At 53.0% G+C, this 98,583-nt stretch carries 88 protein-coding genes and 1 other RNA gene; 45 read left to right on the top strand and 44 right to left on the bottom strand.

The annotated features are described in order from the left end of the window. Positions 1-490: 490 nt before the first annotated feature. Complete coding sequence (locus VE954_RS23635) at positions 491-1,408, top strand: SGNH/GDSL hydrolase family protein (RefSeq protein WP_324957424.1); 918 nt, start codon at positions 491-493, stop codon at positions 1,406-1,408. A gap of 11 nt (positions 1,409-1,419) precedes the next feature. Here the strand turns inward: VE954_RS23635 and VE954_RS23630 are convergent, their stop codons facing one another. The 3 genes from VE954_RS23630 to VE954_RS23620 form a co-directional block, all read right to left on the bottom strand. After that, positions 1,420-4,071 (bottom strand): ATP-binding protein, encoded by a 2,652-nt coding sequence (locus VE954_RS23630; RefSeq protein ID WP_324957423.1) that lies wholly within the window; start codon positions 4,069-4,071, stop codon positions 1,420-1,422. Between the two features lie 95 nt (positions 4,072-4,166). Then, the gene (locus VE954_RS23625) at positions 4,167-5,435 is read right to left on the bottom strand and encodes a methyltransferase (protein ID WP_324957421.1); all 1,269 of its coding nucleotides are present in this window, start codon (positions 5,433-5,435) and stop codon (positions 4,167-4,169) included. A gap of 349 nt (positions 5,436-5,784) precedes the next feature. Next, the gene (locus tag VE954_RS23620) at positions 5,785-6,357 is read right to left on the bottom strand and encodes a hypothetical protein (protein ID WP_324957419.1); all 573 of its coding nucleotides are present in this window, start codon (positions 6,355-6,357) and stop codon (positions 5,785-5,787) included. 206 nt (positions 6,358-6,563) lie between these two features. On the opposite strand from VE954_RS23620, the gene VE954_RS23615 reads away from it, so the two are divergent. Further along, positions 6,564-7,514, top strand: a complete 951-nt coding sequence (locus VE954_RS23615; RefSeq protein WP_324957417.1) for an MBL fold metallo-hydrolase — start codon at positions 6,564-6,566, stop codon at positions 7,512-7,514. Here VE954_RS23615 and VE954_RS23610 read toward each other — a convergent pair. From VE954_RS23610 to VE954_RS23570, 9 genes are all read right to left on the bottom strand, one after another. Then, positions 7,511-8,611, bottom strand: a complete 1,101-nt coding sequence (locus VE954_RS23610) for an alkane 1-monooxygenase (RefSeq protein ID WP_324957415.1) — start codon at positions 8,609-8,611, stop codon at positions 7,511-7,513. The genes VE954_RS23615 and VE954_RS23610 overlap by 4 nt on opposite strands. Then, positions 8,604-9,251, bottom strand: coding sequence for a TetR/AcrR family transcriptional regulator (locus VE954_RS23605; RefSeq protein ID WP_324957413.1), 648 nt, complete (start codon positions 9,249-9,251; stop codon positions 8,604-8,606). Before VE954_RS23605 ends, VE954_RS23610 begins: the two co-directional genes overlap by 8 nt. Positions 9,252-9,346: 95 nt before the next feature. Further along, entirely contained in the window at positions 9,347-10,453 is a 1,107-nt protein-coding gene (locus VE954_RS23600; RefSeq protein WP_324957411.1) for a hypothetical protein, read from the bottom strand. 118 nt (positions 10,454-10,571) lie between these two features. Continuing rightward, positions 10,572-13,070: a FliG C-terminal domain-containing protein gene (locus VE954_RS23595; RefSeq protein ID WP_324957409.1), complete on the bottom strand. Its 2,499-nt coding sequence runs from the start codon at positions 13,068-13,070 to the stop codon at positions 10,572-10,574. 122 nt (positions 13,071-13,192) lie between these two features. Further along, positions 13,193-14,203, bottom strand: a complete 1,011-nt coding sequence (locus VE954_RS23590) for a L,D-transpeptidase family protein (protein WP_324957407.1) — start codon at positions 14,201-14,203, stop codon at positions 13,193-13,195. Positions 14,204-14,248: 45 nt separating this feature from the next. Continuing rightward, positions 14,249-15,289 carry an RluA family pseudouridine synthase gene (locus VE954_RS23585; RefSeq protein ID WP_324957405.1) on the bottom strand — a complete coding sequence of 347 codons (1,041 nt, stop codon included), beginning with the start codon at positions 15,287-15,289 and terminating at the stop codon, positions 14,249-14,251. After that, positions 15,256-16,092: a helix-turn-helix domain-containing protein gene (locus VE954_RS23580; RefSeq protein ID WP_324957402.1), complete on the bottom strand. Its 837-nt coding sequence runs from the start codon at positions 16,090-16,092 to the stop codon at positions 15,256-15,258. Before VE954_RS23580 ends, VE954_RS23585 begins: the two co-directional genes overlap by 34 nt. Next, the gene (locus VE954_RS23575; protein WP_324957400.1) at positions 16,092-17,168 is read right to left on the bottom strand and encodes a MinD/ParA family ATP-binding protein; all 1,077 of its coding nucleotides are present in this window, start codon (positions 17,166-17,168) and stop codon (positions 16,092-16,094) included. The genes VE954_RS23580 and VE954_RS23575 overlap by 1 nt, the downstream gene beginning before the upstream one ends. Before the next feature lie 174 nt (positions 17,169-17,342). Next, positions 17,343-18,053 (bottom strand): septation protein IspZ, encoded by a 711-nt coding sequence (locus tag VE954_RS23570; protein WP_324957398.1) that lies wholly within the window; start codon positions 18,051-18,053, stop codon positions 17,343-17,345. Between the two features lie 44 nt (positions 18,054-18,097). Here VE954_RS23570 and sthA point away from each other — a divergent pair, with 44 nt between their 5' ends. The 4 genes from sthA to VE954_RS23550 are packed head-to-tail and all read left to right on the top strand — an operon-like array spanning position 18,098 to position 23,130. Then, positions 18,098-19,531 carry a Si-specific NAD(P)(+) transhydrogenase gene (sthA, locus tag VE954_RS23565; protein WP_324957396.1) on the top strand — a complete coding sequence of 478 codons (1,434 nt, stop codon included), beginning with the start codon at positions 18,098-18,100 and terminating at the stop codon, positions 19,529-19,531. Beyond that, a complete protein-coding gene (locus VE954_RS23560) occupies positions 19,512-20,414 on the top strand; it encodes a MoxR family ATPase (RefSeq protein WP_324957394.1) in 903 nt (300 codons plus the stop codon). Before sthA ends, VE954_RS23560 begins: the two co-directional genes overlap by 20 nt. Further along, positions 20,411-21,304 (top strand): DUF58 domain-containing protein, encoded by an 894-nt coding sequence (locus VE954_RS23555; RefSeq protein WP_324957392.1) that lies wholly within the window; start codon positions 20,411-20,413, stop codon positions 21,302-21,304. The genes VE954_RS23560 and VE954_RS23555 overlap by 4 nt, the downstream gene beginning before the upstream one ends. Further along, a complete protein-coding gene (locus VE954_RS23550; protein ID WP_324957390.1) occupies positions 21,301-23,130 on the top strand; it encodes a DUF3488 and transglutaminase-like domain-containing protein in 1,830 nt (609 codons plus the stop codon). Before VE954_RS23555 ends, VE954_RS23550 begins: the two co-directional genes overlap by 4 nt. 23 nt (positions 23,131-23,153) lie before the next feature. Here the strand turns inward: VE954_RS23550 and VE954_RS23545 are convergent, their stop codons facing one another. Beyond that, positions 23,154-23,408, bottom strand: a complete 255-nt coding sequence (locus VE954_RS23545) for a hypothetical protein (RefSeq protein WP_324957388.1) — start codon at positions 23,406-23,408, stop codon at positions 23,154-23,156. After that, positions 23,398-24,279 (bottom strand): 16S rRNA (cytidine(1402)-2'-O)-methyltransferase, encoded by an 882-nt coding sequence (gene rsmI, locus VE954_RS23540; protein WP_324957386.1) that lies wholly within the window; start codon positions 24,277-24,279, stop codon positions 23,398-23,400. The genes VE954_RS23545 and rsmI overlap by 11 nt, the downstream gene beginning before the upstream one ends. Before the next feature lie 231 nt (positions 24,280-24,510). Here rsmI and VE954_RS23535 point away from each other — a divergent pair, with 231 nt between their 5' ends. After that, entirely contained in the window at positions 24,511-25,068 is a 558-nt protein-coding gene (locus VE954_RS23535) for a TMEM165/GDT1 family protein (protein ID WP_324957384.1), read from the top strand. Here VE954_RS23535 and VE954_RS23530 read toward each other — a convergent pair. Together VE954_RS23530 and VE954_RS23525 are read right to left on the bottom strand one after the other, a co-directional pair. After that, positions 25,065-25,826: a hypothetical protein gene (locus VE954_RS23530; RefSeq protein WP_324957382.1), complete on the bottom strand. Its 762-nt coding sequence runs from the start codon at positions 25,824-25,826 to the stop codon at positions 25,065-25,067. The genes VE954_RS23535 and VE954_RS23530 overlap by 4 nt on opposite strands. Positions 25,827-25,851: 25 nt before the next feature. After that, positions 25,852-26,322 (bottom strand): acyl-CoA thioesterase, encoded by a 471-nt coding sequence (locus tag VE954_RS23525; protein WP_324957380.1) that lies wholly within the window; start codon positions 26,320-26,322, stop codon positions 25,852-25,854. A gap of 244 nt (positions 26,323-26,566) precedes the next feature. Here VE954_RS23525 and ssrS point away from each other — a divergent pair. From ssrS to VE954_RS23495, 6 genes are all read left to right on the top strand, one after another. Continuing rightward, positions 26,567-26,757, top strand: a non-coding RNA gene (ssrS, locus tag VE954_RS23520) — 6S RNA. A gap of 136 nt (positions 26,758-26,893) precedes the next feature. Beyond that, positions 26,894-28,087, top strand: a complete 1,194-nt coding sequence (locus VE954_RS23515) for a pyridoxal phosphate-dependent aminotransferase (RefSeq protein WP_324957378.1) — start codon at positions 26,894-26,896, stop codon at positions 28,085-28,087. Positions 28,088-28,169: 82 nt separating this feature from the next. Beyond that, positions 28,170-29,228 carry a phenylalanine--tRNA ligase subunit alpha gene (gene pheS, locus VE954_RS23510; RefSeq protein ID WP_324957376.1) on the top strand — a complete coding sequence of 353 codons (1,059 nt, stop codon included), beginning with the start codon at positions 28,170-28,172 and terminating at the stop codon, positions 29,226-29,228. 17 nt (positions 29,229-29,245) lie between these two features. Beyond that, on the top strand, positions 29,246-31,795 hold the full coding sequence (gene pheT / locus VE954_RS23505; RefSeq protein WP_324957374.1) for a phenylalanine--tRNA ligase subunit beta: 2,550 nt from the start codon (positions 29,246-29,248) through the stop codon (positions 31,793-31,795). Positions 31,796-31,813: 18 nt separating this feature from the next. Next, positions 31,814-32,629, top strand: coding sequence for a peptidylprolyl isomerase (locus VE954_RS23500; RefSeq protein WP_324957372.1), 816 nt, complete (start codon positions 31,814-31,816; stop codon positions 32,627-32,629). Positions 32,630-32,782: 153 nt separating this feature from the next. Then, positions 32,783-35,467, top strand: coding sequence for an ATP-binding protein (locus VE954_RS23495; RefSeq protein WP_324957370.1), 2,685 nt, complete (start codon positions 32,783-32,785; stop codon positions 35,465-35,467). Between the two features lie 46 nt (positions 35,468-35,513). Here VE954_RS23495 and VE954_RS23490 read toward each other — a convergent pair whose 3' ends face one another. Further along, positions 35,514-35,714 (bottom strand): hypothetical protein, encoded by a 201-nt coding sequence (locus tag VE954_RS23490; protein ID WP_324957368.1) that lies wholly within the window; start codon positions 35,712-35,714, stop codon positions 35,514-35,516. On the opposite strand from VE954_RS23490, the gene VE954_RS23485 reads away from it, so the two are divergent. Beyond that, the gene (locus VE954_RS23485) at positions 35,693-37,486 is read left to right on the top strand and encodes a 7TM diverse intracellular signaling domain-containing protein (RefSeq protein ID WP_324957366.1); all 1,794 of its coding nucleotides are present in this window, start codon (positions 35,693-35,695) and stop codon (positions 37,484-37,486) included. The two genes, VE954_RS23490 and VE954_RS23485, sit on opposite strands and share 22 nt — an antisense overlap. 93 nt (positions 37,487-37,579) lie before the next feature. On the opposite strand, the gene VE954_RS23480 is transcribed toward VE954_RS23485, so the two are convergent. Continuing rightward, positions 37,580-37,912 carry a hypothetical protein gene (locus VE954_RS23480; RefSeq protein WP_324957364.1) on the bottom strand — a complete coding sequence of 111 codons (333 nt, stop codon included), beginning with the start codon at positions 37,910-37,912 and terminating at the stop codon, positions 37,580-37,582. 177 nt (positions 37,913-38,089) lie between these two features. On the opposite strand from VE954_RS23480, the gene VE954_RS23475 reads away from it, so the two are divergent. Then, positions 38,090-38,716 (top strand): hypothetical protein, encoded by a 627-nt coding sequence (locus VE954_RS23475; RefSeq protein WP_324957362.1) that lies wholly within the window; start codon positions 38,090-38,092, stop codon positions 38,714-38,716. Here VE954_RS23475 and VE954_RS23470 read toward each other — a convergent pair. Both VE954_RS23470 and VE954_RS23465 read right to left on the bottom strand, forming a co-directional pair. After that, on the bottom strand, positions 38,713-39,099 hold the full coding sequence (locus VE954_RS23470) for a DoxX family protein (protein WP_324957360.1): 387 nt from the start codon (positions 39,097-39,099) through the stop codon (positions 38,713-38,715). The two genes, VE954_RS23475 and VE954_RS23470, sit on opposite strands and share 4 nt — an antisense overlap. 82 nt (positions 39,100-39,181) lie before the next feature. After that, positions 39,182-40,771: a hypothetical protein gene (locus tag VE954_RS23465; RefSeq protein WP_324957358.1), complete on the bottom strand. Its 1,590-nt coding sequence runs from the start codon at positions 40,769-40,771 to the stop codon at positions 39,182-39,184. Between the two features lie 156 nt (positions 40,772-40,927). Here VE954_RS23465 and VE954_RS23460 point away from each other — a divergent pair, with 156 nt between their 5' ends. Beyond that, positions 40,928-41,467 (top strand): response regulator, encoded by a 540-nt coding sequence (locus VE954_RS23460; RefSeq protein WP_324957356.1) that lies wholly within the window; start codon positions 40,928-40,930, stop codon positions 41,465-41,467. Positions 41,468-41,474: 7 nt separating this feature from the next. On the opposite strand, the gene VE954_RS23455 is transcribed toward VE954_RS23460, so the two are convergent. The 4 genes from VE954_RS23455 to bamE are packed head-to-tail and all read right to left on the bottom strand — an operon-like array spanning position 41,475 to position 44,388. Next, positions 41,475-41,741, bottom strand: coding sequence for a MoaD/ThiS family protein (locus tag VE954_RS23455; RefSeq protein WP_324957354.1), 267 nt, complete (start codon positions 41,739-41,741; stop codon positions 41,475-41,477). Between the two features lie 10 nt (positions 41,742-41,751). Continuing rightward, positions 41,752-42,996, bottom strand: a complete 1,245-nt coding sequence (locus VE954_RS23450; protein WP_324957353.1) for a molybdopterin molybdotransferase MoeA — start codon at positions 42,994-42,996, stop codon at positions 41,752-41,754. A 13-nt stretch (positions 42,997-43,009) separates the two neighbouring features. Continuing rightward, positions 43,010-44,017, bottom strand: a complete 1,008-nt coding sequence (gene moaCB / locus VE954_RS23445) for a bifunctional molybdenum cofactor biosynthesis protein MoaC/MoaB (protein WP_324957351.1) — start codon at positions 44,015-44,017, stop codon at positions 43,010-43,012. Positions 44,018-44,043: 26 nt separating this feature from the next. Next, positions 44,044-44,388: an outer membrane protein assembly factor BamE domain-containing protein gene (gene bamE / locus VE954_RS23440; protein ID WP_324957349.1), complete on the bottom strand. Its 345-nt coding sequence runs from the start codon at positions 44,386-44,388 to the stop codon at positions 44,044-44,046. Positions 44,389-44,526: 138 nt separating this feature from the next. On the opposite strand from bamE, the gene VE954_RS23435 reads away from it, so the two are divergent. The 9 genes from VE954_RS23435 to VE954_RS23395 all read left to right on the top strand — a co-directional run bounded on the left by VE954_RS23435 (position 44,527) and on the right by VE954_RS23395 (position 52,471). Next, on the top strand, positions 44,527-45,156 hold the full coding sequence (locus tag VE954_RS23435) for an SCO family protein (RefSeq protein WP_324957347.1): 630 nt from the start codon (positions 44,527-44,529) through the stop codon (positions 45,154-45,156). An 18-nt stretch (positions 45,157-45,174) separates the two neighbouring features. Next, positions 45,175-45,438: a DUF2999 family protein gene (locus tag VE954_RS23430; RefSeq protein ID WP_324957345.1), complete on the top strand. Its 264-nt coding sequence runs from the start codon at positions 45,175-45,177 to the stop codon at positions 45,436-45,438. A 59-nt stretch (positions 45,439-45,497) separates the two neighbouring features. Continuing rightward, positions 45,498-46,346 carry a TIGR02587 family membrane protein gene (locus VE954_RS23425; RefSeq protein WP_324957343.1) on the top strand — a complete coding sequence of 283 codons (849 nt, stop codon included), beginning with the start codon at positions 45,498-45,500 and terminating at the stop codon, positions 46,344-46,346. Between the two features lie 18 nt (positions 46,347-46,364). After that, the gene (locus tag VE954_RS23420) at positions 46,365-46,787 is read left to right on the top strand and encodes a hypothetical protein (protein ID WP_324957342.1); all 423 of its coding nucleotides are present in this window, start codon (positions 46,365-46,367) and stop codon (positions 46,785-46,787) included. Positions 46,788-46,965: 178 nt separating this feature from the next. After that, a complete protein-coding gene (locus tag VE954_RS23415) occupies positions 46,966-49,146 on the top strand; it encodes a PEP/pyruvate-binding domain-containing protein (RefSeq protein WP_324957340.1) in 2,181 nt (726 codons plus the stop codon). Between the two features lie 38 nt (positions 49,147-49,184). Continuing rightward, on the top strand, positions 49,185-49,658 hold the full coding sequence (locus VE954_RS23410) for a phosphoglycerate mutase family protein (protein WP_324957338.1): 474 nt from the start codon (positions 49,185-49,187) through the stop codon (positions 49,656-49,658). Between the two features lie 234 nt (positions 49,659-49,892). After that, the gene (locus VE954_RS23405) at positions 49,893-51,020 is read left to right on the top strand and encodes a Fic family protein (protein ID WP_324957336.1); all 1,128 of its coding nucleotides are present in this window, start codon (positions 49,893-49,895) and stop codon (positions 51,018-51,020) included. Between the two features lie 56 nt (positions 51,021-51,076). After that, positions 51,077-51,565 carry a hypothetical protein gene (locus VE954_RS23400; RefSeq protein WP_324957334.1) on the top strand — a complete coding sequence of 163 codons (489 nt, stop codon included), beginning with the start codon at positions 51,077-51,079 and terminating at the stop codon, positions 51,563-51,565. Positions 51,566-51,799: 234 nt separating this feature from the next. Further along, positions 51,800-52,471 carry a hypothetical protein gene (locus VE954_RS23395; protein ID WP_324957333.1) on the top strand — a complete coding sequence of 224 codons (672 nt, stop codon included), beginning with the start codon at positions 51,800-51,802 and terminating at the stop codon, positions 52,469-52,471. Between the two features lie 46 nt (positions 52,472-52,517). Here the strand turns inward: VE954_RS23395 and VE954_RS23390 are convergent, their stop codons facing one another. The 3 genes from VE954_RS23390 to VE954_RS23380 all read right to left on the bottom strand — a co-directional run bounded on the left by VE954_RS23390 (position 52,518) and on the right by VE954_RS23380 (position 54,649). Then, positions 52,518-53,669 (bottom strand): cystathionine gamma-synthase, encoded by a 1,152-nt coding sequence (locus VE954_RS23390; protein ID WP_324957331.1) that lies wholly within the window; start codon positions 53,667-53,669, stop codon positions 52,518-52,520. Positions 53,670-53,695: 26 nt separating this feature from the next. After that, positions 53,696-54,013, bottom strand: coding sequence for a Grx4 family monothiol glutaredoxin (gene grxD / locus VE954_RS23385; protein WP_324957329.1), 318 nt, complete (start codon positions 54,011-54,013; stop codon positions 53,696-53,698). Positions 54,014-54,157: 144 nt separating this feature from the next. Continuing rightward, entirely contained in the window at positions 54,158-54,649 is a 492-nt protein-coding gene (locus VE954_RS23380) for a glycoside hydrolase family 108 protein (protein WP_324957327.1), read from the bottom strand. Positions 54,650-54,792: 143 nt separating this feature from the next. Between VE954_RS23380 and VE954_RS23375 the strand changes: the two genes are divergently transcribed. Then, positions 54,793-55,212 carry a VOC family protein gene (locus VE954_RS23375; RefSeq protein WP_324957325.1) on the top strand — a complete coding sequence of 140 codons (420 nt, stop codon included), beginning with the start codon at positions 54,793-54,795 and terminating at the stop codon, positions 55,210-55,212. On the opposite strand, the gene VE954_RS23370 is transcribed toward VE954_RS23375, so the two are convergent. Further along, positions 55,209-56,264 (bottom strand): glycosyltransferase family 9 protein, encoded by a 1,056-nt coding sequence (locus VE954_RS23370; RefSeq protein WP_324957323.1) that lies wholly within the window; start codon positions 56,262-56,264, stop codon positions 55,209-55,211. The two genes, VE954_RS23375 and VE954_RS23370, sit on opposite strands and share 4 nt — an antisense overlap. Before the next feature lie 244 nt (positions 56,265-56,508). On the opposite strand from VE954_RS23370, the gene VE954_RS23365 reads away from it, so the two are divergent. From VE954_RS23365 to VE954_RS23325, 9 genes are all read left to right on the top strand, one after another. After that, positions 56,509-57,606: a class I SAM-dependent methyltransferase gene (locus VE954_RS23365; RefSeq protein WP_324957321.1), complete on the top strand. Its 1,098-nt coding sequence runs from the start codon at positions 56,509-56,511 to the stop codon at positions 57,604-57,606. A gap of 27 nt (positions 57,607-57,633) precedes the next feature. Beyond that, positions 57,634-57,918, top strand: a complete 285-nt coding sequence (locus VE954_RS23360; protein WP_324957319.1) for a phosphopantetheine-binding protein — start codon at positions 57,634-57,636, stop codon at positions 57,916-57,918. Between the two features lie 2 nt (positions 57,919-57,920). Beyond that, positions 57,921-59,021, top strand: a complete 1,101-nt coding sequence (locus VE954_RS23355) for a beta-ketoacyl synthase N-terminal-like domain-containing protein (protein ID WP_324957317.1) — start codon at positions 57,921-57,923, stop codon at positions 59,019-59,021. Further along, a complete protein-coding gene (locus VE954_RS23350; protein WP_324957315.1) occupies positions 59,021-59,734 on the top strand; it encodes a beta-ketoacyl synthase chain length factor in 714 nt (237 codons plus the stop codon). Before VE954_RS23355 ends, VE954_RS23350 begins: the two co-directional genes overlap by 1 nt. Before the next feature lie 17 nt (positions 59,735-59,751). Then, a complete protein-coding gene (locus tag VE954_RS23345) occupies positions 59,752-60,162 on the top strand; it encodes a hypothetical protein (protein ID WP_324957313.1) in 411 nt (136 codons plus the stop codon). Beyond that, positions 60,159-60,881 carry an SDR family oxidoreductase gene (locus VE954_RS23340; protein WP_324957311.1) on the top strand — a complete coding sequence of 241 codons (723 nt, stop codon included), beginning with the start codon at positions 60,159-60,161 and terminating at the stop codon, positions 60,879-60,881. The genes VE954_RS23345 and VE954_RS23340 overlap by 4 nt, the downstream gene beginning before the upstream one ends. Continuing rightward, a complete protein-coding gene (locus VE954_RS23335) occupies positions 60,865-61,173 on the top strand; it encodes a hypothetical protein (RefSeq protein WP_324957309.1) in 309 nt (102 codons plus the stop codon). The genes VE954_RS23340 and VE954_RS23335 overlap by 17 nt, the downstream gene beginning before the upstream one ends. Before the next feature lie 52 nt (positions 61,174-61,225). After that, positions 61,226-63,157, top strand: coding sequence for a 7TM diverse intracellular signaling domain-containing protein (locus tag VE954_RS23330; RefSeq protein ID WP_324957307.1), 1,932 nt, complete (start codon positions 61,226-61,228; stop codon positions 63,155-63,157). A 165-nt stretch (positions 63,158-63,322) separates the two neighbouring features. After that, the gene (locus VE954_RS23325) at positions 63,323-64,033 is read left to right on the top strand and encodes a hypothetical protein (RefSeq protein WP_324957305.1); all 711 of its coding nucleotides are present in this window, start codon (positions 63,323-63,325) and stop codon (positions 64,031-64,033) included. Positions 64,034-64,040: 7 nt separating this feature from the next. Here VE954_RS23325 and VE954_RS23320 read toward each other — a convergent pair whose 3' ends face one another. The 6 genes from VE954_RS23320 to VE954_RS23295 form a co-directional block, all read right to left on the bottom strand. Continuing rightward, positions 64,041-64,724, bottom strand: coding sequence for a hypothetical protein (locus VE954_RS23320; RefSeq protein WP_324957303.1), 684 nt, complete (start codon positions 64,722-64,724; stop codon positions 64,041-64,043). Positions 64,725-64,848: 124 nt separating this feature from the next. Beyond that, entirely contained in the window at positions 64,849-66,966 is a 2,118-nt protein-coding gene (locus VE954_RS23315) for an adenylate/guanylate cyclase domain-containing protein (RefSeq protein WP_324957301.1), read from the bottom strand. 96 nt (positions 66,967-67,062) lie between these two features. Then, positions 67,063-67,509: a hypothetical protein gene (locus VE954_RS23310; protein ID WP_324957299.1), complete on the bottom strand. Its 447-nt coding sequence runs from the start codon at positions 67,507-67,509 to the stop codon at positions 67,063-67,065. Between the two features lie 22 nt (positions 67,510-67,531). Further along, the gene (locus tag VE954_RS23305; protein WP_324957296.1) at positions 67,532-68,467 is read right to left on the bottom strand and encodes an SPFH domain-containing protein; all 936 of its coding nucleotides are present in this window, start codon (positions 68,465-68,467) and stop codon (positions 67,532-67,534) included. After that, positions 68,464-69,369 carry an SPFH domain-containing protein gene (locus tag VE954_RS23300; protein ID WP_324957294.1) on the bottom strand — a complete coding sequence of 302 codons (906 nt, stop codon included), beginning with the start codon at positions 69,367-69,369 and terminating at the stop codon, positions 68,464-68,466. Before VE954_RS23300 ends, VE954_RS23305 begins: the two co-directional genes overlap by 4 nt. A gap of 14 nt (positions 69,370-69,383) precedes the next feature. Continuing rightward, the gene (locus VE954_RS23295; protein WP_324957293.1) at positions 69,384-71,357 is read right to left on the bottom strand and encodes a SulP family inorganic anion transporter; all 1,974 of its coding nucleotides are present in this window, start codon (positions 71,355-71,357) and stop codon (positions 69,384-69,386) included. 733 nt (positions 71,358-72,090) lie between these two features. Between VE954_RS23295 and VE954_RS23290 the strand changes: the two genes are divergently transcribed. Beyond that, positions 72,091-73,761, top strand: coding sequence for a hypothetical protein (locus VE954_RS23290; RefSeq protein ID WP_324957290.1), 1,671 nt, complete (start codon positions 72,091-72,093; stop codon positions 73,759-73,761). A gap of 25 nt (positions 73,762-73,786) precedes the next feature. On the opposite strand, the gene VE954_RS23285 is transcribed toward VE954_RS23290, so the two are convergent. From VE954_RS23285 to VE954_RS23270, 4 genes are all read right to left on the bottom strand, one after another. After that, positions 73,787-75,037 carry an AMP-binding protein gene (locus VE954_RS23285; RefSeq protein ID WP_324957288.1) on the bottom strand — a complete coding sequence of 417 codons (1,251 nt, stop codon included), beginning with the start codon at positions 75,035-75,037 and terminating at the stop codon, positions 73,787-73,789. 2 nt (positions 75,038-75,039) lie between these two features. Continuing rightward, on the bottom strand, positions 75,040-76,674 hold the full coding sequence (locus VE954_RS23280; RefSeq protein WP_324957286.1) for a glycosyltransferase family 2 protein: 1,635 nt from the start codon (positions 76,672-76,674) through the stop codon (positions 75,040-75,042). 161 nt (positions 76,675-76,835) lie between these two features. Next, on the bottom strand, positions 76,836-77,288 hold the full coding sequence (locus VE954_RS23275) for a GNAT family N-acetyltransferase (protein ID WP_324957284.1): 453 nt from the start codon (positions 77,286-77,288) through the stop codon (positions 76,836-76,838). A gap of 21 nt (positions 77,289-77,309) precedes the next feature. Then, complete coding sequence (locus tag VE954_RS23270) at positions 77,310-77,909, bottom strand: hypothetical protein (RefSeq protein ID WP_324957282.1); 600 nt, start codon at positions 77,907-77,909, stop codon at positions 77,310-77,312. Between the two features lie 242 nt (positions 77,910-78,151). Here VE954_RS23270 and VE954_RS23265 point away from each other — a divergent pair, with 242 nt between their 5' ends. Further along, positions 78,152-78,424: an HU family DNA-binding protein gene (locus VE954_RS23265; RefSeq protein WP_141731479.1), complete on the top strand. Its 273-nt coding sequence runs from the start codon at positions 78,152-78,154 to the stop codon at positions 78,422-78,424. A gap of 180 nt (positions 78,425-78,604) precedes the next feature. Here the strand turns inward: VE954_RS23265 and VE954_RS23260 are convergent, their stop codons facing one another. From VE954_RS23260 to VE954_RS23250, 3 genes are read right to left on the bottom strand one after another with little or no spacing between them, the layout of a single operon-like run. Beyond that, the gene (locus VE954_RS23260; protein ID WP_324957278.1) at positions 78,605-79,699 is read right to left on the bottom strand and encodes a type I phosphomannose isomerase catalytic subunit; all 1,095 of its coding nucleotides are present in this window, start codon (positions 79,697-79,699) and stop codon (positions 78,605-78,607) included. A gap of 3 nt (positions 79,700-79,702) precedes the next feature. Next, complete coding sequence (locus VE954_RS23255; RefSeq protein WP_324957276.1) at positions 79,703-80,047, bottom strand: histidine triad nucleotide-binding protein; 345 nt, start codon at positions 80,045-80,047, stop codon at positions 79,703-79,705. 9 nt (positions 80,048-80,056) lie between these two features. Continuing rightward, positions 80,057-80,647: an SIS domain-containing protein gene (locus VE954_RS23250; protein ID WP_324957275.1), complete on the bottom strand. Its 591-nt coding sequence runs from the start codon at positions 80,645-80,647 to the stop codon at positions 80,057-80,059. 162 nt (positions 80,648-80,809) lie between these two features. On the opposite strand from VE954_RS23250, the gene VE954_RS23245 reads away from it, so the two are divergent. From VE954_RS23245 to tgt, 4 genes are all read left to right on the top strand, one after another. Next, complete coding sequence (locus VE954_RS23245) at positions 80,810-81,496, top strand: type 1 glutamine amidotransferase (RefSeq protein WP_324957274.1); 687 nt, start codon at positions 80,810-80,812, stop codon at positions 81,494-81,496. A gap of 200 nt (positions 81,497-81,696) precedes the next feature. Beyond that, on the top strand, positions 81,697-82,626 hold the full coding sequence (locus VE954_RS23240) for a flagellin (protein WP_324957272.1): 930 nt from the start codon (positions 81,697-81,699) through the stop codon (positions 82,624-82,626). Between the two features lie 169 nt (positions 82,627-82,795). Then, complete coding sequence (gene rocF, locus VE954_RS23235) at positions 82,796-83,701, top strand: arginase (RefSeq protein WP_324957270.1); 906 nt, start codon at positions 82,796-82,798, stop codon at positions 83,699-83,701. A gap of 160 nt (positions 83,702-83,861) precedes the next feature. Next, positions 83,862-84,956, top strand: a complete 1,095-nt coding sequence (gene tgt, locus VE954_RS23230; RefSeq protein ID WP_324957268.1) for a tRNA guanosine(34) transglycosylase Tgt — start codon at positions 83,862-83,864, stop codon at positions 84,954-84,956. Here tgt and pbpC read toward each other — a convergent pair. The 3 genes from pbpC to fliG form a co-directional block, all read right to left on the bottom strand. Next, complete coding sequence (gene pbpC, locus VE954_RS23225; RefSeq protein ID WP_324957266.1) at positions 84,932-87,067, bottom strand: penicillin-binding protein 1C; 2,136 nt, start codon at positions 87,065-87,067, stop codon at positions 84,932-84,934. The genes tgt and pbpC overlap by 25 nt on opposite strands. Next, positions 87,045-92,507 (bottom strand): MG2 domain-containing protein, encoded by a 5,463-nt coding sequence (locus VE954_RS23220; protein ID WP_324957264.1) that lies wholly within the window; start codon positions 92,505-92,507, stop codon positions 87,045-87,047. Before VE954_RS23220 ends, pbpC begins: the two co-directional genes overlap by 23 nt. Before the next feature lie 324 nt (positions 92,508-92,831). Further along, positions 92,832-93,833 (bottom strand): flagellar motor switch protein FliG, encoded by a 1,002-nt coding sequence (fliG, locus tag VE954_RS23215; protein ID WP_324957262.1) that lies wholly within the window; start codon positions 93,831-93,833, stop codon positions 92,832-92,834. Positions 93,834-94,021: 188 nt separating this feature from the next. On the opposite strand from fliG, the gene VE954_RS23210 reads away from it, so the two are divergent. From VE954_RS23210 to VE954_RS23195, 4 genes are all read left to right on the top strand, one after another. Further along, positions 94,022-95,191, top strand: a complete 1,170-nt coding sequence (locus VE954_RS23210; RefSeq protein ID WP_324957260.1) for a competence/damage-inducible protein A — start codon at positions 94,022-94,024, stop codon at positions 95,189-95,191. Further along, on the top strand, positions 95,188-96,198 hold the full coding sequence (gene lpxK, locus VE954_RS23205) for a tetraacyldisaccharide 4'-kinase (protein ID WP_324957259.1): 1,011 nt from the start codon (positions 95,188-95,190) through the stop codon (positions 96,196-96,198). The genes VE954_RS23210 and lpxK overlap by 4 nt, the downstream gene beginning before the upstream one ends. A gap of 103 nt (positions 96,199-96,301) precedes the next feature. Then, a complete protein-coding gene (locus VE954_RS23200) occupies positions 96,302-96,994 on the top strand; it encodes a response regulator transcription factor (RefSeq protein WP_324957257.1) in 693 nt (230 codons plus the stop codon). Then, on the top strand, positions 96,991-98,415 hold the full coding sequence (locus VE954_RS23195) for a sensor histidine kinase (RefSeq protein ID WP_324957255.1): 1,425 nt from the start codon (positions 96,991-96,993) through the stop codon (positions 98,413-98,415). The genes VE954_RS23200 and VE954_RS23195 overlap by 4 nt, the downstream gene beginning before the upstream one ends. Positions 98,416-98,583: the final 168 nt, after the last annotated feature.

Below are 98,583 nucleotides of genomic sequence, written 5' to 3'. Positions count from 1 at the left end.
GGAACCGTGATTCAAAAAGATGATCGCGGGATCGAGCGTCCAGAAGGGCTTGACGCGCATGGCATGCGATGAGGGAAAATCATGGAAGGACATACGGTGTTCTCTTCTTAAGAAAAACGAAAGGACTTCAGTCGCAGCGGCCGCCTCGATACGGTGGCCCGCAAAGCAGGATATTACCAGTGGGATCGGCGAAGGTCACGTCGTCTCGAAAGGTTCCTCAGGACGAGTTATGACAAAAGCGCTTCCCTTCCCCACCTATCAATTTTATGTTCTGGGTAAGGAGGATGCACGAGTCCTTAACACCCGGTATGCGCGCTCACTTCCCGTGGCTTCATCAAATCTCATGAAACCCCAGGCGAACAAAGCGTCACCCGGCGAACGCGCTAGAATGGAATCTGTTTGAAGAGAATTGACAGCAACCTGCTGATTGACAACAATCAAGGGCACACGCTGCGCCTATGTGATAGGGCAGTTCCACTGTGAGTTGACCATGCGGACCCTATTAAAAAACTTTCTGCTTTTATCGTCCATTCTTGGCACTGGTTCCCTGCAAGCTTTACCATCGGGTGCCGAGGTTAAAAAACTCCTTTCCACGAACAAGAAACAGCCTGTGCAAAGCCTCCAGCTCACAATCATCGGCGACAGTATTTCCGCGGGCGCCCTGGCTGCAACACGCCTGGGAACAGCGCTCTCGCCTGAACTCATTTCCGGGATCGTCGCCGCTGTCATGGCTCGAGATCCTCAGCTGTTTCTTTCGGCGACACTCAGCCCCCAATCCGCTTATCCCGAGGCTCAGGGTTCATGGAGCCTCAAGCAGCTGCTCGTGGATCAATACAAAATACCCACATCCAAGCTAAGTCTCGACAATGAGTCGGCCGTGGGGCGATCGATGTCCAATGTCACAGAAAAACTTCTGAAAGGACTGGACGAACCCAAGGATGGTTCCACGGAACATCATATCCTCCTTATGCTGGGCAGCAACGATTTCTGCCAGGGAAAAAGTCCTGAAGGATTTAAGGAAGCCAGCTCGGAAGTGTTCGGCCGACTGGACCGCATGTTTCCCAAGGCCAAAATCTTTGTGGCCGAAGTACCGCCTATCTATCAGCTGAAGAATTTCGGTCAGGAAATGATATTTGGTCAGGTGAGTTGCGAAGCCATCCAAAGACTCTATTGCGATCGTGTCTACGCAACCGATGCCGAATCAGTGAATCGGGGTTACAATGAAGGTCTCAAGAAGCTGGTAGCAGAAGCCAACAAAAAACCAGGAGAGCCGCGGTATAAATTCATCAGCCTGCCGCCAGACCTGACCATTGATAAAACCCTACTATCATCGGATTGCTTCCACCCAGGTGAAGAAGGCCATAAAAAACTGGCTGCAACCGTGGTTTCGCAGATGACCACCCCTTAGGGACAGTCGACTCAGGCACTCTGTTTGAACTGCAAAGTCATACGCGTCCCACCCGTTTCAACTTCCGGCTGGATGTGAGCCTCACCTTGCCAACTGCGACAGATGGCAGCAACAGCCGAAAGTCCAACACCACGACCGCTATTGATATCCGTCTGGTCCGCCGTCGAAAGCCCTTCATGGAAGACGATATCATAAACCGATTCCCCCGGGCCCGGCTGGAAATTTCGATCCTGGGCGGCCTGGGCGAGGAGTCGTTGATTGAGACCGGCTCCGTTGTCTGTTACAACGATCTCCAAAGTTTCACCTCGGCGCCGCGCCTTAATGAAGAGTCGCGCGGCTGCCACAGCCTGACCCTTCTTTCGCGGTCTGATATACCCATGATCCGCCGCATTGCTCAGCACATGCACCAGCACATTTTTCAAATCCATGAGCAGCGGCTCAGGCCAGTGTAAAATCGCATCGTCCACGACACAGGATTCCACCGCGCATGACCCCTGCTCCATCATCTCTAAGAAACCTGGTAGAAGCTCAGCCACGATCGCGGTGATATTCTTCTGCAACAGAGAAGGATGATCCGTGGTTTGAAAGACCTGACCCATCAGCTGCTGATACTGACTCACGTGATCGAGGAGCATCGACCAGATTTCGCCATTATCCACATCCCCTTCCAGTTCATGAATCACATGACTCAGCGTCTTCAGCCCTAAACTGCGGGCTATACCCTTATGAGTGTGAAGCCGCCGGAGAATTTCGTCTGAATTTTTGTTCAGCCTCTCCTGGTGCCAGCCACTCATCTCCCGCAGCAGCGCCGCTACCGAGGGCAGAGGCGCCTCCAGGAGCTCACGAATTTTCACGGGAAGGTTCTGCTCGCGCTTTTCCTGCTGCATGATTTTGACAGTCAGGCGTCTCTCTTCGGTGATATCACGCAACGTGAGCAGCACCCGTTGCAGGATTCCGCGCGCATCGAACATAGGCACCCAATGGAGCGCCGCGATCCGTTCCTCGTCCCGACGGAAAATCAGTTCCCGGGGCAATTGCGCTTCGTTCAGTTCCCAGGATAGACTTTCCTCGCCCAGACTGATGTGCAGCACCTCCGCTATCATGCTTTTTTCTTCAGGATGCAAAGTCGATTCATCAAGGAGAGTGGGGATGATGGATTGCCCCCTGATGGACGACGTGTGGTGCGTGAACCTCTGCAGGAAGGCCGAATATTCCGGTGCGATTTTAAAATGCCGGTTAAATGTCAGGATGCCTTCCTCGATATGATTCAGAATCTCCCGCATGCGGGCCTTGCTGCGACGGACCCGCATGGTCTGAATAATAGCGACCGACACGAAAATGGCCATACCGACCAGCATCACGCTCACGACGATGACATACCATTGATAGATCTGGGCTCGCTCCAGCTTTTCCGCCTGCAGTTCATTTTCCCGCTGCAGAACCTTATTGCGTTCCTCTTCCACGCGTAGCCCCATCTGGACCGTACGCCTTTGGTATTCCTCCTTCTGCTGTTCCGCAACAAGCTTGCGTGTATCTCTTAATGTTTGCAGCAGACGCTGGGAAGCTTCCGCATACTGTCCGACCAGGATCATGGACAGCGCCAGCTCTTCATCCAACTGAATGCTGAGTTTCCTGTCATCACTCTCCATCATGGGCAAGGCCTGACGCAAATACGAAAGAGCCTCCTGGCCCTGATTCTGCAGACGGCTGCCACGCGCCAGCAGGATTAAAGCCTCAACCGCCCTATGGGTATCCCGCTGCTGAAGAAACAGAGGAAGCGCTGCTTTCAAATGCCTCCGTGATGTCTCCCATTGCTTGAGCGTCAAGGCCACGGATCCCAGTCCGTAAAGGCTGGACGCACGGGATTCCTCGTCGCCAATATCCTGGGCCGCCTGATAGGAGACTTCGAACCATGACAGTGCACGCCGGGCATCAGCTTCCGTTTGTTTCAAATCATATTGTCGCGCCAGGTTATAGAGCGCCACCGCTGCGAAGGCACGGACGCGGGCCTTCTGACAATAATCCGCGACCTCGAGCATCATCGGCAAAGCCCGCTCCGCCTGACCCTGTTGAATCAAAAGGATGGCCATTTCATTTTTTAAAAGAGCCTGGTCAAAATCCGACATGGGATGCTTCAGAAGCAGTTGATAAGCCTCGTCCTGATAACGGAGACTGTGCGTCAGATCACCTTGGGACTGCAAATAAAAAGCGTAATCAAACAACACGCGAGCTAACAGGCGCGGCACGCCCAGACGGTGACCTTCCTGAATCAAAGTCTCGAAATAGGCCGGATCCTTACCGGTTTTCCGAATCACGCGGTCAATCCTGAGAGCGTGCATACGCAGTCGAAAAGCTTCCTCCTTAAACCCTAGCGCTTCCGCCTGCATGATGGCCTCAGGAACCAGGGAAAAAAGCGGTTGGGACTTCGGTTGAAAGACTTCAATCGCCAGCCAGAGCGTGCGCAGCCACAGGGCAGGATTCCCGTGGCGATCGATATGTTGCAGCTGGTCACGAGCCCAGGCATGGGCCCCAGGGGGATCATCTTCGAGTTTAATTTCAAACGCGACCAGATCAGGGATTGGTTCCGAGGCGGCCCATAGCTCAGCCCGTCCTGCCGCCAGCAGAACAAGACAAAGTATAATGGTTTCCAAAACAGAGCGCATGCCGTCCTCGAAGGGATCTATCTCCCTCTGCGTAACGTCTATTCAGGAAAAAAATGAATGGGCAAAGCCTGCCGGGTTGAAGGGCACGCTCCGGATCAGGCGACGGGCAGGTTCGTTGGCCGCATCATCTCGGCAAAAATACCAAGGTTACGCGGCGAGATGCTGTGATCAAAAAACTGCCGCATCTCCACGGCATGACCCTGCTCTTCCAGCCATAGGGCACGATCCAAAAGTAGAAGAACTTCGAGCGGCCGGGAAAAAGCATTCCGCACCACATTCAGCAGAAAAAATTCGCGCATGGATCGCTGCACATCCGCCCTTCCGAAAAAGGCAGCAGCTCTCGCGCGGCGGGGTTCAAAATCCAGCTTCAAAAAGCGAATCCGATCCTCGGCATAAGCCACGAAATCCCGCCCATAGACCGCACGTGGCGCATCACCAGCCGTCACAAAACCGTCAGCCAACCCTTCTTCCTGCAAAAATAAATGCAGGGCGACACGCCACGTATTGACCTGTTCCTGAAGGGCCAGTTCCGCAAGTGTCCGGCGGCGTCCTCGGGTCGCAAGGAAGAGGGCAAAGGATGTTAAAGGCAGAGGATGACTCTGGGCCCACGCACTTTGCTGACAATCACGCGTTGCATCCATGCGATCATAGCAGCAGCCAAAATTAAGCAGACCCCGACTGGGGTGACTTTTTTTCAAATGAGTCCAGGCAAGCGGCCCGCAGGTATGAAGGCCCAGGCTGAGGCAGGACCCTTCAAAATAACCATCCAGCTCGTCCTGCCGACTCCCGAGAATATCACCTGCCACAAACTGCAGAGTCGTGTCATTCAGCTTGAGTTTTTGCAAAAGTGAACGACCCTGCGCCTGCAGGGCAGCATCACGATCGATCGTCACCAGGGGCATCTGCAGTTCAGTTGCCAATGTTCGCGCTAAATGCCCCACGCCTCCACCGATGTCCACTGCCCGCTCAATTCCCAGCCTTTGTTTCTGGGCCGCGAGAAAGGGCAGAATGGCGCCGATTTCATGCTGCTTTTTTGCGGTCATGCGCAGGGTTTTGGTTTCGTCGAGAAGCACAGGAACTGGACCCAAAGGAAACTGCAGCAGAGGTCGCACGGCATCTAAAAACGCCCGAAGTCCAATAGGCACATTCCAGCGTTCAGGCAGCTGCGATCCGCCCGCGATGGCATCATCCAATACATGAATTTTTTCCAGGGGCCAATCGACCAGGGATTCCCACCAGTCACCGGGTAATGCATCCCGGCAGGACGGCCAATAATGCAGAACGGATTGATTCCAGCAGAGCGCAAACGGCTGCAGAAGATCCCTCAGCTGGCAATAGCGAATGGAGAAGTCGGTGCTGGTCATAAATCCCCAAAATTCCCTGAAGAATTCTCTGGATTAGCATACAAAACAGTGAGGCACAAACACCCTCCATATATGCCAAATATGCACATAAACGACAGCGATAAGCTATTAAAATTATTGTCTTTTTAAGGGAAACAAAAATATATCGAATTCAACTCAACTTAGGACTGGCCAGCCAGTCAATATTTAGTTAAAACAGATGAGAACACTCGAAAAGTTATTCATCAACCTGTTTGAGTTGAAGGACGACATGGATCGGAGTCAACTCCAGGCTGGTACGCAGACAGGCGAGAGAGGTCATCATAATGTGATGGGGATCCGCGGAAGCCAGGCTACCGCGGATTTTTTTTCACGAAGCGGGCTTCGCTGCCAATGATTTTTTCAATTTCTTCTGCTGACGACCGGAGTTTTTGCTCCCAGCCATTTTACTTTTCACATTCTTCTGCGCCACGGCTTTCTTAACCGTTTTGGTCGGCGCAGCTTTTGCCGCTTTCACGGGGAGGTTGCTGACAGCCTCCTCGGTTTTCACTTTTTCCGCTTCGATGGGCGTCTCACGCTGCATGGCGTCGCCTTCAATATCCTGGATCAGCACCGGGTCTTCCACATGGGAACCATCTGCCACTATTTGTTCAGGCGGTGTTCGGGCCTCGAGTCGAATTTCTGTACTTTTATAGTAAGACACGCTACCCCAGATCACGACCAAGGCAATGATGCCCACATTCAAGCGGGTCTTAAACTGTGACATCCATACATCGGCCTTTTGCAGCATCACCACATCAGTCTGCAGGCCTTCGATCTTGCCTTCGCTTCCGCTTGCAGTCGGACCAGGCGTCATCGAACGTTCGGCCAATTTTAGATTGGAAAGATGAACTGTATCCGACATAGGCGGTTGAAGTTCGGTCTTCTGAGCTGTCATTCGCATGTCTCCTCCATAAACGTCGTCCCCAACTGTTATTTCGGTCAGACTTCGGATTCGACAAAGCCTTTCTGGTTTCCTAAGTCATTCCGGAAGCAAGGATGCATGCATTAAAGGTTTCGAAATTCTTTCGGAGCCAATGATTTCGAGCAGGCAGAATGTTCTGCAAAACGCTATTCTTTCGCCAGGTATGTATTTTGGGAGGATAACCGTTGAGACCCTTATTTTTACTCATGTCCCTCAGCATGCTCGGCGCCTGCACCGTCACCAGCCAGCCGGCTCAACTGGTGGAGGTGGGCCAGACCTCTCAGGTGGAGGCCATCAAGCCTGCCATGGCCAGCAAGGGGCCCATTCAGTTCCGTAAGGTGGTCGCTGCCAACTGGGCCACGGATCGCGGTGGACTCATTAACCTCGACGATTCCAAGGCCAAGGCAGCCGGCTTAAAAGATGAGCTTGAGGACATTCAGATTTATTTCTATGTGCTGGACCACCCACGCTACGGGCGCTATCTCATCGATACTGGCATTGAATCCACGATGAAAGAGAACCCAGAAAAATCCCCCCTGGGTGGCATGATTTCCCGCTTTTTGAATATGGATAAAATGGTGATTCATCAAACCACGCGCGAATGGATCAACAAAAATCCGGATCCGATCAAAGGCGTGTTCCTGACCCATATGCACATGGATCATATTATGGGTGTGCCCGATCTGAATCCGGCCATCCCGCTCTTTATTGGACCCGAGGAATCCACGCATAAGCTGTTCAAAAACATGCTGGTCCGTGGCACAACGGATGACTTTTTGGAAGGACCACGCACTCTGTCCGAGCTTAATTTTCCCGAGCCTTCAGCAGACTCACCCGGGGTGATCGATTTCTTTGGAGATCAATCTCTCTTCGTGCTTTCTGTCCCTGGACACACCTCGGGATCACTGGCCTTCGTCATCAATGCCACGACGGGGCCCCAGCTGGTGGTCGGGGATACGTGCCATACACGCTGGGGCTGGGAACAGTCTGTGCCGCCTGGCGAGTTTTCGGAAGATCATGAACAGAACCAGAAAAGTCTTGATGCTCTCAAAAATCTCGCCCAATCCCTGCCGGGAGTGCAGGTTCATCTGGGGCATCAGAGCGCGACGGCCCCAGGAAAACTGGAATCGCTTTAATCCATCAAGGGTGCCTGGCTCATGACAGCACGAGCCTGGGCGACCCGATGATCCATCACCCGACGCCATAGGACTGGAAAAAACGCCAGCGGCATCATCATAGGGTAGCCGTATGGCAGCTGAGGCGACCCAGGCAGCGAACGCAGAATCTGGTATTTGCGTGTCCCATGCGCATGATGATCCGAATGTCGCGGCAAACCAAAGAGCATATAGTTGGAAACCACATGATCACTGTTCCAGGAATGAAACGGCTTCACGCGTTCGTATCCACCCTGGGCTGTGCGGCGGCGCTCCAATCCATAATGTTCGATGTAATTGATCACCTCCAGGTAGCTGAACCCTACAACGGCCTGCAGCCCAAAGAAAATCAAACCCGACCATCCGAATAGGTAAGTAATCAGGCTCATGAATGCGAGCGGAACGATCGTATACCAAAGCATCTGGTTCCGTAAGGACCAAAAGCCCAGGCGCCGTTTTCTGAGCCGGGTTTTTTCCAGTTCCCAGGCGCTCCAGTAGCCACCGAACACCGATTGAAAATAGAAATGATAAAGGGACTGTCCAAGTTTCGCTGTGGCGGGATCCTCATCGGTGGCAACGCGGGCATGATGCCCATAAACATGCTCGATGGTAAAATGCATGTAGCAGGTGCACATCAAACTCATGCGAGCCAAAAACATATCGACCTTGTTCACCTTATGGCATTGTTCGTGCGCGACGGTCAGACCAATGCCACCGGACACCAGGGCCACGGACAGGACCAGGCCTAGATACTGATACCAGGCAAGTTCATAGAGGCTCGCCACCCAGCAGCCCCAAAGCACAACGGCCACGATAACCGGGGCGATACCAAAGGTTACATAGCGGAAGATATCCGATTTGGCAGCCACTTTTTCCTCGTCCGGGTCGAGGTTCTTCGTGCTCGTCCCGATGATCATGTCACTGATGGGCACCAGGATATAACCGGCAATGATTGCGGAAAATACCCACCAGCCGCCCGCATAAAAACCCACGACGGCCAGCACCGGGAAGATATAAATGGAGCAGTAAATCAAGGCCTTCCATCCATGATGCGATCGGCTTGCTGTTGTACTAGTCATGACCCCTTGCCTCCAAGAAAGATGTAAAAATCCCCTGCACGGTATCGAGAAAACGTGGCTCAATGTACGGTGTTAAGAGAAACAGGATGTGATTCAGAAGTTCGCGGGAAGGCGCCGGTTGTCCAGCCTGAGGCGCCGATTCCAGATAACAGTGCCAGTAGATGGTGACAATCCAGACACTGTTGGCCATGGCCATTCGTTTCTCATGGTCTTCCAGGGACACCAGGACGCCAGCCTGATTCAGGCCCAGCAGCAGTCCGGCCAGCTCTTCTTTAAAGCGTGTTTGCAATTGAATATATTCGGCACGCAGAGCCTCATCCCGCCTGAGGATGAGTGTGAGTTCGGCAAAGAAGAAGCGATAACCGAAGATAATGCGAAAGACCACGTTCACATAATCAGTCAGCAGCCGCAGTGGTAGCCTTGCGCTGTCGTCCCACAAGGTTTCAACCCTGGCACGAATCTGGGCAAAGATCGCGCGGACGATGGCTTCCTTATTGGGGAAATAATAATAGAGATTGCCTGGGCTGATACCCACATGGTTGGCGATATGATTGGTCGATACATCGGATATTCCGGATCGATTGAACAGCTCCAGGCTGCCTTCGAGGATGGCTTCGATTGTTTTAGGTCGGGATCCCATGATAATCGGCCCAAGCTGGTGAATGGTCTGTTACTAGAGTAATTACTCTAAATCCAGACCCGTTGCCAGCATTACTTTGTGGGCTATTCACGCCATTAAGGCGTTGGGGTCTGGCGCGTGTCCATAATCTTTTTGGTACCGGCTTCCTTCCAGGACAATACTTGGTAATTGATATTGGATTTAGCCCCATTGAACTCATGCGCGCAGCTCGAGGCGCCGGGACGCAACACACCAGGCGTCTGTTCCGCAATGTTGTTATCATTTTGCAGGTTGCGACACGTATAGTGAGGATTCCCCACCGAGTCATATCCCGTAATGATGGCCTGAGCGGGTTTCAACCCACTCGTCGCAGGAATCCACTCGAAGTAATCATCAAATACCCCCTGGGTGACAGCAAGCACATCCGTGCGATAGGTCATGGTTCCATCGTTTTGATGCGAAGCCAAACTGGAACCGTTCTGGACCGTGTGACACGCGGATATATTGTTATCATGAGTATGAAGTCGGCCGGGAATGAGCTCGGTACCGACATACATTCGACACAGGTAAAGGACATTAGCCCCATCGTTTTCCGTTCCACCAATGGCAGCCGTCGCTGGAATCGGAGCACCGTTCGAAGTCATCCAGCGCACAAAGGCGGGTGAGATGACAGTGGACTCCTGGTACTTGATACCAGCGTTATTCATGACACTCACATAGAATCGGATGGCGGCCTGTTGCTCCTGAACCTCAGCCAGGGACGGTGCCCTCAGTGTAATGGAAATGTGCCACTCGAGGCTCTTGGGCAACTCAATCATGGACACGACCATGGTGTTCCCCAGGTCGGCCTGGTAACTCCAGATGCTGTTCACATAGCCGGCACTGATATCGATTTTATTATTGGTTTTTTGATCTCGCAGACCGCAGTTCACAACAGCTTCCGGGAGAGCTTCCGTGGCGGCCTGCATTTCAGCGCATATCAAATAGGATCCCGAGATATTCGCGGGAGGACTGACCTTCTCTTCCGCAGTTTTAGTTTCCGGAGGCATGGGAATGGGCTCCGGAACCACTTCTTCCTTCTTGGCTTCCGCGTTACTGGACGAGCTCGTGCTTTCCTCTACAAATGTACTTGCGGTAATAAAGGGCGCCTTTTTCAAATTGGGATTGTTGCAGGCAGTGCCCACAAAACTTACCAAAATAATCCACGTGTGAATGTTCATCACGATTGGCTCCCTCGATTGGCCGATGAGTAGTCTTAATTATTTATCGGTGAAGGTGGGACACAACTGGAATAAATACGATAAAGGGTTAAATTTCAGAGGATTGCCAGGGCGAATCTTTTCAAGCGGCGAAGGCGCCTTTGGAAAAGACGGTATCAGACTCCTCCGCTTCAGCCTCGGCGTCCTTGCTGGAGTAAATCAACTCGTTGATATCGAGCATGCTGATCGCCCCGTTATTGGCCAGACTGCGCAGACGGGCTTTGATCTTAACCTCGGCCGTGCGAAACGCATTGTCATCCAGGCCCGAAAGATTGCGGATATCCTCAATCCAGCTTTGGGCCAGTTCTTCAGGAGCCTTGCGCAGAAGGAGGTCACGAATATGTTCGCGGCAACCCACGAGGAAAGCCAGAAGATCCTCGCGTTCCATACCCAGAATCACCTCGATCAGGTGGCCATCCTTCAGATAAGCCAGCATTTCAATCGTAACCAGCTTGAGTTTCAGACCTCGGGCCGTTTCGGGATTATTACGTTCCAAAGTCTGCATCAGGCGGCGCTGATCACGCAGATCCGATCGCTCCAGAAGGTCGAGCAGGATATCGCTCGAACGCAGCTGCTCTGTATCAAATTCGGAGCGTGATTGAATCTTCTTCTGCAGGGCCTGAGCCACATTGAAGAGGAACTCACGCGGGATGGCCTCGGCCTGTGACAGCTCTTCCAGAAGGCGAATCTTGGCGTCACCCTCATACATCTCAAAGACAGACGATCGCAGTTTACGATCGATCTGAGTCAGGACAATGCTCTGTACGCGGGCCTTCTCGTCCGCAATCAGACTGAAAATCTGCTGGGCATCCAGACGATTGAGGAAGCCGAAGCGATCGCTCGACTGGCTTGCCAGCAACCGAATCTCGCTCGCTGTCACCATGGTCCTAAGGCGTTCGAGCAGGGTCAGCTCGGTGGCCTGATCAAATTTGAAATTCGAACGATGATAGAATTCACTGAGCTCATAGAGATCGCGCTTCAGACTGGAATCATTGAGCAGCTCGAACACGATAAGCTGACCAAAGATATGGACATAGCGTGCTGTTTCCGCCACGCCATCATCCTTCAGGAGCCGGGTAAAGGTTTCCCGGGCAATCCGCGGCTGCTCAACAAACTGCTGCACCAGATCCTGTTTCAATTGAGACAATTTCAAAGCCATCATGGCTTTTTCCTGAGAAACCTGCATCGAAGGGGCCCGCATCACGGGAGCGGCCGTGGTTTCCCCACCGCCTTCGCCACCTTCGGCATAGGTTCCATCGTCACCTTCAGCGGCCGCTGCCGCCGATCGACGCCTGACCGCCGACGGTCCAGCCGAAGCCATGACCATCTCACGCGCGGTTTTGTTGGTGGATGAAACCTTCATGATGACAATCGCGGCCAATGTCACGAGGAGCAGGAATCCCGCAGCATAGGCCGCGATTTCCTCGTTACTCAGGGTTTTATTGGTCATCGATTCGCTATTGGTATCAACCCGCCGATCGGATTCCTTTTCCAGGCTTTCCTTGTTTTGCGTGTTGGTCTGCGAGGATTCCTGGTTCGATTCCGAATTGGATTCGGTTTTGGATTCCCGCATCGATTCGCTGTCACGTTCCATGCGACTGAGCGACTCGGATTCCTTCTGGTGGGTTTCACTGCGTTCCGCGCTGGTATTGCTTTCGCTATTATTACGCGATTCGCTGGTCATCGTTTGAATGACTTCCTTGGTCCCTGCCAGATCACGGAAAAGGGTCAGCATCTGCCGCAGTTTTTCCAGGCCATAGGGATCAGCAGATTCATCCTGGGCTTTTTTCTTCTTATTCAGGGCGGTTTCTGGGAAGGCTGTGGTATCGACCACAAACTCAACGGGATTCACAAAGCGGGTTTGCGCCTTCATCAGACGAAGAATACGGGCCTGCTCCTCTTCCAGCAGGTTTTCGTCGAGGGTCATATAGACCCGAATCTCCTGGATACGAAGGCCCCCTTCAGCTCGTTTGCCGACAATGACCTGATCATTGGGAAAGGAGCTGAGCTGTTCAGGGCCGACCGGCTGAGCATCGATATCGATGCGCTCCAGAAGACACTGATCCGGGCAATAACGATCGATAATCGAATTCATGACCCGACGCAGACGGCCGTCGAGCTGGACACTTAAATCCTCGGTCGGCGTGGGGGCCGAACTGCCGATCGCGGGCAAATCCACCGGTTCCCATTTGATGGTACTTTCCGGAGCCATGCCTTGGATCTTGTTACGCAGAAGGTGTTCCAGTCGGTCGCGATCCACCGGCAGAACCCTATTGTCGATTTGAATGACGGGCATCACGCTTTGCACTTCAAGCTTGGCGTCAGCGGCCGCGGAATTCTGCGATTCAAAGCCCAGCTCGTCGCTGTCAGGAATGGTCTCATGGACCTCGACCTTGACCTCCAGCAGCTGACAGTGCTGGCTGCAGTAGCGATCCAGAACGGCCTGAGTCTTCTGTCCCGCTTCACGTCCCAGCTCCGCCTGCAAACGGCGAATGCGCTCGCTGATAGGCTCCGCAGCATGACCGGGGGTCATGCTGAGCACCAGCATCGAGCTGACGAGAATGGAAACCAAAGACCGCATCGCTTTCAACTCCTGCAACCGCAAAGCGTCGCAGAAGGTCGATCGGCCTTTTATGGACAAGCATAATGGGAAAGAAGTGCCGGGTCAGGGGAGAGGAGTGTGCGGCCAGGGGCCGCGACCACTTAAAGGCGAGACTCAACATGCTCCTGCAGAGCTTTGGTACTCGGCGAAGACTTGATGATTTGCGCAATCTTCTCGCGGGACAGATTCACAAACTGCAGAGGCTTTTCATCAAATTCCTCGTGGAAGAGTTTCCACTGATCATCACCGGACAACTGCCAGTAAAGAATCTTGCGACCATAGCTGCGATAGCGATTGTCGCCGTTGAAGTCCTGATTCATCACGGCCACTGCATACCGATCATGGGTGAAGACGCGGACGTTGTTCATCGCCAGTTCCATGTTCTGATATGATGTAAACACGCGCTTTTTATACTCGTAATAGGCTTTTTTATCCTTGCCGTCCGCTTTGAAGCTGTCGTGATACAGACTGATATAATGCTCGATATCCCGCTTCGCCCATGAATCAATCCATTCCTGGGTCAGCTGCCTGACCTTGGCGACGTTCTCGGGGCGGTTCACCTGAGTCGCATCCTTGGCAATGACCACCACCGATTGATCCGGCACCAGCCACTGCGTCAGGGATTGGATATCGGCGTTATAGAAGGCCACGCAGCCTTCGGTCACCTTCGCAGCTTCAATGCGCTTGTCCGCTTCCACACCGTGCAGCCAGATCCCATAACCGGTCTTGCCAAAGAAGCGGTCGAGGGGATTGGGGAAATCGATGGGAATGGCAAAGGGACCATATTTACGGCCGAGCTTGCGACCGTTTAAAATCCGCTGGCTGAAATAAATGCCTTCCGGTGTCCGATTGTCACCGACTTTTTGCTTATCGCCCTCTTCCTTGCCAATGGCAATTTTGAAGGAGATCAGATGTTCGGAAGGCTGGTTGTCTTCCGGCATGGTCATCAGGTCAGCTTTCAGCTTGTCTTTATCCACCAACAGGAACACCATCTCCCGTTGGGCCTTCACTCGAATGCTTTCCGTTGTCGTAGCTTCCTCAGCCCGGCCCTGGTTCGCTGTGAATCCCAGACCACCCAAGCTCAATGCAAGACTCAGAATTCGGCGATACATAAAGTCCCGTCCTTGGAGGAGATTGTCCATCTCCAAAAATTGGAGTCACTGATCCCTATGCTTTTCCAATAATTCTAACACAGCGCGGAAATCCTGCGGTATAGGAGCTTCAAAAGCCATCTTCTGTCCGGTCTCCGGGTGCTCGAATCCGAGCCGCCTGGCATGCAGAAGCTGGCGCGAGACCTCCTCCACAGCCAGACGTATGGGCTCGGGAAAGGTCGGAGGCAAACGCACCACCTCGGGTCCGTACACCACATCACCGACCACAGGCCAACCCAGGGTCTTGGCGTGAACCCGAATCTGATGCGTACGACCCGTGGTCAATCGAACCAGAGCCAGGGTCAGCTTGCGTCCATAAACCTTGCGCGCCGAAAAATTGGTTTTGGCGTAACGATACGACTCCATATCCCCGCCCTCATTATCCTTCATGAGGTAGTCTTCCATGCTCATGGAGGTAAAACGGGTTCTATTGCGGGGGTCGCGATAGAGATAACTTTCGATTTCGATTTCTTCCCGATCCATGGCCCCATTCAAAAGAGTCACGTACTCACGAAGATTGGTTTTGTTTTTGAATTGCGCGGCCAGATGCCGATGGGCGGCAGCCGTCTTTGCCAGAACGATCACACCGGATGTGTCCTTATCCAGACGGTGCACGACACCGGGACGATCGGCTTCACCGGGCAAATCCTCGGCGCGTTGCAAACCCAGATGGGCCAGGACCGCGGCTACGAGAGTCGGCTTGCCGCGCGTGCCCGCACCAGGATGCACAATCAGGCCCGCAGGCTTGTTGATCACAATCAGGGCTTGGTCTTCGTAAAGAATATGCAGCGGGAGTGGTGTGGGGACAAGATCTTCGGCTTTTTCCATGTCAGGCGGCAGGCTTTGGAGGTCCAGTTGATCGCCGTCTTCCACCTTATAGCTGGCTTTGGCGATGACACCGTTGACCTTCACCTCACCGGCTTTGATCAGCCGATGCAGCGCTGAGCGACTGAAATGGGGCAGGGCCTGAGCCAAAAAAACATCAAGCCGGCTGCCGGTGGCACCTTCTGCGGTCAGTATGAGTTGGGTCGGGTTGTCTCGCGCCAATGGTTGTATTTCTCCGTGTAGGCTTCGATCAAAGTGCCAGCATCGGAAAGCCCCAAATACTGCAGATAGATCTTCAGAAAGCCCCTAACATACACGAGAGGAGGCAACTTTTGAAAGTCGTTATTTTCCATACCCTTGATGTATTCAATCGAAATTTTGGTTCGTTCCTGGATCTCGGCCTGGTCGATACCTACAATCTCGCGCAGTTGCACCAAACCCTTGCCATCAAAGGATTGTGGCTTGCTGACGATGGCTTGCATGGATGCTAAAACATCGGGGTCATGGGAACGGGAAGCCGCTTTTTTGATTTTGCCGAAGTTCATAGGACGACGTTGCGAGACCCGTGAACTTTCGTCCTGCCACGAGTTTTCTGGATCGCGACCCAGGTCCCGACCATACGATGAGTTCATGTCAGCCTGGTTGCGACTGCTACCTAGACGCGAGTTCGACACGGTTTCACCCGCATCTCCGAAAAATTCTGCACCATGGGAACGGATGGGTGGTTCTTTCACAAGGCCGATCGAAATATCGTATTCCTTGCGTTGCGTTTCATCATCCAGCACGCGATACGCTTCCTCGATTTTATCGAGGGCATCACGAGCTTCTTCATCCGAGACCAAAGAATAAAGAGCGTGACTGCCTGTGGAGTAAGTGCTCCGGAGGCGAATATAGGCTTCGCGAATCTGCAGCCGGGTGGAGTTCGTCGCCACATCCAGAATTTCATAGTAGGACGGTCCGTGCCCGGTTTTGCCTTGGCCGTGCAGCTTCGATGGTTTGATATCCGACCCAAGCTGTTCGTTCATCAATTTCTCCGTTGCATTCCTAAAATTTTCAAGGATTGAGCCGCCGCGACTGACAGTCGTTTAGCAATCATACTATGAGGAAAATCGGAAACAAGCAAACGACGATTTTTCAAAGACTTAAGCACGGACTCGTCGTAGTTGAGATAACCGATATACCGGGTGGGCAAACCAAAGTACTTTTGGCAGATATGCTCCATGGACGAACCGAGATCAATGTCGCTCTGGTCACGGGTTTGATTGACTATGACCCCAAGGCAGCGGGCTTGGATGACCCGTTGCAGATCCTGAATAAATTGCGGGTAACTCAGCAGCAGTTCTTTCAGGCAGCTGGCGTAACCGCTGGTCAAGGTCGTGCCGGCCATCGACGCCAGAGCTGCCTTGATATCCTGCGCGACTTCCGGTTGCCCGAGACGGTTGCCTAGGTTGTCGATTAATTTCCAGAGGGTCATCTTGAAAAAAACATAAGCATTTTCAATTGAAGTCGGTTCAGGCAGGACCGTGACCAGCCCAAGGTGCGCGGCCGAGAAGAAATCCATCGTATGCCGATGGGTGCCTGCCCCCAAATCGAAAAGGATGATATCAACCTTGAACTGCTGGCGACTGCCAAGCAGCGCCTGCCAAAGCGGAAGCAGATAGTCGGAGGGCTGATCCAAATATTCCGACCAGGCCTCTTCACGACCGCCGGCTACAAACGCCACGCCTTGCACCGGCGCAGGCAGAATGATGTCGCGGAAATCGGCCGTCTTCGTAATCAGAAAGTCGACCAGACTCTTCTTGGGCATGGACGTGCCAAAATGGCTGTGAAGGTTGGAACAGCCCAGGTCCAGGTCCACGACCAGAACACGATAGCCAAACTGAGCCAAAGTGGCAGCAAGATTGGCGCTGACTATACTCTTACCCACACCACCTTTACCGCCTCCAACCGCTATAATTGCCGGCATATGGCGGGCCAGCGGCAGGGGTGCGTCAAAGGAAAGTCCAGCCTTCCAGTTATTGTAATGCGCTGTTACAAACTGACTGGCATCGCCTTCGGTGGCGGGACTCGGCTGCTTCAACCGGGGATTGATTTCAAACATGGCCCATCCTGAATGAGGAAATCGGTTCAGATTGCGCTGAATGGATTTCAAATGCGGGTAATAACCCTTTAGCTTTCATTATATTCCTAACGTTTCAAGCCATACAACTGATGCTGGAGGACGACGGCGTGACGGCGAATGGAGTGGTCTGCACGGTTTGGTGCTTTGCTGAATTCAAGCAAAAAGCTGATTGATCACGACCAGAATAAAAAGCGCCGGATAAATGGCCAATCGCCAGGCGAACCAGCCGGCCGTGCGCAAACGAACCGCAGCGTAGATCATGATCAAACCGTGTGCGAGAAAAAGCCAAATCATATGACCCGAAAGGCGACCCATAACCGTCTTAAAATGATCGGAATGCAGCATCTGCATGGTTTCTGACTCCACCACTACGGGTGGCTGCTCACCATCCATGGCCCTCATCTCGGTCGGGGTCGACTGCAAAAGTTTTTCCATATGCGGAACGAAATGCAGCATCAGCGGTTGGTCAAAAGCCTGAAACCAGGCAAAGACGCCTGCAAATACTGCAGCCAGGACCGTCGGCTGGAATTTGAAGTAGCGATCATTGTTCATTTTCAGGCTGATGCCGCCCAGGACAATGATCATCAGGCCTTCGCCCAGCACAAATTTATCGATTTCACCAAACATAAGATAAGTGTAGACGACCATCACCAGCGTGCAGACGATCGCCGCGATAATACCGGCACGAAACCCTTTCCAGGCATCAACTCCGATGTAAACGATCAGGGGTAGAAACTCCATGATCATGAGCGAGACGTTCATGCCGACTCCAAGAATGGACAGAATTTTATGATAAGCGGGTTGACCTGATTCCGACAATCCCAAACAGCCAAAGACCAATCCCAGCTCAAGAAGTCCTGTCAACCGCCGATCTTCTTACCGTGGTGTCATCCTTCGAGGAGTAACCCGTGACTTCAGCAGTTTATGACATGATCGTGATCGGCACCGGTCCGGCTGGTATTCAGGCCGCGATCCAGGCGGCGCGCCTCAACAAACGGGTCGCTATTATCGAAAAGCATCCCGAGCGCTTGGGCGGCACATGGCTTCACACCGGCACCATCCCTTCGAAAACTCTGCGGGAAGTCCTGGCTGCCATCCGCAGCATTCATTCGCACGTTGGGGCCCACTGGGTGGAGCGACTGGTCAGCACACTTTCCACCAATCGATTGACCGAACGTGCCCGCACCGCCTCGATGGATGAAGAAAAAATCGTTCGTGCGCAGCTGGCTCAGCATAAAGTCGAACTGATCCACGGTTCAGCTTTTCTTGAAGACACCAACCTCGTGCGCATCAATCCCACGCAGGGGGAAAGTTACGTCCTGCATACCGAGTTCGTCGTCATAGCCACGGGCTCAAGGCCGCGTCGTCCTCTGGATATGCCTTTCGATGGCTGGCGCGTGGTGGATTCCGATGATATCTTGCGCCTGGAATCGCTGCCTAAATCCATCACGGTCTTTGGCGCCGGTGTGGTCGGCTGTGAGTATGCCTGCATTTTCTCGGCCCTTGGCGTGGCCACCACCATCATTGATGCCCGTACCCGTATCATGCAGTTTATCGATCAGGAAGTCGCGGAAGAACTGAAGCAGTCGATGGAAGGTCTAGGTGTCAAATTTGAGCTGGGCCGGCAGATGCAGAAAATGGAAGTCGACGGTCCATTGGTTCGGACAACTTATAATGATCTCATTCTGGAAACTGATATATTCTTCTTCGCAGCGGGTCGTGAATCCTGCAGTGACCATTTGGGTCTGGAACGAGTTGGCATTGAAGTCAACGACCGTAAAGCGATTACTGTGAACAAATACTTTCAAACCACGATTCGCAGCATTTACGCCGTCGGTGACGTCATTGGACCACCGGCTCTGGCCAGCACGTCGGCGGAACAAGGCCGCCTGGCTGCAGCCCACGCCTTTGGGATTACCGATGTCACATTTCCTGAGTTCTATCCTATTGGGGTTTATACCATACCGGAAATGTCTTCCGTGGGTCTGACGGAAGAGGACCTGATCAAAAGCAAGCAGCCTTATGTTGTCGGAAGGGCACGCTATGATCAAATTGCCCGGGGCTATATCCGCGGTGACAGCTATGGGCTGATGAAAATCATCGTCTGTCAAAACACCCATAAGATCATCGGCGTTCACATCGTCGGAGCCGATGCCGCGAATCTCATTCACATCGGCCAGGTGGGAATGATCGCCGGCATGACCATTCATCAGTTTGCGCATTCCACCATCTTCAATTTCCCTACCCTGGCGGAAGGCTATAAGATCGCAGCTTTCAATGCCATGGCGGAACTGGAAAAGCTGCCTCAAAGGATCATCGCTGATGTTGCAAAGGTTTCTTGAGCACGCGGAAAAAGTGGTCATCGGCAAACGGGAATCGTTTCGCCTGTCGCTCAGCTGCCTGCTCGCGGGTGGTCACCTCCTGCTCGAAGATGAGCCAGGCATGGGCAAGACCACGTTTGCCAAGACTCTGGCCCGCCTTCTGAATCTTGAATTCAGCCGCATTCAGTTCACATCGGATCTGTTGCCGGCGGATATCATCGGCGTTTCCATTTTCGATCGCGATAAGCAAAGCTTTGTCTTTCAACCGGGTCCGATTTTCAGCCAGCTCGTGCTGGGTGATGAATTAAACCGGGCTTCTCCCAAAACGCAGAGCGCGTTTTTGCAGGCCATGGAAGAACAGGCTGTGACAGCCGATGGCAAGACCTATGCTTTGCAGCAGCCTTTTTTCTTTATTGCCACGCAAAATCCAAGACGCAGCATCGGCACCTTTCCCTTGCCTGAATCGCAGCTCGACCGCTTTATGATGAAAATGGAACTCGGCTATCCCAGTCGCGACGCCGAGATCAGTATCCTCCTCAACGGTGACTCGGCTCGGGCTTTGGCCAAACTGGAGCCGATCTGGGATCCCGGTGAAATCCTGGCCCGTCAGGCCGAAATTCGCCAACTGCATGTGGCGCCCGGCATTGCGCATTATATTGTTGATATCGCCCAGGAATCTCGACGCCTGCCGCATGGCATTTCGCCTCGTGCATCCCTGGCTCTCCTTCATTCAGCCCAGGCTTATGCCTGGCTGGATAACCGCAAATACGTGATCCCCGAAGACGTGCAGGCCGTCGCGATTTCCGTGATGAGCCATCGCCTGGTCAGCGGGGATGAACTGCGTCCTGAAGTGGGCAATGACCGCGCGCGCGAATTGCTGCATCAGGTTCCGGTCCGGCCATGAAAAAGGTATTTATTCCCACCGAGCGGCCCGGTATTTTACCGACCGTCTATGGTTTTGGCTTTTTTACCTTGATCGTTGATGTGTTTGCCCTCGGTTTTTTTCGCAACGCCGGCCCCTATCATACGGTGGGCCTGACCTTGATCGTGCTCGGCATGGTCGCCATGATTCAAACCAACACCAATATGGACAGCGTCTCGGCTGAAGTCATACAAAGTGAGCCAGGCGAGGAAGGTCGGACGGCTCGCGTGCTGGTCGTTCTTCGCAATGGCCTCATGCCGGCTCGTTATAATCTATCGCTTCAAACCTTGAAAAAATTTCGGCTCGTGGACCAGCCTTTTGTCCAGGAACTGAAAACAAGCTGCACCGTTTCGCTGGAAATCCAATGCTCGGCTCGTGGCGTCTATCATCTGCAACGTATCAAAATTCAGAGTCGTGGCTACTATGGACTTTTTTCGGCCTGGAAATGGGTGTTCACCAACGCCAAACTCATCGTGTATCCCAAACCCGAGGGTCATCAGCCTCTGCCATCCGCGGATGAGGGGCATCGCCTGCGGTATTTAAGCGGTGAGGACTTTGTGGGGCATCGACTCTATCAGCCAGGCGCCTCGCTGAAACAAGTGGATTGGAAAGCTTACGCCCGCGGTCAGCCTCTCCTGCTCAAAGAATTTGGCAGTCGCGGCGAAGGCCCCTTGCAGCTGCGTTATCAGGATGTGCTGGCCGAGACCACGGAAGCCCGGTTGCGGCAACTTTCCGCCTGGGTTTTTGCCTGCGCGACGCAGAATCGTCCGTTCTCCTTGGAATTGCCGGGTCGCAGCCTGGCGGAAGGCTCAGGACGCGAGCAGCTCCGTGAGGCCCTTCTGCATCTGGCCAGCTTTGAGGAGCCGGCATGAAAGGCGTGCAAAATTTTGCGCTGATTGTTTTCGCTTTCCTCATCATGCTGCTGATGCCCGGGCTTCCTCTGTGGATGGTGATCGCCGCGATGGTGCTCGGACTCTGGAAATGGTGGATCCTGCGCAGTGGAACCGGACATCCCTCGCGGGTTTTACTCAGCGCCCTGGGCACGTTGATGCTGGCTTTCGTTTTTTTGGATAGCGCTCCGATTTTCAGTCGGGAATCCATGGTGTCGGTGGTCTGTATCGCCTGTATGCTGTTTATTTTGGATCGACCCCACCTGCGGCAGGTCATGCTGGTGCATGGCGCCTTTTACGGTTTGCTGATAGGGCTGCTCGTGATGCGTGGCGCTCCTTTGCCCCTCTTTCTCTATTTTTTCATGACCGTCTTGATATTTTTTAGCCTGCTCGTGCATCATCTGCCGCCTTCGGCCTTGCTTTCCCTGTGGCCTTTGGGTCGCAATATTCTAAAAATATCCTTGCCTGTTTCGGCCATTCTTCTACCCGTCTATTTCTTTTTTCCTGAGATTCGGCCGCAGAACGCGGATTATGCCGTGACGGGTTTGTCGGATATTCTGGAACCAGGACGCATTGCCAAGCTCGCTCTCTCGGATCGTGTAGCTTTTCGCGTGCGCTTCTTACAGGACCAGCCTGCCGATCAACCCATGTACTGGCGGAGCATGGTTCTCGAAGAATCGTTCGGCATGATCTGGCGTAAAAAGCGCCAGGTTGAAATGCAGGACTATACGCCACGCTCGGCCGCCGGACATATGACCTATGAATTGATTCCCGAAGTTCGCCTGGGCCTGGGTCTGCCCCTTCTCGAACATACGATCTCAGTCCAGGGAGCCGGCCATCACGCGACCCAGATCTGGTGGCATGCCGATCTTCGCATCTATCAGACTCAAAATGAACTCATCGAAGCGAGCGCGGCTCCTGTCGATCGTTTTTCAGCCGAGGCCCCTGTTCATGAGGAGCTGAAAATTCAGATTTCGGACCGCACCCAGACCTTGGTCAATCACTTGAAACGTCTGTCCCCCGAACAGCAGGTGCAAACTCTCCTCCTTCGCATGCAGGACTACACCTATACATTACATCCAGGCGTTTTGAATCGGGATGATGCCCTGGATGACTTTCTCTTCGAAAAAAAGCGTGGTTTCTGTGAACATTTCGCTGCGTCTTTTGCTACGCTTTTGCAACTGGCAGGAACCCCCGCTCGGGTCGTAGCCGGATACGAAGGCGGAGTTTTTATCGGCAACAGCGATTTCCTGTTAGTCCGTGACAGTGATGCCCATGCCTGGACGGAAGTCTATTGGGATGGCCGTTGGCATCGAATTGATCCTTCGGATGTGGCTCGCTCTGAAGTCTCGCGTGACTCCGAGCGGGTCTGGATTACCGCCTTGCCTTCCGCCTGGTTTGCCTATGGGCTGCGCCTTGCCGTTGTCAAATTGCGCGAATGGGCTCAGGAGTTTGAATATCTTTGGATGAGTCTGATCGCTGTGCTCGCCATACTGGTGCCCATTCAGATCTGGCGCCTGCAGAAGAAGCGATTGAATCGCCCGGTGTGGCAGTCGGCGATGGAAAATTTTTTCCGCGACCTTGAAAAGCGTGGACTGCAGCGGGAACAGCACGAAGGGATGCGGGATTTTTTAAGGCGCGTGGCTCAAAATTTTCCCGCAGAGGCTTCCCATGTGATGGAACTCTCGCAACTCTATCAGGATGTCCTCTACGGTCCAGCTGCCGAGCCCCGTGCAGCTGAGGATTTGCACCGACGCTTTCAATCCATAAGGCGTTTGATCAACAAATCCCCTTATCCACGGACCTGAGCCTGGTCTCAACCCCTTTGGTTTTAAGGCGTGGTCGGTGCGGGTGTCGCGGCCTCGGGAGCAGGAGTCGCAGTTTTTGGAATCGTTGCAGGTGCCGACGGCTTCGTCGACCCGGACACGGCCTCCTGGCTCTTCAGATAGGCCTGCTGCTGCCGAATATTGTAGCTGCGCATCGTGACACTCACAAAGACCATGAGACCACCCAGCAAGGTCGCGATCACGAATACTTTGACCATGCGTTTGGCCTGCGCCGGACTTGGGTTTCCATCACGTATCATCACTCGCCTCCTTGGCTTCAAGTAGCAGTTGGTAAAGGTCGGAGCGGCTTAAGCCCCGATCTCTGAATTTTTGCAGAAGATCCTTGAGCGTCGCCCCCGCTTTGAACAGCTGGATCGCTTCGCCGGAAATCTCACTGGCAGCCTCGGCGGCCTGCACCTCCGGAGTTTCTGCATCCTTGCCGAGCGACACCATCACTGTGGCTTCACCCTTCAAAAATTCATGGTCATGACACCAGGAGCGCGCCCCTTGAATATCCGTCGAAAGAATTTCCTCGTGCAGCTTGGTCAATTCGCGTCCGACCACCAGCTCCGCGTTGGGATAAAGCTCTTCAATGACTTTAAACACCTGATCCAGCCGTCGCGGCGCTTCGTAGAATACGATGGAAGCACGCATCCCACGCCAGCTCGCCACTTCACGCATCAAAGCCGCTTTCTTGTTCGGCAGGAAGCCGACAAAAAGCAAACGATCGCTCGGCAGACCTGAGGCTGACACTAAAGCTGTCAGTGCACTTGGCCCAGGAATGGGGTGGACAGGAATTCCGCGCTTTTTAGCCTCGCGAATCAAGCGATAGCCCGGATCTGAGATACAAGGCGTCCCGGCATCGGATACGAGAGCCAGGGAAAGATTGTCACGCTGCAGCCGATCCAGGATCTGCGGTGTTTTCTCCTGCTCCACGTGATCGTAATAACTGATGAGTTCGACCTTTTCCCGTCCGATCTGCTGCAGAAGTTGACGAGCACGACGGGTATCTTCCGCGGCAATAAGGTCCACGTTTTTTAAAATCCGCATGGCTCTCTGTGAAATATCATCGAGATTGCCAATCGGTGTGGCCACGACATAGATGGCTATGGATGACGAAGCCTCGGTCACGTCTGACTCTTGGTAAAAGTGTTGAAATGCCCCCGATCAGGCGGCTCTCAATCTAGCCTGAGTGCTGGCCGAACACAATTGGAAGACAGGCCTATATATGTCAATAAATAGCGAAAATTTCCGAATTCTACGCCATTCGAGACGCGCATGTCATGCACAAAAGGCGGGGATGCCCTTGATCTTTGCATGATTCTATTGATACAACGATGCGATTGAATAAGGAGGTTACCGTTGGATGGTGTTGGTCTGCAGTCTTTTCTTTTGGTCGTGACCAGCGAAATGGGCGATAAAACGCAGCTCCTGGCCTTGGTCCTGGCCTCAAAATTTAAGAAACCCTGGACGATCATGGCTGGTATTCTGGTGGCAACTTTGGTGAATCATGGGCTCGCTTCCCTTTTGGGAACTGAAATCTCAGCTCTCCTGCCACCGCACCTTTTAAACAAGATTTTGGGTTTCACCTTTCTGGCGTTTGCAGTTTGGCTGCTGGTTCCAGACAAGGATGAGGGTCTCAAATGGAGCGAAAAATATGGGGCCTTCGTGACCACCACGATCGCTTTTTTCCTGGCGGAAATGGGCGACAAAACGCAGCTGGCCACCGTGGCTCTGGCAGCCCGCTTTCAAGCGCCGGTTATGGTCACTCTCGGCACCACAGCCGGCATGCTCGTCGCCGATGGTCTGGCGGTTTTTCTGGGTGAAAAGTTAACCCGGCGCATTTCGATGAAGTGGATTCATTGGGGAGCTGCGGCCTTGTTCGCGATCTTTGGTGTGGCCCTCTTCTTTCAGGATTAACGGTACCATAGGTAGCCGAGTTCGAAGTACGATCCGTCCAGAATCTCGGCCACGGAATTTTTAAAGATCTTCACGTCACTGGCATCCTGCCAGAGGTCCTTGGGTTTGGGATCCAGAAAGCTGCTGCGTTCCCAAACGCCATGAAAATAAGGACCTGCACGCGTAGGACTCATAAACCCAAAACCCAGGCCTTTGACAAATACCTGATGCGTTTCCTGAGCACCACCAAGGCTCACGTTTTGGTAGGACAAGAGGCCGCTGCCATAGATGTACATAGGAAAGTGCTGGGAAAGATAAGCTCGCAGGTAAATGCCGGCTTCATTCCGCCAGAGCTGAAGATCCTCTCCTGACTGTTCCTGCCAGCCGCTCCGTGTCGTGATACCGACGTCGACCCGAGAGGACACCGGATAAAGCAGAGCATACCCAACTGTTGTCAGAAAGAGGGCGATGACAATCACCAGGGCCACCTCGTCCCAATCATTGACCCTGAGACCCAAATTAAAACCAGTATCCATGGAACTGCTAGTGCCCTCGCCGAACGTGTCGCGCTCATGATCCTCGGGCCGATAGTCCGCACCCCAAAGGTTCAGGCCAAGACTCGCCGTCATCGCCGGGCCCATCGAACAGACCGCTTCCTCATCCCCCACTCGCGCCAGACATCCCTGTATTCGACCGGCCCCCAGCCCCCACTCAAAGGCCTGCGCCTCGTGCGAGAGCAGCCCAAAAATCAAACACCCGATCAGTATGCTTAAACGCATGCGTGCCTTTCCTGAGATTAAGTTCTTAGTCTGGATTTTTCAAACTGGCCTCTTTCCGCTTCTTCGCTCTTTCGTACCGCATCTTGTCTTCTGCGGTTTCCGGCACCAGCGGCGGAATAGGTTTAGGGTTGCCTTTCTCATCCAAGGCGACCATCGTGAAATAGGACGAATTCGTGTGCCTCTGACTGCGTTTGACCAGGTCCTCGGCCACAACTTTGATACCGATCTCCATCGAGGTTTTACCGGTAAAATTCACAAGCGCAAGGAAAGTCAGCAGTTCGCCGATGAAAATCGGTTGTTTAAATAAAACCTTATCGACCGAAAGCGTCACGACATAGCTGGCAGCATATCGCATGGCACAGGTATAGGCGACTTTGTCAAGATATTTCAAAAGATCCCCACCATGCATATGGCCTGAAAAATTTGCCATATCCGGGGTTACCAGCACTGACATTTGCAGGGAACGGGGATTAAAAACATCGACCTGTGTTTGCATCGTGATCGTCACTCCATAGGATGGCGCTGCCTCATCGATATTATGCAGGCATCAGGCAAAGCGAAATCCCAAAAATTATTCGGTGCGTTTGTAAAGAATTATTTGATCATGACCCGCCGCACTTTACAACGTCCGAAGAAAACCTAAATTTCCAGAGGACATACCGCACTCCGCAGCCTTTTATCGCACCAGAAATTTTTACTAAAAAAAATAACTATACTTCCTCCCCCCAACTTGTGTTAGAAACTCGCTTGGAATGTGTCGGCATCGTGCTGATTGATGCGGGAGCCGATGCTTTTATTTTAGGGAGCCTGGGTCCACTCGTGGTGAGCACGCCTCTAACTAACTGAGGAAGCCTGAAGCGCGTGGTAAGGCACCCACCTAGTGAGTGGTGGGTTCCCTGGCAAGTCAGATACGTCGTATACCGGCGCATTCCTCCATCCTTTTTTTTTGGGCGAGCCACCGACTCGGAGCTGGCCAAAACGTCCTCCCCCGAAACCACTTGTAAGACGCGCTGCACCTCTGCTTAATAGGGGCAACAAAAAACCTTTCCGCGCACAGGGTTTTCACCATGGAACTGTCCCTTTCAAAACGAATCTCGCAGCTTCAACCGTCCCCAACTGTGGCTCTCAACACCAAAGCCAAGGAACTGGCGGAGCAGGGTCATAAGGTCATCAACTTTTCAGTGGGTGAACCGGACTTCACAACGCCAAAACCGATTGTCGATGTTGCCATCGAGGCTTTGAATCAAGGCAAAACCAAATACAGCGCCGCCGGTGGGAGTCTGCCCCTGCGCAAGGCGATCAGTCAGAAGCTTGAAAAAGATAATAAGCTGAATTATCTGCCGAGTCAGATCGTGGCCGGCGTGGGTGCCAAGGAAATTCTTTTTCACCTGTCGCTCGCATTGATCAACGAAGGGGACGAAGTTTTGATTCCTGCTCCCTACTGGGTGAGCTACACGGAACATGTCGTCGCTGCGGGTGGAAAACCTGTCGTGATTCCTTTTCCCAGGGATCATCATGCCCCGCGCCTGACCCCCGAGATGATCCAGCCCTATGTGACGCCGCGGACCAAGGCCATTATTATCACGACGCCTAACAATCCGGCCGGCTATACCATTCCCGAAGCCGAATTGCGTCAGCTCGGACAGTATCTACAGGACAAACCCTGGTGGATCATTGCGGACGAAATTTACGAGTACATGTCCTATGATTTTCCAGCCGTCTCCATGGCCACACTCTGTCCTGGACTCAAGGATCGCTATATCCTGGTGAATGGTCTGTCCAAAGGTTACGCCATGACTGGCTGGCGAGTGGGTTACATGGCTGGCCCCAGTCAAGTCGCTGAGATGGTGCGCACGCTGCAAACCCAGTCCTCGACCTGTCTGCCGGCGTTTGTCGAAGAAGCCGCTGTTAAGGCTTTGAGCATGGGTCCGGATGCGACCCGGGACAAGATGGGACTTTTGAAATCCCGTCGGGATATGGCCATCCGCCTTCTGCGCGAAATGCCAGGGGTGGATATGATGCCGCCAAATGGGGCTTTTTACATCTTTATTGACATCAGAAAAGTCCTTGCAAAATCTCCTCTCTATGCCAATGATAATAGCCTCGCTTTCAGTGCGAAACTGCTGGAAGCCCATCACGTCGCGATGGTGCCTGGCGAGGCCTTTGGCGCCCCTGGTTTTCTGCGCTTGAGTTACGCTGTGGCCGATGAACAGCTGATCGAGGGACTGAAGCGATTGGGTGAAGCGCTCAAGGCGGTTTGAAAGCAGCCGTTGTTCTTAGCAAGATCCAGCGGGCGTGGCCGGATAGGCCATTTCCCGCTGTTTTACTATTGGAAAGCTGAACATGTCCAAGCTCAATGAATGCGTGCAGCGCATCGACGAAATCAAGGGTGCCTTTCACGAGGATACAGCGAACGCTGCCTTGAATTCCCGCGCCGTGGAAGATTTGAAGGTCAAGTATCTGGGTCGCAAGGGTCTGGTCACCGCTCTCATGGAAACTTTGAAGGAAGTGTCCAAGGAAGACAAACCAGCCGCCGGCAAAATCATCAATGAAATGCGCAAGGGAATCGAGGAAAAGCTCGAAACCTTGCGAGCCTCGGCTGAAGAAGGGGCCCTGGACGAGTCGCTCGCCGCGCAACGTCTGGACGTCAGTCTTCCCGTGGCAGCCATGCAAAGCAAGGGTTCGCTGCATCCGGTGACCCTGATGCGTCGCATCATTCTCGATGCGTTCCGCAGCCTCGGTTTTACCGTTTACGATGGACCGGAAGTCGATCTCGACTTTTATAACTTCGGTGCCTTGAATTTCAAAGATGATCATCCTGCGCGTGATATGCAGGACACCTTCTTTATCGGGGACCGCACCAAAACGATTCTGCGCACGCATACATCGAATATCCAGATCCATGCGATGATGCATGAAAAGCCGCCTCTGCGCGTGGTGGCGCCGGGCCGCACCTATCGTTGCGACAGCGACATCACCCATACCCCGATGTTCCATCAGGTCGAAGGTTTCATCGTCGATCAGAACATCGACATGGGCGACATGAAAGGTGTGATCGATCAGCTTCTGAAAGCCGTGTTCGGTCAGGATCTTTCGACCCGTCTGCGGCCCAGCTTTTTCCCCTTTGTGGAGCCAGGTGCGGAATTTGATTTGCAGTGTGTCAGCTGCCGGGGCAAGGGCTGCCGGATCTGTAAAAATACCGGCTGGCTGGAAATCGGCGGCCTTGGCATGATCCATCCCAATGTCTTCGAAGCCGTGGGTTATGACAGCGAAGCCTACACCGGATTCGCATTCGGCTTTGGCCTCGATCGGATCGCCATGCTGCGTTACGGCCTCTCGGATCTGCGTCAGCTCTTTGAGGGCAATCAGCAGTTCCTTGGCCAATTCCCGACCCATCCCTGACCGGAGACTTGCAACCCATGCGTATTTCATTGCAATGGCTGAACGATTATATTGATATTCAAGATCTGACTCCCGAACATCTTGCGGGCGAGCTGACTCAGCTTGGATTGGAAGTGGAAGGCATCGAACGCATCGAACCCTTGAAAGGCGATGTCGTGGTCGGCCAGATTCTGAAGGCCGAGCAGCATCCCAACGCTGACAAACTGCGGGTTTGTCAGGTGTCGGTCGGTGCCGGCGATCCTCTGAAAATCGTCTGCGGGGCCCCCAATGCTCGCGACGGCATCAAGGTTGTGGTCGCCCGTATTGGAGCGGTGCTCCCGGGTGATTTTAAAATCAAGGAAAGCAAAATCCGCGGCGAACCTTCCTTCGGCATGCTCTGCAGTGAGCAGGAACTGGGTCTCTCGGAATCGCAGGACGGCATCATTGAGTTGCCGGCGTCCGCTGCCCTGGGCACCGCCATCAGCAGTCTTTATGCAATGAACGACACCATTATTGAGATCGGCTTGACGCCGAACCGCAGCGACTGTCTGGGCATCATCGGTGTGGCACGTGATCTGTCCGCGCGTCTGAAACGTCCTTTGAAAATTCCAGCGCCCGTCCAAAAGCGCTCGCAGGAATCCTTGCAAAGTTCCTCTCACATTACGGTGCAGCTCAGCAACAATGGAGAATCCCAACGTTTCTGCGCCTTGTATGTGCGAGGAGTGCGCGCAGTCCCTTCCCCACAGTGGCTGCAAAGACGCGTTCAGCACGCCGGCATGCGGCCGATCAACCTGATTGTGGATGCCACCAACTATGTGATGCTTGAATCGGGCCAGCCGATTCACGCCTATGATGAGCGTGACCTTCAGGGCAAAGTCATTCAGGTGCGGCGGGCCAAGGAAGGCGAGGAACTCACCACGCTCGACGGGCAAAAACGCAAACTGAGTGCGACCGATATCGTCATTGCCGACTCTCAAAAAGCAGTGGGTCTGGCGGGTGTGATGGGTGGCGAAAATTCGGAAGTGAAAGCTGATACAGCCAACATTCTGATCGAAGTGGCCCACTTTAATCCGACCCTGGTTCGCAAGACGGCCAAACGCTATGCGATCCATACGGAAGCCTCGCATCGTTTTGAACGCGGTGTCGACCTTCAAAATATCCCCTGGGTTGCGCGTCGCGTGGCCGAACTCATCTATCAGGGCGCCGAAGAGCTCCGTGCGCTCGGGATCGATGTCCCCTTGCCTGAAATCGCCGGCCAGGCGGTTGATGTTTGTCCCAATGCTGTGGCTCCCGGTACGGTGGCCCTGCGTATGCCGCGATTGAAGCAGATTACGGCTTTGCCGGATATCACGCGGGATCAGGTGGTCGGCATTCTGGAATCACTCGGTTTCAAACTCAGTGATCACAAGGACGATCGACTGCTCTTCACAGTTCCGAGCTGGCGCCATGATATCGAACGCGAAATCGATCTGATCGAGGAAGTGGCTCGCGTTTATGGCTTCGATAAAATTCCGCTCAAACTGCCTTTGATGCAGATCAGTCATCTGCCGGAACACCCGCTGATTGATTTTCTGGATCAAAATAAAATCACCCTGGCCAGCTGCGGTCTGAGCGAAGTGATCACCTTCCCCTTCATGCATGCGGGTGATCTTGAGAATATGGGCATCAAGGACAGTCATCCGCTCGCGGCCGCCGTGCGTCTCGCCAATCCCCTGGTCGAGCAGCAGGGTCTTCTGCGCACGACCATGCTGCCAGGCTTGATCGCCAGTGTTTTGGAAAATCGTCGGCATGGCCGTCAGGGTGTGAAAATTTTCGAAGCCGCCCGCACGTTCCATGAACCTGCGAAATTCTCAAGCGCCAGCTCTGCAGCCTGGGCCCATGTCAAGGAGCAGGGTGGTCATGTTCCCGCCAAAGCCCGGAACGATGATCGTCCCATCGAACGCAACCGCGTGGCGGCCATTCTGGATCAGCCTTACTCGGAAAAAACCTGGAACCAGCCTGAACTGAAAGTCGACTTTTTTCACGGCAAACAATATTTGCTGCAATGGACTTCCGCGTATGGCGTCCAATCCCTGCGCTTTGAGCCGATTCAGGCCGAAGACTTTCCTTGGCTGCATCCTGGTGCCGCCGCCGCTATCTGGACCCAGCGGGGCCGTTTCTTCGGGTATCTGGGTCAGTTGCATCCACGCACGGCCAAAGCCTATGGTTTGGACTTCCAGAATACGCCTGTGGTATTTGAAGTGGACCTGGAGGTTCTGCTGGAAGAATGGCAGGTCAAACGCAGTTATGCGTCGGGCTCAGCCAAATTTCCACCAGTGTCCCGCGATCTGGCGCTGGTCGTTCCGGAGGCGGTGACTTACGATGCTTTCATGAAAAGTTTTGCAGGATTCAAGCGCCGCAAATATCTGCGTGAACAACACCTGTTTGATGTCTATCAAGGCACGAATATTCCCGCAGGCAAAAAGAGCATGGCATTCAGTCTCGTTTTCCAGGCTGACGACAAGACGTTGACCGATAAGGACGTGGAAAAGGAAGTGGAAGCCCTGCTCACCCAGCTGAAAGAGGATCTCTCGGCTGACATCCGATAATATAGGAAAGGAATGTGCATGAAAAAGAGTTTGCAAACATTGACCCTCGCCGCCTGGGCTTTCTCGACGATCGCTATGGCCAAGGACGTTGCCACCATTAACGGCAAAGGCGTGTCCGAAGATCAGTACAAGGAAGCACTGGCTCAGTTGGGTCCCCAGGCCGATATGGTCAAAGGCAATCCTGAAATCAGAAAGCAATTCCTCGATCACATCATCGAGAGTACTCTTCTGGCCAACGAAGCCAAAAATCAGGATATTGATGATTCCGATCGTTTCAAGGCTCTGGTTGATACCGCCAAGCGCGATATCCTGGCCAAGCTCTACCTTGAAAAATATATCGCCGATAACAGCACCGACGCTAAACTGAAAGAATACTTCGAGAAGAACAAAGCCAAGTTCACCGAAAAGGAAGTGAAAGCTCAGCACATCCTCTTCGGCGAAAAAGAAAAAGCCACGGCTGAAAAGGTTTTGAAAGAAGTTCAGGCCAAGAACAACTTTGATGACCTTTTGAAAAAATACGCGACCGAGAAAAACGGTTCCAAAGGTGGCGACCTCAACTGGTTTAAACAAGGCCGCATGGTTCCTGAATTTGAAAAAGCCGCTTTCGGCACGGAAAAAGGCAAGGTCTATCCTCAGCTCATCAAAACCCAGTTCGGCTTCCACATCATCAAGGTGTTGGACGTTCGCGGTGGTGACAATGTGAAATTCGAAGACAAGAAAGCCGAAGTCGAGCAGGAAATTCGCATGAATGCTCGTAACGAACTGGTGAAGAGCCTTCGTGATAAAGCACAGGTCAAAGTCGACGACGAAGTCCTGGGCAAAATGCAGCTCTAAGCTGAACAGAGATCCCCTGCTTCGGCAGGGGAGCCCTTGGCAAACCGATAAAAACAGCTTTTTTCCTCCAGGTTTTCCCACCCCCCTCTGCCTTTCCTGTCACGCCTTTCGCATAAATACCGAAAAAGATCTGTATTATTATGGAGCCGCCCGGTGCGCGTCCGCCGCTTTTTGCCAATGTTCCTTCTGCCAGCTTGGGTGCTGGTCTGGATCCTGGCGCCTGCCGCAGCTGCAGCTGCGGCTGCGGCCGCCGATGAAACCTCGATGGCGCAAAAAATTTCCGACTATGACGAACTCACCTTTGTGAATCCAGCCGCCGTCGTGCGGGAAGGCACAGCTCTGTTCCAGAGCCAGGGCGCCTCGATGAGTCCTGAGGACATCGTGGGCCTGAGTGTGGTCATCGCCGAATCTGCAGGCCTTTACGGAAAATCAGAAACCGTCTGGGAATGGGTGGAGCGAGGCCTCAAACGGATCGATGAGGTCGATCGTCCGATGGAACGCGTGCGACTTCATTCGTTAGCCGGCGTGGCTTTGGAATTTCAGGGAAAAGCCAAGGAAGCCAGGGCCTCGCATTTAAAAGCTATCGAGACAGCCACGACCCATAATAATCTGCAGATGGAAGCCTACGCGCGCGAACTGTTCACTTACTTTGCCAACCGTGAGGCGGATTACCTGGTCGTCGTGGAGAACGTCAAGCGTCTGCAGGAGATTTATCAGCAGCTGCCTCATACCCTGCCTTACTACAACACCAGGGCAGCGGTGGCTTCCTTTTACATGTCCGACTTTTATAAGCGCTATGACGAAGGTGAGGCTCTCCTCAAGGAAGCGGTTGAGTATTTTGAAGCCCATGGCAAAACGTTTCTGGCTTTCAATTACAGCAATTCCCTGACAGGTTTTTACGCCCAGGCCAAACCCGAGGAAGCCATCAGCTACGGGCTCAAGCTTCTGGAAAAATATCCAGACACTCCCGACATGCCTTATTCCAAGTATCTTTATGACAGTCTCGGTGGCTCTTATTTCAAGCTGCAAAAATACCGGGAGGCCCTTCATTACTTCCGAAAGTCGGCTGAGTTCTGGCAATCGAATGGCGACAACAAACTCTATTATTCTGAACTCATGTTCAACGTGTGCAAGACCTACATTAAACTGAAGGATTATGACAAGGCCTGGGAAACCTGTGAAAAGATCAAGGACTTTCCCGACAAGGCTGCCATCAACAATAAGCTCACCTGGTATGAGCTTCAAGTTGAACTGGCCCGCCATCAGGCGAATACCGGAAATGAACTGAAAGCGCTGCGCAAGCTGCTTGAACTTTCCAACAAATATCATGAAGACCAGAACGCCGAGCTGAGCCAGAAAATGGCCGCCCAATTCGATTTGCAACGTGTCGAGGAACAAAAACGCCAGCTCGAAATCATCAATCAGGCCAAAACTCAGGAGCTCGAGCGGATCGAAGGCGTCCAGCGTCTGCTCATCCTACTGTCCTTTTTAATCCTGGGCCTTCTGGTTCTGGCCCTGCTCTATATCAGAAAGCGCCATGAAGCCCATGAAAAGCAGCAGGCCCTGCAGGAGGTTCTCGATACCATTGAAGAGGGGATCGTGCGCATCGGGCCGGGACGCAAAATCCTGCCCTATTATTCCAAAGCCACGAGTGCCTTTCTCGGACGTGAGGAGAGCCTCGTCGGACAGGAAATTCTGCCGATTCTTTTGCATAATTCGCAGTTGAGTCGGGATCAGATCCAGATTGCCGAGGAATGCCTGAACACGATTCTGGGTGAGCATGCATACAACTGGGACTTCAATGCGGTTCACCTGCCGCAGCAGATCAAAATCGGCAAAAAGGTGCTGTCGCTTGCCTGGCAGCCCACCATCCGCCATCAGAAGGTGGAAGATCTGATTTTGACCATTGTCGATATTTCCCATCACCTGGAGTTGGAAGAGGCGGTTCGGATCGAACGGTTGAAAAACAGCGAATTCCACGAAGCCATCGGTGAGCTGCGGCGGGTCTCCATGCACCGCGCCATGCGTCTTCTGCAGGACATAAAGGATCGTATCCAGTCGTCGCACATTCTGAGTGATAAGGTCTGGCTGCACACGCAAAAAGGAATTGCCAGGTCTCTGGGACTGAAAAGACTCAGTGAAGACATCCACGTCCTGGAAACCGGCCTCGCGGGTACATCGAAGGCGGCCATACCCGAATCCCTGCTTTCTTTGGAAAAAACTTTGCAGAGTTATTTTCAAGTCGCTGAAGAAATCGGCCCCCGCCTGCACCATGAAGCGAGCCACGACCTTTTAACGCTTTGCAGTGAAATTTTTGCGGGTTTGAAGCCCACTCTGGAGCAGCACCATATCCTTCTCAAGGAAGTCAGGGTGGACGACCGCTATCAGGATTGGAACGAGACTCGCCTGGACACCCTGCGCGAGATTCTGGTCCATGCCGTGACCAATAGCATCGATCACGGTTTCATCCGGGCCCAAAAACAGGAAGCGAGCCTGCATATCGAAGCGCATCGACAGTCTGGGGAATTCCAGATCACCGTGCGTGATAACGGTTCGGGTCTGAACTGGGAGCACATCAGGAATTTAGCCCAGGACCGGGGTCTTCACTCGGAAGATCCGGCTCAGTTGAGTGCGCTGCTTTTTGAAGATGGGATTTCCACAACTCAGTCCGTGAGTCTATTGAGCGGTCGAGGTCTTGGTCTATCGGCTATTAGGCAAAGCTGCGTTCGGCTGCAAGGCAGCTGCGATATCACGGATAACCCCGAAGGTCCAGGCACACAACTTCGCCTGCGCTGGCCCGAGAAAAGCTGGGACGCACCGATCCAGCGTGCGTCTTGATCATCAATTCAGCAGCAGGAAAGGGGCCCCATGGCTTGCCCTAAAATCATTTTGAATCTTGTAGCCTGCTATTTTGCTTTCTTGCAGCTTGCCACAGCGAGCGCTCAGCAAGCAACGGTTCCAAGCTATGAAATTTCATCAGGAGTTCCGGCAGACCTCGCGGGTCGGTGGATATTTTTCCCACATCACTTTCTCGACGAAAATAATCTACGGTCTCTGGAACCTTTGCTGCCTGAAGCTGTTTCATTTACCGTGCCTGGACCCGATGTCAATAGTTCGAGGAATTTCGCTAAATGGGGCACGCTACTTATTGAACTTCGGGGACTGGAAGCGATTCCGTACAAGCTTGGCATGAATTTTCGAGCCGACACAGCCATGCGAATGCTAATTCTGGAGGACACCCCCGGTGCATCATTCAAAGAGGTTTCCACACTCGGTAAAGTTTCTTCAGATCCAAGCCATTCCATTCCTCAGGTTGCTGACCAAACTTGGATGCTGCCTCAGGTGCATTCACCATCAGTTTACCTTGTCATACATATCTCAGGTTGGCACTATCACAACTGGAGTGTTTGGCGGCAGCCTGTCGTGGACAATTATGAAAAAATGAACCGACAGCTCCATTTCACCATGCTCAGTGATGTTTTTATTTGCGGCATGCTGAGCATCATGCTTCTCTATTTTGCGAGCCTGTACATCTATCGTCGAGCTGACTACGCTTCCCTTTGGCTTGCTACAATAATTCTTGCAATTTTGTGCCGACAGATTGGAACGAGCGGACCGTTGCTTGGATTTGCTGTGCAAGAGCCGGCCTTTTGGATTTATGCCGTGATCCGAAAGCTAGAGTATGTGCCGCTGGTCTGGCCTGCGTACTGTGGCGTCGGCTTCGTCATAGCCAGCTTCCATATCCGCATCCCGCCCAAATTTCTTATGATTGATGGGATTCTCGCGACACTGTTGACAGTATATAGCCTCTTCTGTCCGCTGGATAAAATAGCGCGTTTTGCGCAGGTAAGTTACGTTTACATCATTCTACATTTGTTGCTTGGGATGGTTCTTTCCCTTTACTCTGCAAAGCGCCAGAAAACGGGTTCCATCCCTATGCTTGTGGGCTCATCGATTATCATCTGTACAGTCCTGTATGACATCGCGATGGTATTGGGATGGCATACAATGTCTGAAATAAACCTGACGCCTTATGGGGTGGTTGGCCTTTTATTCTGCCAGGGACAAATTCTAGCCATTCAGTTCAGCAAAACCTTCAAGGGCAATGTTCATGCTCTCCGGCAGCTGAAAAAAGTGGTCTACTCCCATCAGCTCGAGCACATTAAAAATGGTCAACAGTTGGAAAGTACGATGCCCACTCACCAAGCCAATGCCTGCGTCCTCTCGTTCGATATCATAGGCAGTTCCAATATTCGCCACATCAAAAGCAAAGTAGTTTTCAGACGGGTTTTTGAGCGCTGCAATGAAACCATCACAAGCGGATATAATGGAGTTGAACTGAAGGCCAAGGCGTATCGAATCAAGGAGATGGGCGATGGTTTTCTCTGCTCAATGGGATATCCTTTTGCTTCTTTGACCGACAATCCAGCTTGTGAAGCTATCGAATTGGCTTTTAAATTCGCGCAGATTCTTCGAGAGGAATTCGAACCCCTCCATATGATGACGCCGGTTGTCTGTGGCATAGGAATCGCTCTGGACGCCATTAGCGGCTTTTATCCGGAAAGCGGTGCGAAAGAATATGACTTATATGGACCTGCTATTATCCTTGCTACACGTTATGAAAGCATGCGAAAGACACTCTTCCCGGAGGTGAAGGATCGGAGCATCATCATCATCCAGGAGATCATATTCCAAAGCCTTGATCCTATCTACCGCTTGAAATTTATAAAGATCGATCTTAGGGAAGCCGGTATCACCGTCCGGGATGACCCGGCAGCCACGGCTTTATACTATCACTTCGTGGAGACGGGTGATCGTGCAGACCATGAACCCACGCCTCTGTTGCAAGCCAGCTAATGCTTGCCTTTTTTCAAAATTTTCCCACGTTAACCTCAGCAGAGACACAGGATATCCTGGTCAGTAGAAGACGCTGAGGTTAACCATGTCTGCTTATTTCAAGAGGCTTTCGGATAGGTTGTTCGTCTCGCAGCTCGATACCACAGGGCTCACCTTGGCCTTGGCATCACCATAGCAACGGACCTTGTCCGAAACGTCCATATTGTAAAACGTATCCACAGCGGAACAAACGTAATCAATCGTTTGATCTTCCGTGAAAGTGGAATCAATTTTTTTGATATGATCCAGGCAATCGAAGTAATGATAGCTGCCCTGCGTGTAACCATCTACGATATCGCAAATATCTTTAGCCTGCTCGGCAGGGCCCGCCAGCAGGGATGTTGGTGCCAGGAAAGTCGCTAGTAATACTGTGTAGATATGTTTCATGATCGAATCCTTTTTCCAATCCGTCCGGGCTCGATGCCGGGAGGGGGAAGCGGAGATAGCAGTTTTAGATGGAAGACGCAAGCCGGATGCGCTGATACGCAAATGACCGTATCTGGAATTGCAACGATGACCAGTTTAAGAAAAGATAGAGCTTCATGGAATCAGCCAGGAGCCTTCATGCCAAAATTGAAGCCTTTTCTCTTCATCCTTTCGCTTTCGCTCATCCAATTTCACTGTGCAACATCTCCTGCGGGCCGCCTCCCTAAGGTCAAGGCCAGCGATCTGGAATTCCAAGGTGATATCAAGACCAAAATCTTCAGTAGCTGGACAGCTGAAATCGATACTTCATTTAACAAGGAAAATATTGAGGCAAATCATGTTTCCGAACGAAAGAAAGCATTTGAGGACGTCGTGAAGCAGACGGGCTGCTGCGTCCTTGTTGACAGAAAGGAAGACGCCAACCTCATCCTGAATATGAAAACCTATGGTGCAACAAACCTTGGGGTCTTGTTTCTTGGCATCCTGAGCAGCGTCACCGTATACCTTATTCCATCCTGGATCACCCTTGATGCTCGGATTGAGGCTCAGGTGCAAGGCAGGAATCTGCGCAGGATGTATCAGCTGTCTGATTCAGTCGTTCTCACCCAGTGGCTGCCCCTGATTGTTGCTGAGCCCTCCCAGGATCACTTACCCCTGCGTGCTCAAGATATCCTCCTCGAAAACGTCTTCAAAACCCTTCTCCTCAAAATGAAAGAAGATGGTTTTTTAGCGCCGAAGCAGGATAAGGGACCGCCGACCAGCTAACCCTTAAAACGGAGGAGGGGTGCACTCTTCCGCGTAAAGAGCCAGGCCCAGGCGATGAAAACGAATTGGAGTGGCAGCCGAATCAGTGTGGCAACAGGCGGGATTTCCGGCCACTGCTCGGAATGCGTATACATATAAACGTTGGCGGGAAACACAGCAATCAGCAGCATGATGATACCCCAGGCGGCCATCGAGCGGGTTTGAGGGATCAGAAGCGCGAGGCCCAGGAGAATTTCCAGGAGACCACTGAGCGACACCATGAGTTCAGGGTATGGGATATAGGGGGGCGTCATACGAAGGTAAAATTCGGGCATGATGAAGTGGGTGAGCCCGCCGCCGATCATAAACAGCGCGAGCAGATACAGTAGAACCTTGCGAACCATGTTTGTCTCCTATCAGGACCTGAGTGGTCCTGATAACAGCACGGATAGGACGCCAAGGCCAAGCGATAAATATTGAACAGCCTCACATAGCGTAGTAGCGGAAGTCCCAATTCAACTCACCCGTATCCACACGTCCTGAGGTCCAGCGCAGGGTCAAAAGATTGATTCCGGGCGGGGAATCAAACAGAAGATCCAGTTTTCCATCCTGAATATTGCCGGCCGGCAGAGGCTGGCCATTCAGGGAAACTTCCACCGTGGAGTCACCCTTCAGAATTTCCTGAGTTTCTAGACGCAGATGGGTTTTCTTCCCCAGAAAGGCGGTGCCGGTTGTGCGTCCATCGAGCAGCAGACGATAATAACCGCGCACCACACCCCAGGTCAGGTCGCCCAAGGGAAAGAGACGGACATCATAGGCGTTCTTGGGTTTGTCGTGAAAAGGATCCTCGGGATTGAGGCCCACGGATTCCGCCCAAAGTTTCGTCACTTCCGCGTTGCTGACAAATGCATTGCCGCGAGAATCATCACCGGTGGGCGCGGCCGGCTCGAAGGGCATCCAAACGAAATCCGGATGATAGGTCCGTGACGGCCCCATCCATTCCCCACCGATCACATTGTTATTGCCATCCAGTTCCAGGATATATTCATAGCCAACCGTTTTACCAGCGGGTTTGGTGCCGGCACCTGTCGTATCAAAGGTGGCTTCACGATAGGTCACGTTCAGGTTCACGTGCATAAATGAAACCGCACGTGGATTGAAAATCCAGCTGTCCATGGCCGGGAAAGCCGACACTGCATTATTGTTCGGATCCCGGATTGAATTCCGCAGCGCCGTGATCGCCTGCTCCTCGGTCCAGGGACCTTCCGCTGTATAATCGTAGTTATAGATCGGATAGTTCCAAACTTCTTCATCCTGATGCTCATCGAACACCAGCGGCTGCTTCTGGCGACCGATGAAATTCACCAGCGCCGCATGGAAACTGCCTGGATTCACGTCATCGCATTCGTCCATAACCTGCGGGATGGCACGTTCAATGGGACGACTCCGAATCTGCGCAAAGGTGAGGCGACAGCGATTGCCGGAAATAAACTTGGCTTTCGCGTTCATATTCATTTCCGCGAGCAGGGCCCGAATATCCGCCGGTGTAAATTCCGTGCAGCCCGCGCTGCCAGCTGTACAACCCTTGGGACGGGTGACGCTGCGCGCCGGGTTTTGGAAACGGGATACGGTCACCCCGGTGCCGTTACAATGCCCATACCAGTTGGGTGTGGGCCGATTGTGAAAATCCTTTTCCCACTGGGCAGCTTTGTTTTGTCCACCGTTAAAGGCTGCATCATACTTGACCATGGCGCTCAGGTTTCCCGCGGGAATGCCGGTGCCGCCCGTACGCTCCGGATACCAGGTATCCAGATAGGGAATACGGATGGTGGCGACCGCACCACTCCGGAACTTATCCAGCTCGCTCCAGGCCGTGGTATAGGCATCCACCCCAAAGACCCGTTTATAGAAATCACGAATATCCTCAAGTTCCACAAGGTCCGTCGCATAAATAACCGGACCGCTTCGTGCAGCATAGGCTCGCGCTTCCGATTCGGTGCGCTGGCATTCGCAGCTGCCCACGAGCAGGGTCGCAAAAGTTCCCAATACAATGGACAAGCGCCTTGGACGGTTCATGTTCCCACCTGTGTCCGAACGGAGATTCTTACTTTTCCCTCCATTATACCGGAATGGCGCTAAATAGCCTATGATGGGTCCTACGGGGTCCCCTCTAACACATGAATTTAAATCGACATTTAATCGGAATAAACCAAGGACACCATAGGATTGGACATGCCTATTTCAGGGTCCGCCGGCCGACCTCAACTCTTTATGTCGTTTACCGAAATGAACTGTGGAGGTGACGTCATGGGGGCCCGACATAAATCAAATAAAAAGCCGCTGGATCAACTCATTGCCGAGAGTAAAGATCTGACCGGAACTGTGCTGGTGGTGGACGACAATGCGGATATGGTCGAAATCACCAAAGGCGCCATCGAACAATTCACGCCCTTCAAAGTACTGACGGCATCCAATGGACGTCAGGCCCTCGAGGTCCTGCTTCATCATACGGTCGATGTGATAGTTCTCGATGATCATATGCCCGAGATGAATGGTCCGGATTTCTTCCGCATCATTCGCCAGCGATCGATTTATGTTCCTGTGATATTCCTGACCGGATCACCTGATGACCAGGCGCGTCAGCAGCAGCTCGCTCTCGGAGCCTTTGACTATTTGGAAAAACCGATCAAAGCGCGCGACCTCATCCTCCTCGTCACGGAAGCGGCCAAAGTCATGGACCGCATCCGTGCAATTCTGGAACGCCGCGCGTGATGGAATCTTATCCCCCGCAAACAGGCGGAATCACCGCCAGCTCCTGACTGCGCTCCAGACGAAATTCCTCACTCAGAATCGCCCGCTCATCGGCAAAAACGGATTGCTTCAGCAGGTCGTCCACCCCTGCCCCAGGCCGCATGTTCTCCAGGCGTGATTGCATCTGCTGCCTCAGTTCAGCAATGCTGGTGCCTGGCGCGCATTCCAGCATCACCATAGGGTTTTGGGCAAAGTCACGAAAGGCACCAAAGAGGCGAATGTTGATTTCCAGCATGGGATATTCCTCAAGCTAAAGCCGACAAGGGATAAACCTTGACCAAAGAACCTTGTTCCAAATAGGCTGCTTCGCTGTCCAACGCGGCCCAGCAATTCGCTTTCAGGAGCGGACTGAGCATATACGAGCCTTGACCTTCAAGAATTCGCACCTGCAGTGCACCCTCGATCACTTCCGAATGCGCTTTCAAAAAGCAGATCAGAGCCGCTGGCTTTTTATAAGGCTGACTCAGCCGTCCGGTTGCCGGCTGTTCAGGAGCCTGGCCTCGCAATGCCCGGACATAAGGATCCACAAAAAAGCGCCAGCCGACCACCGAGGAAACAGGATTTCCGGGCAAACCAAACCATACGGGTCCATTGCGCCATTCGGCAAACAGCAGGGGTTTACCAGGTCGCATAGCCACCTTATGAAAGTGAAGCTCCGCGCCCAGTTCCAAAAGGCTGTCCTTGATGAAATCATATTTTCCCATCGACACCGCACCGGTGCTGATGATGATATCCGGCTGCAGCTCCAGAATCTTCAACGCTTCCGCTTGAAAGAGGGCAGCATCATCGATCAGCATTTTATGAGCGACGAGGTCAAAGTCGGGGCGATGCAGGGAGGCTTGCAAAAAAGGCCCTGACGCATCCCGAATCATGCCGGCACGCAGATCCTTATCCGTGAATCGACTCAACTCGCGGCCGGTGATCAGAAGAGCAATGCGAAGCGGATCCTGGACGGGCAAAGTATCAAGTCCAAGACTGGCCGCGCTCATCATCAACTCAGGCGTTACGGTTTGGCCGCGTGCGGCCAAGGGCTGGTCACGATCGAAATCAGAACCGCGACGACGTATATTGTCACCGACTCCAATCGAACGTTTGAAAAGAACCTGATTGTGCTCGCGATCTTTTTCCGTATCCTCGACCCGGATAACCGCATCAAAGATTCCTGTTGGGACCGGAGCACCGGTCATGATTTCCACGGCACCGTGTTCATGAAACGCTTTGGGCTCGTCTCCAGCGGCCAGAGTGCCCAGAAGCGGCAGCGCGACCGCCGAGTCCTCGGTGGCTAAAGCTAGGTCGGCAGCACGCACGGCATAACCGTCCATCGCCGAATTATCAAAGGCCGGCACAGCTTCGGGACTTCGCAATTCATCCGCAAGAATGTGGCCTTGGGCCGAAAAGAGCGGGACATCCCGCCTGTCATCCAACCGATACATTTGCCGTTCATGGCCACGTATTCTGACGATCGCATGGGCATCCTGATAACTCAGCATGTTTGTATCCTCATCAAGATGGGTTGTCGTGTCGCCCACCCCGCGTGACATGAAACGCGTGAGGCAGGAGAGGCAGCAAGGCCTCCAAACCTTCTTTGACTGCTTTCAAACTGCCAGGCAGCGTGATCACGAGACTGGATCCAATGGTGCCGGCACCCGAACGGCTTAAAAAAGCCAGAGGTGTATGCCGTGCTCCGGAACTCCGCAGCAGCTCACCGAAGCCGGGAATTTCCCGATCCCAAATGCCTTTGAGAGCTTCCGGCGTAATATCGCGCGGCGAGAGTCCTGTTCCGCCCGTCGTCAGGATGAGATCGGAACGATGCGTCTCCACCGCTTCCATCACAACCTGGCGAATGGAATCCACTTCATCAGGGACGAGGTATTGTTTGCTGATCATGGCACCGCTGGCTTCACAGCGTTCGACCAGCCATGATCCCGAGGTATCATCAGCCGAGCCTTCATAGCAGCTGTCGCTGATCGTCACGATGGTCACGCGAATATTATTCAAATGCGGCTCTGGTGTTTTTTGCCGTTCCTTCATCACGCGTTTGGCGTGAAGCGGATGTTGCCAGAAGCCGGATTTGCCACCCTCTTTTTCCAGAAGCGTGACATCGCCGATCCGAATCACCGGATCGGTTCCTTTGCTGAGATCATAGATGCAAAGCAAAGCCGCCTGCACACCGACCAGGGCTTCCATTTCCACTCCGGTTTTCGCCGATGTGGTCACTTCACAACGCACCCGCACGGCCTGCTCGTCAGGTTCGAGTTCGCACGTCACGAACACTGCTTCGATCGGCAGAGGATGACAGAGAGGCAGGAGCAGGGCCGTGTTTTTCGCAGCCATGATGCCCGCGACTTCGGCCAAAACCAGAGCATCACCTTTCGGTAGAGTTCGGCTTTTGACTTTCTCGAACACCAGCGGACTCAAATAGATGCGGCCTTCTGCCAACGAACGCCGATGCGTCACAGCTTTAGGGCTCACATCGATCATGCGAAAATTGGAACCTGAAGTGGCTTCCATGGCATCCTCCCTGCGTGGGTCGAGCTTTACTTGCCGAACATCAAACGTTTGCGATCCTGAGGAAAGCTCGAGTTGAACGAAAAGTCCTGAATCCTGTCACCATTCCAATAGAACTTGAGCTCCTTCGTATCACTCTCACCGAAGAGGCGATAGTCGTAGAATCCATAAGTCCAGGTCGGAACTCCGCCAGTATTACCAATAGCCGTCGGTTCGCCCAAAAGGCGGGTTACGTCGCTTTGAGTGGTCTGGCCTTTTTTGACCCAGCTAAGGTCGGACGAGAAATCACGGCCACGTGTGACACAGGCCGTCTGGAGACCACAGAAAACCAGGACAGGCAGCATCAGACGGCTTTTCATTTGGCGGCTTTGCATATAGGGGACTCCTTTTGCGTGTTACGTGCCCTATACTTCCCTAGATGCCGTCCCTCGTCAAATATCAACTTGGTCTTTACCAGGGCCTATGCTACGACCTTTGGGTCACTCATTAACGGTTTTTGACGGAGTCAGGAAATGCCAAAAATCCCCCATCGGACGCTGGCCCTGGTCGGTATTCTTTTTGCCCTTGTTCTCTTCCTATTCTTTAAAAACAGTTCCCGGAACGATGCTGCCATTGCCGGGACTGAATTGATTCCCGCGCAGAAAATCGGCGACTTCAATCTGGTCGATGTTTACGGTCAACCCTTTCGGAAAGCCGATGTCCTTGGCAAATGGACCGTTCTGTCGTTCGGATTCACGCATTGTCCCGACGTCTGTCCGGTGACACTGGCGGCCTTTCGCGATGAACTCAATGCGCTGCCGCTCAACAGCCGTAATCGGATTCAATTTGTTTTTATCACGGTCGATCCGGAACGCGACACACCGGAAGTTTTGAAAAAGTACGTTCAAAATTTCCATACGGCCATCCGTCCGGTCACAGGCGATTTGGATGACATTAAGCAGTTTGCAGGTCTGATTAAAGCCACCTTTGCCAAGGAAGGCCTGGGTGAGGTCGGTCTTTATACGATGGCGCATAGCCCCCAGTATTTTGTGATCAACCCGGAAGGTAAATGGCAGGTGCTTTACACACCACCGCTGGCCAAAGGGCGTCTTGCCCAGGATCTGAAATCACTGAGTCGCCCCAAGCGATTCGGTATTTTTTAATCAGGAAAAGAGTTTCTCATGCAAGATTTGCTCTCCATGATTCAAGGTTTGAACATCGCCCCCGAAAAGCTCCAGGAAGTGGCCAAAGCCGCCCAGGATAATCCTTTCGCGGCCATGAGCAAGGTCCAGGAGCTCGGCATCCCACCTCAGGTACTGCAGCAGCTTATGATGGCTGTCATGGCCAACCCCAGCGTTCTCATGGATCTGGCGAAACAATTTGGTGCGGATGAATCCACACTGAAATCGGTGCAGGATGGTTTGGAAAAACTCAAGGGAAAATGATTTTCCTTCCCTCACGCACCCTCGCGTTGAGGGTGCCTTCTCTTTGCCAAGGATCCGCATTGAAAAATGGTAGCTCACAGGATCCTGCCTGCTCCCCCCTCGGACCCAACCGACACTTTCTCAGAGGCCTGGCGCGCGCTGAGGCTGGTGCCATTATATTCTCGATGCCCCTGCTGATGACCATGGAGATGTGGACACTCGGAACATCCGTCAGTTCCTGGCACCATGCCCTGCTCCTTGTCATCAGCTTGCCTCTGTTGGTTGGCATGTCCCACGTCGTTGGATTTGAAAAAACATTTTGTTGGAAGGACGATACCATTGATGCCTTCGTGGCTTTGGCTGTCGGATTTATGACCTCGGCCGTGGTGCTGCTGCTGCTGGGTCTCATCCATGCTGAAATGCCTTTCAGTGAAGTGCTCAACACGATTGAGGTCCAGACCATCCCGGCCAGTATTGGTGCTCTTCTCTCGCAAAGTCAGCTCGGTGGGCAGCGTGACCAGGAACAGGAACGCAGTAGCAGCTATGGGGGCGAAATGTTCCTGATGGCGGTGGGTTCGCTCTTTCTGACCTTCAGCGTCGCGCCCACCGAGGAGATCCTCCTCATCGCCCACCAAATGAAGCATTGGCAGTCGATTCTCCTCTCCGTCTTCTCACTGGCGCTTATGCATGCCTTCGTTTATGCAGCCAACTTCAGGGGCGAAGAGGAAATCCCCGACGGCCTATCGCACTGGCGAATTTTTCTGCGGTTTACGGTCACTGGATATGCCCTGGCCCTCGGCATTTGCCTGTTCGTCCTATGGATTTTCGGTCGAATGAATGGTCTGGCGGCTGGAGAAATCGTGTCTGTCATCGTCGTGCTAGGATTTCCAGCCGCGATCGGTGCCTCAGCAGCCCGACTCATCATCTAAATATCAGGAACGAACGTGATGGATAACAGCAGCAAGCAGTCCAGGCCTCTCGGCGAAGCGCAGCAACCTCGCACGCCGCTGCTGGAATGGACCTTTGCGATCCTCGGCGGTCTCATCGTCTCGGGATTGATTCTCTACAATATATTTGACGCCTGGAAGGACAATGGCTCCGCCCCCGAAATCCAGATTCAAGCCGACTCCCCTATCAGGCAAACCCGCGGTTTTCTGATTCCCATCAAGGCCCTCAATCAGGGAGGCTCCAGCGCCGCCGGCGTTGTCATCGAAGGCGTTCTGCGCGACGGCGACAAGGACGTTGAAACCAGCCAGGTGACCTTCGATTACGTCCCAGCCCATTCCACCAAAGAGGGTGGTTTGTTTTTTAGCCGGAATCCTCAGTCACTCGAACTGGAAATTCGGGCTCTGGGTTATCAGGAGCCTTGATTCAAAGTTGAACAATTTCAGGCTCCTCAATGTTATCGTCAAGACCAGGCAGCAGCATTCTTCTGGTTGACCACCCAACCAACCAGAACGGTGAATATTCCTGACAAAATGCTCCTTGTTGGAATCCAGGGTTCCTGATAGCCAGGGCATTCATTCAAAGACTTTGTCAGGAGCTTTCATGTTTTCTCGGCTCGGATTTCTGGTCCTGGTCCTTATGTTCAGTGGCTGCGGCGCGCCCAAGGACAGTGGTTCTGCTATGCTGGCTGCCGCGCGCACTACGGAACTCTATCGTACACGAATCGAAGATCAGGCGACGTTCACCAGTCTATCCCGCGAAGGATCGGGGATTGTCCAGGGTGGACGCTCACTAAAATTCTTGATTGATCGACGCAATCCGGCAAGGCCTGCGGTTTATTTTATGAATGGCAATTTCAGCGGTCGCTGTCGTACGCAAAGTCAGTTGGAATGCTCCCGCTATCACTATGACTTTGCCGTCGAGGCTCTGCGCTTTCAAGGAAGCGTGAACACCTTCAACGACCAAACCTATTTTTCGCACGATAAAACTTTCGTCGCCGGAACTTTGGCGAGCTATAGGCTGAAAGACAAGGGTCCCGTTTTGGGTATTCAGCTTTACCCCCAGGACGTGGCTCAGGAAGCGGAAATCCTGAGTCTGACCCGCATCGTGCGCGCCGCGGTGTCGCTGCCCACCATGAGCCTGGCTTTTGTAGCGACCGGTGATCAGCAGACCACGGCTACGATCCAAAATGAATTGGCTCAGGCCAAGGTACTGAGCCTCAGCTTGAACGCCATTCTTGGTGACATTTCTTATATTCCCCTGCATCAGGGCGAAGCCTGGGGCTATCTCCGCCTTTTCCCCAAAGATCAGGAAAGTCTCGTCCCCACCGATATTCCAGTTTTCGATGAATTGCCCCTGGACCTTTCCGTGGTCGCCGCTACCATCACGCGCGCCTACCAGGACACCAATTCCCATATCAACCTGAAATCCAAAGAACGCAACACACCCAACATGGTTCTGCGCGATGCGGGTCTCGAACACCTTCAACTTAAAAAGTGGATCGATCAACCCATCCACCTGAAAGTGACTTCCCAAGGCTGGTCGATCAAAGCCAGCACACCCGAAGAAGTGGCGGCACGTTACCGCGCCAAGGTTCAAAAGCCCTGGATGGCCCTGCGTTGGAAATCCTCGAATAGCTCGCAAAGTTTTGCCGGCATGTGTACCAATCGTCCCGCGGACTGCCTCAAGGCCAGCGAGCAATTTGGTGGCAAGGGAGCCAATCTTGGCTTTTTGAAAGAGATCTTCCGTAACCGCAGCCTGCCTCAAGCCGCGCCTTTAACTTATGATCCGGTTCCTCTGGGCTATGCTGTGCCTTTGCAGTTCTATAAGGACTTCATGGATTTGCCAGCCAATGCGGCCATCAAGGAAAAGCTCACGGTTTTGATTGAAAAAGAACGATCCGGACTGCTTTCTTCTGCTGATCGCAACGCGGCTGCGGCTGAGATTCGCCAGCTGATCCTGAATGGTGAACTCCCAGCACAAAACTTAACCCAGGTTTTAGGCCTCGCGCAGCAGCTCGCGCCTGAAGTCGACAAGTGGAAGGTCCGTTCAAGCGCCAACGCCGAAGATATCGAAGGCTTCGATGGAGCCGGTTTGCATGACAGCTACGCGGCTAAAGTCTCCACCAAGGACAACGCGGAACATAGCTGCATTCTGGTTCCTGATGAGGATGAAGGTGAAGTGGCCAAGATGAAGGTAAAACCCAAGACCTTTGCTTGCGCCATCAAAGGTGTCTATGCCTCGCTCTGGAATAAAAGAGCCATTGAAGAACGCAGCTTCGCTCGCATCGATCACGCCAGCGTTGCCATGGGTCTCGCGATTCTGCCGACCTATGATACGGAATCGCCGGTTGCAGCCAATTCGGTCGTCGTCACCCGCGTGATCAACAGCGCCGATGTCTTTGGTTACACGCTGTCGGTTCAGAAGGATAATAACACCGTGACCAATCCGGTTCCGGGCAGCTGGAGCGAGCAATCCCTTTACGCCGTCAGCGGCGATGCCGAACCTGCGTCACTCACGACCCTGCGTTTTGCCAAGCCCAGACCCGAAGAAGCTGTCATGAGCACCACCGTCCTGCCACGTGAGACCACGATTCAGATGGCACTGATGGCCAGGAAGGTCGAAGAAGCCTATTGCCGAGCCAAGGGTCGGTCGTATTATGCCAAGGACTGCGCAAGCGTGTCATGGGATGCCGCGAAACCAAAGGCCCTCGACATGGAGATGAAATTCCTGCAAAATGGCGAGTTCGTTTTGAAGCAGGTTCGTGAATTCAGCGGACGTTAAACATCAGCTTTTGGCTGTTCCATAAAAGAGGCTAGCGCATGAAAACGTGGTTTTTGGTCTTCACTTGTCTGATCTCGACCCAGGCGCTAGCCTTTCAAACTCTTTTCATCGTCCGTCATGCTGAAAAACAGGACGACAGCCGCGATCCGCCCCTTAGTCTGCAGGGAAAAAAGCGGGCTTTGGACCTCGCGCTTCACCTCAAGGACGCCGACGTGCAGGCGATCTTTGCCACAGAATTTCAGCGCACGCAAAATACCGCCGCTCCCCTCGCCGATCTTTTGAAGATCAAAACTGTTGTCGCTGACAAGGATCTTGCTAAGTTTGCGAGTCAACTTCTGGCCGATAAAAGCAGCAGTTCCGCGCTGGTCGTCGGGCACTCCAACACGGTCGCCGACCTGGTGAAAGCTCTAGGCGTGCCTGTGAAATGGCAGCTCGCGGACAACGAATTCGATCGGCTGGTGATCGTGACTCTATCCAAACCCACAGCGGTTGTGAGCATTCTGCGCTATTAATCCTGCCCCTTGTGAAAAAAGACCCTCTAACCCCTTTGTTTAGAGAATGTCTTTATATCTGGACAGACCTCACAGGTCTATCCAGGAAACAGGACATCGGGAACTCCCGCAACATTTTGGCGATAAAAAACCCAGTCGTATCCATGTTCAACGCAATGGCTTTGATTTTGCTTTGCCACCATGGACGGCGCATATCCCGCGGCTCCACTCCTGGACCTAGGGGTTATTGGACGAATGATTAAGGTCGTGGTTGAAATGGAAAGATTAAAGGTTTCATCCGCTGTCAAGGCAACTCCTTTGGAGTTAGGTTTTGTTGAACGTCGAAATCCTAACTACCGGGACTCTAATTTTCAGTTGGACTCAAGACAATGGGCCACATCAGGATTCTCCTTGGGGCGATTCCTGGCTCGTTATTGGTGTGGCGACAAGGCCTTGCGAGAGGATCGATCCATCTCGCGAAAACGACTCGCTCTCGTGTCAGCTGGCATCGATAACGGCGATCGTGAGGCTCGTCGATTACGTCATCAAATCGATTTATATCTGCAGGCCTTTCGTCACGTAGTCAACTCTGCGGAGATCTCGGTAAATCTTGTCTGTCAGATCAATAAACTGGTCAACCAGAACCATCCACAGTCGGGCGAGCTGCGCAACAAGCAGAACTCCATTGGTGATCCTCGAAATCCTCGATACATACCCCCTAGGCCTGAGGCGGTACCAGCACTGATGTGTGATCTTGCCGAATTTGCCAACGACGTTTCCGTACATGCGATGGCAAAAGCCATTACGGTTCATAGCCAGCTTCTGGCCATTCATCCCTTCTGCGATGGCAACGGCCGAACGGCCCGGGTCCTGATGGATGGGATGATTGATAAGGTCAATCCCGATTATGTAAGCCTCAGCCTTTATCGTTTGCGCAACGAAAAAAGCTATCTTGATGCATTGGACCAGTTTGGTATCACAGGCAACATGGGTTTGAGGCATCGTTACTGGAAAGAAGCCTTCGAGTTGTCGGAAAGTTTCAAGGCCGAGGTTGATGCCATCATTGCCCATGCTGAGTGCCGGCTCTACTCAGGCCTGGCAGCGTTCGACGCATCCGACGACTTGAGATTGATCTGCAAAGACCTTTGGCAGCAGCCCATCATTCCCAATAGCTGTCTGTCATTGCCTGCGGGATGGAGCGACGCTCGATTTTCCGCTGCGATTGAAAAACTGGTTTTGGCTGGTGTTTTGGAGCTGCGTGACCTAAAGAAGCCAATTGGCACGCAGATTCTGAGCGCACCTATCATCTTTCAAGCCTGGCAGCAGATTGATGAACTGGTATTTGCTCATGAACAATCTTTTCAGGCTGGCCCACTGTTGTAGATACCGAGTAGGTTCAGGCCTTCTTGGGGATTCAATTAAATTTTGCGGAGTGTATTATGAAATTTCTTGCATCACATGTCGTTAAAGCTGCTGCTCTCGCTTCGATGATGTCAACGCCTCTGAGCGCCCAGTCAAATCCCAACTATTTCGAGGATGATACCGATTTTCTGAACGCACCTTCCGCTGCAAGCGGTGTGACGTCATGGAGTGCAGATTCCGAAGACACAGCCACAGCCACAGCCACAGCCACATTTGAAGAATGCTCAGTTCCGGGTGTGTGCCGAACTTATAAGGTCACAGGTGGAAATTATGCGGCCGTTATAACCAATGCAGTGACCGGAAAAACCATCAACGTGCCCATGGGCGATACATTTGAAGCGCCCGTTTTTCAGGTCAAAGATGGGGCTGTGGTAGCAGGTGTTGAGTATAGCATCACGGCTGATGTTGGGCAGTGGGTTCACTTCTGCTATCCCGAGGTTCGCACCCTCATCTTTGTTCCTGAAGATGACAATAAGGAAATTAAGATCGAAATCCCCTGCGAGTAGCCTTGTAAGGTATCAATCTTACCTCTCGTAAGCACCCAGGCACCAACACCTGTTTTGACAGCAAACAGTGTTGATGCTCTGGATACCCTGACCCTCCCATTCAGCCTTTCTTCCGCCTTTAACCCCATGATTGATAACCCGTTAAAGTAAAATTTACCCCCTGACTTCTGGCCACAAATTTGCAAGATTTAAACATAAATAAATCCTTGGCCACGGTTCTCAGGAGACGGCAACGTGATACTTCGCGTGATAGTGCTGGGTGCTTCCCTGCTGGCAACAGTGTCAGCCTGCAAATTCAAAAAAACTGAAACTTTCGTTCCGACCGACCACGGACCGATCGTGGTATCAGCAGACGCTCAACCCGTCCCCGATGCATCTCCACCAGTCGAACAGCCCAGGCCTCAAAGCCCTGACGCGATCGAACCGATACCTATGGATCTTCCTGTTCCTGTCGAGGTTCCACTGCCGCCACCGCCGGCGCTCCCTCCGCCGGCGCTCCCGGCGTCGCCACCACCACCGCCTGCACCTGACGTGCCCTGCACGGGTGTGCAGCTCGTGATTGCAACCGACAAGTTGGGAACGGCACCGCTCAAGGCTCAAATCGATTTCCACACGACATCCGTGGAAATCAGCTTTACTCCCAAGCCCATCTCGTCAACCTTATGCCTGGATAATCTGACTGCAACGACAGGTGACATGCTAACGCTGCGCTTGCTGCAGAATACTGCGCTCCGTTTCATTGCCAAACGAGCAAACACGGCTTATGCGCCGGATACCACAACTCGTATTGTCATTGATGATTGCTTGATCCATGCCGCGCCTTGGGACGGGCGAACTCATGATGGCAGTTGTGAATGGACCCTTATCGATGCCGACTCTACCGAGGCGACACTTCTGAGGAAATAACAGGGCAGGAGCCCGAAGGCCTTTTGGCCTTCGGCGTCATGAATTGTCAGCTTTTCAAAGCCTGATCCAAATCCTTGATCAGATCATCCGCGCTTTCAATACCGCACGACAGACGAATCAGGTTGGGTCCGATACCAAGCTGCTTGCGCATCTCTTCCGGGACCGACGCATGGGTCATCTTCTCAGGATGATTCACCAGCGATTCCACTCCGCCCAGACTTTCCGCCAGCGAAAAGACTTTGAGTTTTTGCAGAAATTTCACCACTTCGTCATAGCTGCCTTTCAAGTTGAATGACACCATGCCCGCGAAACCACGCATCTGCTTTTTTGCCAGAGCATGCTGCGGATGGGAAGGCAAGCCTGGGAAGAAGACCTCTTTCACCCGACTGTGTTCAGCCAGGTAACGAGCCACAGCGATGGCATTGACGTCATGCTTCTCCATGCGAACAGCCAGCGTTTTCACACTGCGAAGGAGCAGGAAACACTCGAAAGGTCCAGGAACCGCACCACCAGCGAATTGAACGAACTTGATCTGCTCATGGAGTTTGTCATCGTTGAGCATCACCGCACCGCCGATGATATCGGAATGACCTCCGATATACTTCGTCGTGCTGTGCACCACGATGTCGGCGCCCATTTCCAAAGGCGACTGAAAGATCGGTGAGGCAAAGGTGTTATCCACCACCACAACCGCGGAGGCCTTATGCGCAACCTTCGCGACCGCTTCGATATCAATCACTTTCAGCAACGGGTTGGTCGGAGTTTCGACCCACACAAGGCGGGTATTCGGTTTGATAGCGGCTTCGACATTCTTGACCGCAGTCATATCGATAAAATCAAAGGTCAGATTATACTTGGCAAACAGACGCCGAAACAGGCGACCCGTCCCACCGTAAACATCATCACAGACCAGGACGTGATCGCCTGGGTTGAGGATCTGAATGATGGCTTGTTCAGCCGCAAGGCCCGAGGAAAAAGCCAAACCGTATTTGGCTCCTTCCAGAGCAGCAAACGCTTCCTCCAAAGCATCACGAGTCGGGTTTCCGGCTCTCGAGTAATCCCAACCTTTGTGCTGGTTGGGTGCTTCCTGCACATAGGTCGAGGTTTGAAAGATCGGGGTCATGATCGCGCCTGTGCGCGGATCAGGTTCCACACCGGCATGCACGACTTTGGTGAAATCAGAGGGGCGAATGCTCATACTCACACTTCCTTAACTGCAATGGCTTACAAGTCCTTGAGAACGTCGGCCAGTTGGCCTTTGCGATGCATTTCCGAAACGATATCACAGCCGCCAACAAATTTGCCTTTAACATAAAGCTGGGGGATCGTCGGCCAGTTGGCGTACTTTTTAATGCTTTCGCGGATGTCCCAGTCTTCCAGAACATTGCGTGTGCTGTAATTCACACCGTAATTTTTCAAGACCTGAACAACCTGGGCAGAGAATCCGCACTGTGGCGATTCAGGAGTGCCTTTCATGTAAAGAAAAACCTTATTGCCTTCCACGTCGTTTTTTATGGTAGCAAGAGCTTCCTGTTCACCCATGGTGATATCCTTTCCCGTTCAAAAAGATGGCGCCCCAGGATGGGGATTTTGCCTGCCTAACCTAATACAAGGGCCAAGGGTGGGGAAAGGTTTTTCGCGATGGAATTCGACTTCAGCTCGCCAAAGCGACAGAAATTTCCGCCATTACGACGCGGCACACATCAGGAAAAGTCGATACTCCCAGGAAGGGCCCGCCCAGTCATAGTCTTCGTGCTTTTTAAAGAGTTCCAGGCGCTGCCGGCTATAGGTCGCAAGGAAAGTCAAAGGATCAGATTGTTTCAAGGCTGCCCATGTCAGAGGACCCAATACGCCATCCACGGTCAGCTTATGACCCAGGCGGTTTAACGATCTCTGGACGACCTTGTTGTTGCTGATGACACCATGATTGATCGCGCCGTCGAACACAGCCTGGCGAACCTTGGCTGGATATTTGGCAATCTGGGCCGGCGTGAAATAATCCGTGCGATAGATTTTCTTGGCTTCATCCTTGGTCAAACTTTTCATGCGACCTTTCAATCGAGGATGCGCACGAACGCTGATGCCCCAATTGGTTTCCCCTCCGTTATCAGCAGGATGGTTGGCATAACCTTTCTCAATACGATCGATAATGAACTCAATCATTTCGTCAAATGTCATGGTGGGCCTCCGGCTTTCCCCCAGTATGCATGAGGAGCGGCGCTCCGCAAAGTGGGTAAGTCCACGAATTGGATTTTCCCGTATTGGCTGTGGATTTCAGCATTTTTTCTTTATATGGTGAAGGACAGAAAAGGGGGAACACAATGGATATCTATCGCGGACGGCTGATCGATCATGTCCAAATCGTGGCCAATGATATCGAGGCCAGCAAGAAATTCTATCGCTCGATCCTTTCAGCCCTGGATATTCCTTTGGGCGGTGAAGCGTCGGATCATCTTTGGGCCGACGAACTTTTTATTTCATCCAAAGAAAGCCCGGCGGCGCAGGGACAACTCACCGGTCGCGTGCATCTCGCGCTGCAAGCCCATGATGAGCAGTCGGTGCAAAAATTTCATGCGGCCGGGATCAAAGCCGGTGGTCGCGACAACGGTCCGCCCGGAGCGAGGCCCTATCATCCTGGATATTATGCGGCGTTTGTGCTGGATCCCGATGGCAATAACATTGAAGCGGTCTATCATGGTCCCGCCCGACGGAGCGGCGATTCCGTGAAAATTTCCTTCTAGACCTGGGCCGCCGACAAAAGTCCGAGCGCCATTGACGCCACGCGTTCAGGCAGAAGCGTCTTCATACATTTGAAATGGCCGAGCGGACATTCCTGCGGACCGTGATCGCTGCAGGGTCGACACTCCAGATCGACTTCAGCGATCAATCGTTGCGGCGCCAAAGGCCCGAATCCTAAACCGGGGACGGTGGCTCCGAATATGGCCAAGGTCGGAATCTGAAATGCGGATGCATAATGCAGAGGCGAGGAGTCGTTGCTCACCAAAAGGTTCAGTTGCGGATAAAGACCGCGCAGATCATCCAAACTGGTGCGACCGGCAAGGTTAATCACGCGGGATGCCGAGGTCGAGAGCCCCTGCTCCATGGATGACGCCGCTGCCTGCTCGTCCTGACTGCCTAGAATCAAAAGCGTGTGATCCGTCCGTTCCAATAAAAGCCGGCCCATCTCAATAAAATGCGAAACAGGCCAGCGTTTGGTACCCCATACACTGCCCGGTGCGATACCAATCAACCCCTGCCCGGCGACCTTCTGTTTCAGCTCATTCACCAAGGGCGTTGCGACCGGAGTCAGCGACGGCAAGCTGGCAAAAAGCCGATCGCGTGACGCGCCCAAAGGCTCCAGCAAAAGGCTGATTCGCTGCGTTTCATGCAGCACAGCCACCCGCGGTACGCGTCGATGCGCAAGAAAACTGAGGCGGGTTTCATCATACGTCACGGAAAAAAAACCCAAAGCTCGGGCCAAAAGACTGGAGCGCACACTGCGATGCGCCTGGAGCAGGACCGTCGCTTCGCGTCCACACTCCCGCAAGTCGCTTTTTACCGACTGAACCGCCTTGTGCATGGATCGTCCGCGCTTATCAAAGACCACAATTTTGTACAGGGACGGATGCCCGGCCAAAGCCCTGGCGCCAAGCGGAGTCGTGATCAGATACTGGCGAATCGAAGGATGCTCCCGCTGCACATAATTCAAAGCCGCTGTTTGCAAAATGATGTCACCGAGAAAACTGGTCTGGATCCAGATTAGATTCTGCACAGTATCAAGTCTTGGGTTCATCCGGGCGTTACCTGTCAATTCGTTGTGCTTGCCAGCCCCTTGTGCAAACGCTAATCTTCTTCAAGATCCCAAGGATTCATTGCTGACGGCGTGAAATTTTTCCCTGTCCGGGAACAAGCTGCCTGTCTATCTCTTTTGAACCTAAGATCTTTTGCCGTTATCTGTCAACGCCCTTCAAGTCCGGACGCCGCAATGGGTCCAGGCTTGAAACGGGCGGCGCCCCAGTCATTGCAAGGAGTTTTCTGTGCTTGATTCCGCATTCAATCAGTCGCCCCGCTTTGCTCCTGGACGGCAAAATCTTGAAGAAGCCATGCTGGAAGCACAGAAACTTGCCTTTGCGCCCGTCAGTTTCATGGTTTGCATGGCGATGAAGCGCATGGGAATCCTGGCTGCACTTGAAGAATCTGTCGGCGACGGCCTGAGCATTGGAGCCGCTGCGGAACGTCTTGATCTGAGTCCCTACGCCATCCGTGTCCTTTTTGAATCCGCCCTGGCCATGGGCGCGCTGCGGCAACAGGATGACCAATTTCATTTGACCAAACTCGGGCACGTGCTGGCCATGGATACCATGACCGCAGTTAATTTTGATTTCATCTATGACGTCTGTTTTAAAGGCCTTTTTCATCTGGAAGAAGCCTTAAAAACAGGTCAGCCTGCGGGACTGAAAGAGCTTGGACCCTGGCCTACCCTTTATGAGGGCATCAGCGAGTTACCCGAACACATTCGCCAATCGTGGCTGGCTTTTGATCACTACTATTCGGATTCGGCATTTGCCGCGGCACTGCCTATGATCTTCGCGGAGGAGGTGCATCATCTGCTCGATATTGGCGGCAATACGGGACGCTTTGCCAGATCCTGTCTGACGACCCGTTCCCAGCTGAAAGTCACCATAGCGGACCTGCCTTCCCAAATTGGGCTGGCCGAGGCACAAACCCATGAGGAGCCCTGGCGGCAACGATTGAGCTACCATCCCGTGGACCTGCTCGCACCTCATGCCACTTTGCCTTCGGGATTTCAGGCGGTGTGGATGAGCCAGTTTTTGGTTTGTTTCGGTGAAGAGGATGTTGTTAGAATTTTGCAGCTGGCACGATCCTCGCTTACCCCCGGTGGGCGTCTTTTCATCCTGGATACGTTTTGGGATCGGCAGCCGAAAGTGCCAGCGTACTGTTTGTTGCAGACGTCGCCTTATTTCACTGCCATTGCCAATGGTCAAAGTAAAATGTATGACACCCGAACGATTGTTCGCCTGACCCACCAGGCCGGTTTCCGTCTGGAGAACATCATCGACAATCTGGGCATCAGCCACAGTTTAATGGTGCTGAGGCCGCACCAGGATTCCTGAGAGACACGTTTGGAGGTTGAGAAAATTATGCCGGTGCAAAAGTCAGTCGAAGAAATCAAAAGTGAAATTAAGCAGCTGCTGCTTGAAGTCTCCAATCTGCCAGGTATGACGCCCGATCGCATTGATGACCAGCTTTCGCTTTTTCAGGATGGCCTCGGACTTGATTCCATCGATATTCTGGAGCTGGTCGTAGCCCTGGATAAACGCTATGCGATCAAGGTGCGTAACGACGAAATCGGGCGCAATGTTCTGCGGAATGTCAGCACCATTGCTCAAGCCATTCATCACAGCCAGCTGCAAACAGCGAATTAATCATGCGAAGCTCCAGCGTCAGCATCACCGGAATCAGTATCGCGTCGGCGCTCGGTCGACGCTGGCACGATCTTGGTGAGGCTATCCTTCGGCACCAATCAGGCCTTCACAAGAGTCATCGCTATGCGGAATGGATTGCTGCGCCTCTTGGTGAATTGCCTCTGGATGATTGGCAGGTGCCGACGGCCGATCGTTTGAAATCCGATCGGGTCATGCGCCGTGTGATGTTGGGCATGATCGATCAATTGGCTGCCGACACCCAGGTGTTTCAGCGCTATAGGCCCCGTGACATCGGCCTTTTTTTAGGCACGACCACCTGCGGCATTGATGGATTTTTCGCAGCGCTTGCCCAGCATCGGACCACGCAGCTGCCTTTGCTGGAATTTTTATCTCCCGATATGCAGCAGGTTTGGATCACCCAGGAAATGCGAGCCGCCTTTCCCTTGCGCGGACCCCAATTTACCTTCTCATCAAGCTGCGCCGCCGCCGCTCAGGCCATCGGCCAGGCCTATGACGCTGTGCGCTCCGGAATATGTCCCGTGGCTATCGCTGGTGGCATCGATATCCTGAATCGCGTGACCCTGCATGGCTTTGATAGTTTGCAGATTCTCGACCACGATTTCTGCCAGCCATTTGCCCCGAACCGTAAAGGGATCAATCTGGGTGAGGGCGGCGCTCTCTTGCTCCTGGAAGGTCAGCCCCAAGGTGAAGTCATCGCCTCTGTGCGGGGCTATGCGGCCCTTTCGGAAGCGCATCACATGGTGCAGCCAGCCCCTCATGGAATATGGATGCAGAGAACCATGGACATGGCTTTGCAAAATGCGAACTGGCAACCCGATCGTGTGGACTACATCAACGCTCACGGGACGGGCACCGAAGGCAACGATGCTGCCGAGGGCGAGGCCGTATCTCAATTATTTGGCAACCTGGACCGTTTGCATGCCACCAAGGGTTTAACCGGTCACTATCTGGGTGCAGCCGGGGCGTTGGAAGCTGCCATCACGGTGGCCATGCTGAAGAAAAAGGGGCTTAAAAAGGGCCTCAGCAATTCCTTCGGCTTCGGTGGCAGCAATATTTCCCTGCTTTTTGCGACGGATTCGTGATGAATAAGGTTTATCTTGCGGCGGCGTTTTCGGAGAGATGGACACCAGACAGTCAGTTGCGACTGTCGTCGCCATTTTTTCGCCGCATGACCGCTCTGCAAAAATCTGTGGTGCAGGCCTTTGCTGCATTGGATGCTATGGCTCCTGCGGTCATGACCCAGGCACGCGAGCAGAATGCGCCGATCTTTTATTCGAGCGGTTTTGGCGAACTGAGCGCCATGCTGCAGGTTACGCGGGCGATTATGGATCATGATCTGCCTGTTTCACCCAAGGAATTTCAGCATTCCGTGCAAAATGCAGCGCTGGCTTATCTGTCGATGACGCACAGCATTCGCCATCCCTGTTATGCTCTGTCCGGTGGATTTTTATCCGCGGATAACTGCCTGCAGATGGCCCAGCAAAGGATCGCCTACGGACTCGACTCGATGGGATTTGTGATTCACGCCCATGAATATTTGGGTCAGAACGGTGCGGACCGGGCCCAGGCGGAAATTTTACTCTTGAGCCACCATGCCGAACAAGCCTGGCGTGTGCTTGATTTTTGTCGCGACGGCGCGCTGGAAGATTTCACCATCCATCGTCCCGAGATTTTTACCGAAGATGATTCACGGATTCCCCCCTGGCTCCTGAACCAGGGAATTCCGGCTGCGGCCCGTATGGTCCGCTCCCTTTCAGGAGAAAGCCTGGTCACGCAATGGCTCCCGATACCTTGATCCCTCACCAGGGACGTATGCTTCTTGTGGACGATCTTATCGATCTGGATCGCGGCCAAAAAAAGGGTCGCGTCAGCAGCATCCTGGCGACCAATAAACCATATTGGAATGACAGCGAACGCTTTCGTTATCACTGGCTGCTTGAAATCATGGCCCAGGCTGCGGCCACTGTGTGTGGGGCGCTTCGTGCCCAGGGTGACAGGACGGAATCCGCTGTGATTCCCCCTGGATTTCTTTTGTCCATTCGCGAATGGGTCCTTTTGCAAAGGCCCAATCTTGTGCCAGGGGACGCTATGCTGGCGGAAGTCACCATCGACACCGAAATGGATGCCCTTAGCCAGGCGAGCATTACCCTGGAATATCGGGGTGAAACCGTGGCCCGTTCCCAGATGAGCTTTTATCAGGACGTTCGAGGATCGGTGTCATGAAACGGGTTTTTATCACAGGTGGCAACCGCGGCATCGGCGCCGCACTGGTTCGTCACTTTGCGAGTCAACCCGATCACGTGGTCGTCTTCACCTACAATCTAGGGGAAGCGGCGGCTCAGGCCTTGATTCATGAAATCGATGCCGCCGATCGAGTCAAAGCTTTGGCCATGAATCTCATGGACCCAAATTCCATCGCGCAGGCCATCCATCAGTCTCTCGATTGGCAACCTGGTTTCGATATTGTGATTCATAACGCGGCCAGCAAAGCGGATGGGCTCTTCTATTTCCTTGATGAAAAGGCATTTTTCGAACCCATTCAATTGGCATTGAATTCCTTTTTTCATCTGAACAAGGCTTTCCTTCCGCACATGATCCAGCAGCGCTGGGGCCGTATCATCCTCCTGGCGAGCCTCGCCGGGGAAACCGGTCAGGCGGGCCAGACCAATTATGCGGCAGCCAAGGGCGCTTTGATTGCTGCCAGTAAATCGCTGGCGCGCGAGGTGGCGCGCAAAGGGATTCTTGTCAACACGGTCAGTCCCGGTTGGATTGCAACGGATATGACGGACGACGTGGTTGGTCCGGAACACTTAAAAGCCATCCCGATGGGTCGCATCGGTCAACCTGAGGAAGTCGCTCAGGTGGTAGGGTTTCTCGCCTCGGATGCCAGCTCCTATATCAACGGCACAACCATTCAGGTGAACGGTGGACTATACTGTTGAAGACATTTTGATTCCTGCCCATCATCCCTGCTTTGAGGGGCATTTTCCCGGGCATCCCGTTTTTCCAGCCGTTGCGCAAATCGATCTGGTGCTTGATATCCTCCAGCAGCGCACGAATCAAAGCGTAACGCTGGTGGCCATCCATAAAGCCAAATTTCCGGCCCCTATTGGTCCGGACTGCGTTGTCCAGGTTTCTTTAAAAGTGGAAGATGTCACCGTATTTTGGCAAATTTTCGGAAAGGATAAAACTTATTCCATGGGCACTCTTGGGGTGAGTTTTGATCCTGCCTGATTTGTGACATTTATCCCGAAAGGTTTGACGGAATTATGCCGATCCCGAAGTCATGGAAAAGCCATTCAAACTTCTTCTTGGCCTGCTCCTCGGGCTGATCTTTCTGGTCCCCGGAGGCCGCGCCGCCGTTTCCAGCCGGGCTGGTCACCTCGATCTCAAAAAATTGAATTTTGATGAAGGTGAGTCCGTCTTCCTTCAAGGCGACTGGCAATTCCATTGGCAGAAACTTCTAACTCCCGACGCCATCATGCCTTCGACCTCGGTGGAATATTTCCCGATGCCTGGCACCTGGAACAAGGGGTTCAAAGTCTGCTGCGGTTATGCCACCTATCGTCTCCTGGTGGATGTCGGCGACGCCAAGGGACTGGCCTTGCAGATTCCGCATATGTCCTCGGCCGTGAAAGTTTTTGTGAATGGTCAGGAGTTCTTTACGAGCGGGACCGTCGGCACCGATGCAGAAACATCCATACCATCCCGTCACTCCGGGATTTTTCCACTCCCTCATGCGTCGTCCTACGAGTTCGTGATTCAAATTTCCAACTTTCATCATGCCCGCGGCGGCACACGCAGCGCGATTCGTATGGGCAATCATGAGGCCATGATCCGCAGCGAAAGGCACAGCCAGTTGATTGAGATCGCCCTGATAGGCGGCATTTGGTCGATCGGCATCTATCATCTGGCGCTTTTTTTCCAGCGGCGGGAAACAGTTACCATAGCGTTTTCCCTGTGCTGCTTCGCGGTCGGAACGAGACTCGCCACGGTAGGAAGTCGCACGCTTGAATTTCTGATGCCGGGTCTGGGCTGGGCCACGATGTTCCGTATTGAATACCTGACCCTCTTCCTCATTCCTGTCCTGATCTTCTATTATGTGCAGCAGTTATTTCCAGAAGAATTCAAAAAGCGTTGGCTCTTCGTGGCGCTCGGTGTGCATGCCATATTTTTTCTCAGTCTCCTGCTCCCTCCGCTCTATTTTACAGCCTATATCAACCCGTTCTTCCTCTGTGGTGCAGGATTCTCATTCTGGTTCGTTGTCGTCGTTTCAAAGGCCGTTTACCTGCAGCGCACAGCAGCTCTTACCATTACCATCGGCGGCGTGGCCCTGCTCATCGCCGGGGTGGTCGATGTCATCAACATGACGTTTTTCGCCGAACATCAGTTATACTTTTTCCATGCCGGCTTTCTCGCCTTCACCATCTGCCAATCCTTTGCGATTGCTCAGATCTACAATCGCTATTTCGAGACCCTGCATCTCGAGGAAGGCATGCGTCGTCACAGCTTCAATCAGTTGGCCAAGGTATTCTATCCACATCAACTGAATATGATGAAGCAAGGCAAACCCCTGGAAGAAACCATGCCCACCGGCACCAGTACAGCCTGTGTCGTGGCCTTCGATATTATCGGTTCAAGTCGGATCGAGCACATTCATGTGAAAGATTTCCTGGAAAATTCTCTTAAGCATTGCCTCGCTATCATTGATGAAGGCTACGATCCCGATCAGCTGACAGCCCATGGATATCGCATCAAGGAAATGGGCGATGGCTTTCTCTGCTCGGTCGGCTTTCCCTTCCGAACACCAGGTATGGGCAACCTCGCCTTATCATCCGTGCAGCTGGCCCTGCGCTTTGTCGAGATTTTCCATGAAGAGGTGAAGCGCTTCGCGTATGCCGAGCCTATCCATTGCAGTATAGGGATTGCGTATGATGCCATTGAGGGCTATTTCCCCTCCACAGGGACGAGGGAATATGATGTCTATGGGCGTTCTGTCATTCTTGCGACCCGGTATGAGGGCATGCGTCGATCGATTTTTCCTGACGGTGCTCAAAGCAGCGTGATCATCATTCAGCGGAAAGTTTGGATGAGCCTCGACACCGAGCTCAGACAACGTTTCAGCAGCTTTGACCTGGAAGCGGCCGGGATTCAGGTCCGCGATGACCGGGATGCTAAACTTCTTTACTACCTCGAAGTTCCTTCGACGCCGACCTAACGCAGTAACCTTCTTCACACACTTGCAATCAATTTTCATCACACACCTCCTGCAGACACCATGCAGGGCAGGCTTTTTGTGCCAATACGGCCTAAAAAGCTCCGGCACAGGATTTGCGATGGCGAGGGCGTTCTCTTCCATCAATCGGCTCTCGGAGACACACACATGCGTTACCCAACTCTTCTGCTGCTTCTTCCACCACTGTCGACTCTTACCGCCTGCGGGACGGGTCGCTCTGCTGATGTCAAGCAGGGCACAATCGAACAGTCCTATGCGTTGACTTATACTGAGGCGTCGGCGCAAATGAAAGCATCGGCATCTTTTCACTATGAAAACACATTAGGAACCAGTCTGAAACTGACTGATGGCAGTATCATCACCTTTAACGACACACCCATGATCTATAGCAATCCACTCAATTCCGCGAGCTACGATCTTGATACGCACGTGGTCGGACAGCTCAGGACACCCATGGAATTTCGCTACGTGAATAACGATGGCGAGGTGTTTGTGACCCAGGCCCGGGTACCGTCTCCGACTGTTATCAAAACTCCACATGAGGGAGATCATGTGCGGGTGGATCGCGAGATGGCGGTTCTTATGGAAGGTGATCGTTTGGTCGACACCGATGAACTGACTCTGTGCCTTGCCTATGAGCCGTCTGTGGCATCAGCGGCCGATCCCTCAGTTCAGGAATGCCTGCATTCCGAAGGTCCTATGAGCCTTGTCTTCAGTCGTGAGCAGCTGGCGCGGTTTCCTTTGGGCCGTGAATTGACCCTGCAAGTCAAACGTGAATCGCATCCGAAGCAGAATAATCCCCGCATTCATCTCGCGGAAACGTTTCTATCGAAACCTTTGCACCTGACTCTACAATAGACGGGTTTCACAAGCATTTGCGTCCGGCTACATAAGGCGCAAGAGGGAGTGTAGTGACGACACTACTTTCCGTACACTTATAGTTGTACGAGACATTATAAGACAAGCGCTGGGAATAACTCCATTCGGGTCGACTCGCAAGGTTCGACGGAAACGCCCAGCGTTTGATCCCTTCTTCGATACAACTATGAAATTTCACATCGCGAATTTCAACCGAACGGGACTGAATGGAAGCCACCACATTTTGTTCAAAAGCGACCCTGATGTTAAGTTCACCCTCAAAGGATAGCTCAGCGTCGCCTTCACGAGCTTCCCAGATGGCATTCCGTCGCACGATGAGATCTTTGTAGCATGACTGAATTGTCGGTCCAACATAGGTTGCATAGAAGTCCGCTTGAGCGGGCTTGGATTTTATTATGGGACTCCTCTCTTCACGTTCCATAGGGAGAAGAGCAGCATATGTGCCACTTAAAGCCGTTGCATCGGTAGGGGCTGCCCGGTCCTGCGAGATGCGCGGACCCCGTCTGGCTTTCTCACGACGAACCGTCGCAGCACTGAGATCTGCATTGTTTTCTGCTGAATCCGCAGGATGTTCCATCCTAGGCTGTCGCGAAGCAAGCCCAGATTTGGACAAATAAAAAAGCGAACCAGTCATGGCAAAACTGACAAGAAAGATAATTTTGAGTGTCATAAGGCCTCGGATTTTTAGCCTTATCGGCATAACCGGGCTGTGACTTCAACGAAGCGGAAAGCTTCAAAGCAATCAGGCTCTTGATCAGGACAATTTTTGTGGATGGGAATGCTAGGGGAGCAGATTAAACAGCCTTGGAAAGCCCTTCAGGACTCCAGGCAAACAGCTGAACTTCCTGGTCATAGCCTTTGACAGTATGCAAGCCGCGGTTATGCAAGCGATCAGGCGCCAACAAAGCGGCTACACTTTCACTGACAAGGATTTCCTGGGGATGCGCCTTGGCTTCAATGCGTGAGGCCAGGTTAACGGCGGGGCCAATGGCCGTATAATCACTTCGTCTTAAACCACCGAATGTTCCTACGATAGCCCGGCCCTGATTGATACCAACCCGAATGGCAAGACGGTGGCCAAATTCGATAAACAATTCCTCGCTGAGCTTATCCACCGCTTTCAACATGGACATGGCACATCGAACAGCTTTTTGTGCTTGCTCCTCAGGCTTCAGATGCGTTGGCGCTCCAAACAGAACCATGACCGCATCCCCAATGAACTTATCAATCGTTCCACCTTCAGCGAAGATCACCTCGGTCATCACATGCAGAAATCGATTCAGAATATGCGCGGTGTGCGTCACCCCGAGTTCTTCCGTGATCCGGGTAAAATTAACAATATCGGCAAAAATAACCGTCACCAGTTCTTCCTTCGGCTCTGACTCCAGGCGCGATCGGCCGCTGATAATCTCTTCCACAATCACGGGTGGCAGGAAGCGCAACAGAACACCCCGGTGGATGTAATTTTGCAGTTCGATGATTTTGGTATTCTCACGATGCAAGCGCACCGCAAGAAAACCGAGACCAATGACAAAAGCAAAGGCCATCAAGCCAAGGGCTGTGTAAAGCTGCGCGGTCTTCAGCTTCTGATCGACCAGAGCCTTTTCAGCCGCCAGGACCTTGTTCTTCTCTTCTTCAAATTGCAGGCCAAGGGTCACCTTGCTACGGGTATAACTGTCCTGTTCGCGCTCACGAGCCAACTCCCGATCCAGATGATGAAACTGCTCAAAGAGTGTTAAAGCTCTTTCGTGCTGACCCAGGCCTCGGTGTCCTTCACTTTTCAGCCGCAAGATCTGAGCATGATCCCGTTTAAAATTGGCTGGAAAGAGGGCCGATGCCTGGTCCAGGTGACGCAAAGCTCCAGAAAAGTCCTTCCGAGCTATAAGAACCTCGGCCCATTGAATATGCACTTCGGCCGTCCAGATAGAGTCCTTGGTCTTTTCAAAAAGGTCGAGAGCGATACGTGCATGCTCCAGAGCCTTGTGCAGCTGATTGCGACGACGCTCAATATTGATCAGCGAAGTATGAACAATGGCCAGTTCCCAGGGCGCGCCCAGCTCTTTGGTGATCACCAGGGAACGCTCCGTGTATGCCGCGGCCTGATCCAAATCACGGGCGGGTCCTTCGAAACCGAAGTGCTTACCAATGCTGTAAAGGTTTCGTTGCGAGGCCACTCGTAGATGGCGCCGATCGCAGATCGCTTGAATGTCCTGAAAGATGACAAAGGCCCGATCCTGCTGTCCTGTCGCATTCAGCATCGTCGAAAGATGCAGAAGAACAGGCAAAATCATAATGTCGGGAACGCCCTTGAGATCCTTCGAGATTTGGTAGGCTTCCTGGATGGTGCTTAAAGCCTCTGCCGCGCGGCCTCGTTCATGTAAAAATGAACTGAGATGAACCAGCGCTCTGGCTCGCCACAGCGTGCCTGGCAAAAGACTCGCACGCGCGACCATCTGGCGATACGCTTCTTCCTTGGCTTCATCAGTGGGAAAAAAATTGGCTGCTTGATCCCGTGCAATCTTAAGAAAGAGAAGATCCGTATAATCGCTATAGAGACCAAGCTTCTCAGCGATAGCAATGGCGTCATCGATTGCCTTGGATGATGGCATGCCGGGGTGAGCGTCATCCCACTGCGTAAGTTTCAATCGAGTGAGACGCAGAGCCTGAACAGGTCCAAGAGGTCGATTCGCGGCCGCAGTCTCCGCCAGCCAGAGGTTGAGGAGCCGGGGGTGATCCAATATCGCATCTTCCACCTGCTCCAGGTTATCAAGATCGACAGCAAATTCCGCACGAGCCCGTGATCCCCACGATAGGATCATAAACGTGATAAGAAGACTAACGCTGTGGACGGCGGAAAAGATGGTCGACACTCCCGGAATACCATGTAAGAAGGCGTAAAGATCCACTTTCATGATAAACAAAGCCGGGCGAACTTTTAAGGGAGGTGACCCGGCAGGCCTGAGTCGGTAAAAATTTCCTTGATCTGCCGAGTCCTTATCGTTTCCTTCTTACTTGGATCCTGTCGGCTTTGCCTTCGACTGATCCTTGGTGGCCAGGGGAGGACTGCTGGGAATTTTTTTCATCCGTACCTGATCATCGAATCGGCTCAGGACCAGCGTGATGGTCTCGCCCCAATCTGTGGAAAACGTTTCCGTACGACGCACGCCGGCAGTTTTGCCATGGGCCTGCAACGAGCAGCTCCACTTGCCGGCATTCAACCAAAGTCCATCATTATAGTACCCATCGCCCCAATCATAGATGGACTGCCCTCCGGCTGGAATGGTTTGCTCTGGCAAAGCGATTTCAACCTGCTCCACGGAAATATTTTTGCAGCTCAGGCTGATGGGATCCTTCGCTTCATTACGCAAGGTCCATTTGGTCGAATGCGTGGAACCATGAACGACCTCGTTGCCCACAATAAAAAACAAAACTGAGGCGTTTCGAAGATTGTGCATAACTGTCCTTTTTTAACTGCGGTTAACTCTGGGGCCCATCACGCTCTGCAGACTGCCGTGCTGCGGAACGACTGCTATGAATAGGCACGTTTTCAAAAATATTCGGCACGGCCATAGCCGCTTCCAGCGCGCTGATCTCCTGCCCCGAAAATCCACTGAAGGCCACTGTCCGCTGCGGCTTCATCAGAGAAAGGTCATAGAGGTCCCGATAGGCACGCAGCAGCTCCTGATTCTTGCTCAGTCTGTGATAAGCTTTTCCGACACCGAGTGCATACTGTCCTTGGGCTTCAGCGATCAGTGAAGCAATCTTCGCCGAGGTTTCCGCTTCCAAAAGAGCCGCCTCCAGCCGACCCGTCTCTTCTATATCCAGCTTGGCTTTATCCAGATGGGCAGCCACGGTATCGAAAAGCTGCTGAGCCACATCGGGCAAGAGACTCAGCTTGCTGATAAACACCAAATCGATTTCAAGACCCCAGCGTGACGTCTCCTCCCGAATATCATCACGCAGAATACGGCCCAGTTCCCCACGGTTGCTCAGAATTTGCTGGAATTCAAAGTTCCCAAGTATGGACGTCGTGGAGTTGGTGAGCAGGCTCTGCAACGCCTTCTCAAAATTTTCCACGCGGAATAAAGCATTTTCGGGTGACGTGATGGAGAGCTCGATCCAAAGATCGATCACCACTGTTGTGCCGCGCCGATCATTGACATGGATTTCTTCATAATGACGAAAGTCCCTCTTCATCGACATAGTCTTAACCTGGACCCAAGGCCAAATTTTCTGAGGATAAAAAAGGAGACCTGGCTTTCGAATCGTTCTCTGCCATTTGCCAAAGCTGGTTACGATAGCGGCTGCTTCATCTTCCACCTGAATCGTAAGCATCCTAAAGAATAGGGCCAGACAAGGAATCAAAAGGAGACCGCCAATAAGGGCGAAAATCATGGTTAGGTTATTTGTCATGATGGCCTCTTGATATAGGATATACGGGAATCAGCCAGCACCTCGCCGCGACGGCGTTCAACATAAAGGTCCAGTGTTCCGTTGCGCTGCAAATCACCCAGCAGATGGGCCATGGTTCCGATCTCATCCTCGACGGCACGCGCGCGGGCTCGGGCAATGGCCAGGCCTTTTTCCGCTGCCTGTCGACGTTGTTCGCATTCCGCTTCCGTCTGAGCCAAAAGCCTCTGGGCTTCACTTTGGGCGTTCATCACGCTGTTAAGGGATTGAGCAAGCTCTTCCGGTGGCAGAATATCCGTGAGATCGACGCCATCAAAGCGGACGCCATAGCGATCGCCAATCTGCAAGCGGCAGAATTCCTGAATATGCTGGTTCAGGAGACGACGCTCCCGGCGGATGGCCGCATACGCTCCCACACGCAGAGCAGACAGAGGGATCGTCGGCAAAGACTCGGATGGAGCCGTCGTCTCCTGCTGATCGAAGTTGGCAATTTCGTTGCGCAGAAGGCAGGTGAACAGACCTTTCACGTGCTCAACAGGCCTCTCCATGGAAAAGAGATAGTGATAAAGGTGTTCCCTTTGCGGCGTGAAACGCAATTTGGAATCGAGCCTCAGCATGGTTCCATCGGAAGCCATCGCCGTTGTGCCCCCTTCTTCACCTGACAGATCAATCATCTGCTCCATCATCAAAACCTTGTGCACCCTTTGCCAGGGCCATTTGTAATGCAAACCAGGCCCAAACGTTTGGGGCTGATTCTCGCTTTCCTTTGTACACAGAACCTTTCCCATGTTGATTAATACACCGAGCTGTCCTTCCTGCACCTGAAACAGGCAACGGCTTGCCAGATAAACCCCATACAGCAAAACACCACACAACACACTCAGACCAATGTCACCCAACCACACAGTTCAACCCCTTCTTAGAAACGATCCGCAACGGCTCGCGTTCCAGCGAAAGCCACCGGCGTGCGCTTGATTTTACCCTGCTGCTCATGGTGCCGCCGATAAGCGGACACCAGACCCTTGTTCACATCCACAACGTCCTCGTTAAAATGCCGATGGGCATCCGTCACAGGCGGCAGCTGATCCGCTTTCGCCTGAGAATCCACGACCGCCCCATGCGGCACATAACGTCCGGCTTCCACTTCAACGCCTACGACCACAGCCCCGATTCCCACATAGCAATGCGATCCCACCACAGAATCATGAACCACAGCCTGAAAGCCGATAAATGAATGATCCCCGATATAGCAGGGTCCGTGGATCAAAGCCTGATGGGCCACGGAAACATCTTCACCTATAAAAACCGCCCAGTCCTCACCAGCCACGTGCACCCATTTTTCTTTCAAAGCATGAATGACGACGCCATCCTGAATATTGGAATTGGAGCCGATAAAGAACGGCGAACCTTCATCGGCACGCACGGAACTTTCGGCCGCAATATGAACATGCTCGCCCAGCACCACACGACCGATGACGGACGCTTTTTGATGAATAAAAGCGGAAGCGGCCAGCTGGGCCCGCTCGCGTATCTGAGACAACCAATGATGACTCGGGGCAGGCAGATGATAATGACCCGGGCGCCTTTGATTTTTTTCCGGCCCCTTGATCACGGCTCGAATGCCCTGCGGATGAACAGGCCGAACTTGCACGTCCTTGTGGGCTTTTTTGCTCTGCCAATGACCAAGCCAGGCCACCAAAATTCCCAGCGCAAGTCCCAACATTAAATGTCCGCTCACAGTCCCGGCCGCCGTCAGCAGGAAGGCCAGGGCCTGGACGCGATGCTCGCGCCAAAGATGATGCAGGGTGTGAAACTCAATCAATCGCATGCCGATCACGCACAGGAGTCCGGCTAGAGCCGACAGCGGAATCGTGGCCATGGTTTCGTTCAGAAACAAAATGGAACAGAGCAGAATCGCAGCATGCAGAAGAGCACTGAGGCGCGTGCGGGCTCCACACTGCACATTCACCGACGATCGCACCACAACTCCTGACACAGGCATGCCACCCATGAGGCCCGAGCCGATATTCGCCATCCCTTGCCCGAGCAGTTCCAAATCCGGATGATGGGGCTTTTTTGCTTGTGCCATACGATCCACGGCTTGCGCGGAAAGCAGGGATTCAATGGCCGCCAGTAAAGCCAAAGGTAGAGTGGCCAGACAAAGGTTCAGCCATTGCTGATCTGAAATGCTTGGAATCATCGGCAGAGGTAGCAAGGCAGGAATGGTTCCCACACGATCGAGATGCCAGTTCAATTGCACGGAAACGGCTGTTACGATCGCAATACCGACGAGAGCGGCAGGGAACCTTTTGTAAGGCTTAAAGGTCGTGACCAGCAGAGCCACGAACAGTCCACAGACAACCGCCAGCCACGAAACCTCGTGAAGCCAGGAGGGTCTTTTCAGCATTGTCGCCAATTCAAAGACCGTGTAATTAAAACCCAGAAATTCCGGGATCTGATTATCCAGAAGTTTGAGGCCCACACCCGTTGTGAATCCAGCCAGCACTGCCTCCGGCACGAATCGAATGAATCGTCCGGCGGCAAGGGAACACAATACGATCTGAACAAAGCCAATGATTAGACAGGCCGCAGCCACACCCGCGGCTCCGAAATCTTTCGTGATGGAAAGCACCATAATGTTCAGGGCCGCTGCTGGTCCCGTCACCTGCAGAGGAGCGCCACCGAAGATGGCTGCGATGGCGCCACCAATGGCACCAGCTAAAAGCCCTGCGCTGGGCGGCAGACCACAGGCCACCGCTAAAGCAATATTGAGTGGTAAGGCCACAGCCGCCACGGTCACGGCGGAAAGTCCGTCCTGAGGTAAGGATGGGCTCCGCAAAACGTCGAGCCAGCTTTGCTTCCAAAAAAGCCAAAGCGATTGAAATTTTTGCATAAGGTGTCCGCTGTTAAAAAACATCCGAGGATGCCAACAGTTTATTGATGTTGATGAGATGAGAAGGGGGTGTCTTGAATATCGATTTTCAACAAAGCATGGGCAGATTTCGATAGGCATAAGGTGAAAGTGGGATGACCTGAGGCCAGACAAAAACCAAAAGAGGCGCGAATCGAGCCAAAGTCGAAATCTGTTTAACGGGATACCGACACGGAGCAACTTTAGGAAATGCCTTGCGCGAAATTCTATGCGAAACAACCCATACGGTCTCGGTCGATTCTGCTTCAGATTTTTGCTTACCAAACGCCCCGGAACTATCGCCCGAGCCGGGATTCGCACTGCAAACCGGCATGCACAGCATGAGTAGGATGATGCCTATCTTGCGAATAGAGAGTGTTATGAAATTCATCTCAGACTGCATCCGTGCCGTGCGTAAAAATAAAAAGAGAAGCAAATTCTGACATGCGCATTTCCTTGTTGTCAACGCAGCGAATTATAAATTTTAAAACAAGAGGCTCCAACCCCTACAGCAGCTTCATTTTCGAGCAGGCGCGACCTGCAAAGAAAATAATCAGTCTTCGCAAATCAACAGTGCAGTATCAAATCTACCTAGAGTGTATTACTCCAAACTTTCTGATAAAAAGCGCATGAAGCTGAATTTGCTTTGCCTCCCCGCCGCCTCACCCTAAGGTGGGCACTGTCATCCGATCAATAAATAAGCGGGAGGAAGAAAATGATTCCTAATATGAATCGCTGCATTTCGCTATGTTTTACGCTTCTGGTAACAGCAAATTTTCCCCATGCCAACGCACACAACAATATGGATCATTGCACTGAGATGGCTCAACACGGGCTTGGTCACTACACCTTGCCGATCTCCACGACTCAGCCCCAGGTCCAAAATCTTTTCGATCAAGGGATCAATCTCGCTTTTGGTTTTCATCACGAAGCTGCTGAAAAAAAATTCGCTGAGGCGGTGCGGCTCGATGAAAACTGTGCCATGTGCTATTGGGGGATGGCGTATGTGAAAGGCCCTAATATCAATGCGCCCATGACGCCGGAAGCGGTTCCCCTTGCCTGGCAGGCGCTCACGAAAGCCAAGGAAAAAATCAACCATGCGACGCCGAAAGAACAGGCCCTCATTCGTGCCCTTGGCGAACGTTACACCAACAATCCGATGGACGATCGCGTGCTCCTGGATCAGGCTTATGCGAAGGCCATGAAGTCAGTGGCTCAGACTTACCCCAATGACATTGACATCGCCACGCTTGCTGTGGAAGCTGTCATGGATACGATGCCATGGAACTACTGGACCCCGCAGGGTGAGCCGCGGGAAGGCACTGAGGAGATGATCTTAACCTTGAAGCGAGTCCTGGAAAAAAATCCTGTTCACCCGGGCGCCATTCATTTCCTGATCCATGTCGTGGAAAAAGAACGCCCTGAACTCGCCGAAGCGGCTGCCGATCGGCTGGTCGATCTGGTGCCGGCGGCGGGTCATCTCGTGCATATGGCCTCGCACATTTATATCCGTGTGGGCCGTTATCACGATGCATCCGTGGTGAATGAAAAGGCGATCGCTGCCGACAAGATGCTCACTGGAATGTGCCCTGGATCGGATGACTTTTATCGAGCGCTCTATGTTCCACACAACTACGATTTCCTGATAGCATCCGCGGGCCTGGAAGGCCGGCAAATGACCGCGCGTCAGACGGCTCAGGAGCTGCGTGAGTACATTGAGCCCATGATGAAGTCGAATCCTCTGGTCGATTTTCAACAGTTTTGGTCGATGCCCATCCTGAGCGCTCTCAGGTTTGAAGATTGGAAAGCTGTTCTCGACGAACCTGCACCGCAGGACGCATGGACCTATGCGAAGGGTCTGTGGCATTTTGCTCGCGCGAAAGCTTATGCTCGCATGGGGAAAGCGGAAGCCAGTCAGGCTGAACTCAATCAGGCCGAAAAACTGGCCCAATCGCCTGAACTTCAGAAAGCGCTTCTCGCGGGCCTCAATCCGGCGGCCACCGTGCTCATGATCGGCGTTGAAGAGGCCAAAGGCGAGCTGGCCTTCCAGAAGAAGGACTATCAAGCAGCCATTCAGCACCTCAACCGATCGATCGCAATCCAGGATGGTCTTACTTATATCGAGCCCCCAGCCTGGTACCATTCCGTGCGTCTCACGCTCGGAAAAGTCTACCAATCCATGGGCCGGTATGCGGATGCCGAGCGCACATTCAAAGAGGATCTCCAGTACTTTCCCAAGAACGGCTGGGCTCTTTTCGGGCTCTACAAAAGCATGGTCGCCCAGAATAATCTGGTTGCAGCGGATCAAATTTACGATGAATTCGTCACAGCCTGGCAGTATGCCGATGTCAAAGCCGGCCCGGATCAAGTGGAGGTAGGCCTCTAATTCAACGCCTGGTTCCCTCTTTCTTTCAGGGAAAGGGGGAATTTGTCCGCTCCTGCATCGGACCTGTGCAAACCTGCACCTTACCCTGCGCGTCACGGGGAAACCTAGGCATGAAATGTAAAACATGGGGAAAGGGAGCTCGGGTGGACTGCCGGTAGCTTTGCCGAATCGCAGCATCGGCAGGCCCGGCTTCGCCTTCAACCCAGGCTTCCAGCCAGCCCCCTTGCGCAACAGCGTCATCGTTATGAAATCGAACCAGCGTTTCGGCATTTTGAAAACATAGACTCAGCGATTTTTCCACTTCCATCAGGGCATAGCGTTGTCCCGCGTATTTAAAGATCCGATCGCTCCGGCCCTGGTGCAAGAACCTGCCGTCAGCTTGCAGCTCCAGGCGATCGGCGAGTTCCCAGACGGTTTCTGGTTGCAGATAGGGCGACTCCACCCACTGCCTCCCATCTCGTTCGAAAATGCGCACCGACTTCAGGCAGCGGAAAGAATCATCCCGTTGCAAAAGAGATCGAAAACCAAGCCCACCGGTTTCGGTACTGCCAAGAATTTCCCAAGCCCTTTGCGGCTTCTGAGGCAGCGCCTGCAGCTCACGGCGGCGACTCTCGCCGAAGGGAGCTCCGGACATCACGAGGGTACCGAGGCTCTTGCAAGCGAGAAGATCCTTCACAAAACTCCAGGTGGCCGGCACGCCTATCACACCCGCATAACTTTGATGCTGTATGCAGGCAGGATCGACCGGACCCTCCTGAAAACTTACAAATTCCACAGTGGATCGGGTATACAAGGGCAAAAGAAAACTGTGCAGCAATCCATAAATATGCAGCGGACTCACCAAAGAAAGCACCGCGTCCTGCGCCGTCCATTGATAAAGTTCGGCAAGGTCGTGAACCTCGGCCAGGAGTCCCGCACCGGATTTACGAATACGCTTCGGTTCCCCCGTGGATCCTGACGTGCAAAGGGTCAGCTGCCAATCCTCCAATCGAAATCCAAGACGAGGCGCTTCGGCATCGCTTTGAATCCATGCAGCAGCTGGCAGCAGCCTCGATGGAATTTTGGATTCATCCAGACGAAAGGCGTCTTCATCCTGCAGCAGATTTTTTTCATCCAGAATGACTTCGAACGGCCAAAGACAGCCAACGGCCAGGAGCAGTAAACTTCCGGATCGGGTTAAAGGCTGCAAAAGAAGGGGTTGCCGTTGCGCTCGCGCCTCAACCAGCACCTCGTCGATCATCTGCTCCGCGCACTCAAAAAGCTGCGTCCAATTCAAACTCAAGCTCCTTCCGATTCCAGCTGCTGCCAGAACGGAATAAAATTAAACCAATGCTGAGGCGCAGTCTGGACCTGGGTTTCCAGATGCCTCACGTAACGTTCGACCAGCGTCCTGGCCGGCAGACGCTCACGTCCATCGTAAATGGAATGCAAAAATATCTGATAGGGAGCCCCCGGTGTGATGCCCTGTTTCGTGCAACCGAAATAGAGCACGGGCACTCGTAAACGCAGAGCGAGATCAAAGGGCGCTTGCAGAAATGCAGCTTCTTTCCCTAGAAAAGGCAGACTCACGGAATATTGCCGGGCTCGGCCTTGGAGCCGATCTCCCAGGAAACAGACGTGACCACCGTCGTCCAGTATATGTTTCACATCGAGTGCAAAATACAAAGGATCCTGAAAGGGATCGATGATACGGATGCGATCTCCGTACATATCCATCACCTTCTCCATAAATTCCGGAGTGCCGCGCGGATCCATGACCAGGCCCATGGGTCGATCGAAGACTTCACGTTTACGCAAAGCCACCAGAAACCAGTCGCCGTAGTGAGCTCCCACAAAAATACTGCCCTGTCCCAGGAGCTGTCGCCACGTCTCCTCACTCACCGTAGTAGGAGCCAGAATGCTGGAATTACCCGCTGGATTCAGACGATCCAGCAGGCTCATCCCGAAATACCAGAAGTTACTCAGACTCGATTTCAGACGACCCAGGCGGCTCGCAGCTGGCCTAAGCTGAGCATGAAATTCCATGATTGCCGCTCGCCGCGAGCTTTCCTTGAGGAAGATAAACACCACGGGAAGGATCATAAGTGTATAACAGAAGCGAATGCCGAGACGCTGGACGAGCCAAGCCATCAATCCCGAACCGCCAATCTCCTCGTGGCTTTTCAAGGATCTTTGCCGATAAAGCCCGAGCACCATAAGCAGGCGCAACACCACGAAGCGAATATGCAGCCCGACCATACGGAACGTATCGACCCAGGCACGAAAATGGGAAATCCTCTCCTCAGGCCTTGGATAGATCACCCCGACCGGAACGTTGCCGACTTTGAGGCCCATCCATACCGCACGCACCAGAATTTCCACTTCGAAATGATAGCGCTGCGCCTTGAGACAGCGCAGGAGTCGGCGGTGGAGCGGATAGATTCGTAAGCCGGTTTGGGTATCCAGCATGGTCTGCCCGGTCTCAACCCATACAAAAAGGTTCGACCAGAAACGGCCAATTTTCGAGCCCCGGGGAACGGGTCCACTGCTTGCCGCATTAAAATCACGGACACCCAGATAGATGCCGGATGGGTCCTGATGCCATGCCGCCACCAGTTTGGGAATGTCCTCCGTCCGGTGTTGCCCGTCAGCATCAAACGTCAGCACGGCTGTATACCCCTGAGCCAACGCCCACTGCATGCCGGTTCGAAGCGCCTCACCCTTGCCACGATTGGCATCGTGTTTCAGGACAGTGTGCTGCGGGAAATCCTTGAGCACTTCATGGATCGCGTCGGTACTGCCGTCATCGACGATCACAAGAGGCAGATTCACAAGAGCGAGATCATGTAAAACTTGGCGGAGCAAGGCTGCGTGATTATAAACAGGCACCAAAAGCAGCAGGCGCGCCGCGGGTGCCTGAATCGACACTGACATGGATTGATCTTCCTTTTTAAAGTTGCAACATGAACCATGCTTTTGTATGGTTGATGAGGTCTTTGTTTCCGAATCAAATTTCCTCTGTGTCGCTGCCCGGCCCCCCACCCGTGATGACCTTCCCCATCGCCTCACCCAAAGTTGGAAACAAGGACCCGAAATCATGCGTCGAAGGCATGCAAGGTTTTTTCATAGATCAGGGCGTCTTCGCCATTCTGATAATAACGCTTGCGCACAGCCATTTTTTCGAAACCATGTTTTTCATAGAGCCGTTGTGCCGCAAGGTTGCTAAGCCTCACTTCCAGCATGACTCGTTCACAGGACCAATCACGTGAGGCATGTTCACAGAATTCCCTAAGCAGCTGATCCGCAAGTCCAAGGCGTCGAGCCTGTCGACTGACATAAATAAAAAACAGCTCGACCTCACCACCCGAGGCTCGACCCAGTGCGAGCGAAAACCATTGATTGTTCTCCGACTGAAAGAGAAGAAATGTACCGGGAATCTTCAGTGACACCAAAAATTCCTCATAGGGCCAAAATTCTTCCTGGGTCCATTCCTGACAAATTCGAGCGAGCCCATCTTTTTCTTCGAGCGACCCTTGATAAAATTTCACTTCAACTGTCCTGTCCAACCTTCATCCCCCAAAGGGTTCTATGACCTGATAGGCACGCGCCCTATCATAGAGGCGATGCGGGGTGGCATGGAAGAGCGTCACAAACCATGGTTCGGATGCATCAATTTTTCGGTAACCCGATGGGGCTCCCTGCCCTGTTGTGACAGGGCGTCCACGACTTTCCAGATAAGCCTGGACCTTAAACATTCGAATGAGGTATTCGGTCACTTCCCTATCACTGATCGAGTAGCGACGACGGAAGTCACGCCAATTGTCATCGGTGGCCACCAAGGCCTCCAGCTTTTCCTGCACCTGCCTTATCGCTTTACTATCGACCTGCAGTGAATCCATCTTCTCTGCATCATTTTCGATATTTATGTAGATCATCATCTCATCACGAAAACTATCAAGTGATAATATCCAGCCCTCGGCCCCCGGCAAACCCTTGTCAGATGGCCCGCCTGAAGCTATAGTGCGAAGTGCCTGGTAGACCTCGATCTGCCTCTGACTGTAAGACTTGCCATTGATCTCCAGGACAAGCCTATCAAAGGTCCTGGCCTTTGCCAGGGTGCTCATACTATACACACAGATGACCAGGAAGCAGAGAAGAGTGCGCATCATGTTGCTTACCTCATGGTCCCAGACTAGGCTCCTGGCGGGCTTTGAGAGACCACGTGGAGCCCTGGAGTCTGGAAAAATTGTAAAAACTGAATATGCAAATTACCAAATTCTTGACGAGCACCCTGCACAAAAGCTAAAAAAAATGTCTGCCAAGATACTAAATCTTGACAACAAACGCATAGCCTGTAAACCTTTAGCTGCGTACCCAAGTTCCATTTCGATTCAAGCCATTGGAGGTTTCCATGAACAAAGCCGAGTTGGTTGAAGCAATGACCAAAGTCACAGGCCTGACCAAATCCGACACTGAAAAGTCTTTGGACGCTTTCATCGAAGTCGTCACCAAGAACATCAAAAAGAAAGATGGCGTGAAGCTGGTTGGCTTTGGCACTTTCTCTGTCTCGAACCGCAAGGCTCGTATGGGTCGCAACCCACAGACAGGCGAAGAGATCCAAATCCCTGCGCGCAAAGTTCCAGTCTTCCGTCCGGGCAAAGAGCTCAAAGAAGCCGTGAAATAAGCTCGCCATGGCTCCTTAGTTCATTCGATGAACGGGAGCCTTTCCCCTCGCTTTCTCACTCCTGGCAACCCAATTTCAAGACTCTCGATCCACCTAAAGCCCAAAGGGGCTGGCTGAGTGTTTTTGCCAGTTTGTTCCTGATCAATTCCACTCACGCATGATCCGCAATAATCCCCTCAGCTACTGCAAAGGTTTCACACGGAAGTCAGCACCCCTTGGTATGACCAGGACACAGCTGCTGTCGTCTTCGGCTCGCATAATCATGGGCAGAGCCTGATGGGGAATAAAACTTGGTTCCCCTCCCACAAATCTTTGCGATTGACCCTGCAAACCCTGGCAAATAAAGCGACCTGTCAAACTAACAAGAGTACCGAACCCTCGCTCGATTTCGAGCAGAAACGAAACACTGGCCTGCATATCCAAACGAATCACCTGGTAGTAATCGTTCGCTGGATAGATAGAGCAGCTCAGCCCATCCACAGGTTTTTGCAATGTTACCTGCCGCCTTAGCGTGGAAACAAAGTTTTCACCCACCTGCTCGGCGGGCCTTATGATACGAAGGGCTTCGGTGACATGCAGAGGCCGGGGTTTGCCCTTGGCCGCATCCACGCGCCCATGTTCATCGTAGCGACGACCCCAATCCCAAAAACGATAGGTCTTGCCGCTTTTTCCAAAGACAATCCGCTGCGGTTCGAGCAGCACAAGACCAGGACCGATGGCATGCGGGACACCCGGTTGAATTTCAAAATAATCGCCGGGCTTGACCGGAACAAATTGCAAAAAAGGCCGCAGGTCTTCATCCTTTTCCAGCATGCGGGCCAGTTCCTGAGTGGGAACAGGCTTGGAAAAACCGAGGTAAAGTCCGGCTCCCGGTTCCGCATGCAGCACCAGCCAGGATTCTGGCTTGCCGCATTCCTCAGGCTTAAGATAACGATCGTCGTCCTGCGGATGCACCTGTACCGAAAGAGGATCATCAGCATTGAGTAATTTAATCAAAATCTCGCAGGTGGCTCCATGCTCGTGCACATATTCCGGTGACAGCATCGCTTCAGGTTTTTGCTGGATGAGTTCAAGCAGGGAAACATCGTGCCCGAGAATCTGTGATGGAAAATCCGGATCGCAGGAAACTTCCCAGGCCTCACCGATCGGCTCATGCACAGAGGCGGGAAGGATATCTTTCTTATAGAGACCGCCGATGAGTCGACCGGCCCACGGCGTGCGGGTCAAAGGCGTAAAAAGATCAGGCGATAGCTTCATCGGTTGCGAAAGATTCATACGTCACCCCGGGGGCCAGCTCAAACCGCGTCCGCCCAGGATATGGGCGTGGATATAATCAACGGATTGTTGGGCGTCCTTGCCATTATTGAAAACCACGCGATAGCCACCGGCTTCCAAACCTACATGCGCAGCAGCTTTTGCTATGGAAATCATATACTGCCCGACCGCTTCCGGATCTGCAGCACGAAAATCAGCGAAGCGAGCCCATTTTTTTTTCGGAATAACGAGAATGTGCAGAGGAGCTTGCGGAGATATATCGTGAAAGGCCAGGACGGCCTCATCTTCATAAGCGACCTTGGCCGGAATTTCCTTCCGGAGGATTTTATCAAAAAGAGTTTCGCTCATGGGTTTTTTTCAACTCCCATAGTTGCTGGAGAACATGCCTCGTTCCACGAGTTCAATCAGCGTATGAATCACTTTAATATGCAGTTCCTGGACCCGGTCAGCAAATCGGCCGCCTGGTGTGCAGATATCAACATCGGCCAGCTTGCCAAGTGCGCTTCCCGGTTTCCCGGTAAGGGTGATCACTTTCATACCGTGAGCGCGAGCCGCTTCAGCAGCTTTAATGACATTGGGACTTTTTCCGCTGGTGCTAATGCCTAAAAGAACATCACCATCGCGACCCTGCGCTTCGATAAAGCGGGAAAAGATGAAATCAAAGCCGAAATCATTGCCGGCGCAGGTAATATGAGCACCATCGGCCATGGCAATCGCTCCCAGAGCGGGACGATCCTGACGAAAGCGACCGGAAAGTTCCTCGGCAAAATGCATGGCATCACACATGGAACCACCATTTCCGCAGGAATACACATGGCCCCGGGCTTTAAAGCAGGCAATCAGAATCTCGGCTGCATCGGCGATCCGGCGCTGAGCCTCTTCATTCTTCAGAAGTCCATCAAGTGCCGTCCGGGCTTCTTCCAAGCTGGCACGAATATGTTCAAGCATCAGCTATGCTTCCTTTACAGATTCATCTTGCATATGTCGCCCAATAACCCGGATCTTGCCACAAGAGCGATCCACGAAGCAAAGCAAATTGCATGCCCTGACGAAGGATGAAATACTGAGAAGCAAGGTCGTTCCGCCTCCATTAGTTGTGAGGACATAACATTGAGTGCACTTCTTCGTCCCCTCCATTTGGCTGTCATCGATCCCGCTGTCCGCATTCCCGAGCTTGATAACTTCAACCGTATGGTCCTGGCGGCTCCGGAACTCAGTCTCAGCTTTCATTTGCCGGCACTCTTTGGCATGACCTCGTTGTCCCTGGTGCCGCAAAAGCCTGATGCTCTGGTTATTTTTGGCAGCGGCGCTTCCGTGTACGAAGGTCTGCCTTGGCAGGATTCCTTGAATGCCTGGCTTCTGGATAGGATTCGGGAGGGTCTCCCCATTCTGGGCATCTGCTATGGACATCAACTTTTGGCGCATCTGCTGGGCGGAACCGTGGAATTCATCCAGCCCGATCGCTTCAAGTTCAAAGGTCTGAGGAACGTACAATTCTCAAAACGAGGGTTTTGGGGTGAAGCGGGTACATCCGGGCGATTCATCGTTTCCCACGCCGAAGCCGTGACGCAAATGCCAAAAGACACCGAAATCGTTGCGAGCAGTGATGTTTGCAAGGTCGAAGCCTTTGCGCACATGCATCTTCCCATTTGGGGAATCCAGGCCCATCCGGAAGCCGGTCCTGATTTTGTTCAAAATCAAGGCATCGATGTTTCGCAGGATGAACGACCCTACTCTTTTGGTCAGGAATTCATCCGCAAGTTCATTCAGCATCTGCAGCAGCATCGCATTCAATAAGTGCTCATAAATCCGGATCTGGTCCTTGCCCGTCAAGGACCGGGCAAAAAAAGCCACAGCGTATAAATTCTTTCCTAATTATTCCAAGCCCTTAGTCTGACACAGGGCATTTATTACTAAACTGTTGAGGGTGCCTGTCGAAAGGAAAGGTACAGGAAATCACACGATGTGATTTGCCATCCATGACAGGAGGTCAGAATATGGGTTTACGGATTAGGACCAATATCGCTTCGATCAACGCCCAGCGTCGCCTGGAGACTTCAACCAACAAGTTGACAGACTCCGCTGCAAAGCTGGCCTCGGGGAAAAGGATCAACAAGGCAGCTGATGATGCTGCTGGCTTGGCCATCTCCAGCAACTTGACTGCCGACATCCGCTCTCTGAACCAGGCTCGCCGTAACGCTAACGACGGTGTCTCCCTTGTTCAAACAGCAGAAGGCAGCTTGGAAGAAACCACCAACATGCTAACCCGTCTTCGTGAACTTGCAGTGCAAGCTGCCAGTGACACGGTGGGTCAGACTGAGCGCGGTTTCATCAACAAGGAATTCGTCGCTCTCAAAGACGAAATCGACCGGATCGCCAACGCTACCGAATTCAACGGTACACGTTTGATCACCGGTGGCGCTGACTTGCCAGAAGAAATCAAAAACCAGGATGGAACCTTCCCTCTGGAAGTCCAGGTTGGTAAAGATTACTTCGCGAACGGCGAAGTCGACGGTATCGATAACCGCAACCAGGTCAACATCATCAAGATCGATTTGCAGAACATCAACGCTTTCACTGAAGGCGAAGGTTCTCTGGACATCGGTCGCGCTGATCAAGGCACCAATACGCTGACCAAGCAGGATGCTCAGATGAGTATCAACAAGCTGGATGACGCGATCGTGAAAGTGAGTGACTATCGCTCCTATCTCGGTGCTATCCAGAACCGCCTGGGCAGCGCGATTGATAACCTGGGTGTCACAGTAGAGAACTTGTCTGCTGCGAACAGCCGTATCCAGGATACTGACTTCGCTGAAGAAACAGCTCGCTACACGTCTAACAAGATTCTGCAGCAGGGTGGTGCTTCGATCCTTGCTCAAGCTAATCAGCAGCCTCAGGTTGCTATGAGCTTGATGCAATCTCTCTAAGATATGAAGCGATAGCTTAGGGATTTTGAAGGATTAAGAGACCCGATTCTGGCTCCGTCATAAAAGCGGGAGGATCTTCCTCCCGCCCGACGTGACCAGACAATCTGGTAGGATTGACCAAACGCAGGCTGTGCGCCATGATAAGTGTTTTCACTGTTCGGGGCCACACATGCAGCGTACGATTGAAATCATTGGCGTCCCTTCCGACCTCGGGGCCAACATCCGCGGCGCGAATATGGGACCAGCTTCACTTCGCATAGCCAATTTAAAAGTCAAGATTGAGCAGCAGGGCTACGGGGTTATTGATCTGGGTGATCTGCATGTTCCGATCCGTGAGTCCCTCCCGCCTCATATTCAACAGGAAAAATACCTCACACCGATCAAGGAACTTTGTCAGAATCTGGCAACAGTGACCGAAGGCATACTCGATCGTCAGCACGTACCGCTGGTGATTGGTGGTGATCATTCCGTAGCGATTGGCACCGTCAGTGGAATTTTGCGGCATTTTGGGAAAAAAAAGCAGCATGTGGGCATGATTTGGATTGATGCGCATGCTGATGTCAACACGCCTGAGACGTCGCCATCGGGAAATATTCATGGAATGCCTTTGGCGGTTTTGATCGGTCGGGGCCACAAGGAATTGACCGGCATCAGTGATGCGAAAATTCGGCCGCAAAATTGTGTTTTGATCGGCATTCGCAATATTGATGATGAAGAAAAACGCATTCTTCGTGAAAGCGGGATTCGCTACTTTTCCATGCGCGATATCGATGAAAAAGGCATGTTCACCGTGATGCGCGAAGCCATTGGCTACGCCTCCGACGGCACAGCTGGCATTCACGTGTCCTTTGACATCGATGGCATCGATCCGCGTTATACACCTGGCGTCAGCACACCCGTCAGCGGTGGCCTGACCCTTCGCGAAGCCCACCTCGCCATGGAAATGCTCTCCGAAACGCAAAAGATTGTGGCCATCGAATTTGTTGAACTCAACCCTTTCATGGACGTCGGCGCGCAATCAGCCAATGTCACGGTTGATCTTTTGCTGTCGGCTCTGGGGAAATCGATCGTCTAGCGATCGACACGTGCCGCGCACCCGCTGCGGCTCCTCGCCCATGCCTTGTAACCTGCCATAATTTAAACCGAATTTTTCCTGTTGCCGTCCCCGCCCACCACCTGATATGCAAGTCTGCCTACGCTTAGGATTTTATAAGCCAAATTCGCGGGGATATCGCATGTTCGAGTTACATCAGCAAGACGGAAAGGCCCGCCTGGGCACCCTGCAACTGGCGCATGGCGTGGTGCAGACTCCGATCTTTATGCCTGTCGGCACGGTCGGCTCCGTGAAAACTATGGTTCCCGAGGATCTCCATACCATCAAAGCCGAGATTATACTCGGCAACACCTATCATCTTTATCTGCGTCCCGGCATGGAAGTCATCCGTGAAGCCGGTGGCCTGCATCGCTTCATTCGCTGGGACAAACCCATCCTGACCGACAGCGGCGGCTTTCAAATTTTCAGTCTGAACAATCAGCGTCGCATCGATGAAACCGGCGCGCATTTCCAGAGTCATATCGATGGCCGCAAGATTTCTCTGACGCCTGAACTCGCTGTGGAAATCCAGGAAACGCTTGGCGCCGATATTCACATGGTCCTGGACGAGTGCACTCCATATCCTGCCACGCATGAACAGGCTCGTGAGTCCATGGAACGATCCATGCGTTGGGCCCGACGGTCCCGTGATGCTCGGGTCCGTCCGGAACTCTGGCAGTTTGGAATTGTGCAGGGCAGCATGTATGAAGATTTACGGCGGGAATCGATTGAAAAACTGACTGACATTGGTTTCGAAGGCTATTCCATCGGCGGACTTTCGGTCGGCGAACCCAAACCCGATATGCGCCGCATTGCGGAATTCTGCTGTGAGCATCTGCCCGAGAAAAAACCGCGCTATATGATGGGCGTCGGCACACCTCTGGATATTATTGAGTCCATCGCCGTCGGCGTGGATATGTTCGACTGCGTGATGCCAACCAGGAACGGACGGAACGGAACCCTGTTCACATCCTATGGTCGGGTGAACATCAAGAATTCCAAATTCCGTCTGTCCCAGGATCCTCTGGATCCCAACTGCAGCTGTTATACGTGCCAGACCTTCTCGCTGTCCTATCTCCGCCATCTCTTTATGGCCCAGGAATACACAGCCATGCGTCTGCTCAGCCTGCATAACCTGACTTATTATCTGAAACTGATCCACGACATCCGCGGCGCCATTCGTGAAGGCCGTTTCCAGGAACTCCTGGCCCATCACCGCGGCCTCTGGGAAACCTGAACATTCGATCCGCCGCGCACTTCGAACTGCACGGCATCCAGGCGCTTGCCCTCGCGATTGTGAATCTCGAGCTGGTGAGCGCCGTTCTTCAAATCACTCAGTCGAACATAATCTCCCGTGAGCACCTTCTGGTTCAAAACCCAACGCCCGCCTGCAGGCAGTTTCGCGCTGGCTTCAAAAAAGAGCACCTGCTGGGTTTCCGGAATATCCGGATCAAAGGCAATCACGGTTCCATCCAAGGGATGCAAAATCTTCAAACCATAACGCCGATCCGCAAGCTTTTGCTGATCCGGGCTGGTGCCAGATAAAAACCATTCTGTCTGGGGCCGACCTTGCGTGTTCACAAATCCCGACTGGACGACTCCCGATGGTGGCAAGGGCTCCACGCTGTTTTCATTCGCATGCAACGCATTCATCACATCACGCCAGACGGGAGCCGCGCCGCTGATACCGGTGACACTCCACATGGGGCTGCCATCCGCATTGCCCACCCAGACCACAACCGTATAGCGCGATGAATATCCGGCACACCAATTATCACGCATGTCCTTGCTCGTGCCGGTTTTCACAGCCGTCCAAAACGGTGTGGCCAGAGGATTCTCCAAACCAAAGGTCAAAGACCGGGCACTGCGATCCGACAGAATCTGGCTGATCACAAAAGCAGCCTCTGCACCCATCACGGGTCGAGCGACGGGGAGGGGTTCATTCAAAAACAGTTTTAAAGGCCGATAAATGCCCCCGTGAGCTAGACTAAGGTAAGCACCCGCCAACTCCCAGGGTGAAATATCTGCGGCGCCCAGAGCCAGGGAATGGCCGTAATTTTCGGTATCCTCCAGGAGTTCAAAACCCATCCCGCGCAGCCTGGTCACAAAAGCCGGGACACCCACCATATCGATCACCCGCACCGCCGGGATATTCAGCGAACTGGCCAAGGCCTCCCGCACCGTGACGGTGCCATGATATTTTTCATCATAATTTCTTGGCACATAAAGTCCGGTGCTGGTCGATAAACTGATCGGCGTATCTTCCAAAAGTGTGGCTGCGGTGATCAATTTTTGATCCAGCGCATCACCGTAGAGCAAAGGCTTTAAACTCGAACCGGCCTGCCTCTTCGCTCGCACCATATCCACGAACAGATTTTTTTTTGTGGTGACCTCGGAGCTGCCCACATAAGCCAGCACCTCAGCCGTCTGGTTATCAATGACCAGGACAGCTCCGTCATGTACATTCTGCACTTGAATGGCCGCCAAATGCGATTGCAAAGCCTGTGTTGCCCATTCCTGAATTCGGCGGTCGAGCGTGGCGTGTACATCCCCTTGGTCGGATGTCATCAGCGCCGCCAGATGCGGCGCCAGACGTACCGAGGATCGCAATTCAGGAGCACGATTCAAGGTTCGGCGGGCGAGATATTCCAACCGGTCGCAATCCATTTTCAGATCCAAAACGCTCCGCAGACGACAGGCTCGCCTGGCAATTGTTTCCAAAGGAGCGGTTGGCAAACCCAAAGCGGCTGTCAGCAGCAGGGATTCTTCCGCATTCAATCCATGGGCGGCCTTTTGCATCAAAGCCTGGGAGGCTGCCTCGATGCCCTGCAATTCGCCGCGAAAGCTTACCAGGTTCAGGTAGGCTTCCAGAATTTCCTCTTTGGTCCACTCCTGTTCCAAAAGCCGAGCCGCTCGCATCTGCTGCATTTTCTGCCAAGGCCGACGAAACTTGCCTTTGGCTTTCAAGGCTGGGTTCAGTTGTGCGGCCAGCTGCATGGTGAGACTGCTCCCCCCACGCTTCTGCCGGAGCATGGCTAAAAACCCGCGCCGATCGATACCCTGGTGCTGGTAAAACCTTTGATCCTCGACCCGGATGATCGTGCGGACCAGAACAGGCGCCACCTGATCCAAACTCAGCCAATCGAGGCGGCGCCTCTGCTTATCGATCCGCGTGGTCAGCAGCAGCTGTCCATGGCGATCAAGAATTTTTTGATCCGACATCTGCCACGAATTTTTCACTTCAGAAAAACGCGGCACTGATCCAGGCGCAAAAAGATAAACCAGGGGTGCCAGCACCCCGGGAATGATCACCATCAACAGAATCTTAATCCACCTGGACCGGTGCATTCGGCAACTCCGCGTATTGATCCGGTGCATACATGGCTTCCAAACGTGTGCTGGTCAGTTGAAACAGACCCGGATTATTCACCTGCATCACATAGGAAACCGTATGCCGACCGGTCGGCATAAATTCAAAGTAAGCAAAATACCCTTCATGCCGGCGCTCGACATAGCTGGGCGCCAGGAAATTGCTGGCACTGGAACCGGTCTCATCACGCAGACTCGCGTTCAAAATGCGCGCCCCAGCAGGAATCGGATCGGCCAGGACCACCCAGGTTTGATCACTGCCCGCTTCCATCTTGAAAGTGACTTTGACAATATCGCCACGCGACCACTTGCCTTTGGTTTTTTGTTCCACGGCTTCCAGATTTTTTTCCAGCTTGTATCCAGCTTGAAAGGGTTGCGTAAGAGGAACAGCAGCCCGTGAGATCACGCTGGCCCAGACATCGCCTTGACCTTCACAGCTCAAGGTCAAGGTCTCGCGTTTGGCGGGCCAATCGAGATGCAGAGGAGCTTTTTCTTTTAATCCCACCGTTTGAATTTTTTCCTGCCAGCCGACCTTGACCTGCGTGCCGGATGCGGCGGGCGGATGTTGTTTCACATAACTTTTCAAGGCCATCGTGCCCCAGGCATTGGCCACCGTCGTGGACCACGCCCCACGTTTTTGCCGCCGCAAAAGGCCTTCCAGCATACGTGCATGATCCGTGCTCCACAGCTTGCGATCGAGACCGAGTAGAAGGAGACGCGAGGCATTGGAATCAGGACTGCTTAAGAGACTGCTGATCTGGTTATACTCTTCGCCGGCCAGACCGTACTGGGTTCCGCTGAGGCGGAGGCGCGCCTGCAGCTGCTGCACGGCCTTGTCCTTGAGTGCATTCAACATAGGATCCTGAACGCCACGGGATAGGACCTGAACGAGATCAATAAGGGTGGCATGAGGCAAAAGCTCAGGCTGCAGGTCCAGGTTTTTGACCAGCGCCGCATGTTCGCTTTCAAAACGGGTCATAGCTTCCAGCGCCATGATCTTACGATAAGCCAGCTGATCACCAAGCATGCGATATTCATGATCGACGATCTCGCCATCAATGAAGCGTTTCAGGGCATAACGCAAAGCCTCTTCCTTGCCCTTGGGCAGGGCCAATCCAGCCTCATGACTGACACTTAAAACGTAAGCCGTCAGGGTCGTGGAGCCATGCCTGAGAAGCGGGAAAAATTTCAACAGACCGTCATTGTCCAGATACGAATCGAAATCGCGGACAATCTGCTCCCACATCTTACGACTATCAAGCCCCACCGCACTGGAGACACGCTGCTCCAGACAGGTATAAGGATACTCCTGAAAGAAAATACGGGTGCCCTGCAGGACATCAAGACCGGGCCCAGGCGAAAAACTGAGATCAAGTCCGCCGCGACTGGGATCAGCTTTTTCCGGCAACGCCACCGGAAGATTCTGCGGTTCACTGAGGACCATCAAAGACGCCTGCAACACCCGCACCGGGACAGCGGGCTTGACCTGCTGGGTGAAACGCAGACTATCCTGTCCACCCTGATCGGCTTGCGCATCAAAGGTATATTTCAATTCGGAAACACCACGCGGCACTTCCAGATCCCAGGTGATCAACTGCGATTCTTCAGGTTTGAGACTGATGGATTTTTCCGGCAACGCCGTGGCTTCCATACGGCCATTCACTTTCACCTGCTGGGGATTTTTCGTGCGATTACGAACGGTCACCAGGGCCTGCCAACGGTCACCTTCTCGAACAAGAGGCGGCAGTCCGGCAATCAAACTGATATCCTGCTGGGTCTGGATCGCTGTGCTGCCGGTTCCAAACATGTCCGTTCCCGCTTGAGCCACGGCTACAATGCGAAAACTGGAAAGGTTATCCTGCAAAGGAATATCCACCGTGGCTGTTCCGCCGCTGATGGGCACGCGGGCTTTCCATAGGATCAAGGAATCAAACAGTTCCCGCGTGGGATTGCTGCCGCCCCCACCACCTTGCGGCAGGGCTTTCAATCCAAAATGCCGCTTGCCAATCACCTGCATGGCACTGGTCGCGTGTTCAATTCCGTAAGACCGTTCCGACATCATCGCGGTCAGAAGATCCCAGCTGGAGTTATTCATCAGTTCCAGCAAAGCTTCATCCACCACGGCCACGGTCACCACCGCATCGGCCGGCAAAGGCTGACCATTTGGACTTTTCACTGCAATACGGGCCTGAGCTTTTTCACGAATCTTATAGACCGGTTTATCGGCTTGAACGGTGACACCCAACGTATGCTGACGCCAGCCCACTTTGAGTTCCGTAATACCCAGCTTATGGGCGGGCTTGCCCAGATCGACCTTCAAGAGAGGTTCTGTCCCTTTCACGCGGCCTCGCACCACCCAAGCCGAGACAAAGATGTTAGGAGCAAAAGCCCGTGTGACAGGGAGTTCCAGAAACGGTTGCTTCGAGTCGAGATTTTTGACCTTGGCCTCAAGGATGGCACCATCCCTTTCGGTGGTCATCAGAACGGCCGCCTGAGCAAAAGGCATTTTCACCTGAATTTTCGCCGTTTCTCCAGCTTCGTAGTGTCTTTTTTCCGGAATAAGGTCGATACGATCATGATCTTCACTCAAGAACCAAAGGCGTTCACCCGCCACCCAGATCGACCGTTGACTCAGGGAAAGACGGCCTTCTTTATCCTTGGCTTCCGCCTGAAGCAAAATACTACCGCTGGTGGTCAGAGGTTTCTGGCAGTTCCAAAGTCCTTTATCATCACTGCGCGCTTCACAGAAAACGCCAAGCTCCTTGATTTCAGTTTTGTGTTCGTAAACATAAGTTCCACCCACACCGCGGCGCCTGTGACTTAGAATATCCTCTTTAAAAGCCCTGATCAGAATTTCCTGATTGGGTACCACCTGGCCTTTGATATCCAGCGTCACGCCACCAAGATTCAGGTTCTCGCCCTTCTGCAGCCACGACGGGCTCTTCATCCCAATCACCACCGCCGATGGCCAAATCTTATGCTCGATCGCCACCGTGCGAGCCTCGCCATTGGCATCCGGAAATTCCATTTCCGTCAGCACACGGGTGGGACGATCGATCGTGGGAGCTTTCCAGCTGACTGTTCCTGTTCCGGCCTTGTCCAGCGTCACATCCTTGGTTTCCACTTTGGTATCCTGGGACGGTTGCGGACGATCCGGCTCGCGGTTGATAGGACCTGTTTGAAAATCAAATTCATCATATCCAGGAAAACGAGGCATCCAGGCACCCTGAAACGATCGACGCAGACGCACAGAAAGATTGGAAGCGGGACCACCGCTCAGATAACTGACATCAAAATCGTAGGCGATTTCTTTGGGCGCTATCAGACTGCTTTCCCGGGCCTGCAGGCGACCGCGCATGGTCGCCAGACGGAATTCATCCACCCGGAAGCGACCGCTTTCCTGATCGCCGATCATAATGGAATACCAACCCAGCGGTGCATCGGTTGGGATTTTCCAGGCATTTTCAGAGCGACCTTTATCATCCCAAACCACAGGCATTTTATAGCGCTTATCGCTCCCGACATGCTGCAGCACCAGCTGATTTTTCAAATCACGACTGGCAGGAAAGGCCAAACCATTTTTCACGCGGCGCCTTGCCACATGCAACATGGAAACAGTTTCGCTGACGCGAAAGAGACTCCGATCCAGCACACTGTGCAGCTGCAAATCGGACGATTCGCTATCCCAAGGCACTTGAAAACGCCAGCTTTCGATGCCGCTATTCCAATGCGTCAGAGTAAAACTGAAATCACCGTCCTTGCTGGCGGTGACCATATAATCGCTGGACTCACCATCATAATTATAGGAACCATAGCAGCTGCCTTTGCTGGGGGGTAAGGCGGCGTTATGCAGGAAAAGACCAGACGCATCCGTTTTACCGTTCAAAAGAACCCGACCTTTGCAATCCGTGATCGCGACATCGGCTCCCGGAACGGGTTGACCTTTGTCAAAACTGGTGACCCAAACCAGGGACCCCTGCCGACCTTTTTTTACATGCACAGCCAGGTTGGTCACCAGCACGGCCGCACGGGCAAACATGGGTTGATTCTTGTCGAGCAGCGCTTGACCCAGTCGACCGCTGCCGACTTCCATCACATAAAATCCCGGACCCGCCATGGGCACACCGATCACTTCAAACGCATCAGGCCCGTTGGGTTTTTTCAAGGGGACAGTTTTAAATTCTGAGGCCGGCATGCCTGCAAAAATCGAAGTCCCTCGTTTATCGTAGCTGCCTGCTCCTTGAATTGTTTTATACCATTGCAAAACCGTCTCTGGCCTGGATGCCGCCTTATACAGCTGGCCCTTCAGGTCGCCTTCCACTTTGCGCATGTTCAGGGGCCAGATCGGATGCGCGGCCTCCAGAACACCAAAATCTCCAGGGAATTTCAGCAGGGGACCAAATTCGCCGACGCGAACGGTCAGGGGAAATTCCTTGGCATTGGCCAGGGTGCGCCCCCTTTCATCCTTGAGGTCCGCTGGAATTTCAATGCGATAGGTGGAATTTGCAGGATGGGGTCCAGGTATGGTGAAATAGGAAGCCTCGCGTTTAATTTCGACCTCTTGATTTTTGCCATTCAAAACGCGCACGCGTGCCCGTTCCTTTTCCGCGACCGCATCATTAAAAGAGATCGACAGGTCATCATGCGGCGTGCAGGGGCCTCCAGCCTTCTCCCGCTGGCAATAAAAACTGGCACGGAAAGGCGGTCGGGTTTTGAAATGTAGAGCATGAGCCGATTGGGTGGCGACCCCTGCCGGGCTTGTCACACCTTTATCAATCACCAGGGTACTGTCGGTATCACCAAGCAGACGCTCTTTCGGTTTGATCAGCAAATAAAATTTCGGATCAATTTTGAATTCTTCGGCCAGATAAGGCCACTGTTCGGCGATATATTTTTCCGGTTCCGGAACCAGCTCAAAACCAATGGTATCGGCCCTTTGTGGGACCTGAAAAAAGAGGCGCCCGGCCAACGTTTCAGGTTTAATCGGCGCATCAAAGACCAGCAGCATCGGATCTTCTTCATTGACGTAGCTGCCGCCTTCCGAGGGAATGCTGCGGATGAGCGCCGGCCCGCCGGTATCAAATGTAAACGTGGTGGGTCCTGTAACAGCTTCGCCTTTCAAATTTTTCTGCTGTGTGAGGGTAAAAGTGCAGCGGATGCCGCCAGGCAGTTCCCCGACAAAATCATGAACAAAGGTCCGGGCATCAAGCCAACGTCCCTCGCCGCGCGCCGGGCAATCGACCTTAAAAGGTGACGGCGCGCGACCGTTCCCAAAATCCACCCAGTCAGTGTCAAAACGAGCTTGAACCTGCGAGGCTTTTTTCACCGAACCCTGTGGGGTGAAACTCAATAAAGTCGCAGCCGACGCCAGTCCGGAACCAATCCACATCAGAATACAAAGGGGCAGCGCGAAGCGCATACAAAAGAACTCCTCTTCCAAACGGTGGCCGATCCGTGACCATCCGAAGAGGTGAAGGTACTCAGGACTTATGAAATCGTAAAGAGACTTTATGGAGAGCCGATCAGGCAGATTTTGCTAACTTTAACTTCTTTTCTGTTACCGAAGCATAAGCTGGAGAACTCCATGCTTGGGAACAGCGACAGGAAAGCTGATGAGTGAGTCGGTCGTCAGGCATGAACCGGGGAACGGCGTGGAAAATCGCGGTTTATAGGAATGACGAGGGATCGTCCAACCGGCTCATCTTGAGCGACTTGCCGGTGCGATCTCGCAGAAAAGAGTGGTTTAAACGTAAGCGGCTTCGCCACCCTGAGCAATAATGATCTTACCTTCTTCCTCGAGTTTCCGTGCCACCTGTACAATCTCGTACTGCACAGACTCGACATCGGAAAGTTTCACGGCGGCCATGGCTTCCATATCCTCTTTCAGCATCTTTGCCGCGCGTTCCGACATATTGCGGAACACCAGCTCGGAAACGGCTTCGGAGGCTGTTTTCAAGGCCGTCATCCACTGTTCAGGCTTGACGTTCTTAATGATCTCCTGGATCCCGCGATCATCAATTTTCGCAAGATCATCAAAGACGAACATCAGCTGACGGATCTGTTCGGCCAGATCCGGATCGCGTTCTTCGAGGTTATCGAGAATCTGCTCTTCCGTCGCCTTATCAATGAGGTTGAGCATTTCCGCGATGGGTTCAACCCCACCAATCTTCTGGCTCGAAATGGAACCCATGGCCTGGATTTCATTGCGCAGAACGTCATCGATCTCATCGATGATTTCCGGCGCCACGGCGTCCAGGTTGGAGATTCTGAGAATGATTTCAGTATGCAGCGCTTCCGGCAGAAGCTTAAGCACCTCACCGCACTTCTGCGGGTCCAGGTGAGCCAGGATCAACGCAATGGTCTGCGGGTGCTCATTGCGAATGAAGTTGGTCAGCGTTCGTGGATCGATCAACTCCAGCGCATCAAGATTGGCCGAAGACCCAAGCGCCAACTGCTCAATGAGTTCATCCGCTTCACCGCCCTTGAAGGCGCTGCCGATGACCTTCATGGTGAAGTCATTACCACCATAGAAGAACTTTTTGTTCTGTTGCAGGATACCGTAGAATTCCATCATCACTTCGTCGATGATTTCCTGCTCCAGGCGCCCGAGGCGACTCATGGCGCTACCGATGCGCTTGATTTCAAACTCGGTCATGTTCTTGAAGATTTCGGCGGAAATTTCTTCACCGAAAGAGAGAAGAAGAATCGCTGCTTTTTGCGCGCCACTGTACTTATTGGTTGCCACCGTCGAACTCCTGCCCTGCGTGTAAAGCCTGACAGTTCTATTGTATGCCACAAAGGCGTCAAAAGGCAGAGTCTGTCAAGGCTTTGACACAGACCGTCTGGTCCCTTATGCTCGATTCCGGTTCGGCCGCCGCAACCCCCGGTCACCCTTACAAAACGTCATCATCCCGCCTGCGGGAGGAGCATCATATGGAACCACTACGCGCCAGCATTCTCACGATCGGCACCGAAGTCAGCACCGGGCAGATTGTCAACAGCAACGCTGCCTGGATCGCCGATCAGCTCGTCAATTCCAAGATGAATCCCGTCTGGCATTTGACGGTTCCCGATGATGAGCGCGAAATGCTGGACGCCTTGAATTTGGCAGCAGCCCGCAGCCGTCTGCTGTTTGTCACGGGCGGCTTGGGTCCGACGACGGATGACATCACACGTCAGGTGATCAGTCGCTGGTGGGGCGACACCTTGGAATTCCAACCAGGCAGCTGGGAAAAAATTATCCAGCGTTTTCAAACGCTCGGCATCACGCCTCCTGAATCCAATAAACAGCAATGTTACTTTCCGAGCCAGGCGCGCGTTCTTGATAATCCGGCTGGCACGGCTGATGCTTTTTATCTGCAAAGAAAAGATCTTCAGATCTGGGTTTTGCCCGGTCCTCCCGAAGAGATCAAAGCGATTTGGAACACGAGCATCCAGCGTCAGCTCATGGAATTGGGTCGCGACAGTGATGCCTTCCGACTGTTCCGCTGGCACTTGATTGGCAAAAGCGAATCCGCAGTGGGTGAGATCGTGGAAGCCGCCATTGCGGGATCCAATCTGGTCTCGGGCTATCGGCCGCACGCCCCCTATATCGAAGTCAAAATCTGGTGCCGCGAAAGCGAAGTAACCCATCACCAGCCTTATCTCGAAAAGTTGAATGCAGCCTTGAGTCCCTGGTTGATCGGTCGCGATGATGAAGACAGCATCGATCAACTTCTGCAGCGTTTCCGGGCCTTTTCTCGCATTATTGTGAAAGATTGTGGTTCGACGGGAGCCTTCGCGGATCGCCTGGGACAATCCTGGAAAAAAATCGGCGTCCCTGGCCTTCGACTCGAGTGTCGTGATCATTTTCCCTGTTCGGCCACGGAACCTGACAGCGAAACCACGCGGCCTGCGCCTGGTGAATTGCTGCTGGAAATTCAACCCGTGCAGGAGGACGGTACCTGGACCATTATCTGGCGTTCGGAACACGTGAATCGACAGAAAACCCTTAAATTACCCTATCGGCGCGATAAATTGCGCTGGGACCGCGAACGTCGTTTCATCAGTGAAATGACCATCGCAGCCTGGAGCAAAGGCGAGGACCAGGAGCTGATAGCGTGAGTATAATACTGGCTCCACTGGGTTGGCTCTATGGCGGCGTCATGCAGCTGAGGCGTTGGCTCTATCAACGCCATGTGTTGACCTCGCATCAACTGCCGGGACTGGTGATTTCGGTTGGCAATTTGGAAGCGGGAGGCACAGGGAAAAGCCCGGTGGTGATGGCTCTGGCCCAGCACCTTTTGAAGTCAGGCGCGCGACCGGCCATACTCACGCGCGGTTATCGCAGTGGATTGAAGCCGGATGATTCCGCGGTTATGGTCGGCTCCAACGTTGCCATACCACCACAATCCGGGGTCTCGTTTCACGCCGACGAGGCGACCATGCAAGCCCGAACGCTCGCACAAGTCCCCATTATCATCGGGGCCCAGCGCTGGGCAGCGGCACAGCGTTATCTCGAGACACATTCAGCTCCCACGCATTGGATTTTGGACGATGGTTTTCAACATCTCAAGCTGCGACGCCAGTTGGATATCGTTTTGCTCGATGCTGAAAATCCTTGGCACAATGGTCGCTGTCTTCCCGCGGGACGTCTGCGCGAATTTCCGTCGACGCTGCAGTATGCACAGCTGATTCTACTGACCCGGGCTCAGCTGTCGAAACCTCGCATTATGGTTCAAAACATGACCGCACCGGTTATTCCAGTGATTTTTGGCAACGGCCCACCTCGTCAGCTGGCTGGCCCCGAACGTCCCTGGCCCCTGCAAACATCCGTTGCCCTGGCTTTGGGCATAGCCCACCCGCAGCGTGTGATCGATCATTGTCATCAGCAACACTATCCGATTACCGAACAACTTTTGACCCGCGATCACGAACTGTTTCCCAGGGAAAAGCTCACGGCCCTCGCAAATAAATCCGGGGCCATCCTGACAACGGAAAAGGATTTCTGGCGTCAGGCGGAAACCCTGGAAAGCCTCAAAATACCCATTTATGTTGTGCCGTTGGAACTTCGCTTCCCGGATTCATTCGATTTATCCAATATTCTCGCTCCATTTACCGTTTCTTTATAAATTTCGATTCTTTAGCCTCGCCGCAGCAATACTTTGCTTTTCTGCAGAATTTGCCTTATACAGGGGGCGCAGGAACCATCATGAGAAGCCAAAAGGAAAATCCATGAAGCACATTCTTGTCATCGAGGACGATCCGGATATTCGCGAACTGTTAGGTTACAATCTGGCCCGTGAAGGTTTCGATGTCATCACCTGCTCCGATGGACAGGAAGGGCTGGATAAGGCTCTCAGCCACAAGGTGGATATCATCATTCTGGATTTGATGCTGCCGCAGCTGAACGGCATTGAAGTCTGCAAAAAAGTGCGAGAGATTCCTGAAAAACGCAGCGTTCCCATCATCATGCTCACCGCCAAAGGCGAGGAAACCGATATTGTCTTCGGCCTCGGTGTGGGGGCTGATGATTACATGATCAAACCTTTTGGGGTCAAGGAGCTGATTGCGCGCATCTATACCAGACTTCGCACCCAGAAGCCCCAGGACAGCGAACAGGCTCCTGGCGACGTCGTTCGTCAGGGCGAAGTGGAAATGGATAAAGCCCGCTTTCAAGTTAAAGTCGGCGGCGTTCATGTGCCGATGACCCTCGCTGAATTTCGCTTGTTTGAAGCCCTCATTGCGAGACCTGGAATTGTGCTGTCACGGGATCGACTGCTCGACGCAGTGACTGGCGGTGAAGGTGTTCTGATCGATCGCAACATCGATGTCCATGTCCGTTCCATTCGGAAAAAATTAGGCGAATCAAGGGACCTGATCCAAACCGTCCGGGGCCTGGGGTATAAATTCCGAGAACTGCAATGATGCGTTCCAAGTTCTTTTGGAAAAATTTTCTGTCCTACTGCCTGATCATTGGTTTCACCACCTTCGTGGTCAGCTACCTTCTCGTTCTGAAGACAGAATCTTTTATCGAAGAAAATGCCATCGAAGGGCTCCAGGAAAAACTGGTGCTCTTCGAATCCTATTTTGCCGACGGCACGACGTGGCGCGAGCCCGAGACCATCAAGCTGCTGGTAAACATGGCCCAGGAAACCAAGACACGTTTGACTGTCCTGAATGAGGATGGTGATATTCAATTGGAATCCGAAATTGCCCAGGTTCGGATCAATGAAAATCATCGGAACCGACCTGAGGTGAAGGAAGCAGCTCGCAATGAGGTCGGCACAGCCAAACGCTACAGCGATAGCACAGCGGCGCAGACCCTCTACACGGCAAAGAAGGTGCAGACGCCCCACGGCACTCTCTTTATTCGCCTCGGCGTGCCCATCCGCAATCTGGAAGCCCGCGTGGCCGACATTCTTTCGGCGATTGCCATCGGGGCTTCGATGGGCATGGTCCTTTCCCTGCTGATCGCCCTCATCATTGTCCGGCGCATCACCGACCCCGTGTCCGAGATGACCAAGGTCGCTGGCGCCATTAGTCTAGGCAATTATGCAGCTCGTATTCGTCGCCTTCCCAACAACGAACTCGGCACTTTAGGGGAAGCCATCAACCGTCTGGCCGCAGCTGTGCAGGCCAACATCAGCCGGAGGGAAAAGATGGAAAAGATTCGCCGCGAATTCTCGAGTAATATTTCCCACGAATTGAAAACCCCTCTGACATCCATCAAGGGTTATGTCGATACGCTTTTGGAAGGCGCGCTGGACGACAAAGCCAACAACATGCGCTTTCTTCGCATCATCAATAATAATGCCGATCGCATGATCAGCCTTGTCAGCGATCTGCTCAGCCTGGCGACCATCGAGGCCAACGAAGGCGCGGTGGAATTGGACTCTGTGGATTGGCGCCCCATCGTGCAGGAAGCGATCAATCGGCAACAGATCAAGCTGAACAGCAAGGAAATCTCGCTGGAAACCGTGATCGACGACGGCGCGCCTATCGTCAAGGGCAGCCGCAAGGCCATGTCCCATATATTGGAAAACCTTCTGCAGAACGCCATTCACTACACACCGGCCAAGGGTCATGTGCAAATTCACCTGCGCCGCGAAAAGGGCCTCATCAGTCTAGCGGTCAAGGACAACGGCATTGGTATCGCAAAACGGGACCAGCCGCGAATTTTCGAACGCTTCTACCGTGTCGATACAGCACGGTCGCGCAATGAAGGTGGAACCGGGCTAGGGCTTGCCATCGTCAAGCACCTGGTTATACAGATTCAAGGAACCATTTCCGTCGAAAGTGACATTGGCCAAGGTTCGACGTTTACTGTTCACCTGCCGGAAGTCTAAGCGCTACGCCTGCCTTTCCGCCTCCATGTTCTGGCTGTCAGCCGTTTGACCATTTTTCTCTTTAAGATTTCAGCCATTGTAGGTATAAAACCGCCAACCGCTAAACATCATCTGTCATGCTGCCACAGCAACAGATAAAGGGGGACTGAACTGACCGGATTGCCTTAG

This window comes from Oligoflexus sp., assembly GCF_035638955.1.
Taxonomy (GTDB): domain Bacteria; phylum Bdellovibrionota_B; class Oligoflexia; order Oligoflexales; family Oligoflexaceae; genus Oligoflexus.
Note: the sequence above shows the minus strand (reverse complement) of the source record. Positions and strands in the feature narration are given on the sequence as shown.

Bases quoted from the DNA above. Each gene is read 5' to 3' on its own strand.
- VE954_RS23405 (WP_324957336.1), top strand. From the start codon at position 49,893: ATGATTAAGGTCGTGGTTGAAATGGAAAGATTAAAGGTTTCATCCGCT.
- VE954_RS23550 (WP_324957390.1), top strand. From the start codon at position 21,301: ATGAAAGGCGTGCAAAATTTTGCGCTGATTGTTTTCGCTTTCCTCATC.
- VE954_RS23605 (WP_324957413.1), bottom strand. From the start codon at position 9,251: ATGGGATCCCGACCTAAAACAATCGAAGCCATCCTCGAAGGCAGCCTG.
- VE954_RS23195 (WP_324957255.1), top strand. From the start codon at position 96,991: ATGATGCGTTCCAAGTTCTTTTGGAAAAATTTTCTGTCCTACTGCCTG.
- VE954_RS23595 (WP_324957409.1), bottom strand. From the start codon at position 13,070: ATGCGGTCTTTGGTTTCCATTCTCGTCAGCTCGATGCTGGTGCTCAGC.
- VE954_RS23250 (WP_324957275.1), bottom strand. From the start codon at position 80,647: ATGCTTGAACATATTCGTGCCAGCTTGGAAGAAGCCCGGACGGCACTT.
- VE954_RS23345 (WP_324957313.1), top strand. From the start codon at position 59,752: ATGCTTCTTGTGGACGATCTTATCGATCTGGATCGCGGCCAAAAAAAG.
- VE954_RS23475 (WP_324957362.1), top strand. From the start codon at position 38,090: ATGCCAAAATTGAAGCCTTTTCTCTTCATCCTTTCGCTTTCGCTCATC.
- VE954_RS23455 (WP_324957354.1), bottom strand. From the start codon at position 41,741: ATGCTGGAAATCAACATTCGCCTCTTTGGTGCCTTTCGTGACTTTGCC.
- VE954_RS23305 (WP_324957296.1), bottom strand. From the start codon at position 68,467: ATGACAAATAACCTAACCATGATTTTCGCCCTTATTGGCGGTCTCCTT.
- VE954_RS23200 (WP_324957257.1), top strand. From the start codon at position 96,302: ATGAAGCACATTCTTGTCATCGAGGACGATCCGGATATTCGCGAACTG.
- VE954_RS23375 (WP_324957325.1), top strand. From the start codon at position 54,793: ATGGATATCTATCGCGGACGGCTGATCGATCATGTCCAAATCGTGGCC.
- VE954_RS23290 (WP_324957290.1), top strand. From the start codon at position 72,091: ATGATTCCTAATATGAATCGCTGCATTTCGCTATGTTTTACGCTTCTG.
- VE954_RS23330 (WP_324957307.1), top strand. From the start codon at position 61,226: ATGGAAAAGCCATTCAAACTTCTTCTTGGCCTGCTCCTCGGGCTGATC.
- VE954_RS23255 (WP_324957276.1), bottom strand. From the start codon at position 80,047: ATGAGCGAAACTCTTTTTGATAAAATCCTCCGGAAGGAAATTCCGGCC.
- VE954_RS23270 (WP_324957282.1), bottom strand. From the start codon at position 77,909: ATGATGCGCACTCTTCTCTGCTTCCTGGTCATCTGTGTGTATAGTATG.
- VE954_RS23590 (WP_324957407.1), bottom strand. From the start codon at position 14,203: ATGTATCGCCGAATTCTGAGTCTTGCATTGAGCTTGGGTGGTCTGGGA.
- VE954_RS23575 (WP_324957400.1), bottom strand. From the start codon at position 17,168: ATGTTTGAAATCAATCCCCGGTTGAAGCAGCCGAGTCCCGCCACCGAA.
- VE954_RS23465 (WP_324957358.1), bottom strand. From the start codon at position 40,771: ATGAACCGTCCAAGGCGCTTGTCCATTGTATTGGGAACTTTTGCGACC.
- VE954_RS23370 (WP_324957323.1), bottom strand. From the start codon at position 56,264: ATGAACCCAAGACTTGATACTGTGCAGAATCTAATCTGGATCCAGACC.
- VE954_RS23320 (WP_324957303.1), bottom strand. From the start codon at position 64,724: ATGACACTCAAAATTATCTTTCTTGTCAGTTTTGCCATGACTGGTTCG.
- VE954_RS23635 (WP_324957424.1), top strand. From the start codon at position 491: ATGCGGACCCTATTAAAAAACTTTCTGCTTTTATCGTCCATTCTTGGC.
- tgt (WP_324957268.1), top strand. From the start codon at position 83,862: ATGTTCGAGTTACATCAGCAAGACGGAAAGGCCCGCCTGGGCACCCTG.
- rocF (WP_324957270.1), top strand. From the start codon at position 82,796: ATGCAGCGTACGATTGAAATCATTGGCGTCCCTTCCGACCTCGGGGCC.
- VE954_RS23545 (WP_324957388.1), bottom strand. From the start codon at position 23,408: ATGATACGTGATGGAAACCCAAGTCCGGCGCAGGCCAAACGCATGGTC.
- VE954_RS23480 (WP_324957364.1), bottom strand. From the start codon at position 37,912: ATGAAACATATCTACACAGTATTACTAGCGACTTTCCTGGCACCAACA.
- VE954_RS23400 (WP_324957334.1), top strand. From the start codon at position 51,077: ATGAAATTTCTTGCATCACATGTCGTTAAAGCTGCTGCTCTCGCTTCG.
- VE954_RS23435 (WP_324957347.1), top strand. From the start codon at position 44,527: ATGCCAAAAATCCCCCATCGGACGCTGGCCCTGGTCGGTATTCTTTTT.
- VE954_RS23310 (WP_324957299.1), bottom strand. From the start codon at position 67,509: ATGCACAATCTTCGAAACGCCTCAGTTTTGTTTTTTATTGTGGGCAAC.
- VE954_RS23295 (WP_324957293.1), bottom strand. From the start codon at position 71,357: ATGCAAAAATTTCAATCGCTTTGGCTTTTTTGGAAGCAAAGCTGGCTC.
- pheT (WP_324957374.1), top strand. From the start codon at position 29,246: ATGCGTATTTCATTGCAATGGCTGAACGATTATATTGATATTCAAGAT.
- VE954_RS23500 (WP_324957372.1), top strand. From the start codon at position 31,814: ATGAAAAAGAGTTTGCAAACATTGACCCTCGCCGCCTGGGCTTTCTCG.
- VE954_RS23460 (WP_324957356.1), top strand. From the start codon at position 40,928: ATGCCTATTTCAGGGTCCGCCGGCCGACCTCAACTCTTTATGTCGTTT.
- VE954_RS23325 (WP_324957305.1), top strand. From the start codon at position 63,323: ATGCGTTACCCAACTCTTCTGCTGCTTCTTCCACCACTGTCGACTCTT.
- VE954_RS23470 (WP_324957360.1), bottom strand. From the start codon at position 39,099: ATGGTTCGCAAGGTTCTACTGTATCTGCTCGCGCTGTTTATGATCGGC.
- VE954_RS23390 (WP_324957331.1), bottom strand. From the start codon at position 53,669: ATGAGCATTCGCCCCTCTGATTTCACCAAAGTCGTGCATGCCGGTGTG.
- VE954_RS23315 (WP_324957301.1), bottom strand. From the start codon at position 66,966: ATGAAAGTGGATCTTTACGCCTTCTTACATGGTATTCCGGGAGTGTCG.
- bamE (WP_324957349.1), bottom strand. From the start codon at position 44,388: ATGCAAAGCCGCCAAATGAAAAGCCGTCTGATGCTGCCTGTCCTGGTT.
- pheS (WP_324957376.1), top strand. From the start codon at position 28,170: ATGTCCAAGCTCAATGAATGCGTGCAGCGCATCGACGAAATCAAGGGT.
- VE954_RS23560 (WP_324957394.1), top strand. From the start codon at position 19,512: ATGTTGCAAAGGTTTCTTGAGCACGCGGAAAAAGTGGTCATCGGCAAA.
- VE954_RS23350 (WP_324957315.1), top strand. From the start codon at position 59,021: ATGAATAAGGTTTATCTTGCGGCGGCGTTTTCGGAGAGATGGACACCA.
- VE954_RS23555 (WP_324957392.1), top strand. From the start codon at position 20,411: ATGAAAAAGGTATTTATTCCCACCGAGCGGCCCGGTATTTTACCGACC.
- VE954_RS23630 (WP_324957423.1), bottom strand. From the start codon at position 4,071: ATGCGCTCTGTTTTGGAAACCATTATACTTTGTCTTGTTCTGCTGGCG.
- VE954_RS23610 (WP_324957415.1), bottom strand. From the start codon at position 8,611: ATGACTAGTACAACAGCAAGCCGATCGCATCATGGATGGAAGGCCTTG.
- VE954_RS23415 (WP_324957340.1), top strand. From the start codon at position 46,966: ATGTTTTCTCGGCTCGGATTTCTGGTCCTGGTCCTTATGTTCAGTGGC.
- VE954_RS23430 (WP_324957345.1), top strand. From the start codon at position 45,175: ATGCAAGATTTGCTCTCCATGATTCAAGGTTTGAACATCGCCCCCGAA.
- VE954_RS23280 (WP_324957286.1), bottom strand. From the start codon at position 76,674: ATGTCAGTGTCGATTCAGGCACCCGCGGCGCGCCTGCTGCTTTTGGTG.
- VE954_RS23410 (WP_324957338.1), top strand. From the start codon at position 49,185: ATGAAAACGTGGTTTTTGGTCTTCACTTGTCTGATCTCGACCCAGGCG.
- VE954_RS23450 (WP_324957353.1), bottom strand. From the start codon at position 42,996: ATGCTGAGTTATCAGGATGCCCATGCGATCGTCAGAATACGTGGCCAT.
- VE954_RS23420 (WP_324957342.1), top strand. From the start codon at position 46,365: ATGGATAACAGCAGCAAGCAGTCCAGGCCTCTCGGCGAAGCGCAGCAA.
- VE954_RS23360 (WP_324957319.1), top strand. From the start codon at position 57,634: ATGCCGGTGCAAAAGTCAGTCGAAGAAATCAAAAGTGAAATTAAGCAG.
- VE954_RS23265 (WP_141731479.1), top strand. From the start codon at position 78,152: ATGAACAAAGCCGAGTTGGTTGAAGCAATGACCAAAGTCACAGGCCTG.
- VE954_RS23625 (WP_324957421.1), bottom strand. From the start codon at position 5,435: ATGACCAGCACCGACTTCTCCATTCGCTATTGCCAGCTGAGGGATCTT.
- VE954_RS23515 (WP_324957378.1), top strand. From the start codon at position 26,894: ATGGAACTGTCCCTTTCAAAACGAATCTCGCAGCTTCAACCGTCCCCA.
- grxD (WP_324957329.1), bottom strand. From the start codon at position 54,013: ATGGGTGAACAGGAAGCTCTTGCTACCATAAAAAACGACGTGGAAGGC.
- VE954_RS23240 (WP_324957272.1), top strand. From the start codon at position 81,697: ATGGGTTTACGGATTAGGACCAATATCGCTTCGATCAACGCCCAGCGT.
- VE954_RS23530 (WP_324957382.1), bottom strand. From the start codon at position 25,826: ATGCGTTTAAGCATACTGATCGGGTGTTTGATTTTTGGGCTGCTCTCG.
- pbpC (WP_324957266.1), bottom strand. From the start codon at position 87,067: ATGCACCGGTCCAGGTGGATTAAGATTCTGTTGATGGTGATCATTCCC.
- VE954_RS23580 (WP_324957402.1), bottom strand. From the start codon at position 16,092: ATGAACGAACAGCTTGGGTCGGATATCAAACCATCGAAGCTGCACGGC.
- moaCB (WP_324957351.1), bottom strand. From the start codon at position 44,017: ATGGAAGCCACTTCAGGTTCCAATTTTCGCATGATCGATGTGAGCCCT.
- VE954_RS23620 (WP_324957419.1), bottom strand. From the start codon at position 6,357: ATGCGAATGACAGCTCAGAAGACCGAACTTCAACCGCCTATGTCGGAT.
- VE954_RS23380 (WP_324957327.1), bottom strand. From the start codon at position 54,649: ATGACATTTGACGAAATGATTGAGTTCATTATCGATCGTATTGAGAAA.
- VE954_RS23210 (WP_324957260.1), top strand. From the start codon at position 94,022: ATGGAACCACTACGCGCCAGCATTCTCACGATCGGCACCGAAGTCAGC.
- VE954_RS23355 (WP_324957317.1), top strand. From the start codon at position 57,921: ATGCGAAGCTCCAGCGTCAGCATCACCGGAATCAGTATCGCGTCGGCG.
- VE954_RS23340 (WP_324957311.1), top strand. From the start codon at position 60,159: ATGAAACGGGTTTTTATCACAGGTGGCAACCGCGGCATCGGCGCCGCA.
- VE954_RS23260 (WP_324957278.1), bottom strand. From the start codon at position 79,699: ATGAATCTTTCGCAACCGATGAAGCTATCGCCTGATCTTTTTACGCCT.
- VE954_RS23220 (WP_324957264.1), bottom strand. From the start codon at position 92,507: ATGCGCTTCGCGCTGCCCCTTTGTATTCTGATGTGGATTGGTTCCGGA.
- VE954_RS23490 (WP_324957368.1), bottom strand. From the start codon at position 35,714: ATGAAACAGCTTCAGGCAGCAAAGGTTCCAGAGACCGTAGATTATTTT.
- VE954_RS23525 (WP_324957380.1), bottom strand. From the start codon at position 26,322: ATGCAAACACAGGTCGATGTTTTTAATCCCCGTTCCCTGCAAATGTCA.